Origin of the sequence: Lactobacillus gasseri ATCC 33323 = JCM 1131 (assembly GCF_000014425.1) — a bacterium.
In the GTDB taxonomy this organism is placed as follows: domain Bacteria; phylum Bacillota; class Bacilli; order Lactobacillales; family Lactobacillaceae; genus Lactobacillus; species Lactobacillus gasseri.
Map to the genome: position 1 here is coordinate 631,589 of NC_008530.1, position 112,136 is coordinate 743,724.

General features: G+C 35.3%; 140 protein-coding genes, 2 tRNA genes and 2 other annotated features (2 of these 144 running past the window's edge). Of the genes, 124 read left to right on the forward strand and 18 right to left on the reverse strand.

What is annotated here, in order from left to right:
* The 13 genes in view from LGAS_RS03060 to LGAS_RS03120 are tightly spaced (at most 39 nt apart) and all read left to right on the forward strand, a layout consistent with a single transcriptional unit that may run on beyond the window.
* Positions 1–155 carry the end of a hypothetical protein gene (locus LGAS_RS03060; RefSeq protein ID WP_003654297.1) on the forward strand. Its footprint begins 526 nt before the window's first position, so the window shows 155 of its 681 coding nt (coding positions 527–681); its start codon lies off the left edge, out of view; the stop codon is at positions 153–155.
* Complete coding sequence (locus LGAS_RS03065; protein WP_011678845.1) at positions 152–1,198, forward strand: XkdQ/YqbQ family protein; 1,047 nt, start codon at positions 152–154, stop codon at positions 1,196–1,198. Before LGAS_RS03060 ends, LGAS_RS03065 begins: the two co-directional genes overlap by 4 nt.
* Positions 1,177–1,539, forward strand: coding sequence for a DUF2577 domain-containing protein (locus tag LGAS_RS03070; RefSeq protein WP_011678846.1), 363 nt, complete (start codon positions 1,177–1,179; stop codon positions 1,537–1,539). The genes LGAS_RS03065 and LGAS_RS03070 overlap by 22 nt, the downstream gene beginning before the upstream one ends.
* Complete coding sequence (locus LGAS_RS03075; RefSeq protein ID WP_174221023.1) at positions 1,496–1,912, forward strand: DUF2634 domain-containing protein; 417 nt, start codon at positions 1,496–1,498, stop codon at positions 1,910–1,912. The genes LGAS_RS03070 and LGAS_RS03075 overlap by 44 nt, the downstream gene beginning before the upstream one ends.
* Positions 1,909–3,060, forward strand: coding sequence for a baseplate J/gp47 family protein (locus tag LGAS_RS03080; protein ID WP_011678848.1), 1,152 nt, complete (start codon positions 1,909–1,911; stop codon positions 3,058–3,060). Before LGAS_RS03075 ends, LGAS_RS03080 begins: the two co-directional genes overlap by 4 nt.
* Entirely contained in the window at positions 3,050–3,610 is a 561-nt protein-coding gene (locus tag LGAS_RS03085; RefSeq protein ID WP_003654305.1) for a putative phage tail protein, read from the forward strand. Before LGAS_RS03080 ends, LGAS_RS03085 begins: the two co-directional genes overlap by 11 nt.
* A 12-nt stretch (positions 3,611–3,622) precedes the next feature.
* Positions 3,623–5,791, forward strand: a complete 2,169-nt coding sequence (locus LGAS_RS03090) for a pyocin knob domain-containing protein (RefSeq protein WP_011678849.1) — start codon at positions 3,623–3,625, stop codon at positions 5,789–5,791.
* 39 nt (positions 5,792–5,830) lie between these two features.
* Positions 5,831–6,340, forward strand: coding sequence for a hypothetical protein (locus LGAS_RS03095; protein ID WP_003648056.1), 510 nt, complete (start codon positions 5,831–5,833; stop codon positions 6,338–6,340).
* Entirely contained in the window at positions 6,340–6,534 is a 195-nt protein-coding gene (locus tag LGAS_RS03100) for an XkdX family protein (protein ID WP_003648057.1), read from the forward strand. The genes LGAS_RS03095 and LGAS_RS03100 overlap by 1 nt, the downstream gene beginning before the upstream one ends.
* A complete protein-coding gene (locus LGAS_RS03105; RefSeq protein WP_232610101.1) occupies positions 6,491–6,910 on the forward strand; it encodes a hypothetical protein in 420 nt (139 codons plus the stop codon). Before LGAS_RS03100 ends, LGAS_RS03105 begins: the two co-directional genes overlap by 44 nt.
* 10 nt (positions 6,911–6,920) lie before the next feature.
* Positions 6,921–7,199, forward strand: a complete 279-nt coding sequence (locus tag LGAS_RS03110) for a hypothetical protein (RefSeq protein ID WP_003654315.1) — start codon at positions 6,921–6,923, stop codon at positions 7,197–7,199.
* On the forward strand, positions 7,196–7,627 hold the full coding sequence (locus tag LGAS_RS03115; protein WP_011678851.1) for a phage holin: 432 nt from the start codon (positions 7,196–7,198) through the stop codon (positions 7,625–7,627). The genes LGAS_RS03110 and LGAS_RS03115 overlap by 4 nt, the downstream gene beginning before the upstream one ends.
* Before the next feature lie 9 nt (positions 7,628–7,636).
* Entirely contained in the window at positions 7,637–8,569 is a 933-nt protein-coding gene (locus LGAS_RS03120) for a GH25 family lysozyme (RefSeq protein ID WP_011678852.1), read from the forward strand.
* Positions 8,570–8,817: 248 nt separating this feature from the next.
* Here the strand turns inward: LGAS_RS03120 and LGAS_RS09750 are convergent, their stop codons facing one another.
* The 6 genes from LGAS_RS09750 to LGAS_RS03140 all read right to left on the reverse strand — a co-directional run bounded on the left by LGAS_RS09750 (position 8,818) and on the right by LGAS_RS03140 (position 12,076).
* On the reverse strand, positions 8,818–8,934 hold the full coding sequence (locus LGAS_RS09750) for a type I toxin-antitoxin system Fst family toxin (protein WP_225792990.1): 117 nt from the start codon (positions 8,932–8,934) through the stop codon (positions 8,818–8,820).
* A 326-nt stretch (positions 8,935–9,260) separates the two neighbouring features.
* Positions 9,261–10,379 carry a tyrosine-type recombinase/integrase gene (locus tag LGAS_RS03125; RefSeq protein WP_011678801.1) on the reverse strand — a complete coding sequence of 373 codons (1,119 nt, stop codon included), beginning with the start codon at positions 10,377–10,379 and terminating at the stop codon, positions 9,261–9,263.
* A 2-nt stretch (positions 10,380–10,381) separates the two neighbouring features.
* A complete protein-coding gene (locus LGAS_RS09635; protein ID WP_170246882.1) occupies positions 10,382–10,519 on the reverse strand; it encodes a hypothetical protein in 138 nt (45 codons plus the stop codon).
* A gap of 73 nt (positions 10,520–10,592) precedes the next feature.
* Complete coding sequence (locus LGAS_RS03130; protein ID WP_011678802.1) at positions 10,593–11,216, reverse strand: DUF3862 domain-containing protein; 624 nt, start codon at positions 11,214–11,216, stop codon at positions 10,593–10,595.
* A gap of 64 nt (positions 11,217–11,280) precedes the next feature.
* Positions 11,281–11,763 carry an ImmA/IrrE family metallo-endopeptidase gene (locus LGAS_RS03135; RefSeq protein ID WP_011678803.1) on the reverse strand — a complete coding sequence of 161 codons (483 nt, stop codon included), beginning with the start codon at positions 11,761–11,763 and terminating at the stop codon, positions 11,281–11,283.
* The gene (locus tag LGAS_RS03140; protein ID WP_025012263.1) at positions 11,738–12,076 is read right to left on the reverse strand and encodes a helix-turn-helix domain-containing protein; all 339 of its coding nucleotides are present in this window, start codon (positions 12,074–12,076) and stop codon (positions 11,738–11,740) included. The genes LGAS_RS03135 and LGAS_RS03140 overlap by 26 nt, the downstream gene beginning before the upstream one ends.
* Positions 12,077–12,229: 153 nt before the next feature.
* On the opposite strand from LGAS_RS03140, the gene LGAS_RS03145 reads away from it, so the two are divergent.
* From LGAS_RS03145 to LGAS_RS03425, 57 genes are all read left to right on the forward strand, one after another.
* On the forward strand, positions 12,230–12,454 hold the full coding sequence (locus LGAS_RS03145; RefSeq protein WP_011678805.1) for a helix-turn-helix transcriptional regulator: 225 nt from the start codon (positions 12,230–12,232) through the stop codon (positions 12,452–12,454).
* Positions 12,455–12,486: 32 nt separating this feature from the next.
* On the forward strand, positions 12,487–12,822 hold the full coding sequence (locus LGAS_RS03150; protein WP_011678806.1) for a DUF771 domain-containing protein: 336 nt from the start codon (positions 12,487–12,489) through the stop codon (positions 12,820–12,822).
* Positions 12,823–12,826: 4 nt separating this feature from the next.
* Positions 12,827–13,105, forward strand: a complete 279-nt coding sequence (locus tag LGAS_RS03155) for a hypothetical protein (RefSeq protein WP_025012262.1) — start codon at positions 12,827–12,829, stop codon at positions 13,103–13,105.
* Between the two features lie 117 nt (positions 13,106–13,222).
* Positions 13,223–13,369 carry a hypothetical protein gene (locus LGAS_RS09640; protein ID WP_011678808.1) on the forward strand — a complete coding sequence of 49 codons (147 nt, stop codon included), beginning with the start codon at positions 13,223–13,225 and terminating at the stop codon, positions 13,367–13,369.
* A 51-nt stretch (positions 13,370–13,420) separates the two neighbouring features.
* Positions 13,421–13,753, forward strand: coding sequence for a hypothetical protein (locus LGAS_RS03165; RefSeq protein ID WP_011678809.1), 333 nt, complete (start codon positions 13,421–13,423; stop codon positions 13,751–13,753).
* Complete coding sequence (locus LGAS_RS03170; protein ID WP_011678810.1) at positions 13,753–14,613, forward strand: DUF1351 domain-containing protein; 861 nt, start codon at positions 13,753–13,755, stop codon at positions 14,611–14,613. The genes LGAS_RS03165 and LGAS_RS03170 overlap by 1 nt, the downstream gene beginning before the upstream one ends.
* A 5-nt stretch (positions 14,614–14,618) precedes the next feature.
* Positions 14,619–15,431: an ERF family protein gene (locus LGAS_RS03175; protein WP_011678811.1), complete on the forward strand. Its 813-nt coding sequence runs from the start codon at positions 14,619–14,621 to the stop codon at positions 15,429–15,431.
* 9 nt (positions 15,432–15,440) lie between these two features.
* Complete coding sequence (locus tag LGAS_RS03180) at positions 15,441–16,364, forward strand: conserved phage C-terminal domain-containing protein (protein WP_011678812.1); 924 nt, start codon at positions 15,441–15,443, stop codon at positions 16,362–16,364.
* Positions 16,365–16,369: 5 nt separating this feature from the next.
* Entirely contained in the window at positions 16,370–16,675 is a 306-nt protein-coding gene (locus LGAS_RS03185) for a helix-turn-helix domain-containing protein (RefSeq protein WP_011678813.1), read from the forward strand.
* Positions 16,668–17,453 carry an antA/AntB antirepressor family protein gene (locus LGAS_RS03190; RefSeq protein WP_025012261.1) on the forward strand — a complete coding sequence of 262 codons (786 nt, stop codon included), beginning with the start codon at positions 16,668–16,670 and terminating at the stop codon, positions 17,451–17,453. Before LGAS_RS03185 ends, LGAS_RS03190 begins: the two co-directional genes overlap by 8 nt.
* 14 nt (positions 17,454–17,467) lie before the next feature.
* On the forward strand, positions 17,468–17,653 hold the full coding sequence (locus tag LGAS_RS03195; RefSeq protein WP_003648027.1) for a hypothetical protein: 186 nt from the start codon (positions 17,468–17,470) through the stop codon (positions 17,651–17,653).
* A gap of 9 nt (positions 17,654–17,662) precedes the next feature.
* A complete protein-coding gene (locus tag LGAS_RS03200) occupies positions 17,663–17,875 on the forward strand; it encodes a hypothetical protein (protein WP_011678815.1) in 213 nt (70 codons plus the stop codon).
* Between the two features lie 192 nt (positions 17,876–18,067).
* A complete protein-coding gene (locus LGAS_RS03210) occupies positions 18,068–18,331 on the forward strand; it encodes a hypothetical protein (protein ID WP_011678816.1) in 264 nt (87 codons plus the stop codon).
* Positions 18,328–18,528, forward strand: a complete 201-nt coding sequence (locus tag LGAS_RS03215) for a hypothetical protein (RefSeq protein WP_025012259.1) — start codon at positions 18,328–18,330, stop codon at positions 18,526–18,528. Before LGAS_RS03210 ends, LGAS_RS03215 begins: the two co-directional genes overlap by 4 nt.
* Positions 18,525–18,881, forward strand: coding sequence for a hypothetical protein (locus LGAS_RS03220; protein ID WP_025012258.1), 357 nt, complete (start codon positions 18,525–18,527; stop codon positions 18,879–18,881). Before LGAS_RS03215 ends, LGAS_RS03220 begins: the two co-directional genes overlap by 4 nt.
* Before the next feature lie 69 nt (positions 18,882–18,950).
* Positions 18,951–19,205: a hypothetical protein gene (locus LGAS_RS03225; protein WP_238374678.1), complete on the forward strand. Its 255-nt coding sequence runs from the start codon at positions 18,951–18,953 to the stop codon at positions 19,203–19,205.
* A gap of 12 nt (positions 19,206–19,217) precedes the next feature.
* A complete protein-coding gene (locus LGAS_RS03230; RefSeq protein ID WP_011678819.1) occupies positions 19,218–19,679 on the forward strand; it encodes a RusA family crossover junction endodeoxyribonuclease in 462 nt (153 codons plus the stop codon).
* On the forward strand, positions 19,680–19,901 hold the full coding sequence (locus LGAS_RS03235; RefSeq protein ID WP_011678820.1) for a hypothetical protein: 222 nt from the start codon (positions 19,680–19,682) through the stop codon (positions 19,899–19,901). It abuts the gene before it with no gap.
* Between the two features lie 69 nt (positions 19,902–19,970).
* Positions 19,971–20,102 carry a hypothetical protein gene (locus tag LGAS_RS09755; RefSeq protein ID WP_255308706.1) on the forward strand — a complete coding sequence of 44 codons (132 nt, stop codon included), beginning with the start codon at positions 19,971–19,973 and terminating at the stop codon, positions 20,100–20,102.
* Complete coding sequence (locus LGAS_RS03240; protein ID WP_011678822.1) at positions 20,092–20,382, forward strand: hypothetical protein; 291 nt, start codon at positions 20,092–20,094, stop codon at positions 20,380–20,382. Before LGAS_RS09755 ends, LGAS_RS03240 begins: the two co-directional genes overlap by 11 nt.
* Positions 20,383–20,384: 2 nt before the next feature.
* On the forward strand, positions 20,385–20,603 hold the full coding sequence (locus LGAS_RS03245; protein WP_011678823.1) for a hypothetical protein: 219 nt from the start codon (positions 20,385–20,387) through the stop codon (positions 20,601–20,603).
* Positions 20,587–20,757, forward strand: coding sequence for a hypothetical protein (locus LGAS_RS09560; protein ID WP_011678824.1), 171 nt, complete (start codon positions 20,587–20,589; stop codon positions 20,755–20,757). The genes LGAS_RS03245 and LGAS_RS09560 overlap by 17 nt, the downstream gene beginning before the upstream one ends.
* Positions 20,758–20,786: 29 nt before the next feature.
* The gene (locus tag LGAS_RS03250; protein ID WP_011678825.1) at positions 20,787–21,317 is read left to right on the forward strand and encodes a hypothetical protein; all 531 of its coding nucleotides are present in this window, start codon (positions 20,787–20,789) and stop codon (positions 21,315–21,317) included.
* A gap of 729 nt (positions 21,318–22,046) precedes the next feature.
* Positions 22,047–22,119, forward strand: a tRNA-Gln gene (locus LGAS_RS03255).
* Positions 22,120–22,174: 55 nt separating this feature from the next.
* Complete coding sequence (locus LGAS_RS03260; RefSeq protein WP_011678826.1) at positions 22,175–22,459, forward strand: ParB N-terminal domain-containing protein; 285 nt, start codon at positions 22,175–22,177, stop codon at positions 22,457–22,459.
* Positions 22,460–22,899: 440 nt separating this feature from the next.
* On the forward strand, positions 22,900–23,517 hold the full coding sequence (locus tag LGAS_RS03265) for a DUF4145 domain-containing protein (protein WP_003648039.1): 618 nt from the start codon (positions 22,900–22,902) through the stop codon (positions 23,515–23,517).
* A 182-nt stretch (positions 23,518–23,699) separates the two neighbouring features.
* The gene (locus LGAS_RS03275; RefSeq protein ID WP_003648517.1) at positions 23,700–24,356 is read left to right on the forward strand and encodes a hypothetical protein; all 657 of its coding nucleotides are present in this window, start codon (positions 23,700–23,702) and stop codon (positions 24,354–24,356) included.
* A gap of 60 nt (positions 24,357–24,416) precedes the next feature.
* Positions 24,417–24,938 (forward strand): terminase small subunit, encoded by a 522-nt coding sequence (locus LGAS_RS03280; protein WP_011678827.1) that lies wholly within the window; start codon positions 24,417–24,419, stop codon positions 24,936–24,938.
* A gap of 88 nt (positions 24,939–25,026) precedes the next feature.
* The gene (locus tag LGAS_RS03285; protein ID WP_011678828.1) at positions 25,027–25,758 is read left to right on the forward strand and encodes an NUMOD4 domain-containing protein; all 732 of its coding nucleotides are present in this window, start codon (positions 25,027–25,029) and stop codon (positions 25,756–25,758) included.
* Positions 25,759–25,760: 2 nt separating this feature from the next.
* Positions 25,761–26,984: a PBSX family phage terminase large subunit gene (locus tag LGAS_RS03290; RefSeq protein WP_025012257.1), complete on the forward strand. Its 1,224-nt coding sequence runs from the start codon at positions 25,761–25,763 to the stop codon at positions 26,982–26,984.
* Positions 26,975–28,387, forward strand: a complete 1,413-nt coding sequence (locus LGAS_RS03295; protein ID WP_011678830.1) for a phage portal protein — start codon at positions 26,975–26,977, stop codon at positions 28,385–28,387. Before LGAS_RS03290 ends, LGAS_RS03295 begins: the two co-directional genes overlap by 10 nt.
* Positions 28,377–29,909 (forward strand): minor capsid protein, encoded by a 1,533-nt coding sequence (locus LGAS_RS03300; protein ID WP_011678831.1) that lies wholly within the window; start codon positions 28,377–28,379, stop codon positions 29,907–29,909. Before LGAS_RS03295 ends, LGAS_RS03300 begins: the two co-directional genes overlap by 11 nt.
* Complete coding sequence (locus tag LGAS_RS03305) at positions 29,893–30,090, forward strand: hypothetical protein (RefSeq protein ID WP_025012256.1); 198 nt, start codon at positions 29,893–29,895, stop codon at positions 30,088–30,090. Before LGAS_RS03300 ends, LGAS_RS03305 begins: the two co-directional genes overlap by 17 nt.
* A 117-nt stretch (positions 30,091–30,207) precedes the next feature.
* Positions 30,208–30,768, forward strand: a complete 561-nt coding sequence (locus tag LGAS_RS03310; RefSeq protein ID WP_011678833.1) for a phage scaffolding protein — start codon at positions 30,208–30,210, stop codon at positions 30,766–30,768.
* Entirely contained in the window at positions 30,768–31,850 is a 1,083-nt protein-coding gene (locus tag LGAS_RS03315; RefSeq protein ID WP_011678834.1) for a hypothetical protein, read from the forward strand. Before LGAS_RS03310 ends, LGAS_RS03315 begins: the two co-directional genes overlap by 1 nt.
* A gap of 8 nt (positions 31,851–31,858) precedes the next feature.
* The gene (locus LGAS_RS03320; protein WP_011678835.1) at positions 31,859–32,248 is read left to right on the forward strand and encodes a head-tail connector protein; all 390 of its coding nucleotides are present in this window, start codon (positions 31,859–31,861) and stop codon (positions 32,246–32,248) included.
* Positions 32,245–32,607, forward strand: coding sequence for a hypothetical protein (locus tag LGAS_RS03325; protein WP_011678836.1), 363 nt, complete (start codon positions 32,245–32,247; stop codon positions 32,605–32,607). Before LGAS_RS03320 ends, LGAS_RS03325 begins: the two co-directional genes overlap by 4 nt.
* A complete protein-coding gene (locus tag LGAS_RS03330; protein WP_011678837.1) occupies positions 32,604–33,038 on the forward strand; it encodes an HK97 gp10 family phage protein in 435 nt (144 codons plus the stop codon). The genes LGAS_RS03325 and LGAS_RS03330 overlap by 4 nt, the downstream gene beginning before the upstream one ends.
* Positions 33,035–33,442, forward strand: a complete 408-nt coding sequence (locus LGAS_RS03335; protein WP_011678838.1) for a phage tail terminator family protein — start codon at positions 33,035–33,037, stop codon at positions 33,440–33,442. The genes LGAS_RS03330 and LGAS_RS03335 overlap by 4 nt, the downstream gene beginning before the upstream one ends.
* Entirely contained in the window at positions 33,426–33,644 is a 219-nt protein-coding gene (locus LGAS_RS03340) for a hypothetical protein (RefSeq protein ID WP_025012255.1), read from the forward strand. Before LGAS_RS03335 ends, LGAS_RS03340 begins: the two co-directional genes overlap by 17 nt.
* A complete protein-coding gene (locus LGAS_RS03345; RefSeq protein WP_011678840.1) occupies positions 33,644–34,999 on the forward strand; it encodes a phage tail sheath family protein in 1,356 nt (451 codons plus the stop codon). The genes LGAS_RS03340 and LGAS_RS03345 overlap by 1 nt, the downstream gene beginning before the upstream one ends.
* 11 nt (positions 35,000–35,010) lie before the next feature.
* The gene (locus LGAS_RS03350; protein WP_011678841.1) at positions 35,011–35,481 is read left to right on the forward strand and encodes a phage tail tube protein; all 471 of its coding nucleotides are present in this window, start codon (positions 35,011–35,013) and stop codon (positions 35,479–35,481) included.
* 11 nt (positions 35,482–35,492) lie between these two features.
* A complete protein-coding gene (locus LGAS_RS03355) occupies positions 35,493–35,912 on the forward strand; it encodes a phage tail assembly chaperone (RefSeq protein WP_011678842.1) in 420 nt (139 codons plus the stop codon).
* Positions 35,913–36,148: 236 nt separating this feature from the next.
* The gene (locus LGAS_RS03360; RefSeq protein WP_011678843.1) at positions 36,149–39,559 is read left to right on the forward strand and encodes a tape measure protein; all 3,411 of its coding nucleotides are present in this window, start codon (positions 36,149–36,151) and stop codon (positions 39,557–39,559) included.
* Between the two features lies 1 nt (position 39,560).
* Positions 39,561–40,241, forward strand: a complete 681-nt coding sequence (locus tag LGAS_RS03365) for a hypothetical protein (protein WP_003654297.1) — start codon at positions 39,561–39,563, stop codon at positions 40,239–40,241.
* Entirely contained in the window at positions 40,238–41,284 is a 1,047-nt protein-coding gene (locus tag LGAS_RS03370) for an XkdQ/YqbQ family protein (protein WP_011678845.1), read from the forward strand. The genes LGAS_RS03365 and LGAS_RS03370 overlap by 4 nt, the downstream gene beginning before the upstream one ends.
* A complete protein-coding gene (locus LGAS_RS03375) occupies positions 41,263–41,625 on the forward strand; it encodes a DUF2577 domain-containing protein (RefSeq protein ID WP_011678846.1) in 363 nt (120 codons plus the stop codon). The genes LGAS_RS03370 and LGAS_RS03375 overlap by 22 nt, the downstream gene beginning before the upstream one ends.
* Positions 41,582–41,998, forward strand: coding sequence for a DUF2634 domain-containing protein (locus LGAS_RS03380; protein WP_174221023.1), 417 nt, complete (start codon positions 41,582–41,584; stop codon positions 41,996–41,998). Before LGAS_RS03375 ends, LGAS_RS03380 begins: the two co-directional genes overlap by 44 nt.
* On the forward strand, positions 41,995–43,146 hold the full coding sequence (locus tag LGAS_RS03385; protein WP_011678848.1) for a baseplate J/gp47 family protein: 1,152 nt from the start codon (positions 41,995–41,997) through the stop codon (positions 43,144–43,146). The genes LGAS_RS03380 and LGAS_RS03385 overlap by 4 nt, the downstream gene beginning before the upstream one ends.
* Positions 43,136–43,696, forward strand: coding sequence for a putative phage tail protein (locus LGAS_RS03390; RefSeq protein ID WP_003654305.1), 561 nt, complete (start codon positions 43,136–43,138; stop codon positions 43,694–43,696). The genes LGAS_RS03385 and LGAS_RS03390 overlap by 11 nt, the downstream gene beginning before the upstream one ends.
* A 12-nt stretch (positions 43,697–43,708) precedes the next feature.
* Entirely contained in the window at positions 43,709–45,877 is a 2,169-nt protein-coding gene (locus LGAS_RS03395; RefSeq protein WP_011678849.1) for a pyocin knob domain-containing protein, read from the forward strand.
* Positions 45,878–45,916: 39 nt separating this feature from the next.
* The gene (locus tag LGAS_RS03400; protein ID WP_003648056.1) at positions 45,917–46,426 is read left to right on the forward strand and encodes a hypothetical protein; all 510 of its coding nucleotides are present in this window, start codon (positions 45,917–45,919) and stop codon (positions 46,424–46,426) included.
* Positions 46,426–46,620: an XkdX family protein gene (locus LGAS_RS03405; protein ID WP_003648057.1), complete on the forward strand. Its 195-nt coding sequence runs from the start codon at positions 46,426–46,428 to the stop codon at positions 46,618–46,620. Before LGAS_RS03400 ends, LGAS_RS03405 begins: the two co-directional genes overlap by 1 nt.
* Positions 46,577–46,996, forward strand: coding sequence for a hypothetical protein (locus LGAS_RS03410; RefSeq protein WP_232610101.1), 420 nt, complete (start codon positions 46,577–46,579; stop codon positions 46,994–46,996). The genes LGAS_RS03405 and LGAS_RS03410 overlap by 44 nt, the downstream gene beginning before the upstream one ends.
* Before the next feature lie 10 nt (positions 46,997–47,006).
* Complete coding sequence (locus tag LGAS_RS03415) at positions 47,007–47,285, forward strand: hypothetical protein (protein WP_003654315.1); 279 nt, start codon at positions 47,007–47,009, stop codon at positions 47,283–47,285.
* Positions 47,282–47,713, forward strand: a complete 432-nt coding sequence (locus LGAS_RS03420) for a phage holin (protein ID WP_011678851.1) — start codon at positions 47,282–47,284, stop codon at positions 47,711–47,713. Before LGAS_RS03415 ends, LGAS_RS03420 begins: the two co-directional genes overlap by 4 nt.
* 9 nt (positions 47,714–47,722) lie before the next feature.
* Positions 47,723–48,655 carry a GH25 family lysozyme gene (locus LGAS_RS03425; protein ID WP_011678852.1) on the forward strand — a complete coding sequence of 311 codons (933 nt, stop codon included), beginning with the start codon at positions 47,723–47,725 and terminating at the stop codon, positions 48,653–48,655.
* Positions 48,656–48,903: 248 nt separating this feature from the next.
* On the opposite strand, the gene LGAS_RS09760 is transcribed toward LGAS_RS03425, so the two are convergent.
* Positions 48,904–49,020 (reverse strand): type I toxin-antitoxin system Fst family toxin, encoded by a 117-nt coding sequence (locus LGAS_RS09760; protein WP_225792990.1) that lies wholly within the window; start codon positions 49,018–49,020, stop codon positions 48,904–48,906.
* 602 nt (positions 49,021–49,622) lie between these two features.
* Between LGAS_RS09760 and wecB the strand changes: the two genes are divergently transcribed.
* On the forward strand, positions 49,623–50,765 hold the full coding sequence (gene wecB / locus LGAS_RS03435) for a non-hydrolyzing UDP-N-acetylglucosamine 2-epimerase (protein ID WP_003647585.1): 1,143 nt from the start codon (positions 49,623–49,625) through the stop codon (positions 50,763–50,765).
* A 33-nt stretch (positions 50,766–50,798) separates the two neighbouring features.
* Here wecB and LGAS_RS03440 read toward each other — a convergent pair whose 3' ends face one another.
* Both LGAS_RS03440 and LGAS_RS03445 read right to left on the reverse strand, forming a co-directional pair.
* The gene (locus LGAS_RS03440; protein ID WP_025012227.1) at positions 50,799–51,311 is read right to left on the reverse strand and encodes a GtrA family protein; all 513 of its coding nucleotides are present in this window, start codon (positions 51,309–51,311) and stop codon (positions 50,799–50,801) included.
* Positions 51,304–51,750, reverse strand: coding sequence for a flavodoxin (locus LGAS_RS03445; RefSeq protein WP_003647583.1), 447 nt, complete (start codon positions 51,748–51,750; stop codon positions 51,304–51,306). The genes LGAS_RS03440 and LGAS_RS03445 overlap by 8 nt, the downstream gene beginning before the upstream one ends.
* A 184-nt stretch (positions 51,751–51,934) precedes the next feature.
* On the opposite strand from LGAS_RS03445, the gene map reads away from it, so the two are divergent.
* The 11 genes from map (at position 51,935) to LGAS_RS03500 (ending at position 62,141) form a co-directional block, all read left to right on the forward strand.
* Positions 51,935–52,759 (forward strand): type I methionyl aminopeptidase, encoded by an 825-nt coding sequence (gene map, locus LGAS_RS03450; RefSeq protein ID WP_003651099.1) that lies wholly within the window; start codon positions 51,935–51,937, stop codon positions 52,757–52,759.
* 15 nt (positions 52,760–52,774) lie between these two features.
* Positions 52,775–53,698: a YihY/virulence factor BrkB family protein gene (locus LGAS_RS03455; protein WP_003647582.1), complete on the forward strand. Its 924-nt coding sequence runs from the start codon at positions 52,775–52,777 to the stop codon at positions 53,696–53,698.
* 58 nt (positions 53,699–53,756) lie between these two features.
* Positions 53,757–54,665: a UTP--glucose-1-phosphate uridylyltransferase GalU gene (galU, locus tag LGAS_RS03460; RefSeq protein WP_003649175.1), complete on the forward strand. Its 909-nt coding sequence runs from the start codon at positions 53,757–53,759 to the stop codon at positions 54,663–54,665.
* Between the two features lie 119 nt (positions 54,666–54,784).
* Complete coding sequence (locus LGAS_RS09405) at positions 54,785–55,618, forward strand: Rpn family recombination-promoting nuclease/putative transposase (RefSeq protein WP_011678856.1); 834 nt, start codon at positions 54,785–54,787, stop codon at positions 55,616–55,618.
* Positions 55,619–55,741: 123 nt separating this feature from the next.
* The gene (locus LGAS_RS03470; protein ID WP_003647579.1) at positions 55,742–56,704 is read left to right on the forward strand and encodes an ABC transporter ATP-binding protein; all 963 of its coding nucleotides are present in this window, start codon (positions 55,742–55,744) and stop codon (positions 56,702–56,704) included.
* Positions 56,697–58,247, forward strand: coding sequence for an ABC transporter permease/substrate-binding protein (locus tag LGAS_RS03475; protein ID WP_003647578.1), 1,551 nt, complete (start codon positions 56,697–56,699; stop codon positions 58,245–58,247). The genes LGAS_RS03470 and LGAS_RS03475 overlap by 8 nt, the downstream gene beginning before the upstream one ends.
* Before the next feature lie 13 nt (positions 58,248–58,260).
* The gene (locus tag LGAS_RS03480; protein ID WP_003647577.1) at positions 58,261–58,671 is read left to right on the forward strand and encodes an OsmC family protein; all 411 of its coding nucleotides are present in this window, start codon (positions 58,261–58,263) and stop codon (positions 58,669–58,671) included.
* Between the two features lie 100 nt (positions 58,672–58,771).
* Positions 58,772–58,945 carry a low temperature requirement protein A gene (locus LGAS_RS09410; protein ID WP_003647576.1) on the forward strand — a complete coding sequence of 58 codons (174 nt, stop codon included), beginning with the start codon at positions 58,772–58,774 and terminating at the stop codon, positions 58,943–58,945.
* 630 nt (positions 58,946–59,575) lie between these two features.
* On the forward strand, positions 59,576–60,187 hold the full coding sequence (locus LGAS_RS03490; RefSeq protein WP_003656472.1) for a GTP pyrophosphokinase: 612 nt from the start codon (positions 59,576–59,578) through the stop codon (positions 60,185–60,187).
* A 4-nt stretch (positions 60,188–60,191) separates the two neighbouring features.
* A complete protein-coding gene (locus LGAS_RS03495; protein WP_003647574.1) occupies positions 60,192–60,857 on the forward strand; it encodes a response regulator transcription factor in 666 nt (221 codons plus the stop codon).
* Between the two features lie 9 nt (positions 60,858–60,866).
* Positions 60,867–62,141 carry a sensor histidine kinase gene (locus LGAS_RS03500; RefSeq protein WP_003647573.1) on the forward strand — a complete coding sequence of 425 codons (1,275 nt, stop codon included), beginning with the start codon at positions 60,867–60,869 and terminating at the stop codon, positions 62,139–62,141.
* Positions 62,142–62,199: 58 nt separating this feature from the next.
* On the opposite strand, the gene LGAS_RS03505 is transcribed toward LGAS_RS03500, so the two are convergent.
* From LGAS_RS03505 to LGAS_RS03515, 3 genes are all read right to left on the reverse strand, one after another.
* Entirely contained in the window at positions 62,200–64,584 is a 2,385-nt protein-coding gene (locus tag LGAS_RS03505; protein WP_003647572.1) for a Xaa-Pro dipeptidyl-peptidase, read from the reverse strand.
* A gap of 124 nt (positions 64,585–64,708) precedes the next feature.
* The gene (locus LGAS_RS03510; RefSeq protein WP_225792989.1) at positions 64,709–65,041 is read right to left on the reverse strand and encodes a hypothetical protein; all 333 of its coding nucleotides are present in this window, start codon (positions 65,039–65,041) and stop codon (positions 64,709–64,711) included.
* Between the two features lie 96 nt (positions 65,042–65,137).
* Positions 65,138–65,620, reverse strand: coding sequence for a hypothetical protein (locus LGAS_RS03515; RefSeq protein ID WP_003653511.1), 483 nt, complete (start codon positions 65,618–65,620; stop codon positions 65,138–65,140).
* A 194-nt stretch (positions 65,621–65,814) separates the two neighbouring features.
* Here LGAS_RS03515 and LGAS_RS03520 point away from each other — a divergent pair, with 194 nt between their 5' ends.
* From LGAS_RS03520 to LGAS_RS03550, 7 genes are all read left to right on the forward strand, one after another.
* Complete coding sequence (locus tag LGAS_RS03520) at positions 65,815–68,349, forward strand: M1 family metallopeptidase (RefSeq protein WP_003647569.1); 2,535 nt, start codon at positions 65,815–65,817, stop codon at positions 68,347–68,349.
* Positions 68,350–68,437: 88 nt separating this feature from the next.
* Positions 68,438–69,208: a Cof-type HAD-IIB family hydrolase gene (locus tag LGAS_RS03525; protein ID WP_011678858.1), complete on the forward strand. Its 771-nt coding sequence runs from the start codon at positions 68,438–68,440 to the stop codon at positions 69,206–69,208.
* 45 nt (positions 69,209–69,253) lie between these two features.
* Positions 69,254–69,949 carry a CPBP family intramembrane glutamic endopeptidase gene (locus tag LGAS_RS03530; protein ID WP_021314810.1) on the forward strand — a complete coding sequence of 232 codons (696 nt, stop codon included), beginning with the start codon at positions 69,254–69,256 and terminating at the stop codon, positions 69,947–69,949.
* 88 nt (positions 69,950–70,037) lie between these two features.
* Positions 70,038–70,111: transfer RNA gene (locus tag LGAS_RS03535), tRNA-Arg, on the forward strand.
* Between the two features lie 246 nt (positions 70,112–70,357).
* Positions 70,358–72,169, forward strand: a complete 1,812-nt coding sequence (gene glmS, locus LGAS_RS03540) for a glutamine--fructose-6-phosphate transaminase (isomerizing) (protein WP_003647566.1) — start codon at positions 70,358–70,360, stop codon at positions 72,167–72,169.
* A 138-nt stretch (positions 72,170–72,307) separates the two neighbouring features.
* Positions 72,308–72,727 (forward strand): helix-turn-helix domain-containing protein, encoded by a 420-nt coding sequence (locus LGAS_RS03545; protein WP_021314811.1) that lies wholly within the window; start codon positions 72,308–72,310, stop codon positions 72,725–72,727.
* Positions 72,720–73,310 carry a Fic/DOC family protein gene (locus tag LGAS_RS03550; RefSeq protein WP_003647563.1) on the forward strand — a complete coding sequence of 197 codons (591 nt, stop codon included), beginning with the start codon at positions 72,720–72,722 and terminating at the stop codon, positions 73,308–73,310. Before LGAS_RS03545 ends, LGAS_RS03550 begins: the two co-directional genes overlap by 8 nt.
* Positions 73,311–73,353: 43 nt before the next feature.
* Here LGAS_RS03550 and LGAS_RS03555 read toward each other — a convergent pair whose 3' ends face one another.
* Entirely contained in the window at positions 73,354–74,484 is a 1,131-nt protein-coding gene (locus LGAS_RS03555; protein ID WP_003647562.1) for an acyltransferase family protein, read from the reverse strand.
* Between the two features lie 289 nt (positions 74,485–74,773).
* Between LGAS_RS03555 and LGAS_RS03560 the strand changes: the two genes are divergently transcribed.
* Entirely contained in the window at positions 74,774–75,439 is a 666-nt protein-coding gene (locus tag LGAS_RS03560) for a nitroreductase (RefSeq protein ID WP_003647561.1), read from the forward strand.
* 41 nt (positions 75,440–75,480) lie between these two features.
* Here LGAS_RS03560 and LGAS_RS03565 read toward each other — a convergent pair whose 3' ends face one another.
* Both LGAS_RS03565 and LGAS_RS03570 read right to left on the reverse strand, forming a co-directional pair.
* Positions 75,481–76,041 carry a DUF4811 domain-containing protein gene (locus LGAS_RS03565; protein ID WP_003647560.1) on the reverse strand — a complete coding sequence of 187 codons (561 nt, stop codon included), beginning with the start codon at positions 76,039–76,041 and terminating at the stop codon, positions 75,481–75,483.
* Complete coding sequence (locus tag LGAS_RS03570; RefSeq protein WP_003647559.1) at positions 76,041–77,513, reverse strand: MDR family MFS transporter; 1,473 nt, start codon at positions 77,511–77,513, stop codon at positions 76,041–76,043. The genes LGAS_RS03565 and LGAS_RS03570 overlap by 1 nt, the downstream gene beginning before the upstream one ends.
* A gap of 173 nt (positions 77,514–77,686) precedes the next feature.
* Between LGAS_RS03570 and LGAS_RS03575 the strand changes: the two genes are divergently transcribed.
* The gene (locus LGAS_RS03575) at positions 77,687–78,124 is read left to right on the forward strand and encodes a MerR family transcriptional regulator (RefSeq protein WP_003647558.1); all 438 of its coding nucleotides are present in this window, start codon (positions 77,687–77,689) and stop codon (positions 78,122–78,124) included.
* Between the two features lie 83 nt (positions 78,125–78,207).
* Here LGAS_RS03575 and LGAS_RS03580 read toward each other — a convergent pair whose 3' ends face one another.
* Complete coding sequence (locus LGAS_RS03580) at positions 78,208–79,962, reverse strand: oligopeptide ABC transporter substrate-binding protein (RefSeq protein ID WP_080504039.1); 1,755 nt, start codon at positions 79,960–79,962, stop codon at positions 78,208–78,210.
* An 80-nt stretch (positions 79,963–80,042) separates the two neighbouring features.
* Positions 80,043–80,271: a binding site (T-box leader), on the reverse strand.
* Positions 80,272–80,647: 376 nt separating this feature from the next.
* Between LGAS_RS03580 and LGAS_RS03585 the strand changes: the two genes are divergently transcribed.
* The 14 genes from LGAS_RS03585 to LGAS_RS03650 all read left to right on the forward strand — a co-directional run bounded on the left by LGAS_RS03585 (position 80,648) and on the right by LGAS_RS03650 (position 93,632).
* Complete coding sequence (locus tag LGAS_RS03585) at positions 80,648–81,013, forward strand: pyridoxamine 5'-phosphate oxidase family protein (RefSeq protein ID WP_003647556.1); 366 nt, start codon at positions 80,648–80,650, stop codon at positions 81,011–81,013.
* A gap of 171 nt (positions 81,014–81,184) precedes the next feature.
* On the forward strand, positions 81,185–82,501 hold the full coding sequence (locus LGAS_RS03590) for a C1 family peptidase (protein WP_021314814.1): 1,317 nt from the start codon (positions 81,185–81,187) through the stop codon (positions 82,499–82,501).
* 134 nt (positions 82,502–82,635) lie between these two features.
* Positions 82,636–83,544 (forward strand): ROK family protein, encoded by a 909-nt coding sequence (locus LGAS_RS03595; RefSeq protein ID WP_003647555.1) that lies wholly within the window; start codon positions 82,636–82,638, stop codon positions 83,542–83,544.
* Complete coding sequence (locus tag LGAS_RS03600; RefSeq protein ID WP_003647554.1) at positions 83,544–84,422, forward strand: AraC family transcriptional regulator; 879 nt, start codon at positions 83,544–83,546, stop codon at positions 84,420–84,422. Before LGAS_RS03595 ends, LGAS_RS03600 begins: the two co-directional genes overlap by 1 nt.
* Before the next feature lie 94 nt (positions 84,423–84,516).
* Positions 84,517–85,416 carry an alpha/beta hydrolase gene (locus LGAS_RS03605; protein ID WP_025012228.1) on the forward strand — a complete coding sequence of 300 codons (900 nt, stop codon included), beginning with the start codon at positions 84,517–84,519 and terminating at the stop codon, positions 85,414–85,416.
* Between the two features lie 5 nt (positions 85,417–85,421).
* Positions 85,422–86,627 (forward strand): MFS transporter, encoded by a 1,206-nt coding sequence (locus LGAS_RS03610; RefSeq protein WP_003647552.1) that lies wholly within the window; start codon positions 85,422–85,424, stop codon positions 86,625–86,627.
* Between the two features lie 103 nt (positions 86,628–86,730).
* A complete protein-coding gene (locus tag LGAS_RS03615) occupies positions 86,731–88,527 on the forward strand; it encodes a DUF2207 domain-containing protein (protein ID WP_003647551.1) in 1,797 nt (598 codons plus the stop codon).
* 20 nt (positions 88,528–88,547) lie between these two features.
* The gene (locus tag LGAS_RS03620; RefSeq protein ID WP_003647550.1) at positions 88,548–88,970 is read left to right on the forward strand and encodes a GNAT family N-acetyltransferase; all 423 of its coding nucleotides are present in this window, start codon (positions 88,548–88,550) and stop codon (positions 88,968–88,970) included.
* A gap of 41 nt (positions 88,971–89,011) precedes the next feature.
* Complete coding sequence (locus LGAS_RS03625) at positions 89,012–89,494, forward strand: DUF7679 family protein (protein WP_003647549.1); 483 nt, start codon at positions 89,012–89,014, stop codon at positions 89,492–89,494.
* The gene (locus LGAS_RS03630; protein WP_003647548.1) at positions 89,472–90,299 is read left to right on the forward strand and encodes a PfkB family carbohydrate kinase; all 828 of its coding nucleotides are present in this window, start codon (positions 89,472–89,474) and stop codon (positions 90,297–90,299) included. Before LGAS_RS03625 ends, LGAS_RS03630 begins: the two co-directional genes overlap by 23 nt.
* Before the next feature lie 3 nt (positions 90,300–90,302).
* A complete protein-coding gene (locus LGAS_RS03635) occupies positions 90,303–90,860 on the forward strand; it encodes an ECF transporter S component (RefSeq protein WP_003647547.1) in 558 nt (185 codons plus the stop codon).
* A gap of 47 nt (positions 90,861–90,907) precedes the next feature.
* Complete coding sequence (locus LGAS_RS03640; protein ID WP_003647546.1) at positions 90,908–91,087, forward strand: 2-hydroxymuconate tautomerase; 180 nt, start codon at positions 90,908–90,910, stop codon at positions 91,085–91,087.
* Positions 91,088–91,392: 305 nt separating this feature from the next.
* Positions 91,393–92,715: a DUF2325 domain-containing protein gene (locus tag LGAS_RS03645; protein WP_021314815.1), complete on the forward strand. Its 1,323-nt coding sequence runs from the start codon at positions 91,393–91,395 to the stop codon at positions 92,713–92,715.
* 77 nt (positions 92,716–92,792) lie between these two features.
* Positions 92,793–93,632 (forward strand): YitT family protein, encoded by an 840-nt coding sequence (locus LGAS_RS03650; RefSeq protein ID WP_003647545.1) that lies wholly within the window; start codon positions 92,793–92,795, stop codon positions 93,630–93,632.
* Here LGAS_RS03650 and LGAS_RS03655 read toward each other — a convergent pair.
* A complete protein-coding gene (locus LGAS_RS03655) occupies positions 93,627–93,983 on the reverse strand; it encodes an arsenate reductase family protein (RefSeq protein ID WP_003647544.1) in 357 nt (118 codons plus the stop codon). The genes LGAS_RS03650 and LGAS_RS03655 overlap by 6 nt on opposite strands.
* A gap of 121 nt (positions 93,984–94,104) precedes the next feature.
* Positions 94,105–94,185 (forward strand) — a sequence feature (ribosomal protein L21 leader region).
* A gap of 14 nt (positions 94,186–94,199) precedes the next feature.
* Between LGAS_RS03655 and rplU the strand changes: the two genes are divergently transcribed.
* The 12 genes from rplU (at position 94,200) to recN (ending at position 103,373) form a co-directional block, all read left to right on the forward strand.
* On the forward strand, positions 94,200–94,511 hold the full coding sequence (gene rplU, locus LGAS_RS03660; RefSeq protein WP_003647543.1) for a 50S ribosomal protein L21: 312 nt from the start codon (positions 94,200–94,202) through the stop codon (positions 94,509–94,511).
* 19 nt (positions 94,512–94,530) lie between these two features.
* Entirely contained in the window at positions 94,531–94,830 is a 300-nt protein-coding gene (gene rpmA, locus LGAS_RS03665; RefSeq protein WP_003647542.1) for a 50S ribosomal protein L27, read from the forward strand.
* 72 nt (positions 94,831–94,902) lie between these two features.
* Positions 94,903–96,000, forward strand: a complete 1,098-nt coding sequence (locus tag LGAS_RS03670; protein WP_003647541.1) for an aminopeptidase P family protein — start codon at positions 94,903–94,905, stop codon at positions 95,998–96,000.
* Positions 96,001–96,084: 84 nt separating this feature from the next.
* Positions 96,085–96,654, forward strand: a complete 570-nt coding sequence (gene efp / locus LGAS_RS03675) for an elongation factor P (RefSeq protein WP_003647540.1) — start codon at positions 96,085–96,087, stop codon at positions 96,652–96,654.
* A 16-nt stretch (positions 96,655–96,670) separates the two neighbouring features.
* Entirely contained in the window at positions 96,671–97,117 is a 447-nt protein-coding gene (locus tag LGAS_RS03680) for an Asp23/Gls24 family envelope stress response protein (RefSeq protein ID WP_003647539.1), read from the forward strand.
* Positions 97,118–97,519 carry a transcription antitermination factor NusB gene (nusB, locus tag LGAS_RS03685; RefSeq protein WP_003647538.1) on the forward strand — a complete coding sequence of 134 codons (402 nt, stop codon included), beginning with the start codon at positions 97,118–97,120 and terminating at the stop codon, positions 97,517–97,519. It begins immediately after the preceding gene.
* A 47-nt stretch (positions 97,520–97,566) separates the two neighbouring features.
* The gene (locus tag LGAS_RS03690) at positions 97,567–98,415 is read left to right on the forward strand and encodes a bifunctional methylenetetrahydrofolate dehydrogenase/methenyltetrahydrofolate cyclohydrolase (protein WP_003647537.1); all 849 of its coding nucleotides are present in this window, start codon (positions 97,567–97,569) and stop codon (positions 98,413–98,415) included.
* On the forward strand, positions 98,405–99,775 hold the full coding sequence (gene xseA / locus LGAS_RS03695; RefSeq protein WP_003647536.1) for an exodeoxyribonuclease VII large subunit: 1,371 nt from the start codon (positions 98,405–98,407) through the stop codon (positions 99,773–99,775). The genes LGAS_RS03690 and xseA overlap by 11 nt, the downstream gene beginning before the upstream one ends.
* A complete protein-coding gene (locus tag LGAS_RS03700) occupies positions 99,756–100,001 on the forward strand; it encodes an exodeoxyribonuclease VII small subunit (RefSeq protein WP_003647535.1) in 246 nt (81 codons plus the stop codon). The genes xseA and LGAS_RS03700 overlap by 20 nt, the downstream gene beginning before the upstream one ends.
* Positions 100,002–100,868 (forward strand): polyprenyl synthetase family protein, encoded by an 867-nt coding sequence (locus LGAS_RS03705; protein WP_003653411.1) that lies wholly within the window; start codon positions 100,002–100,004, stop codon positions 100,866–100,868. It begins immediately after the preceding gene.
* 3 nt (positions 100,869–100,871) lie between these two features.
* Positions 100,872–101,684 carry a TlyA family RNA methyltransferase gene (locus LGAS_RS03710; RefSeq protein WP_003647533.1) on the forward strand — a complete coding sequence of 271 codons (813 nt, stop codon included), beginning with the start codon at positions 100,872–100,874 and terminating at the stop codon, positions 101,682–101,684.
* 9 nt (positions 101,685–101,693) lie between these two features.
* Complete coding sequence (gene recN, locus LGAS_RS03715) at positions 101,694–103,373, forward strand: DNA repair protein RecN (RefSeq protein ID WP_025012231.1); 1,680 nt, start codon at positions 101,694–101,696, stop codon at positions 103,371–103,373.
* Between the two features lie 59 nt (positions 103,374–103,432).
* Here recN and LGAS_RS03720 read toward each other — a convergent pair whose 3' ends face one another.
* Complete coding sequence (locus LGAS_RS03720) at positions 103,433–103,726, reverse strand: hypothetical protein (RefSeq protein WP_003647532.1); 294 nt, start codon at positions 103,724–103,726, stop codon at positions 103,433–103,435.
* Between the two features lie 159 nt (positions 103,727–103,885).
* On the opposite strand from LGAS_RS03720, the gene gmk reads away from it, so the two are divergent.
* The 7 genes in view from gmk to pknB are tightly spaced (at most 54 nt apart) and all read left to right on the forward strand, a layout consistent with a single transcriptional unit that may run on beyond the window.
* Positions 103,886–104,500: a guanylate kinase gene (gmk, locus tag LGAS_RS03725; protein ID WP_003647531.1), complete on the forward strand. Its 615-nt coding sequence runs from the start codon at positions 103,886–103,888 to the stop codon at positions 104,498–104,500.
* Positions 104,501–104,503: 3 nt separating this feature from the next.
* On the forward strand, positions 104,504–104,722 hold the full coding sequence (rpoZ, locus tag LGAS_RS03730; protein WP_003647530.1) for a DNA-directed RNA polymerase subunit omega: 219 nt from the start codon (positions 104,504–104,506) through the stop codon (positions 104,720–104,722).
* Between the two features lie 54 nt (positions 104,723–104,776).
* Positions 104,777–107,173 carry a primosomal protein N' gene (priA, locus tag LGAS_RS03735; protein ID WP_003647529.1) on the forward strand — a complete coding sequence of 799 codons (2,397 nt, stop codon included), beginning with the start codon at positions 104,777–104,779 and terminating at the stop codon, positions 107,171–107,173.
* Between the two features lie 20 nt (positions 107,174–107,193).
* Positions 107,194–108,138, forward strand: coding sequence for a methionyl-tRNA formyltransferase (gene fmt / locus LGAS_RS03740; RefSeq protein ID WP_003653401.1), 945 nt, complete (start codon positions 107,194–107,196; stop codon positions 108,136–108,138).
* Positions 108,131–109,447 carry a 16S rRNA (cytosine(967)-C(5))-methyltransferase RsmB gene (rsmB, locus tag LGAS_RS03745; protein ID WP_003647528.1) on the forward strand — a complete coding sequence of 439 codons (1,317 nt, stop codon included), beginning with the start codon at positions 108,131–108,133 and terminating at the stop codon, positions 109,445–109,447. The genes fmt and rsmB overlap by 8 nt, the downstream gene beginning before the upstream one ends.
* A gap of 6 nt (positions 109,448–109,453) precedes the next feature.
* Positions 109,454–110,206, forward strand: coding sequence for a Stp1/IreP family PP2C-type Ser/Thr phosphatase (locus LGAS_RS03750; RefSeq protein WP_003647527.1), 753 nt, complete (start codon positions 109,454–109,456; stop codon positions 110,204–110,206).
* 2 nt (positions 110,207–110,208) lie between these two features.
* A protein-coding gene (gene pknB, locus LGAS_RS03755) for a Stk1 family PASTA domain-containing Ser/Thr kinase (protein ID WP_003647526.1) crosses the window boundary here: on the forward strand, positions 110,209–112,136 show its 5' portion. 61 nt of this gene lie beyond the right edge of the window; 1,928 of the gene's 1,989 nt are visible here — the first part of the coding sequence; its start codon is at positions 110,209–110,211; its stop codon lies off the right edge, out of view.

The window sequence follows — 112,136 nt, forward strand, 5'->3', positions numbered from 1 at the left end:
TAGACAGTTATGGAAGTGCGCCGGGTGTATATGAAAATAATGTAAGAAGACGAATTACTTATTTAGCGCCTGGGCATCCTTTTCCAATTCATGTTGCTTTAGTGAATGGAGGACCTAGAGGTTGGGTTAGACAGAGTGAAGTGAGATTAGCATGATTACCAAACTTCAAATTCTAAAACACGATAATGGTGGCGCTAGAATTGGTGTCGAAATCAAGGACATGGTTAAAAATCTTAAGTGGGTAACTGACTTAAATTACTCTGCTGGAGAGCTAACATTTGATATTGTGAATGGCAAAGATCCAATAATTCCAGCGATGGGGGCAATTGTAGACTTTGCTTGGGATAATAAAGATATTTTCTGGGGTTTCGTTTTCAGTGCTGAATGCACGTCAGACACTACAGTGAGCGTTAAAGCTTACGACTTTGAAAGATATCTAAAGAGTGAAGGTTCAGTCGTCTTTCAATCAGGGACGCTTGGAGATAGATACAGTAATGTTTGCCGCCGTTTCGGTGTACCATTTCATATCAAGGAACAGCCAACTTACAGAGTGCCTGCGGAAGTTTGTGATGGTAAGACAGGATTTGACATGATTAAGAGCGCAATAGATAAGACATACTCTGCTACTGGCGAAATGTACTGCATTGTTGCTAATCATATGTATATCGAACTTAGAAGAGCGCCTATTCCTACAAGAACCCTCTTAGTTATTGATACTCAAAACACGATGAGTGATTACACTTACTCTGAGAGTATTGATAATGCTGCTAACGTGGTTCAAGTTGTTCAAAAGAACACCGATAATTCACAGACAAAAACAGCCACTGCTACTTCCGAAACTGGAGATGATCCAGCTACTACAAGTTTTACGATTGCCTCTGCTAGGGGTAATACGATTAGAACTTGGGGACAGATTGTTAAAGTGGTCAATGCCAAGAACAAAGCAAACTGGGCACAGATGGTTCAACAAGCTAATGACGAGTTGAAAAAGCGCAACGTTTCAGAAAGGAAATTAACGCTTGATTGTATGGGCGATACTTCTCTAATTGCAGGTGCTGGTGCTAACGTCAAAATTAAAGATTTTGGCAAGACTTGGACTAATTGCCCTATTTTGAAAGCAACTCATAACTTCGGGACAGATTACACTTGCAGCTTAGAAATGAAAGTAGGTACAAAATGGCAGGAGAACAGCTTATAAAAATGTTGACGGAACGGGGCGGTAGTGACTCTGAGTATTCCGATGTTATCTATGGACGTGTTATCAGTATTTCTCCGTTAAAGGTACAAATTTCTAATTCAATGATTATTGACGATAATTTCATTGTATTGGGAAAGCACATTGGAAGCTTTTCAATGAGTGGTAGTTTGACGACTACAGAGGAAAAGAAAGGCAAGGACGGAGAAAAGCCTAAGACAGAAAAGACCACCAAGCCTGCTACTTTTACTTTTGATAACTCTTTAAAAGTTGGCGATAGGGTAACTATGATCCGTGCTGATGGTGGTCAACAATTCTACTTATTTGAGAGAGAGGGTGGTTAATTTGGATAATGAAGAAAATCAAAATCCGACACTAACCTTTCAGATTGCTAATGGCAGAATACGTAATAAGTTCGATGGCTTAGGTGCTATGGTTCAAGCTGTAGATAAGATCTTAAAAACAGAACGTTTTGTTTTTCCAATTTATACCGATCAATATGGCAATGATTTAAATGACTTGCTTGGTAAAGACTTAGGCTATTCCAAAGTTGAAGCTGAGCGAATGGTCAAAGAAGCATTACTAGCTGATGAGCGTGTAATCAAAGTCGATATTACTAGTATTAATGAAACAAGCCCCAATACTTTAACTCTTACTGGAGAATGTCAGACTAGTTACGGAAATATACCAATAGAAAGTGAGGTAAGCATTAAGTGAGTCCAAATGAACTAATTACTGAATTTCAGAATAAAGATTATGACTACTTTTTAAGAAAAATGCTTGATGCTGTGCCTGATAATATTGACAAGCGTGAGGGTTCAATAATCTATGACGCTTTAGCTCCTGCTGCGTTAGTTATGGGGCAGCAATCCTTAGATATGGCTAATGTAATCAAAGAAACTTATATCAAAACAGCCTCTGGAGAGTTCCTAGACTATCGAGCAATTGAACATGGGACAAGTCGATATCCTGCTACTCAAACAGAAGCTAAGGCTAAAGTTTTAAATGACAAGAAAGAACCGTTAGATAATGTTCAAATAGGCGATAAGTTTGCCAGCATTGGCGACTCACCCATTTTTTATGCTGTGACAAAAGTCAATGATGACTTGACTGTTGAATTAACAGCAGAAGTTAAAGGTTCAAGCGCTAATAGTTATATCGGGCAGATTTTACCTGTTACTCCCAACGACTTGCTTTCATGGGCTGAAATTACAGAAATTACAGCTCCTGCAAGGGATGTAGAAAGTGACGACCACTTAAGAGCAAGATTGCTGAGTTCTCAAAGTTGGATTGCTTACGGTGGTAATGTGGCTGATTACTTAGATATGACTAGCAAGATTGATGAAGTTGGAGCTGCGCAGATTTATCCAACATGGAACGGCGGGGGAACTGTCAAGGTAGTTATCTTGAATAACGACCTAATGCCTGCTAGTGCTAGTTTAGTACAGAAAGTTAAAAATATACTTGACCCAGAAGATAAACAAGCAGAGGGTTATGGATTAGCTCCAATTGACCATGCTGTAACTGTGACTGCTCCTGAAGAATTAATTGTAAATGTTGATATTTCAGTAAAACTTGATGATACAAAAGTAACACGGTATGTGAAAGACAGCATTACTAAAGCAGTTGAGGGCTACTTCCAATCATTGAGAAAGGACTGGGCAGATATCAATCAAAAACTTGGTAGGGGTTATGAAGAAACCATATATCGTTCTAAGATCCTGTCTCAAGTTATGCTGACGGAAGGTGTGGTCAATGCTAAACTTCCATCTTTGAACGGGCGGGACGCAGACATTGACTTAGTTTTTAATAATTCCAAGTCGCAATTGCCAGTAGTCGGGACGGTGACAATTAATGAGCAATAAATATGAACTTCTAAATTACATGCCTGATTATTATGAGGGCGTGTATGAAATGAAGGAACTTCTTAAGTCTGAAAGCGTAACGCTAAAAGACTTGGAAAGTAGCCATTTGCGGACGTTACTAAATGAATTTGTTTCAACAGCTGATGCTAAAGGTATTTCGCTTTTTGAAAGCCAGCTAGGCATAGTTCCAGATGAAAACGATACTTTGGAAATGCGTAGAAATAAGGTCTTGATGTATGTATTACCACCAAGACCGATAACAATTAGATTTTTCAGAGATATGCTGAACAACGTTAACCTGCCAGTGAAAATTGATGTTAATTACGGTGCAAGAGCTGTTGTAGTAACTGCTAAATCAGCTGAAATGACAAGTAATCAAATTAACTATTTGAAGTATCTGTTGAATGTTTATTTGCCAGCTAATCTCTTGTATCAAGTAAAGATTTTGCTAAACGCTGCAAAGGTTTTTGATGATTTGAACTTGGGCATTGGTAACGTGGTAAAAGCAGCGAGCATGGCAAAAGCGAGTCCCAACCAAGTATTTAACTAGTGAGGTGATGAGATGTCAGAATATAATAAGACAATTATAACTAATGAGGGTATTGATTTGGCCCGTAGAGCTAACAAGGGTACGGCAACTTTTTCTTTGACGAGAGGTGTTTCATCAACTGATAACTTATCGGAAAAAACAGTTGAAGAGCTTCAAAACTTAACCCAGTTACCAAGTATCCAGCAATCAGTGAAGTTGAGTGATGTAGGAGATACGTCTGATAATTCAGATACTGTTTTAGGTGTTAGAATGACCTTTGATAACCAGAATTTGAAGACTGGTTATAATGTGCATACTGTTGGTATTTATGCAAAAGAACCAGATAAAAATGAAATTCTTTACGGTATAGCTACAGCTAAGACACCTGAATATATCCCAGATTTTAGTGAGCAAACTTTATTTAAGTTTGATTTTTTGATGTATCTAGTAATTGGTAGAACTGATAAGGTAACTGTTGAAGTTAGTCCGGATGATGTTTATCGTAAAAAGGAAGTGTATAGCAAGTCCGAGGTTGATACAGCTGTAGCAAAACTTGATAAAAAAAACGCTGAAATCGTTAAGAGCTTAAGCGATTATAAATTGGAGAACTCTACTTATCACACAAACTTTGAGAAAAGCGTAACTGATAGGCTGGGTACTAAAGCTGATAAAACTACTGTAGAACAGCAACTTGGAACAAAGGCTGATAAATCAAATACTTACACCAAAGATGAAGTGAATAGTAAAGTAGCTCCTAAGGCAGACAAAGGCTATGTAGACAGCGAATTAAACAAGAAAGCCGATAAAGCTACTACTTACACCAAGACAGAAGTTGATAATAAAATCGCTGGTCAGGTTAAGTCGGTAAATGGGCACACTGCTAATGCCAGTGGTGCAGTAACCTTACCAACTTTAACAGCTAATGTGCTTACTGGCTATGATGTAAAGAATAAGGCTGCTACTTTTGATAACAACGCTCATTTTGACGCAAATGGGCTTTTTTCAAGATGGACTGTAGATCAAGGCGTTATCGGACAACTTGCTGATGCAATTAATGCAAAGTTACCCATTGAAGCAGGAGATCCTAATGGAGACTTGTTAGATTATGCTGGTAATAAAATTGTTTACTGGAATGGTAATGGTGACGGGGTTAAGAACTTGCCACCAATGAACAATAAGAAATGGTTCTTTGCAGTCAAACTATTCTATCTGGGTTGGGGTTCAGTTACTGTTGTAGATCAAGACGGTAGTTATTGGTTGAATACTAAGAATGACGATATTTGGACTGGTTGGCGTTCAGTAATCACAAATGAACATCTTAAAAAGTTAAAATTTGTAAAGCAATCATTAGATCAAAACGGTAATATTTTCCAAGATACTAAGTTTGTAACTCAAGAGGCAGACGGAACATATAAGATTAACATTTTTGATAGCGACTGGACTGCTAATAAGGTTTCATGGCTGTTAAATAATACCAAGTCTTACAGCATTCAAAATAATACTGATTTGAATAACGTTAAGAATACGGGGTTCTATAATGCGGCAGGTCCTTCCGGATTAAAAAATTCTCCTGTGTCAGCTTGGTTTAGTATGTCCGTAAATGCCAATCAATGGAACGGCCAACAAACTCTGTATGATACAAATAGTGGTCAATTATATGTGAGAACGTGGAATTCAACTAGATTTACAGATTGGCAAAGAATAGCTAATGCTGGCGACTTAACTAATCAGAGTATTACATCAATTACTGATTATGATGTAGCTTCCGAAGGCTGGCATAACACCCAAGTTGGAAAATTTGATCCATCAGGACACTTTGCTAATTTATTAGTTGATGCTGGAGCTTTGAAGCCGATAGCAGAGGCAATCAATAACCTGAATACCAATTTAACAACTATGCGAACTGAGTTAATGAACTTGAAGAAGAGAACTGATTACAATACTCCTCAAGGAGAGTTCAATAATACCACTGTAAATCTTAATAACTTAAGAAGCACAGGAATGTATCGTCTTTCAAATTGTCATGTTCAAAGTGGACCATATCCAACCGATAATGCGCACTGGGTTTACGTTAAAGTGACAGTATTTGATGCTAATACTGTGTATCAAACGCTTTACGAAGGCGACAATATGTATGGACGAAAGTCTTCTAGCCCGACAAATTGGGATCAATGGCATCAATATTTGAATAAAACTGTTTAATCCTTAGTTAAACTAAGGATTTTTTTATGGAGGAAAATTATGGAAGCAGAAAACTTTTTAGATTTATTAAAACAAGTCGTTGCTGATGGGAAAATCAGCTTTTATTACTTCTCTGATCCAACTAGTCCAATTACAGCTCTTCATCACTTGGAAATTCCTTATCCAGGAGAGCTTAGTCCTGTAGACTTGCCTTACCGCTGGCATGCAGAAAAGCCTAGTGAGGATTTAATTGATGCAGTTTGGGACGATGACTCTCATAGTTGGATTGAAAACAGTGATAAATCTCAGCCAGCTTTAATTGCTAAGTTGCAAGCAAGTAATGCAGCTATGCAAAAGAAAATGGAAAACTACGAAGCAGCTAAGATTAAAGATGCTCAAAATAATGATAAAATCGTTCAAGCTTTAAGTGGCGTACAAAAGGGACAAGCACAAACTACAGCAGTTCTTGCTCAACTTGTGCCAATGGTTCAACAACTTTCCAAGTCAGTAAACACACCAGACAAACCAAATGCAGCTGATGAAACTAAGAAAAAAGAAGGTGCTGAATAATGTTTGATTTTGATTTCAGTTCTATCTATTCAAACCTTGAAAGTTTATGTAAATCATCTCTAGACAATGGGTATTTCACAGACAACACAATTGCGGGATTTGTTCAGCAAGGAACATTTGATGCAGATGGATATAAGAGAATTACGGGTGATGATTATGTTGCAGGAGATCAAAATACTGTGGCAAACGGCTAAACTTAATTTACTTCATTTGATTTTGGGAAGTTTGCTTACAGCTTTTGGAATTGTTCTTTTAGTGAACGATTCCTTTTTTTATTGGCCACCAGAATGGCAATGGCTCTTCAATAATGACTTAGTCGATGCCTTTGCAATCATAGTTGGTATTGGCTTAATTGCATTTGTTTTTGCTGGTGGAAGAAGTCAACTTGCTAATGCCGTGTTACTAGCTTGTTCAGCATTCTTTTTGATGATGTTAACAGTATTGCAACTGGGGCATGTTTTGGTCATGCACGACTATAGCAGATTGCTTTCAATTATTGCACTAATCGGGTGGCTACTAGTAATTCAGTATTTAGCAGTATTTTCTAAGACTGTAAGACGACGAAAGTAGGTAATAAGAAGTGCAAGACTGGGCTAATTTAATCCGTGAAATAGCACTTCTTTTTTCTGGTTTTGTTGCAGGGCTTACTGCTTGGAACGCTTTACGCAAAACAAGCCATGAAGTTTCAAAAGATGATAAAGAAGAACTGAGGGCTGACCGTGACTTATATAGAAATCGGTGGCTTGAAAGTGAGAAAGCTTTTGATGAAATTGATGCAGAAAATGACAAGTTGCGCAAGAAGGTTAAACGGTTAGAAAACAAGATAGATGATTTTAAAGAAAACGAGGACAGAAAATGAGCTTTGAACAAATTGGCGATATGTTAGTTGTTGCTGTATCAGTAGTTATAGCAATCATCTTTTATGTTTATTCAAAAAATAAGATTGCTATTGATAAAAAAGCTATGCAAGGCGATGCACTAGCTAAAGCTGAAAAAATGATTGCTAATTCAGCAAATGCAATCGTATATCAAACTGAAAAAGAGGGCGGTTCAGGTAAGGATAAGCTGTTAGCAGCTTTTAATTACTTAATCGCTATTTTAGATTTGGCGCACTTACCGCATCCCTCAACAGCTTATATCAAAGGCGAGATTGAGAAGTCGGTTACTACGATGAAGCAAACGAAAAACTTTGTTGATAGTATGCAAACACTGACTAAGGAAGACGATGCAGCCAAACAATTGAAAAGTAAGACCATTGTTGGCGAATTGAAAGAAGTAAAGAAGTAGGAGGTAACTATGGTTGAAGTAGCTAAAAGAAGTTACGGTGTAGATGTATCAAGTCATAACAACGGCAATTATTCCGGATCGAAATTTGCCGTTGTTAAAGTGTCAGAGGGCTTAGATTATCGTAATCCTAAAGCACAATCTCAAGTATCTACTGCAAGAGCTAATAGTATGTTGCCAATGGCTTATCACTATGCGAGGTTTAGTGGCAATAGTAACGTAGCAATTCAAGAAGGTAACTATGCAGTTACTTCTGCAAAAGCTGTTGGTCTTGAGGCAGGTACTTACTTAGCTTGTGACTATGAACAAGGAAGTGGAAACGAAACTAGAGGAGATCGTGAAACTAATACGACTGCTATCTTATCTTTCTTAGATACTATTGTGGGTGCTGGTTATAAGCCTTTACTATACTCAGGCGCTTATCTTATGAGAGACAAAATTAATACTTCTAGAATTTTAGCCAAGTATCCTAATTGTTTGTGGGTAGCAGCATATCCATCAGGTAATGGTACTGCGGTAAGTGAACCAAACTTTGGCTACTTTCCATCAATGAACGGAGTAGCAATTTGGCAATTTACCGATAACTGGCGTGGGTTAAATGTTGACGGAAACATCAGCTTGATTGATCTAAAAAATGATAGCAAACCAGTAGCTCAGCCATCTGTTGCACAATCAGCATCAGAAAAAACATGGACTGATGTACAAGGTATGACTTGGCATGAAGAACATGGTACTTTCATCACTGGTGGAGCGATTAATCTTCGCTGGGGCGCTAATACGCAAAGCACACTGATTACCACCTTACCAGCAGGTTCAGAAGTTAAATACAATGCTTGGGCTAGAGATAGTGCTGGGCGTGTATGGTTACAGCAACCGAGAGAAAATGGTAAGAATGGCTATTTAGTTGGTCGTGTCGGCAGTGAGCCGTGGGGAACTTTCAAATAATTTAATATAATTCAAAAGCCGCTCTGGAGATGTTTCTCTGGAGCGGCTTTTTGCATACAACAAATTTTCTATTATTTTAACTATGTTTTCTTGTTACAATTTTACTTACAATATGTTATACTTAACTTGCAACAAGTTAGGAATTCTAAAATTCAATGAACTCAAAAAGCATTACCTGATCGCTACAAAAGGTAATGCTTTTTTTATCGCTTGACGCAACCTATCAAACGTTGAGGGTGGAAATGCGACTATTTATGTTTTTTGTTGTTACGCCGATCATCCAGCCAGTGATCGAATAGTGATTTCACCATTCCCACAAGAATTGGAGCTACAACTAAAGTTAGAAAATCCTTCAACGAACTCACCTCCTTTCAAGGGGAGGCAATAGTCGCTGAAATAATTATAACAAAATTAGATGTATAGTATATGTAGAAAATGAAACTATAAGTAATTATCAACTGACCCCCGCTGTGACCCCCAAACTTAAAATAGAATAAATTCAAATAAAAGAAAAAGTACCATATCTCAGGCACTTAAAAGCATAGAAAATCATATAAAATCAAACGATTTGGTCTCCTAAACTGTAGAGGTGAGTTCGAATCTCACCGGGGTCATATTGATGTAGAGCTATTTGTGGGACTTTATAAATAAACAAAAATTAAATTTGACCCCCAAATGACCCCTAAGCAAGTTAATCTTCAATTTTTTTGGATAATACATCGTTGATTTTTTTATTAACTAATTCTCTGTGCTTTTCAAATTCATAGGCGTATGTTTCTTCTGTAGTTTTAGTTGTAGCATGTCCTAGGCGTTGTGCAATGTCATAAGTAGAAATATCAGCTTGAAGCAAAAGAGCAACTTGAGAATGTCGTAAAGAATGAGGGTGGAAATCATCGGCTGAAATACCTAAATTTTTTAGTGCAGTTCTAAGACATTCTGTTAAGCCCTTAGATCCGGGTAGGCATCTATGCGTCTTTGACCAGAAAACTTTGGTTTTATGATTATTTTTTAATTCTTGAATACAATCCATCATTTTAGACGGGACACTCACAATTCGTTGAGATGACCCGTTTTTTGTTGGTCCATAATCTTTTTGAGTATATACCCAACTTTTTTCTACAGTAATGAGATTGCTTTTTAAGTTAATATTATCCCATGTTAATCCTGCAACTTCGCTTTCTCTTAAGCCCGTTAGGAGCATTAACATTAGCATATATGAGGAAGAATACTGAGGTTTCCTATGGTCGTAAAGATATTTATATAGTCTAGGAATATCTTTGTCTTGTAAATAAGTAACCTTATAGGCTTTATCTTGGTTATAAGCTAGTGAAATATCGTCAGTAAAGTTTCTTGTTATTATGCCGTCATTAATCGCAGAACGGATACAAGCTTTGATAATATTATGAAGTTTACGCATGGTCGTCTTAGCATGGTCTTTTCCAAAATCATTTATAAACTGCTGATAGGTGGTTCTTTTTATTGATTTGATTTTGGTAGCTCCAAAGTAGTTTCTAATCCGTTTACCTTGCAATATATATTCAGTTAATGTATTAGGTGCTACAGAATTACTTTGACCGTTTGGAGTACCTTTGTATGTCTTTACCCAATTATCGTAATAATCGGCGAAAATCGGGTTTTCTGTCACGTTAACACCATCGCTTACTTGGACTGCTAATTTATTATCTTTTTTTTCAGCTTCACGTTTATTTTTAAATCCTCGGCGGGTAATATAGTGACGTTTGCCATTTACATCGTACCAAGAACGCTTGATATACCATGTTTTTGATTTATTATCCTTATAAACAGACATTTTTAATCCTTTTTTTCATTAGAAATTTTAAAAAGCTTCAACAATGTTTGATAATCTTCATCACAAATATCTTTCTTTTCTCCATAAGGATCGCATGCGAAAATTCCTAATCTTCTAAGTTTCTCTCGATTGGTTAACATTTTTGTCACCTCCTTTCAGAACACTAGTTCTATCTGATCGTAAAAATAAAACCAGCGTTAACTGGTTTTAAAACTATTTCAAATCGGTTTGAGTCTTAGAGGTTAATGCACCATTCTCAAATGTAAGAGAAGCAAATGCACCGTCAGCTTTTCCTTTAATACCGGTGTACCATAATCCCGTAACCGTCTTAGTACCAAGAAGAAGAGACTCGTTCAAGCTGTCAGGTTCCCCATATTTTTTAACGATATCATCATATGTGGCGCCGTCTTGAATACTATTAAAAGCCGCAAGATCTAATTTTTCATCACGTTTTCCCCACTTAAAGCCAGTGATGTCCTTAGTAACAGCCTTATCTGGCTCAAATTGAACGGTAACAGTAACAGCGCCTTTATTCCAGATATAAGATTTTGTCTTATAACTATCTACGGTAGTGGTATCAGTTGTATTAGCTTTTCCCAGTAACTTTTCTACATCTTGAATAGTGGAACCGCCTTCACCATGATTGCTTAATTCACCAACTTTAATTTGATCGAACTTTTCTCTCAACTCTTTATTTTGAGAGATAGTTTCATTCTTTTTCTTTTTTTGGGAAGTTTTAGCAGAATCGCTTTTACTACCGCTATTAGATGAACAAGCTGACATAGACAAGCCAAGTAGGGCAAGTCCGGTAGCAGCAACTAAATATTTCTTTTTCATAAAATCCTCCTATGAGCTAACCTTAACATCAGCTTTTTAAGTCATCAGTCTTGGACTATAAAGGTTAAAATAGTAAGTCATTATTGCTTTCAAATTTTTGGGCAACCACTTTTTTCAATCTCTCAGGAATTCCAAACTGTAGCATAAATTCTCCAGGGTCTTCACAGGTATATCCTTGGGAAGAAGCATAATTCCAGATGAGATCTAATCCATATAGATCAGCTTGATCTTCCTTAAAAGCATCATCATTGCGATTAAAAGCACGATGTTCTTGCCATTTATAAGTATGGTCATAGTACATAACACCTTTATCGCCATTTATATAATGCCCTAATTCGTGAGCAGCCATGAATGGAATTTCTGGTGGATTCCACCAGTTTGTATTAATAATGATAGTTTTTTGTTTAGGAAGATACCTAGAACGGAAATGTCTGTCTTCTAAGCGGGATAGTATGTAAGAAAGATGATGATCTTCAATTAAATTACAAATATAGATTAGCAAATCATTATTGTACATGGCATTACTCGTAGTGAACGTCTCCATCATTCTTATGTCTTTCAAGAATTGCTTTGATAACGTCCATATCTTCTTCTGAAACAGGGCGTCCACCGTAACTAAGAACGACAGGATCTTTTTCTAGGTCAACGGATTTAGGCTCACTAGTTTTATCTGAACCTAATAAATAATCAGCTGACACATCAAAGTATTCAGCTAGTTTAGCTAAAGCACCGCTTGAAGGCTCAGCTTTCCCATTTTCCCATTTAGTAATAGTTTGTTGAGATACATGTAATAATTTGCTTAGTTCTGTTTGTGAGAGTCTATGAGATGTCCTCAACTCACGTATTCTATCGCCAATCATGCTCTTCAACCTCCGTTTATCAACTATTGTACTTAAATTATAATACTTTATACATATTTTTAACTTAAAAAGTAAAAAAAGTAGTAAAAAGTGTTTACATTATAAACTATGATGTATATAATATATATGTAAGTTGATAAAGGAGTTGATAAAATGAAGCGGGAACTTAAAAGCTTACGAGTTGGAGCTGGGCTTACGCAAACTGAATTAGCAAAGCGATTAGGCGTTACTAATGTTACAGTTTCAAGGTGGGAGAGAGGAGAAGCAATTCCAAAGCCCAAGTATATTAAAGCCATGGCAAAATTATTTAATATCAAGGGGCAGGATATTTTTTTAAATTTAATTACTACTAAAGCTTATAAAGTTGCTACAAAATAGAAACAAATAGTGATAATAAAGTAGGTGATTAAATGCCTGAGCTAATTAATAAAGATGCTCTCATAGTTATCTTTAAGCCGATTATCAAAGCTTTATTTGATAAGGAAAAGGAAGAAGCAGAGGGCGCAACAATTAACATTGATGAGTTCCGAAAAAAGTATTGCGGAGGTAAAGGTCAAGAGTGGGTAAGGTTGTATGTTTTCGATAAGTTTAAAAAGGAAATTGATTTCGAAAATGGTGGTTTTGTAGTTAACCCACACAACGGCAAGAAAACAATCATTTTTAGAAAAGACGCTAAAAAGTGGATTGAAGAAAACTATCACCGCATTGATTGGAATGCAAGTATTAAGAAAGATTTTGGGAGGTAGAAAAATGATAAAGGTTACAACGGGCGATGTAATTAGACAATTGGTATCAAGAGGCGTATTCGAGTGGAAGAAAGATGCTGAATATCAGATTGGCATCAAAGATGAACAGATTGTTGTTAACAAAGATGGATCGGCTGAAATTGCCTATCTAGGTAACACCTTAGAAAGTGTTATTCAGTTAGCCGATATGTTTAAAAAGGTAGGTACTAAGGAACAGCAAGAGCAAATTAACGCAGCACTTACAGATTTAGTAACGATTGGAGATCGCTGGAATGAAGCGTAAGAAGACAGATTGGCTGGTTGCAATTGTGTGTTCAGAAGTAATTGCAGCAGGGGTTATATGTATCACTATGTTGGGCTATTACTTCTGGAGAATATTCCTTTAAAGGAGGTGGGATAGATGACATTAGAAGCAAGATTAATCAGCAATAGCAACGCATTTTTTGCTAGACAAGATAAGTCACCACTAGATGTTGATGAGTACCAGAAACAATTCGAAATTGCTTTAATGCAACAAAAAAAGCCGTTACCGACTGCAAATCAGTAACGACTAATCAAAGGTTTTATAAATTAAATTACTAAGGAGTATTTTACCACAATGGTCGAAATTATGACACCCGTACAAGCTGCCACTTATAGAGAGCAGCGATTGAAAAAAGAACAAAGAAATTTAGCAAAACAAGGTATTAGTTCAGCAATGGAAGGCAAAAGCCTTGTAACCATTGGTGATGCAAATCAGGATTATTTAAGTTTTAAACATTTCGTTACAGCTCAAATTTTTAGATTGGGTATCGATACTTATATGGGTCTTACAGGTTGGGACGACAAAAGAGAATTAATTGAAGAGCTTGCCAGTGTAGAAGATCCCAATGATGATCTTTGGAAAGAGGATGTACTAGATTATTTTGACGGATTTGAGGGGAACTACTGATGAAAGAAATTTCAACAAAATTAGATGAAACTAGTCCTGATTATAAAGTTAAATTTACTCCAGCCTCAATTGAGTTTGACGATTATGGAAAGCTTAAAGAAGAGACAGATGAAATATATAAGAGATATAACGGCTATGTTGTTGTTCCTGAAAATCTAAAAGGGGATAGAGCAATTGCTGCTGATTTAAATAAAAAAGCTAAGGCTTTAAAGGCTGCTAAAAGTACTGTTAGAAAGCAAGCATTAAAACCCTTAGATGAGTTCAATGAGCAGATGGACGCCTTAATTGATGAGATTACAGATGTTTCTGGTCAAATTCATCAAGGATTGAAGGACTATAGAGAGCAAGGTATTAAGTTAAGACACGAAGCTAATATTAAGCACATCGACAAAATGGCTGAAAAGTTTGGTCTTACTCATGAAGATATAGCCTATGACGCTAAATGGGATAACAAGTCTAATAACTGGAAGAAGATTGAAGAAAACATCAATCAACTTTTAGAAAAGGCAGCACAAGAACGTGATTTCAAAAATGAAAAAATCACTTTAATTACAGAAGCTGCTGAAAAAGAGCAAATTTTACCAGATAGTTATATCAATTTGATTGATGATCTAACTATTTCTGAAATATTAGCTCGAATTAAGAATGATGGAAAACGTCAAAGAGAACTAAGTTTAAAAAAAGATGAGCCTATCAAGCAACAAGTTAAAGGCAATTCAGTAATTGATACGACTACTGGAGAAGTAGTTGGCGAAACAAAAGTTGCTTATCTAAAAATTACTGGATCAGATGAACAGATGAAAAAGTTAGTCGAATTTATAAAAAGTCAAGGATTAAAAGTAGAACCAATTGAGAGGTAATAAAGATGGAGTTTGTCGGAGAAGTAAAAGATCGTGCAAGTTGGGCATTACACTTCGCACAAGTTAAAGCTAATATCAAACAACCACAAAGAAGTCATAAGGTTCAAGTATCAGGAAAAACTAAAACTGGTAAGCCTTATACGTATGAATACAAGTATGCAGACTTAGCAGACGTTGATAAATCAGTTATGGAAGCCACTAAAAAAGTTGTTGATGATAAAGGCAATGTACAGTTTACTTACTTTTTTGATGTTAACAACACGGATCAAGGTGTAGATGTACAAACCATTCTAGTAGATGTATCTGGCTTTTATGCTGTCACAAATAAAGTTTGGTTTAAAAACTTTAATGTGGGAGACGCACAGAAAACAGCTAGCTTAATCAGTTATGCTAAGCGTTATTCCTTAAGTGCAGCTTTTGGAATTGCTAGTGAAGATGACGATGATGCGCAGGACGTAAAAAATATTGAAGAGCCTAAAGTCTTATCTAAACAAGAGTTAGATAATTACACGGTTTACTATAACGGAATTAAAGCTAATCTAGCTGAATTATATCAAGAAGCTGTAGATGGAATTGCTGATGCTCAAGATTGGATTAGAGGATCACATACTCCGCAGGACGCCCAAGCCATTTATCAGTTAAATCAAAGTTACAAACGGCGTGAAAAAGATAAGCAAGAGGCTTTAAAGAAAGCCGAAGAGGAAGCTAAAAAAGAAGAAAAATTAAGAGAAGCACAGCGAAGTGAAGAGAAGCCAAAACAAGAAGATGTATCCAATTTATTCGGAACATTACCTGCTGACGGGGAATACATCAAATAGGAGGTCAAAATGGGTAGAAGAATGTACAGCGATAAGATTGTTGAAACTGATAAATTCTTAGATATGCCCGTATCTAGTCAAAATCTATATTGGCACTTATGTATGCACGCAGATGATGATGGATTTTTAGGAAATCCTAAAACTATAGTTAGATCAATTGGTGCACAACAAGACGATTTAAAAATTCTAGTTGAAAAGGGATACGTAATTGTATTTGAAGATGGAGTAATTGCTATAACAGACTGGTTCGTTCATAACTACATTCCTAAAGATCGCTATCATGAAACAGTTTATAAAGAAGATAAAAAACAACTTGAGCTGTCCGAAACCAAGCAATACCGCCTTGTTACAAGAAAGCCGATTGTTCAGGATACAAAAAGTAAACAAGTTGTAGACAACATGGATACATCTTGTATACAAGATGATAACAAAGTGTATACCGAAGATAAGTTAAGTAAAGATAAGTTAAGTAAAGATAATAATATATATAAATTGTCGAGTTCAGAGAACATCGACACCGATCCAGAACAAAAATCTCAAAAAATACCTTACGAAAAAATTATCGATTACTTAAACAGAAAGACTAATTCACATTATCGTCCAACTTCTAAAGCTACTAGGCGACTAATTAAAGCTAGATACAACGAGGGCTTTACTGATATTGACTTTAAGTCTGTTATAGACAAGAAGTGTGCTGAATGGCTACAAGATGGCAACATGGTTCAGTACTTAAGACCAGAAACTCTTTTTGGAACTAAGTTTGAAGCATATCTAAATCAGCCAGATACAGGACCTATTCCACGAAACAATTTTAGAAATAAGCCAGTTCGAAGGGCTACAAACTGGGATAAGGTTCAGCAACAACAATCGCAAACAACACTACAAATGACGCGAGAAGAACGTAACGCAATTTTCAGAGAGTACGGGAGGTAACCACCATGCAAAATAGGCTAAAGAAATTGAGATTGGAAAAGAGATTAACTCTTGCCGATATACAAGCTAAAACCAACATTGATTTTAGAATTTTAGAAAATTTCGAAAAAGGATTGGAAAATGGAATACATAACTCTTTAGCAATTTGGCAAAAGTTGGCTAACTTTTTAGAAGTTCCAATTGAGTACCTAATGGGATTAAACGACGATAGCAAGACATTAACTGTTAACGACTTGAACCCAGCCAAAGAAGATGCTTACGAGCGTATTACGGATATGCTATGCGAAGATGAGGACGATGAAGATGAATAACGAATTAATCAAAGTAACGGTCAAGAATGACCAGCAACTAGTTAGTGCTAGAGATTTATATAAGGGATTAGGTATCAAGCGAAGATTTTCCGCTTGGTGGGAACAGAACAGCAATGACTTTAAAGAAAATAGTGATTTCCAACGTGTACTTATAAGTACACCTAGAGAAAACCGCGGTAGCATTGAGCTTCAGGACTATGCACTCACAATTGATATGGCTAAGCAGCTGTGTCTTTTGAGCCGTACCTCAAAGGGCAAGGAATATCGAGAATACTTAATCGAAGTTGAAAAGAAGTGGAATAATCCGGACATGATTATGCAACGCGCCTTAACTATCGCTAACAATCGGGTGAAGTTGCTGGAAACTGAAAAGAGAGAACTAAAAGAAACAAATGCTAGACAAGCAGCTAAGATTGCTAAAGATGCTGACGATGTGGTTTTTGCCAAGGCTATTAGATATAGCCATCATGCAATCCCTGTTGGCGAATTAGCTGAAATTTTAACTCAAAACGGTTTTGTGATTGGAAGAAATCAACTATTCCAATTACTTAGAGAAGAAAAATATCTTTCAAGTTTTAATCATAGCTGGAACGTGCCAATGACACAGATGGTTAAAAGAGGTCTGTTTAGAATTACACATAATTTGACCAGAGATGGCAGAGGATATTCTCAAACATGGGTAACACCTAAAGGTCAGAAATACATTATTAACAAAGCGCTAAGAGGAAAATTTGATGATATTTATCAAAAAGTTATGGTATCAACCTTGAACGTTTAGAAAGGACTAGCACGATGAACGAAATTGAAAATATTAAAGCCGGTTTGACTTATCTTTTAGATATTAACGATTTGAAGAACAATGTAACGGTAACCAAAGATGGCAAGTCGCATTCTATGAATGTGAAAGATTTGAAAGAAGCAAATTATGATGTTCTTTTACAAATTGCTGAATTATTAGGTATGGATGTTAATAACTAGGAGAACAGAATGCTTGAAGAAAATCACGATTTAGAGAAAATCATCGAAGATGCTAAACAATATCGCTGGTACTCAGTTCCTGATATGTACGTGGTTGAGATCTTAGACACAACAGGTCGCTCAGCTGGATATGCCAAGTCGATATTTATCGACAAGAAAGAGGCAGCAAAAGTTGCTAAGAAGCTCCATGGAGTAGTAAGGCAGGTAAGTCAAAATGAGTAAAACCCAGCTAAAACCAAAGTGGTATGCAATGTATAGAGGTGACACATTCATTGATCTTGGTACAGCAGATTATTTAGCTGAAAAGTATCACAAAAAGAAACAATCTCTGTTGTACTTGTCGAAACCTGCATATCACAGAAACGCATCGAAAAATAGTCAAAGATTAACACTGTACAAAATGGAGGATTAACAATGGAAATTATTGATAATCGCACAAAGAAAGAAGAGTGGCGCTTGGGTGATGTACTTGTATCTGGGAGCGCTCAATTAACAGGCTTAATTGTAAAAGATAACAATGGAAAATATTGCTTAATAGATATTACTCCTGACGAATCTGGAAACTACAGCACCATGGAAGGTTGTTACTATGGCGATAGTTGTGAAAATTTAGCAGAACTTTATTGCAAAATGGGTCCCAATTGGCACAAAGTAAACGCAAAGCTGGTGATCGAATGACAGTAGCAACTAGAGAAAAATGTCCATATTGTCAGGGCGTAAAAAGAATTAGAGATGATCTAGTTCATTATACTTTCAGACATATTTTGCAAATTCAAAATGGTGATGAATTATGGTCAATAGTAATTACCAATAAGAACGAATATAGAACCATGGCTTATATTGAATACTGTCCTAAATGCGGGAGGAAACTATGAAAAAAATTAAAGTAGAAAAAGATAGTGTAGAAGAGAGTTATCGTTGGGCTTATGGCTGGCGAGTGGTAGATGGGAAGTGTTCTCCACCTGCAAGGAACTTCCCTTTACCAGATTTTGTTCAAGCAAGAATTGATTGGCTATCTGATGAAGTGAAACGTGGCGGCTTAACTTTTCAAGGTGCTTTCAGAATTTTGTTGGATATTGATGATGAAAAGGCCCTGAAAGAGGACTGGGAACTTGGAGCTGCAAGTGACTATATGCCAGTTAGCGATAAGTATCGAGAATGGTTGCAAGATCCAATTCTTCACGATATTAGACAAGTTGCAGTTATGGTGGGGTTCATTTATGCCTGATTGGGTTTTTGCAGCAGCATTCTTAATTCTGCTAGCTATAGTAATTTTGGTAGTAGGAGCGATGTAAATATGATTTTTAAATTGGAAGAAGATTTACCTTTTGATATACAGGGAAATTTAAATGAATACTGGTTAAATATCTTGGAAAGGAATAATTTCAAAGTAATTGAAATTAATAAAAAAACACGTGAACTTGAGTACCGAATAGAACTTATGAGTCTTGATGATCTACGGAAATTACAGAAAAAAATCGGATTAAACTTGACAATTTCGTTTGAAGACGATGAAGGCACAAACGAAGTTGATGGGATTATTACAATTTAGGAAATTAAGTATATGAGAGTTAACTTTACGATTGAAGGACCGCCGATTGGTAAGGCAAGACCGAGAGTTACTAGGACGGTAACTTACACGCCAGCTAAGACTGCACGATATGAGGATTTAGTCAGGTATACAGCGATTAATAGTTTCAAAGGAATATTTGATAAAGATGAACCTTTAGACGTTAAGATCATGGCATATTTTGAAGTACCGAAGAGTTTAAGCAAGAAACGTAAGGCTTTATGTTTAGCTAACCAAGAACTGCCAACTAAGAAGCCTGATGCTGATAACGTGGGCAAAATCATCATGGACGGCATGAACCCAAAGATGAGGCGTGATAAACGACTTCACAAAATGGTTGAAGTTATGAGAGGTGTTTATCATGACGACAAGCAAGTAACAACCTTGTTAGTCAAAAAGAGGTATGCCGAGCGTGCAAGAGTTGACGTGAGGATTAAGAGAGATATGGGTGATTAGATGCAAAAAATTGATTTGAGTCTGGTAAGTAAATTTGTAGATGCAAGCATCGCTAACGATAAGAGATTGGCTTTGAAGTTAGCAAAAAAGATTGCTGAACAGCATAACTGTTCTTTGAGTTTTGAACTTGACACTTTAGACTGGAGCGCAAATTGGTTGAAAAGTGATGAAAGAGTGACTACTCAATCTATGGTTCGGGAGCTGAGAAAGTATGAAGCATAGTGCAGAATTAATCAGTATAGCAGGGATGCTAATTTGCTTAGGTGCTGTCGGATTTGTGGTGTTTTGTCTATGAGCAATAATTTGAAGTATCAAAAAGGCAAGTGGTATCACGTACAAGAAGACGGTTCACTTAAGCCAGTAGATTATGACAAAGAAGTTGAAGAGTATTACAAGAAATGGAGAGATAACTATGGCAATTGAGTTAAAGATTGGGGCTAGAGGAACGAGAGAAGATTTTGAAGACACATATACTAGAAGTTTCTTAGAAGATAACGGTCTGTTTAAATTTGATCCAAGAAAGTTTACAGTTAACTGTGTGTGGGGAGTTCATACTAAATACGGCTATATGTGTTCTTTCAGTTATGATGACATTTTGACATACATGGGCGATGGTGTCTGGGACTTAAGAGTAGCTGAAGAAACAAAAATAACTGATGAAGAGTTGAAGAGAGCATTATCAGAACCTGACAAGGAGTTCTAGCAATGCAACTATACGGGCATGAAGTAAATCCTTATACGTATAAGGATTTTAAGACAGAACAACTTAAGAATTTTAGATCAATGCTTAAATCAAACATCAAGAATTTTGAAAATATTATAGAGCCAACAATCGAAGAAATGATTGACGAAGATAAAGCTGAGGAGCTGCTGCCTTTGATTGAGCATGAAATTAAAGTGAGGTCGAATGATGGACGAAACTAGGAACGATTTAGAAGTAGGCAATGAAACAGCAGTCATGATGTACTTGAACATCTTAAAGTATGCTAAGCATCATTGTCCCGAAGATGAAGATCCTTATGAGATCACGGATCGAATATTTACTGATATGTTCGCAGCGAATAAAGCAAGTAATTAAACAACTAGAAGACGAGAGGGAGTGTAAGTGTGTATCAGATTGACTTAGGATTACAGCCAAATTTAAGGGCTACAGCTAAAAGGGTGGATAAGTTCCTGACTATTAATTTTCAGAGCTATCTTAATTTAGCTGGCTTACATCGTAATCAGCTTACAAGCCCTCAATTATCTTTTGCACCTGGATCGACAAACAAAAATGGCGTTGAAAAGAACTTTATTGACGAAGCACAAGACGATATTGATATTGCTGATCCTGCTAGGAAGGTCTGTGCAGCGATTTATCGGACGATGGATAATTGCACTGATACATCATTAAAGCCTTACAGACGTATCTTAATTGGAACTTACATTGACCAGTTACGTATCGTTGATGTAGCAGCTACAGTTAATTTGTCGACTAGGTCAATTGATACTAAGAAGATTAATGCTCAGTGTGAGTTCGCTGATAGATGGCTTTACTGGAAAAAATACTTTGGTGTTAATGATTTACCCGACTTAAGAGTTTTCAGTCAAAAGGTCAAAACAGTATGGCCGGATAAAATTAAGATCCGGAAAAATTAGTCGTGCGTAAAGCTTGCGTAAACCTTGCGCGCTGCTTGCGTTCATTTCATGATAAATTGTTATTGTCGAAAGATTAGACGTGGTGGTTACGATCTTTCGACTTCACCTTGATACGTGCGGTACGTTTGAAAGAATATCTCCTTTCGAAATTAATACAAGATCTTAATTTGTTCGGTAAGTAACAGATTAAAAGTAACCGTTCTTGGTAGACGTTAGCAGTCGTTCAATTCGACTGGCGGTTATAGCCTGACTAAACTCAGGCGATAAACATTCCTCTAAATGACTTTTATTTTTAGTTTTTAGCTTACAATTCTTTTATTTTTTACTTTTTCTTATTTATTTGACTCAGGCACTCAGGTTCGAATCCTGATTGCTTGATAGCCTAGGCGGTAGTCCATTATTGGCTATTGTATATAATAGTTGCCTAGGTAAATGACGCCTATGCCATGACCCTCAACGGTTTCGAGGAGAGCGTGGGAAGAGCTGGGGCGTTGTTGGCTGGCCCGCAGCAGCAACTGCCGTGGGTAGAGTGGCACAATTTGGAATTTAGAAAGAAAAGAGGAATTTTCTTTCACAACTATGTAGCGGGGTTCAATTCCTCGCCTGCCCATTGCCTGTCGGAAAGCAGGCGTAAAAATAATATTATTTAGATCACGAATATATTTTGTTTGTCTGATTTTAATTTACAGAATTGCATCTGGTTTAGCTCTGTACCTAACAGAGCATTCTAGGACTATAGCCAAATTGGTAAGGCATCAGGTTTTGATCCTGTGTATTGTTGGTTCGAGCCCAGCTAGTCCTATAGATTAGCTCGTTTTTTGTTTTATAGTGTTTATTTCAAGGAATAGGAGTTAAGTATGAAAGTTGAGACAGTTTCAATTAATAAGATTAAACCTTATGAGAACAACCCTAGAAATAATGATGATGCAGTTGACGCTGTAGCTAATTCTATTAAGGAATTTGGCTGGCAACAGCCCATAGTTGTCGATAATGGGGGGGTAATCATAGCTGGTCATACACGGTACAAGGCTGCTAAGAAATTGGGCTATAAAGAAGTTCCAATTGTGGTTGCAGATAGCTTCGATTACTGGCAAAGGTTTAATAACTGTGAACCTATTGTTGATCTTCATAAATATAAGTAAGGGTACTTTGAAGGTATAATTATGGTACTTCAATAGTCTTTAGGTATGGTTAAATATATATTGTGAGTTAATGAAAATTAATTCACCGCATTAATAGAATTCCTCTCTATATTTATGTATTTAACATTTAGGCTATTGCTCTGTGTTAGCTGCGCATACATGCATTCTTTAAGAATGTCCTTTAAGAGCATAATTATGATTAGCTTTAGTTTTGAAATGCTTAGTTTTAAGCCACTAAGGCTAATCTTTATAGCAACTTAGTTCAATGGGAGAACAAAGCGTGTACAGTTAAACAATGTGCTTGAGAAGGTGGTTCGATTCCATCAGTTGCTGTAGTCCTTTTTAGGACTAAATAATTCCATTCGTTTCAAAAAGTCAAGTCTTTTAATTAGGCTTGACTTTTTTATAATTATTTTTGAAACGAATGGAGGCTAAATAAAATGAATGTTTTTACAAATAATATTATTGATGGTTATATAAGATGGAATAAAAACAATATGATTAGCAAAAATTTTACATGCGGTTACTGTGGAGCGTATGTTTCTAGTGATAAAGGAATGCCTCTTGTAGATCAAGGTAGAGTAAATCCGACAGAAAGTATTGGTGTGTATATATGTACTAATTGTTATATGCCTACTTTTATTTATGATGATATTCAAGTACCAGGAAATAGATATGGGGTAGCAGTTAGTGGAGTTCCTAAAGATGTAAACGATGTTTATGAAGAAGCTAGAAGTTGTTACGGTGCAAATGCTTTTACTGGAGTAGTTCTATTGTGCAGAAAGTTATTAATGCATGTTGCTGTAGATTTAGGGGCTAAAGATAATCTTAAATTTGTTGAATATGTAAATTATTTAAATGAGAATCATTTTGTAAGTGTTAAAAGTCATGATTGGGTTGATCAAATTCGAAAATACGGCAACGAAGCAACTCATGAAATACAAGTTAATACTAAAGAAGATGCACAAAAGATTATAAAGTTTTGCGAAATGATATTAAAAATGAATTATGAATATCCTTCGGAGATAAATGATTCGAATGATGGGAAAAATAATTAATTTTATAATGACTAGTCGAAAGGCCAGCTCTTTTTTTATGAAGGCTTTTATGAAATTTTTAGCAGTAGTTCTAAAATATTTACCATTGTTGGACTTAGTTAGCTTAAATTTATATTCATCTCAAAGAATAAATCCTATTATTTCGAAATTGATTTTTTTATAATTGTTATTGAGGTGATTTTATGACTGCTTTAAATGCTGAAATTAGTCCTAATAGTATTATTTTATCTATGGATACTTTAGCATCGAGAAAAAACAACAACGGAAAAACTATTCCATCTTACTTTACTCAAAAATTTGAATATTATCCTTTTACTCAAAGCATATTGTGTGGAACTGGAGATTTTTCAATTATTAGACTAGCTTTTGATAGATCTAGATCAATTTTATCGAAAGAAGTTAAAACATTTAGTCTAATAATTCGAGATGTTTTAAAAAATAATATTGAAAAAGTAAATACAGACACAACAATTTATATCTTCGGCTTTGATGAAGATATGAATACACATGCTTATGCTCTTAGGAGCACTAATAAATTTGGTATTCAGGAGATCGCAAGTTATTCAAATCCTAATTGGATATTAAAGCCTCAGTGTGAAGAAGCGATAGATTATTTGCTTAATAGCGATTCAAATAATAAAATTCATATATTCAAAGAACTAATGAAAATCGAAAAAAATATTGACGACAAAAAAACTAAAGAAAGGGTTGGGATTGGTGGTCAAAATATTTTAATTAATTTAGTAGCTAAAGATGGAGAGATATTATCTAGCATTAATATAATTGATGAATTTGAAGATTACGATAAACAATATAAGTTTTGTCTGGAAAATTTATGATTTTTAAGTCAGCATAAGCTGACTTTTATTTTGTCTAAATTAAGGTGGTGGTGAGATGTTTTGGAACGGAAGTTAACAACTAAACAAAAAATATTTTGTGATGAGTATATAAAGTCTGGGAATGCTAAAGAGGCAGCCATTAAAGCGGGATATTCTCCAAAAACTGCTAAATCAATTGGTCAGGAAAACCTGACTAAACCTGACCTGAAAGCTTATATTGACGCTAAAATGGCTGAAATTGAGTCACATAAGATCGCTGATGCTAAAGAAGTGTTGGAATTTTATACTAAAGTACTCCGAGATGAAGTTGTTGAAGAAGTTCCAATGTCTACTGCTGATGATGTGGTTGTAATCAAAAAGAAGCCTTCTTTCAAGGACAAAATTACAGCTTCAAAAGAAATTATGAAGCGCTATCCATTAGTCGATCCTATTGAGAAACAAAAACTTCAAAAACTTATTGCAGATACTCGTATATCGGAAGCAAAGGCTACAGTTGCTGAACGATTAGGCAATGAAAGTGATGACAAGCTTGATGAACTTATGGATAAGTTGATAAAAGCAAGTGAAAAGTCCCAAGAATGAAGATGGTATAATTATTATGAAAATAAAAAAAGCCCTAGCGGTGCTGGTGACACCCTAGAGCTAGGTAATCATAGAAAGGTATGATCACATGAATAATAATATAGAAATTTGGAAAGACGTTCAAGGCTATGAGGGGCTTTATCAGGTGTCAAATCTTGGAAGAGTAAAAAGTTTGTATAAAAATACTAAGATTCTTATGCCTAGATTAAATAACCGTGGGTATCAGTATGTAATGTTTTTTAAAGACAAAAAATATAAGCATTTTTTAGTTCATAGATTAGTAGCACAAGCTTTTATCCCTAATCCTAATAAGTTACCTCAAGTAAATCATATTGATGAAAATAAAGAAAACAATTGTATTAGCAATTTAGAATGGTGTACAAACATTTATAACAATCTATATCGTGGCAAAGTTAAAAGAGCTGGAATAAAGAACGGTATATGTGTTGCTCAATATAATTTAAAAGGCAAATTAGTTAAAGTGTGGAATTCTGCGCATGAAGCTTCTAAAGAAGGCTACAATGCTAGCCACATAAGAGAGTGTTGCTTAGGACAAGCACAAACTCATAATAATTATATGTGGCGATCAGTCAGTAACAATCATGTAATTAAAAAGATTGAGCCATATCAAAAAACAAGTTTTACTAATCGTTCAGATTTAAGTGAAAACATTGGTCAATATGATATTGATGGCAATTTGATAAAGGTTTGGCCATCAATAAGAGAAGCTTCAAGAAAAGGATTCGATCGTAGCAGTATTTCATATCATATAAAAAATAAAAAACCATATAAAGGTTATATTTGGAATTTAATGAAATAATAATGTCATTAAACGATTTATTTACAAAAAAACAACAAAAGGTACTTCAATCTTATTTGAATGATGATTGGAAGTATCTTTTTTTAATTGGTGCGGTTCGTTCGGGTAAAACATATATTTCAAATTGGATGTTTTTACTTGAGTTAAAACGAGTTGCAAAGTTAGCAAAGACAAATAATGTTAAAAGACCGATTTATATATTAGCTGGGTATTCTAGCAATTCAATTAATACAAATATTATTGCGTCAATTGAGAACGAGTTTGGTATAAATATACCAGTTGATAGACATGGTCATTATCATTTGTTTGATGTAGAAATTGTTCCGGCTTATACAGGTTCAATACGTGGTATTGGTTCTATTCGTGGAGCTACTGCGTATGGTGCTTTGATTGATGAAGGAACGCTTGCAGATCAGGGCGTTTTTCAAGAAATAATTAATCGTTGTTCTATTGAAGGTGCAAGAATTGTGGTTACTTCAAACCCTGATGCACCAACAAATTTTATTAAGACTGAATATATTGATAATCATGACCCAAAAGCGAGAATCAAAGTGTTTAATTTTACAATCTTTGATAATACTTTTTTATCTAAAGATTACGTGGATGCTTTAGTGGCTGCTACACCTTCTGGAATGTACACAGATCGAACGATCTATGGTAAGTGGGTTAGTGCCGAGGGGCAAATATTTAGTGATTTCAATATTGAAACTATGACTATTACAACTGATCAACTACCAGAAATGGTTAAATACTATGCCTCGATTGACTGGGGTTTTGGTAAAGGTCATAAAGGAGTTATTCAACTTTTTGGTGATGATGAAAATGGAACAAGTTATTTGATCAAAGAATGGGCACATGAGCATAGATTCATTGATTATTGGATAGATGTTGCCAAAGAAATTAAACAAAAATATGGGAATATCGTCTTTTGGGCTGATTCAGCTCGTGTTGATTATGTGAATCAAATGCAAGCTAATGGTATCAATTGTATTAATGCCAATAAAAATGTATTGAGTGGTTTGGAATTTGTAGATAGTTATTTCAAACAAGGAAAGTTAATCATTAATAAAGATGAAGCTGATAATTTATTAAACACTATTTTCAATTATGTTTGGGACGATAAGAAAGAAGCTCCTCTAAAAGAAGATGATGATAGTGAGGACTGCTTAAGATATGGAATTTATTCAGAACATTATGAAGGAGGGGGGTTCGTGCCTTGGAATTAGATGCTTTAAAAAAGTTAATTCAAAATACTTCAACAAGTAGAAATGATCTAATTAATAATTACAAACAAGCAGTGAATTATTATGAAAATAAGACTGATATCACTACCAGAAACAACGGTAAAGCTAAGCTTAATAAGGAAGGTAAAAAAGATCCTTTAAGAAGTGCTGATAATCGCATTCCATCAAACTTTTATCAGTTGTTAGTAGACCAAGAAGCAGGTTACGTTGCTTCTGTTTTTCCTGACATTGACGTTGGAAAAGATGCCGATAATAAGAAAATTATTGATGTCTTAGGCGATGATCGTGCGTTGACGCTTAACGGCTTATTAGTAGACAGTTCGAATGCTGGTCGAGCTTGGTTGCACTACTGGATTGATGAAGATAACAATTTCAGATATGGCATTATTCAACCTGACCAGATCACACCAATTTATGCGACAACGCTAGATAATAAGCTGCTGGGTATTCTGAGAAGCTATAAACAGTTAGATCCTGATAGTGGTAAGTACTTTACAGTTCACGAATACTGGACGGATAAAGAAGCACAATTCTTCAGGACAAGCGCAACCGATAGCACAGTGATTGAGCCTTACAATATCATTACTTCTTACGATCTAAGCGCTGGCTATGAAACAGGACAGTCAAACACCTTAAAACACAACTTTGGACGAGTTCCTTTTATTGAATTTCCTAAAAATAAATATCGCTTGCCTGAACTTAACAAGTATAAGGGGTTAATTGATGCTTACGATGACATCTACAATGGATTTATTAATGACTTAGACGATGTCCAAACTGTAATTCTCGTCTTAACCAACTATGGTGGTGCTAGCTTAGAGCAGTTCATGAACGATCTAAGAGAATATAAGTCTATTAAGATCAATAACGCAGGTAATGGCGATAAGAGTGGCGTTGATAAGCTCCAAATTGATATCCCTGTTGAAGCCCGTGACGATGCACTTAAGATAACCCGTGATAACATTTTCTTGTTTGGTCAAGGAATTGATCCAGCTAACTTTGAGAGTTCAAATGCTTCTGGTGTAGCAATCAAAATGCTATATTCTCACTTAGAATTAAAGGCTGCTAAAACACAAACTTACTTTGAACATGCTATTAATGAGTTGGTTCGTGCAATTATGCGTTACCTTAACTTTTCAGATGCGGACAAGCGCCATATATCGCAACATTGGACGAGAACTAAGGTAGAAGATAGCTTAACTAAGGCTCAAATTGTTTCTACAGTAGCCAATTACAGTTCAAAAGAAGCAGTTGCTAAAGCTAATCCTATTGTTGATGATTGGCAGCAAGAACTGAAAGACTTAGCCAAGGATAGAGAAGAAAATGATCCATATTCTAAACAAGCTGACGAGTTAAACGGTAAAGGCGTAGACGATGAAGAGTAGTGACTACTGGCGTCAACGTGCTATTGCTGAAAAGAAAAAGCAACTTGAAGCGTCAGCAGATTATGAAGCGGCTATGCAAGTTAGACTAAGACGGTTAGAGCATGAATTCGAAAAAGAAGCATTAGTTTACTTACAGCGATATGCTAATGAGAATAATGTCGGCTTAAAACAAGCTGCTAGCGTCTTAGGAAGTATTAACACAACTAAATGGTCGATGACCTTAGAAGAGTTTGAACGTAAAGCTAAGGCTGGTGGTTATGATAAAGAGCTAAACGCCGAATATTACAAGAGCCGTATTTACAGACTTCAACAGTTGCATGACCAGATGGTTGAGTTTTCTAAAAAGTATGGCATGGCTGAACAACTAAAAATGCAAAAAGGTTTAGCCAAACAGTATCAGAATAGCTATTACTTACATGCTTATGATAAGTACCGAGCTACTGGTCAACTGGATATCAAGCTAAATCATTTCAACGAACAGCAATTAGAAAATATTGTTTACAGCCCTTGGAAAGGTAGCGATTTTAGCAAGCGAATTTGGAAAGAATACACTGAAATTCTTCCTGATGAGTTAACTGACACAATGCTAAGAGCAACTTTATTTGGATATTCTCCAAGCAAGGTTGTTTCAATGATGAGAGATCGTTTTAAGAAGGTTTCTGATCGAGATTTGCATAGGCTGGTTACTACTGAAATGGGACACGCTGCCGAAGAAGCAACAGCACAGTTCTATAAAGATAGCGATATTGAGCAATACCAATACTTAGCCACATTAGAAAGCCACACTTGTGACCAATGCACCCACTTAGATGAGCGCATTTTTAATGTCAAAGATAAAAAAGAGGGTATTAACTATCCTTTAATTCACCCATATTGCAGATGCACGACTGTTCCTTACGATAAAGACTTGCCAGACGTTGAAACTCGTTGGAGTAGAGATCCGAAAACAGGTAAAGGACGCTATGTATATCGAAATGCTTTAGATTATAGTGAGTGGAAAAAGCTTTCCAATGTTAAGATACTCAACTTATCACTACCTACACCAAAATTGACATGGGACGAAGAAGCTGCAATTCATAAATATAATTCTTTTGAGTCTTACGGTTTAAATGCGGACTTAAGAGCAGGCAATACATTGTCACCAGCCGAAGAAAAGTTAAAACATGATTTAGATACTGCTCTGGATAAAATTCCATACTATTCAGAAGACGAACCACTTAGTCGCTCTTTATATTTTGAAAGCAGGGATGATATAATGGTCGATTATGTTAATAAAGCTTTGACTCAAGGATACATTCAAGAGCCAAGTTATACGTCTTCAAGTGCTGGTATGGTATATAATCCAGAAGATGATTTACGAGTTGTAATTTTAAAAAGTCATAGTGGACATGATATTAGAAAATTTAATGATGTTGAAGGTGAAGTATTATTTAAGCGAAATACAAGATTTGATGTATTGAGATTAAATATCATAGATGGTAAACCATATATTGAGGTGGTTGAACATGAAGAAAATGACTAAATATAATCTCAGCAATGAAGAATTTTTAAATTACATCAAATCAATTCCTAAATCCCAATTTAACAATAAATCTCATATTGAGTATTTTAAAAAAGTTTATGAAGCAAAAAAGAAATCAGGCAGTGATTACTCTAAAGAAGAAAAATATTTAAAGGAAAATGGAGTAAAGTTAGATGATTAAACAAGTCGTTGATATAATCAACGGCTTTTATTTTGACCTGAGTAAGTCGTTAAACTGCTCTTTTTGTATGCCCTTATGAGAGGCGAACTCGTATAAAACGTGTGAAAGGATAGAACAATGAAAAGAAAACAATTAGAAGAGCTTGGATTACAAGAAGAGCAGATTAAAAAGATCATGGATTTAAACGGCGAGGATATTCAAAACGCTAAGGATAAAGCAAGTGCTAGCAATGCTGAAATTTTAGAAGAGAATAAAGCCCTTAAGTCCCAGATGAGTGAAAGAGATAAGGATTTAAAGAAGTTGCGTGCTCAAGTTAAGGATAATGAAGACTTAACTAAGCAATTTAATGATCTAAAGAGCAAGTATGACAAGGATACAGCTGACCTTACTCAAAAACTTGCTACCAATCGTTTGAACAGCGCAATTGACCAATCATTAAGCAAAGCTAATGTTCGCAATAACAAGGCTATTAGAGGTCTTTTGAACATGGACGAAATTAAGCTTGATGATGATGGCAATTTGACAGGTTTAGACGATCAAATTAAATCTTTACAGAAATCTGATGGTTATTTATTTGATGAAGGTAGTAAGCAAGATTACCAACCAAATAATGGAAAACCTGCTAACGCTGATCCGGTCCAGGCAATGGTTGATATATTTAAAGGAGAACATAAATAATGGCAATTAATTACGCTGATAAATATCAAAAAGCAGTTATTGATGGTTTTTATCCAGACGTTTTATATTCAAGCGCTTTATGGCAATCACCATCTAACAATACAATTAACTTCTTAGATGCAAAACATATTAAAGTTCCACGGTTATCAATTTTATCTGGACGTCAAGACCGTGAAAGACGTACTATTACGCAACCAGCAGCCAATTACTCATTGGATTATGATGTTTATGAATTAACTAATGAACGTTACTGGAGTACATTAGTCGACCCATCAGATATTGATGAAAGTAATCAATTATTATCAATTGCTAATATCACTAGACAATACAACTTAGATAGTAAAATGCCTGAAAAGGATAGAGAAATGTTTTCTAAGTTGTTTAGTCAACGTCAGGCAGTTAATACTTCCGAAGGATTAGATCAAAATGCTGGTATCCACTCAGAAAGCTTAGACGCAAAAAACGTTTTAAAAGCTTACGATCAAATGATGCGTAACTTTGACCGTGCAAGAATTCCAGCCCAAGGACGTATCTTATACGTTGACACTGGTACTTATTACATGCTTAAGGACGCAGAAGCAATTAATAGAACAATTATCGTAAGTGATGCACAAAATATTAATCGTTCTGTACGTTCACTTGATGAAGTTACTATTGTTCCTGTGCCAGAAGATTTGTTCCAAACTAAGTTTGATTTCACTAACGGCTCTAAGACCGTTGATGATGCTAAGCAAATTAAGATGATGCTTATCTTCAATGGTGTTCAAATTTCTCCTGAAAAGTATGATTTCGTTGGATTAGATGCTCCAGCTGCTGCAAATTCCGGAAACTGGCTATACTACGAACAAAGTTATGATGATGTTCTTTTACTTAAGCCTAAATTTAAGGGGATTGAGTTCTTCGTGGCTGAAAAGGACGCAGATGGTGACTCTAATCCTGCTGGACGTAAGAAAACAACTGAAGAAGATGCTAAACCTAACGAAAACAACACTGTAGATGAAATCAAGGCCTACTTAGATAAGAATCACATTGATTACACTGGTAAGACCAAGAAAGACGAATTATTAACTTTAGTGAAGTAGGTGGTTAGATGGATAAATACCCACGATTTGAAGAGGTCAAAAAACATTTAGCTGATTTTCTGCCTAATACTGATAATGCACCTAACTATGACAGCGTATTGGAATTTACACTAGAAAAAGTTATTTCTGATGTTTCAATTTACACAAATATTCCAATTTTAGAGCTACCAGAAGAGCTTGAACCAACTATCTTAGGTTTAGCAGTACAAACTATTGACACTCATCAATGGCTAGTACCCAAAGATCAGCAAGTTGGTAATGTTCAGTCATTATCAGAGGGTGATACATCAGTTTCTTTTAGATCTCCAAGCGATATTTATTCAGCATTGCAAGCTACTAACACAATCACTGATAACTATGTGATGCTTTTAAATAATTTTAGAAGGTTAGCCCAATGAGTTACTTTAATGGCTTAAAAAATGCACTTCCTAAGCTATGGAATGATCGAGTTAAGATTGTGGGTACTCTTCCAACTAAACATGGCTACATTACTAATAATGAAGATGTGACTATTGTTGAAGATGAGCCAGCTAAGGTGGTTTTAAAAGGACAATCAGCTAGTGAACAGTCTTTCTTTGGTACTGACGAATATGATGCGAAATTGATTATTCGAAATGGCATTAAAATCCCTGCTGGTGCAGATATTTATGTGACTGATGTAAATGGTCAAGTGACTAAATATAAGCGTGCCAGCAAGGGCTATAGTGGCTATTTCAGCCATCAGGAAGTAGCAATGGTTAGGAGTGAGAAAGCATGAGTTTAGGACATGTTGACGATGCTCAATTTCAGCAATTCGCTAGTAGAGTAAGGCAGAAGATTGATAGTGGCTATGTAAAACAGGAGCTTGGAAAGAGTTCTAGACGTATAGGCACTCAATCACTACGAATTTTGGAAACAAACACTCCTGTAAAGCAAGGCAACCTTCGCAGATCATGGACGGCAGAAGGACCGACCTATGGTTGCGGTGGTTGGACGATCAAATTAATTAACAATGCTGAATATGCTTCTTACGTTGAAAGTGGTCACAGGCAGACACCTGGAAGATATGTACCATTACTGAAAAAGCGCCTGGTTAGAGATTGGGTGCCTGGTCAGTTTTACATGAAGAAATCTATTCCACAAATTCAAAGACAGTTGCCACAGTTGGTAACAGAGGGTCTGTGGGGGTTAAAGGACTTGTTTGAATGACAATAGTTGAAAGAATAGCTAAGCGAATATCAGAGATATTTCCTGATGTGACAATTTATTCAGAAAAACAGAAAAGCGGTTTTCAAGTGCCGTCATTTTATATCAGTAAGATAATGACAGTCACTAAGAGTCGCTTTTTTGATATTCAAGATAGAAGCTTGTCTTACTCAATAACATATTTTGCTAATCCAGATCGTCCTAATGCTGATATGGAAGAAGTAGAGCAAAAATTACTGAATAATTTTACAAGATTAGATGATTATGCAACTGTTAGAAACCGAGAAGCGACTATCAACCAAGATGATGAAACTTTAGTAATGAGTTTTGATTTGAGGTTAGAGATGTATCCGGTTCAAGACGGTGGAAAGCTAGAAAGGATTGAGTTTAATGGAGGAATCCAATAAAACGGAAACCGAGACTCCGATGGGCGAAATTAAAGCGCCTATTCAAGTTGAAGACGTTAAATTCACAAAACAAGCTTTGATTTCAAGTCCTAAGTTCTCAGTTATTGAACGGGATATTTTGAAATTAGCTTTAGATGATGACAAAGAATACACAATTGCCGAAGTTAAAAAGGCGATTGACAAATTTAAGGAGGGATTTTAATGGCAGGAGGAACTTGGAAAGCTCAAGATAAGCGCAGACCAGGCGCTTATATCAATGTCGTAGGTAATGGTCAAAGAGAAGCAGCTTCTTCTCTAGGTAGAGTGTTGTTAATTCGTGATAAAGGCTTAGGCTGGGGCAAGAATGGTGTCATTGAAGTAGAAGCTAACAGTGATTTCACTAAGAAATTAGGTACTACTTTAGATGATCCATCTCTTACAGCTTTAAAGGAAACACTAAAAGGTGCTTCTAAAGTGCTTGTTCTTAACCCCAATGAGGGTACAGCAGCGACTTTGACTAAAGAAGGACTGCCTTGGACTGTTACTGCAAATTATCCAGGTGAAAAGGGTAATCAAATTACAGTGAGTGTTGAAGTTAGTCCAGCTGATCAGAATGCGGCTACTGTATCAACTATCTTTGGTACTAAGTTGGTTGATGAACAATCAATCAAGTTCAATGAATTAGATAAGTTCAAGGGCAATGATTACATCACTGCAAAAGTAGTCGAAGAGGGTAGTTCAAAGCCTGTAGCATTTACTAATGTTTCAGGCGCTTTGACTGGCGGTACTACTACTGAGTCTAATAAAGTTGAAAGCTTATTGAATGACGCTTTAGAAAATGAAGAGTACGCAGTTGTTACTACTGCTGGCTTTGAACCATCAAGCAACATGAACAAGTTGGTTGTGGAAGCAGTTAAGCGTCTCCGTGAAAATGAAGGTCGCAAGGTTAGAGGTGTAATTCCTACTGATGCAGATACTACTTATAACTATGAGGGTATTTCAACCGTTGTGAATGGTTACACTTTAAGCGATGGTACTAATGTAGATGTTAAAGATGCAACTGGTTACTTCGCTGGTATTTCCGCTTCTGCTGATGTAGCAACTTCTTTAACTTATTTTGAAGTTGAAGATGCTGTTTCAGCATATCCAAAACTTGATAATGAAAAGACAATTAAGGCTCTTGATGCTGGGCAAATTGTGTTCACTACACGTCCTGGCCAAAGAGTAGTAATTGAACAAGATATCAATTCATTACACAAGTTTACAGCTGAAAAGCCACAATCATTCTCTAAAAATAGAGTAATGAGAACTTTAGACGAGATTGCTACTGACACTGAAAATACTTTTGAAAGAACTTATTTAGGCAAAGCCGGTAACAATGCAGCTGGTCGTGATCTCTTTAAGGCAGACAGAATCGCTTACTTAATGGGTTTACAAAATAGAAATATCATTCAAAGCTTCAAGAACACTGATGTCACAATAGAAGCAGGGAATGATACTGACTCTATCGTTGTTAACTTGGCAGTTACTCCAGTTGATGCAATGGAAAAACTTTACATGACAATGGTAGTTAGATAGGAGGAACGTAAATGGCAGCAATTGATGAGTTTTTAAATGGTCGAGATACTATTTCAACCAAAGATGCTACTTTATCAATCAAAATTAATGGCAACATTATTAAGATGATTGAATGTGATAAGTTCACAGCTAAGCTTGAAAAGAACAAGGAAGACGTCCAAACCTTAGGTTCTCACTGGAAGAGAAAGAAAACTACTTCTGTTGAAGGTACGGGAACTTTAGGTGGTTACTTGGTTAACTCAAACTGGATTAAGTACGGCATTCCTTATACTCAAGATGGTGGGGATTTGTATTTTGATGCAACTTTGACTATCCATGATCCAACTTCAAGAGCTGGTAAGCAAGTGGTGCAATTAACAGATGTCAACTTGGACGATATTCCAATTGCCGATTTTGAAGCTGATGACGGCGTAATGGAATGGGAAAGTGATTTTACTTTTGAAGGCGTCAACTTAGTCCAAGCATTTAATGGAATTAATTAAGGAGAAAATAAATGGCTGAAAGTGTTGAAGATTTTTTGTTTGAAAATGTTGGTAGTCCAGTAGAAGAAAAAGAAGTTAAGCTTGAAAGATTTAAGTCTCCTTTTAAGATTAAGTCTTTAACTGCTGATGAAGTGTCACATATTCGAAAGCAAGCAACTAAGAGAGTTCTCAACCGTAAGACACATAGATACGAACAAGAAACTGATGAAAATCAGTTCCAAGGTTTAGTTGTAGCAGAAGCTGTTGTTTCTCCTAACTTAAACAATGAAAAGTTGCAAACTTCATGGGGCTGTATTGCTAAGCCGGAAGAAGTTTTAAAGAAAATGCTTAAAGTTGGTGAATACACTGAGCTATCACAGGCAATTATGGACTTATCAGGTCTTAACGATGATGACAGTTCAGAAGACTTGGTTGAAGAAGCAAAAAACTAATAAATGAGTCTGTTGGCGACTTTAACATTTATCACTATGTTCTTAATGAATATCACTGGACGCCTAAACAATGGGCGGAGATGTCAAGGCGTGAGCAGGCTTTAGTCGTCGCTTCGATTGAAGTACGACAAAAATACGAAAAAGAAGAAGAGAGAAAAGCAAAAAGAAAGGCTAGGTCTAAGCATATTTAAGGCTTAGCCTCTTTTTTTGCATTCAGCAAAGAAAGGAGGTAGTAAATGAGTACAATTAGCACCACTGTTAAGATTAATGACGCTTTTAGTAACCCATTAGATCGCCTGTCTAGTGGTTTGCAAAAAGCGCAAAGTGGTATGAGCAAATTGAAAGAAGCTATTTCTGGCGGTTCTAGTGGCGGTAGTATGTTCAAGTCAATGGTTGGCGGTACTGTTGTTGGCGGAGCAATCAACAAAGGTATGGAACTTGCTAGTACTGGAATTCGTTCCATGTATGGCGAATTAGATGAAGCAAGTAAAGCATGGCAGACTTTCGATGGGAACATGCACCAATTGGGCAAAAGTCCGGCTGAAATTGCTACTGCTAAAAAGTCAATGCAACAGTTCGCCCAGCAAACTATTTACGGTGCTTCTGATATGGCAAGTACTTACTCACAATTGGCTGCTGTTGGCACGAAAAACGTGGATCAATTAGTTAGAGGTTTTGGTGGTTTAGCTGCTGCTTCTTCTAATCCGCAACAAGCTATGAAGACTTTGTCAGAGCAGGCAACTCAAATGGCTGCCAAGCCAATGGTGCAATGGCAAGACTTTAAACTTATGCTAGAACAAACGCCAGCAGGTATTTCTGCCGTTGCTAAGACAATGGGTGTAAGTACCCAACAATTAATTAAGAACGTTCAAGATGGAAAGGTTAAAACTGAGGACTTCTTGAACGCAATAGCTAAAACAGGAACAAACGCCAACTTTACCAAGATGGCTACTCAATTTAAAACAGTTGGGCAAGCTATTGACGGTTTAAAAGAAACAATGGCTAACAAATTGCAAGGTGCATTTGATAGAGTGGGTAAAGTTGGCATTAAATTTGTTTCTGATTTAACGGATCAGCTATCAAATGTTAATTTTGATGGTTTCGTTGACGGATTATTTAAAGCTGTTGCTGATATGGAACCAATTTTTGACGATTTAAAGACTGGTTTTGATGATTTTAAAAAAGGCTTTGCTGATTCTGGCGCTTTTAATTCTCTAAAAGATACATTTGATAGTATTACTGACTCTGTCGGTAAGTTAGTCAATACGATGGACCAAACTAACGGAGGAGACAGCTTATTTAAGCAACTAGGAAAGCTAGCTGGTGGAGCATTGGGTGGTGCTGCTAAATCTATTTCTGGAATTGCAGAAGCGCTTGGTGAACTAGATCCAGGCACACTTCAGATGTTAGCCCAAGCTTTTATCATCTTAAAAGGTGGGCTAAAAGGCTTAGTGTTTGAAGCTGTTATTTGGGGGCTAAAAGAACTGAATAAACTAGATCCTGGCACAATTAATAATATTGCGCAAGCTCTTACCGCATTAGCAATAGCTTTTACAATGTTGAAGGCTATGGGAAAAATTGCTGGCTATATGAAAGAAGTTTCTAAGTTCTTTAAAGGCTTCAAGAATGCTAAGAAGATCAAAGCTCCTGAAATTGATTCGCCAAAAATGACTAAGCCGGGTAAGATTTTAAGTAATGCTGGAGCATATATGAAACTAGGTGCAGCATTTGCCCTAGTTGGTGCTGGGGCTTTAGCGCTCGGTGCAGGATTTAAATTGTTAGCTGATGCAGCTACTCAGATATCTAGTGCAGGTGGCGGTGCTATAGCAACATTCTTTGGGATGATTGCCGCTATCGCTGCCTTAGTGGTCTTAGTAAGATTTTTAGGACCAGATTTGATTGGTGGAGCGGTTGGCTTTGCTATCTTTGCTGCCGCACTGCTATTAATCGGCGCTGCCGTTTTAGTAGCAAGTGCGGGTATCGCACTTTTAGCTACTCAACTACCTACTATTTCAGAATATGGAACTAGCGCAGCAGTTGGCTTGCTTGCTTTAGCTGGAGCAATTGCTGTATTTGGTTTAGCTGCAATAGTTGGAGCTGTTGGAGTACTTCTTTTAGGCGTTGCTTTAGCAGTTCTTGCTGTAGGTTTAGTTGCAGCAGGTGTTGGAGCATTAATTTTTGCTGTAGGTTTAGCCTTAGTTGGAATTACTGCTCTAATTGCAGCTGTTGGTGTCTTACTTTTAGGAGTAGCAATTGCTCTAGTTGCTGTAATGGTAATTATTGCAGCTGTTGGAATGCTTCTACTCGGTGTGACACTTGTCTTAGTTGCTGCAATGGGAATTGTTGCGGCGGTTGGCTTACTATTAATGGGCGTTGCTTTAATGCTGATTGTGGTTAGTGCAATGGTTGCTGCTGTTGGTTTAATTCTCTTATCAGTTGCGTTACTACTAATTGGTCCAATGTCCTTAATAGCGGCTGTCGGACTACTTCTTTTAGGTGTTGCATTAACTCTAGTCATGGCTATGGGATTAGTAGCTGCTGTAGGTATCTTGCTCCTCGGAGTTGGACTAGTCTTAGTAGCTGCAATGGCTATGGTTGCTGCTGTTGGATTAATGATGATGTCTGTAGCTTTAATGATGATTATGGTTACAGCTATGGTATCAGCAGTAGGTTTGATGTTACTGGCAGTTGCTTTAATGATGGTTGGTCCTATGGCAATGATTGCTGCAGTAGGTCTGATGCTCTTGGCAGCCGCTGCAATTATGCTTGGCGCTGGCTTAATGGTAGTAGCTGCCGCCGCAATGGCTGTAGCCGCTGCTCTAGTTGCAGTTGGTGCTTCTGTCATGGTTATGGCGTCACTATTTGTTGCCGCTGGATCAATGATGGTTTCAGCAATTACTAGCGCAATGAGTGGAGTAGTAAGTGCTGTTAGAAGTGGTATTTCCAGCGCTGTAAATGCTGCTAGAAGTTTTGGAAGTGCCTTAGTTTCTGTGGGTAGACAGTTAATTCAAGGTTTAGTCAATGGTATTAAGTCAATGATTGGCGCTGCCGTTAGTGCAGTGCAAGGAGTAGCAAGTAAAGTTGTAAGTGCCGCTAAGAGCGTGCTTCATATTGGGTCTCCTTCAAGATTGTTTAGACAGTATGGTCGCTGGGTCGATCAAGGTTTAATCATAGGATTAAACAGAGATGCTGGTGCAGCTGCTGATGCTTCTGCAAGTATGGCGCAAGGTGTTGTAGATGCTGCTAGTGGTATGTCGCCAACCTTAGACCCTATTGGATTAAGTGGCATAAATCCAGGAGATTTACTTGCAGCTGGATTTGATAGAGCACTGGACGCAATCAGCAATGTTGCTGGTGCAATTACTGGGCTTGATGGTTCAAGAGCTAATATTGGCATTTTCGGACAAGGTGCTGTTTCTTCAGCAGTGGGTAGCGATACAGTAACATCTGGTTCAATCGCTCCAAATTCAGTATTGACTAATAACAACAGTAGTAGCCAAACAGACAATAGTACTCAAGTTCAAATTGATAAAGGTGCTATTGTCATCAATGCTTCTGGCAATCCAGATGCAGACGTAGACAAGATTTTAGATAAGATCGATCAAAAGATTATTGATAGACGTAATAAAGCTCTAGGAGGTGGTTAATATGCCGGTCAACGGCTTTGGTGTTTATATCACTGATTATTCAACTAATAGAACGGTTGAATTGCCTGTGAACCCGTCAGAATTAACTTTGAAATATGAAACTGATGATAAATCAGAAACTATTGTGAACTTGGGAGAGATTAATCGAGTAGGTAACATGAAATTGGTATCTCTTACGATTGATAGTGTCTTTCCAAAGAAACATAGTTCTTGGATTAGTTCAGATAAGCTGTTAAAACCTGATGAATACATTAATTGGCTTAAAAACATTCAAGCTAATAAACATCATGTTCAATTAGTTGTCAGCTCTACTCAAATTAGTGTAACTATGACGATTTCTAGTTTTGAATATGGCTTTAAGAGCGGCTTTGCAGATGAATATGCTTATACTTTGGGCTTAAAGCAGTATAGAGAAGTTAAGTACCATAAAGTTAACGTCCCAGCCCCTCCAAAACCTAAACCAAGACCAGCTCCTCCTAAGAAGTTAGGCATTGGTTCAATTGTAATTGTAAATGGCCGGCTGCGCTTAGACAGTTATGGAAGTGCGCCGGGTGTATATGAAAATAATGTAAGAAGACGAATTACTTATTTAGCGCCTGGGCATCCTTTTCCAATTCATGTTGCTTTAGTGAATGGAGGACCTAGAGGTTGGGTTAGACAGAGTGAAGTGAGATTAGCATGATTACCAAACTTCAAATTCTAAAACACGATAATGGTGGCGCTAGAATTGGTGTCGAAATCAAGGACATGGTTAAAAATCTTAAGTGGGTAACTGACTTAAATTACTCTGCTGGAGAGCTAACATTTGATATTGTGAATGGCAAAGATCCAATAATTCCAGCGATGGGGGCAATTGTAGACTTTGCTTGGGATAATAAAGATATTTTCTGGGGTTTCGTTTTCAGTGCTGAATGCACGTCAGACACTACAGTGAGCGTTAAAGCTTACGACTTTGAAAGATATCTAAAGAGTGAAGGTTCAGTCGTCTTTCAATCAGGGACGCTTGGAGATAGATACAGTAATGTTTGCCGCCGTTTCGGTGTACCATTTCATATCAAGGAACAGCCAACTTACAGAGTGCCTGCGGAAGTTTGTGATGGTAAGACAGGATTTGACATGATTAAGAGCGCAATAGATAAGACATACTCTGCTACTGGCGAAATGTACTGCATTGTTGCTAATCATATGTATATCGAACTTAGAAGAGCGCCTATTCCTACAAGAACCCTCTTAGTTATTGATACTCAAAACACGATGAGTGATTACACTTACTCTGAGAGTATTGATAATGCTGCTAACGTGGTTCAAGTTGTTCAAAAGAACACCGATAATTCACAGACAAAAACAGCCACTGCTACTTCCGAAACTGGAGATGATCCAGCTACTACAAGTTTTACGATTGCCTCTGCTAGGGGTAATACGATTAGAACTTGGGGACAGATTGTTAAAGTGGTCAATGCCAAGAACAAAGCAAACTGGGCACAGATGGTTCAACAAGCTAATGACGAGTTGAAAAAGCGCAACGTTTCAGAAAGGAAATTAACGCTTGATTGTATGGGCGATACTTCTCTAATTGCAGGTGCTGGTGCTAACGTCAAAATTAAAGATTTTGGCAAGACTTGGACTAATTGCCCTATTTTGAAAGCAACTCATAACTTCGGGACAGATTACACTTGCAGCTTAGAAATGAAAGTAGGTACAAAATGGCAGGAGAACAGCTTATAAAAATGTTGACGGAACGGGGCGGTAGTGACTCTGAGTATTCCGATGTTATCTATGGACGTGTTATCAGTATTTCTCCGTTAAAGGTACAAATTTCTAATTCAATGATTATTGACGATAATTTCATTGTATTGGGAAAGCACATTGGAAGCTTTTCAATGAGTGGTAGTTTGACGACTACAGAGGAAAAGAAAGGCAAGGACGGAGAAAAGCCTAAGACAGAAAAGACCACCAAGCCTGCTACTTTTACTTTTGATAACTCTTTAAAAGTTGGCGATAGGGTAACTATGATCCGTGCTGATGGTGGTCAACAATTCTACTTATTTGAGAGAGAGGGTGGTTAATTTGGATAATGAAGAAAATCAAAATCCGACACTAACCTTTCAGATTGCTAATGGCAGAATACGTAATAAGTTCGATGGCTTAGGTGCTATGGTTCAAGCTGTAGATAAGATCTTAAAAACAGAACGTTTTGTTTTTCCAATTTATACCGATCAATATGGCAATGATTTAAATGACTTGCTTGGTAAAGACTTAGGCTATTCCAAAGTTGAAGCTGAGCGAATGGTCAAAGAAGCATTACTAGCTGATGAGCGTGTAATCAAAGTCGATATTACTAGTATTAATGAAACAAGCCCCAATACTTTAACTCTTACTGGAGAATGTCAGACTAGTTACGGAAATATACCAATAGAAAGTGAGGTAAGCATTAAGTGAGTCCAAATGAACTAATTACTGAATTTCAGAATAAAGATTATGACTACTTTTTAAGAAAAATGCTTGATGCTGTGCCTGATAATATTGACAAGCGTGAGGGTTCAATAATCTATGACGCTTTAGCTCCTGCTGCGTTAGTTATGGGGCAGCAATCCTTAGATATGGCTAATGTAATCAAAGAAACTTATATCAAAACAGCCTCTGGAGAGTTCCTAGACTATCGAGCAATTGAACATGGGACAAGTCGATATCCTGCTACTCAAACAGAAGCTAAGGCTAAAGTTTTAAATGACAAGAAAGAACCGTTAGATAATGTTCAAATAGGCGATAAGTTTGCCAGCATTGGCGACTCACCCATTTTTTATGCTGTGACAAAAGTCAATGATGACTTGACTGTTGAATTAACAGCAGAAGTTAAAGGTTCAAGCGCTAATAGTTATATCGGGCAGATTTTACCTGTTACTCCCAACGACTTGCTTTCATGGGCTGAAATTACAGAAATTACAGCTCCTGCAAGGGATGTAGAAAGTGACGACCACTTAAGAGCAAGATTGCTGAGTTCTCAAAGTTGGATTGCTTACGGTGGTAATGTGGCTGATTACTTAGATATGACTAGCAAGATTGATGAAGTTGGAGCTGCGCAGATTTATCCAACATGGAACGGCGGGGGAACTGTCAAGGTAGTTATCTTGAATAACGACCTAATGCCTGCTAGTGCTAGTTTAGTACAGAAAGTTAAAAATATACTTGACCCAGAAGATAAACAAGCAGAGGGTTATGGATTAGCTCCAATTGACCATGCTGTAACTGTGACTGCTCCTGAAGAATTAATTGTAAATGTTGATATTTCAGTAAAACTTGATGATACAAAAGTAACACGGTATGTGAAAGACAGCATTACTAAAGCAGTTGAGGGCTACTTCCAATCATTGAGAAAGGACTGGGCAGATATCAATCAAAAACTTGGTAGGGGTTATGAAGAAACCATATATCGTTCTAAGATCCTGTCTCAAGTTATGCTGACGGAAGGTGTGGTCAATGCTAAACTTCCATCTTTGAACGGGCGGGACGCAGACATTGACTTAGTTTTTAATAATTCCAAGTCGCAATTGCCAGTAGTCGGGACGGTGACAATTAATGAGCAATAAATATGAACTTCTAAATTACATGCCTGATTATTATGAGGGCGTGTATGAAATGAAGGAACTTCTTAAGTCTGAAAGCGTAACGCTAAAAGACTTGGAAAGTAGCCATTTGCGGACGTTACTAAATGAATTTGTTTCAACAGCTGATGCTAAAGGTATTTCGCTTTTTGAAAGCCAGCTAGGCATAGTTCCAGATGAAAACGATACTTTGGAAATGCGTAGAAATAAGGTCTTGATGTATGTATTACCACCAAGACCGATAACAATTAGATTTTTCAGAGATATGCTGAACAACGTTAACCTGCCAGTGAAAATTGATGTTAATTACGGTGCAAGAGCTGTTGTAGTAACTGCTAAATCAGCTGAAATGACAAGTAATCAAATTAACTATTTGAAGTATCTGTTGAATGTTTATTTGCCAGCTAATCTCTTGTATCAAGTAAAGATTTTGCTAAACGCTGCAAAGGTTTTTGATGATTTGAACTTGGGCATTGGTAACGTGGTAAAAGCAGCGAGCATGGCAAAAGCGAGTCCCAACCAAGTATTTAACTAGTGAGGTGATGAGATGTCAGAATATAATAAGACAATTATAACTAATGAGGGTATTGATTTGGCCCGTAGAGCTAACAAGGGTACGGCAACTTTTTCTTTGACGAGAGGTGTTTCATCAACTGATAACTTATCGGAAAAAACAGTTGAAGAGCTTCAAAACTTAACCCAGTTACCAAGTATCCAGCAATCAGTGAAGTTGAGTGATGTAGGAGATACGTCTGATAATTCAGATACTGTTTTAGGTGTTAGAATGACCTTTGATAACCAGAATTTGAAGACTGGTTATAATGTGCATACTGTTGGTATTTATGCAAAAGAACCAGATAAAAATGAAATTCTTTACGGTATAGCTACAGCTAAGACACCTGAATATATCCCAGATTTTAGTGAGCAAACTTTATTTAAGTTTGATTTTTTGATGTATCTAGTAATTGGTAGAACTGATAAGGTAACTGTTGAAGTTAGTCCGGATGATGTTTATCGTAAAAAGGAAGTGTATAGCAAGTCCGAGGTTGATACAGCTGTAGCAAAACTTGATAAAAAAAACGCTGAAATCGTTAAGAGCTTAAGCGATTATAAATTGGAGAACTCTACTTATCACACAAACTTTGAGAAAAGCGTAACTGATAGGCTGGGTACTAAAGCTGATAAAACTACTGTAGAACAGCAACTTGGAACAAAGGCTGATAAATCAAATACTTACACCAAAGATGAAGTGAATAGTAAAGTAGCTCCTAAGGCAGACAAAGGCTATGTAGACAGCGAATTAAACAAGAAAGCCGATAAAGCTACTACTTACACCAAGACAGAAGTTGATAATAAAATCGCTGGTCAGGTTAAGTCGGTAAATGGGCACACTGCTAATGCCAGTGGTGCAGTAACCTTACCAACTTTAACAGCTAATGTGCTTACTGGCTATGATGTAAAGAATAAGGCTGCTACTTTTGATAACAACGCTCATTTTGACGCAAATGGGCTTTTTTCAAGATGGACTGTAGATCAAGGCGTTATCGGACAACTTGCTGATGCAATTAATGCAAAGTTACCCATTGAAGCAGGAGATCCTAATGGAGACTTGTTAGATTATGCTGGTAATAAAATTGTTTACTGGAATGGTAATGGTGACGGGGTTAAGAACTTGCCACCAATGAACAATAAGAAATGGTTCTTTGCAGTCAAACTATTCTATCTGGGTTGGGGTTCAGTTACTGTTGTAGATCAAGACGGTAGTTATTGGTTGAATACTAAGAATGACGATATTTGGACTGGTTGGCGTTCAGTAATCACAAATGAACATCTTAAAAAGTTAAAATTTGTAAAGCAATCATTAGATCAAAACGGTAATATTTTCCAAGATACTAAGTTTGTAACTCAAGAGGCAGACGGAACATATAAGATTAACATTTTTGATAGCGACTGGACTGCTAATAAGGTTTCATGGCTGTTAAATAATACCAAGTCTTACAGCATTCAAAATAATACTGATTTGAATAACGTTAAGAATACGGGGTTCTATAATGCGGCAGGTCCTTCCGGATTAAAAAATTCTCCTGTGTCAGCTTGGTTTAGTATGTCCGTAAATGCCAATCAATGGAACGGCCAACAAACTCTGTATGATACAAATAGTGGTCAATTATATGTGAGAACGTGGAATTCAACTAGATTTACAGATTGGCAAAGAATAGCTAATGCTGGCGACTTAACTAATCAGAGTATTACATCAATTACTGATTATGATGTAGCTTCCGAAGGCTGGCATAACACCCAAGTTGGAAAATTTGATCCATCAGGACACTTTGCTAATTTATTAGTTGATGCTGGAGCTTTGAAGCCGATAGCAGAGGCAATCAATAACCTGAATACCAATTTAACAACTATGCGAACTGAGTTAATGAACTTGAAGAAGAGAACTGATTACAATACTCCTCAAGGAGAGTTCAATAATACCACTGTAAATCTTAATAACTTAAGAAGCACAGGAATGTATCGTCTTTCAAATTGTCATGTTCAAAGTGGACCATATCCAACCGATAATGCGCACTGGGTTTACGTTAAAGTGACAGTATTTGATGCTAATACTGTGTATCAAACGCTTTACGAAGGCGACAATATGTATGGACGAAAGTCTTCTAGCCCGACAAATTGGGATCAATGGCATCAATATTTGAATAAAACTGTTTAATCCTTAGTTAAACTAAGGATTTTTTTATGGAGGAAAATTATGGAAGCAGAAAACTTTTTAGATTTATTAAAACAAGTCGTTGCTGATGGGAAAATCAGCTTTTATTACTTCTCTGATCCAACTAGTCCAATTACAGCTCTTCATCACTTGGAAATTCCTTATCCAGGAGAGCTTAGTCCTGTAGACTTGCCTTACCGCTGGCATGCAGAAAAGCCTAGTGAGGATTTAATTGATGCAGTTTGGGACGATGACTCTCATAGTTGGATTGAAAACAGTGATAAATCTCAGCCAGCTTTAATTGCTAAGTTGCAAGCAAGTAATGCAGCTATGCAAAAGAAAATGGAAAACTACGAAGCAGCTAAGATTAAAGATGCTCAAAATAATGATAAAATCGTTCAAGCTTTAAGTGGCGTACAAAAGGGACAAGCACAAACTACAGCAGTTCTTGCTCAACTTGTGCCAATGGTTCAACAACTTTCCAAGTCAGTAAACACACCAGACAAACCAAATGCAGCTGATGAAACTAAGAAAAAAGAAGGTGCTGAATAATGTTTGATTTTGATTTCAGTTCTATCTATTCAAACCTTGAAAGTTTATGTAAATCATCTCTAGACAATGGGTATTTCACAGACAACACAATTGCGGGATTTGTTCAGCAAGGAACATTTGATGCAGATGGATATAAGAGAATTACGGGTGATGATTATGTTGCAGGAGATCAAAATACTGTGGCAAACGGCTAAACTTAATTTACTTCATTTGATTTTGGGAAGTTTGCTTACAGCTTTTGGAATTGTTCTTTTAGTGAACGATTCCTTTTTTTATTGGCCACCAGAATGGCAATGGCTCTTCAATAATGACTTAGTCGATGCCTTTGCAATCATAGTTGGTATTGGCTTAATTGCATTTGTTTTTGCTGGTGGAAGAAGTCAACTTGCTAATGCCGTGTTACTAGCTTGTTCAGCATTCTTTTTGATGATGTTAACAGTATTGCAACTGGGGCATGTTTTGGTCATGCACGACTATAGCAGATTGCTTTCAATTATTGCACTAATCGGGTGGCTACTAGTAATTCAGTATTTAGCAGTATTTTCTAAGACTGTAAGACGACGAAAGTAGGTAATAAGAAGTGCAAGACTGGGCTAATTTAATCCGTGAAATAGCACTTCTTTTTTCTGGTTTTGTTGCAGGGCTTACTGCTTGGAACGCTTTACGCAAAACAAGCCATGAAGTTTCAAAAGATGATAAAGAAGAACTGAGGGCTGACCGTGACTTATATAGAAATCGGTGGCTTGAAAGTGAGAAAGCTTTTGATGAAATTGATGCAGAAAATGACAAGTTGCGCAAGAAGGTTAAACGGTTAGAAAACAAGATAGATGATTTTAAAGAAAACGAGGACAGAAAATGAGCTTTGAACAAATTGGCGATATGTTAGTTGTTGCTGTATCAGTAGTTATAGCAATCATCTTTTATGTTTATTCAAAAAATAAGATTGCTATTGATAAAAAAGCTATGCAAGGCGATGCACTAGCTAAAGCTGAAAAAATGATTGCTAATTCAGCAAATGCAATCGTATATCAAACTGAAAAAGAGGGCGGTTCAGGTAAGGATAAGCTGTTAGCAGCTTTTAATTACTTAATCGCTATTTTAGATTTGGCGCACTTACCGCATCCCTCAACAGCTTATATCAAAGGCGAGATTGAGAAGTCGGTTACTACGATGAAGCAAACGAAAAACTTTGTTGATAGTATGCAAACACTGACTAAGGAAGACGATGCAGCCAAACAATTGAAAAGTAAGACCATTGTTGGCGAATTGAAAGAAGTAAAGAAGTAGGAGGTAACTATGGTTGAAGTAGCTAAAAGAAGTTACGGTGTAGATGTATCAAGTCATAACAACGGCAATTATTCCGGATCGAAATTTGCCGTTGTTAAAGTGTCAGAGGGCTTAGATTATCGTAATCCTAAAGCACAATCTCAAGTATCTACTGCAAGAGCTAATAGTATGTTGCCAATGGCTTATCACTATGCGAGGTTTAGTGGCAATAGTAACGTAGCAATTCAAGAAGGTAACTATGCAGTTACTTCTGCAAAAGCTGTTGGTCTTGAGGCAGGTACTTACTTAGCTTGTGACTATGAACAAGGAAGTGGAAACGAAACTAGAGGAGATCGTGAAACTAATACGACTGCTATCTTATCTTTCTTAGATACTATTGTGGGTGCTGGTTATAAGCCTTTACTATACTCAGGCGCTTATCTTATGAGAGACAAAATTAATACTTCTAGAATTTTAGCCAAGTATCCTAATTGTTTGTGGGTAGCAGCATATCCATCAGGTAATGGTACTGCGGTAAGTGAACCAAACTTTGGCTACTTTCCATCAATGAACGGAGTAGCAATTTGGCAATTTACCGATAACTGGCGTGGGTTAAATGTTGACGGAAACATCAGCTTGATTGATCTAAAAAATGATAGCAAACCAGTAGCTCAGCCATCTGTTGCACAATCAGCATCAGAAAAAACATGGACTGATGTACAAGGTATGACTTGGCATGAAGAACATGGTACTTTCATCACTGGTGGAGCGATTAATCTTCGCTGGGGCGCTAATACGCAAAGCACACTGATTACCACCTTACCAGCAGGTTCAGAAGTTAAATACAATGCTTGGGCTAGAGATAGTGCTGGGCGTGTATGGTTACAGCAACCGAGAGAAAATGGTAAGAATGGCTATTTAGTTGGTCGTGTCGGCAGTGAGCCGTGGGGAACTTTCAAATAATTTAATATAATTCAAAAGCCGCTCTGGAGATGTTTCTCTGGAGCGGCTTTTTGCATACAACAAATTTTCTATTATTTTAACTATGTTTTCTTGTTACAATTTTACTTACAATATGTTATACTTAACTTGCAACAAGTTAGGAATTCTAAAATTCAATGAACTCAAAAAGCATTACCTGATCGCTACAAAAGGTAATGCTTTTTTTATCGCTTGACGCAACCTATCAAACGTTGAGGGTGGAAATGCGACTATTTATGTTTTTTGTTGTTACGCCGATCATCCAGCCAGTGATCGAATAGTGATTTCACCATTCCCACAAGAATTGGAGCTACAACTAAAGTTAGAAAATCCTTCAACGAACTCACCTCCTTTCAAGGGGAGGCAATAGTCGCTGAAATAATTATAACAAAATTAGATGTATAGTATATGTAGAAAATGAAACTATAAGTAATTATCAACTGACCCCCGCTGTGACCCCCAAACTTAAAATAGAATAAATTCAAATAAAAGAAAAAGTACCATATCTCAGGCACTTAAAAGCATAGAAAATCATATAAAATCAAACGATTTGGTCTCCTAAACCGTAGAGGTGAGTTCGAATCTCACCGGGGTCATAACAAAAAAGGTATGTGCTTCAATTACAAGAAGTACATGCCCTTTTTAATATCAGACATATTTTAATGGATTGATAAAAATTTTTAAAACAATCCAGAGAAAAATAATTAATAAGACTGCAATAATTCCGATTAAAAAATACCTTGTTTTTCGCGGATAGGAATTTCCTAAAAGAAAAACCAGACAAAAAACTATAATGGTAATTAAAATTGCAGCTAAAGATAAAAAACTAAACATAATGTATTTCACTTTCCTTATAATATATAAGTATAAATTAGTTTGGCTGATAGTACCAAAGAAAATTGAATTAGGCTATAGTATAAGAGACAAGCTAAAAGGTAAGGAAATATTTATGAAGAAAATAAAAGTAATGACCGTGTTTGGAACTAGGCCAGAGGCTATTAAGATGGCTCCCTTGGTGTTAAAGTTAAAACAAGATGAGCGTTTTGAAGAGATAACAGTAGTAAGTGCGCAACACCGTGAAATGCTTGATCAGGTGTTAGATATTTTTAAGATCAAACCGGATTATGATTTTAATATCATGCATAAAAACCAAACTTTGGAAGATATTACTTCAAAAGTATTGATGGATATGGCAAAAGTAATTAAAACTGAACATCCAGATATTGTTTTGGTTCATGGTGATACAACCACTAGCTTTGCGGCTGGTCTTGCAACTTTTTATGAACAAACTACTTTAGGTCATGTTGAAGCAGGTCTGAGAACCTGGAATAAATACTCACCATTTCCTGAAGAAATGAATCGGCAAATGACAGATGATTTAGCAGATTTGTATTTTGCACCAACTGAATTAAGTAAAAAGAATTTAATTAAAGAAAATCATCCAAGCGATAATATTTATGTTACTGGAAATACGGCAATTGATGCATTAGAGCAAACAGTTAAAAAAGATTATCACCATGACGTTCTTGATGAGATTAAACCTGGCAATAGAGCTATTTTAGTTACTATGCACCGCAGGGAAAATCAAGGCGAGCCAATGCGGCGCGTCTTTAAGGTGATGAAGCAGGTAGTTGATAGTTATGATGATGTAGAAATCATTTACCCAGTTCATCTTTCACCAAGGGTACAAGCAGTCGCAAAAGAAGTATTAGGCGGCGACCCTAGAATTCATTTGATTAAGCCACTTGATGTAGTTGATTTTCATAATTTAGCTAAAAGAAGTTACTTTATTATGACTGATTCAGGTGGTGTGCAAGAAGAAGCCCCTTCTCTTGGCAAACCGGTATTAGTTTTACGTGATACGACTGAACGCCCAGAGGGTGTTGAAGCAGGAACCCTGAAGCTTGTAGGTACTGAGGTAGATAAGGTTCATGATGAAATGATTCGTTTACTTGAAGATAAGAAAGCCTATGATGAAATGGCCAATGCTAAAAATCCTTACGGAGATGGTAAGGCTTCAGATCGAATTATGAATGCAATTGCTTATTATTTTGATAAAGAACATAATCAAAAGCCAGCAGATTTTAGATAAAAAAAAGCTCCAGAAGTTAATCTGGAGCTTTTTTCAGTATTTCTTATTAAAATGATCTTTAAACCTTTTAGCAAACTTACTACTAGTATTAAGAAAAATTGATTTAGTAGTTAAGTAGTTAAAAATACCTACTAAAATTTGATCGACAATTTTTACAAAAAGAGCATTCCAGTGAAGCCAGGAAATACCAACTAACATAATCAAGTTATCAGGAATCAAACTGATAATTCGGTAAATAAAGAATAAACATAGTTGGTAGACAACGCCGTGCTGCTTATCAACATTTTGGATAAATACGCTATGTTTATTAAAAGAAAAAGAGGCTAAATTAGAAATAATGAAGGCGATCGTGTTAGCATAAATTACTGGAATTTTCCAAACATTATGAAATAAAAGAAAGCAGACAATATTAATGACTGCTGCAAGAAAACAAAAGATAACATAAACATAAAAGTTTCGGTGTCTGGCAACAAGTCTACCTCCAAGCTCTCTTAATTGCTCTTGGGTAATTTTTTGCCCCTTTCTTTTATGATGCCTTTTAGTCATTAAATGCCTCAACTATTTCTTCAGTAGCTTGATCGATTAAGTCGATATCCTCATCGTCAACAGCATTTTCAATTTTAACTGGTTTAGCTACTTCAACTGCACCGCATTTAATAAATGCTTTTTCGAAATCATCTACATTTTCGCAATAGTGATCTTTATATGTTTTGTCTCCTGAACCCATAACAGCAAATTTTTTGCCAGAAAGGTCAAGCGTAATTAGTTGATCATAAAAGTCTTTTAATTCATCAGTCATAACGCCTTCGCCGTATGTATAAGTAACCATTACGCAAAGGTCAGCATCAAGATAAGAAGTAGCATCTGCAAAGCTGACGTCGATATTTTTAACGTCAAAACCTGCATCTTGTAAATTCTCTTCTAAAATCTCCGCCATATCTTCATCATTACCAGTCATACTGGCAAAGACAATCTGTGCTTTCATGCAAAAAACTTCTTTCTATAACGTTTTCTTTTATTATACTAAAGAAGTATAGAAGTTTGTAAATCTTAAGAGAAATTATTTAAGAAAAGCTTTATAATGAATATCTGGAATTTTCTCAATAACTACTAAATTATACTTATTTAAGGTATGCTAGGAGTATATAAATTAAAAAGGAGATTTTTTAATGATAACAATTAAGTCAAAACGCGAATTGCAAGGAATGCAAAAATCTGGTCGCGTTTTAGCAGCAATGTTTGAAGGTTTACGTGACGTGATTAAACCTGGAATTTCTACTTGGGAAATTGAAGAATTTGCACAGGATTTTATGAAAAAACATGGTGGTCGTCTTTCAGAACAAGGCTTTGAAGGATATAAGTATGGTACTTGTATTAGTGTCAATGACGAAATTGCGCATGCAATTCCTCGAAAAGATAAGATCTTAAAAGAAGGCGACTTAGTTAGTGTTGACGTAACTTGTAACGTCGATGGCTATGAAACTGACTCATGCACTACTTATGGTGTTGGCGAAATTTCTGCTGAAGATCAAAAATTAATGGATGTTACTAAAAAAGCAATGTACATGGGAATTGACCAAGCTGTTGTGGGTAATCGTATTGGTGACATTGGTAGCGTTATTCAAAATTACGTTGAGAATGAAAATGGTTATGGTGATGTACGAGAACTTGTAGGCCACGGAATTCAACCATCTATTCACGAAGATCCAGAAGTTCCTCACTGGGGTAAGGCAGGTCACGGTTTACGTTTGCGTGAAGGAATGACTATTACAGTTGAACCAATGGTTGAAGCAGGTGGGGACTGGAGAATTGAACAAAAGACTGTTTCAGATCCAAACGATGACTGGGTATACTACGCAACTCCAGATGGATCAAAAGCAGCACAATTTGAGCATACTTTTGCTATCACTCCAGATGGTCCAAAGATCTTAACTTTACAAAAGCCATATGATGGTTATGAAAAGTATCTTCCTCACTTTTTAGATGAAGATTAATAAGTAGTAAAGTTTATGAAATCTTTTCTCAATCAGACTAAAAACCGTATAACAGAATTTTTTCAATTATTATCTAAATATATTAGCCAAGGCGAGATAAATCAGACTTCGATTATTATCGCTTATTATGTACTGCTTAGTATTTTCCCAATTATCATTATTATTGGAAATGTCTTGCCCTTATTTAGTATTGATACAAAACCGATTGCTCGCTACCTTGAATTAATTTTTCCATCACAAGTTTCAAGTTTGATTATGCCCATTATTAATGCTTTATTGAAAAAGCATTCAAGTGGCTTTATTTCTTTGGGTATTGTGATTGCAATTTGGTCTTTAAGTTGTTTAGTGAACTCAGTTCGTTTAGCTGCAAATAAAATTTATGGCGTTGATAAAAAAGAAAAAGGAAAGTCATGGTGGAACTATTTACTTGCTAGGACCTTCACCTTTGCACTTTCTGTAATTTTAGTGGCTGGCTTTTCCATCATAATCTTTGTATTTACCTTTGGTAGACAGATTATGGAATTTCTAGCTCCAATTTTTAATCTATCGTTATGGTGGGTATATAAATTGGAAAATTATCGCTGGCCAATTATCATTTTAATGACAGTTATTATCAACTTGTATATTAACTATGTTATTCCAAATATCAGCGTTCAAAAGCGGGTAGTATGGCCCGGGGTTTGTTTCACTGTAGCTAGCTGGGGTGCCTTGTCTTATTTCTTTGGTTTGTATTTAAGACAGTTTGGAACGCGCTGGCAAAATTATGGAATTGTCGGTTCATTTATAATTTTTATGTTATGGCTTAATATAGGTTCATTCTTACTTTTGTTAGGTATTTGTATTAATGCTACAGGGGATGAACTAAAAGATAGAAAAATTGAATACAGTCGTAGCCCGATTTTGAGAATTTTTAGAAAAAATAAGAAATTACCTAAATAAGTTATCTTAAGTTTGGTAAAATACATTATGGAAAGCTTATTTTTGTGAGGAGAATAAAATGAAAGTAAGAAAAGCAGTTATTCCAGCAGCTGGATTAGGTACTAGATTTTTACCTGCAACTAAGGCTATGCCTAAGGAAATGGTACCAATTGTTGATAAACCAACAATTCAATTTATCGTAGAAGAAGCTAAAAAATCAGGAATTGAAGATATCTTGATTGTTACTGGTAAGAACAAGCGCTCAATTGAAGATCACTTTGACGCTAACCCAGAACTAGAACAAGATTTGGAAGAAAAGGGTAAGACTGAACTTTTACACTTGACCCAATCAATTACTAATTTAGGTGTTAACCTTTACTACACTCGTCAACCACATCCAGCTGGTTTAGGAGATGCGATTTTAAGAGCTCGCAGCTTCGTTGGGGATGAACCATTTGCTGTTATGCTTGGTGACGACTTAATGGACGACAAGGTTCCACTAACTAAGCAATTAATTGATCGCTACGATAAGACACATGCATCAACTATTGCTGTTATGCCTGTACCACATGAAGAAGTTTCTAAGTACGGTGTTATCGATCCAGATAACGAAATTGAACCAGGCTTGATTAACGTTAAAGCCTTTGTTGAAAAGCCAGATGTTGATAAAGCTCCTAGTGATTACGCAATCATTGGTCGTTACTTATTAACTCCAGAAATTTTTGATATTTTAGCACATCAAAAACCTGGTCGTGGTGGCGAAATTCAATTAACTGACGCTATTGATACTATGAACAAGACTCAACGAGTATTTGCTCATGTATTTAACGGTGAACGTCACGATGTTGGTAACAAGGAAGGTTACCTTGAAACCTCAATTGAATATGGTTTATCTCACCCACAAATTAAAGATGATTTACGTAAGTACATCATTGCAATGGGGCAAAAATTACAAAATGAAGATAAAAAGACTAATAAGAAAAAATAATAATTTTTATTAGCATTTTAGAAAGAAACTATCGATCGATAGTTTCTTTTTTTGATAAAAAATATTTTTCGTTTTTGCGTAATAGTAATTAGAAACTTTTCATAAAAAGGGAAACGCTTATGCGCAAAAATGAAAACGAGTTAGTAGCTAAAATCATTGATGATCCTGTATTCAGCTGGGTGATGGAACAAGATGATAATTGTTGCAAATTATTGCAAGCAATTTTACCAGAGCTGAATATTACTCGAGTCGAATTTGAAACGCAAAAGAGATTAAAGTTTCATCCAGAAAAACGGGGAACGATTCTAGATATTTTAGCTTATGATCAAAAAGGACGAGTCTATGATATTGAACTACAGGTATTACAGAATAAGTTTCTTGCTCAACGAATTCGATATTATTTTTCAATGATTGATCAGAATTTGTTGATGAGTGGTGGTAAGTATCGAGATTTACCAGAGACTTATGTGATTTTTATTTTGCCAAATGATCCATATGATCAAGATGAAAAATACTATGAATTTGCTTTTCAGCAGTTGAAACGAAAAAATCCATTGGTGCTTGATACTAAGCAACACGCAATTATCTTAAATGCGAGTGGGAGTATCGGTGAGGTTACACCGCGTCTACAAGGCTTTTTTGACTTGATTCATGATAAAATAAGTACAAAAGATGAGTTTATTGAAAAATTGAATCGAGAAGTTAAAAAGTTCGGTACTGATCCGGGAAGGAGAAAAGAACTTATGGATTATCAGATGAGATTAGATGATGAAAGAGAATTTGGTAAGGAACTAGGTCGAGAACAAGAAGAGATTAATGCAATTCAGAAGTTAATAAAAATTACCCGACAATTAAAAGCAAGCGATGACTTTATCTTGAAGCAATTAATTGCTAATTATGGCGATGATTTTTCGAAAGAAGAGTTGCAAGAATTTATTAAAAAGAATAAATAAAATTGAAATAAGGATTATGTAAAAAAACATAATTCTTATTTTTTTAGTCAAAAAGTGTAATCTTTTTGCCAACTTCTTGTAAGTAGTGAGAAAATATAAGTGACACTTTTTTATAAGGATTAAATGATGATTGAATACAAAAATATTTCGAAGAAATATCAGGATCAAACGATTCTAAAGGATGTTTCTTTTACAGTGAAAAAAGGAGATATCTTCGTTTTAGTTGGACCTAGTGGCAGTGGCAAGACTACGCTGTTAAAAATGTTCAATAGACTGATTGAACCGACCAAAGGCGAGATATTGTTAGATGATAAATCAATAAAGGAATATGATCTACGTAAATTAAGAGAAAAAACTGGTTACGTTTTGCAGACTGCCAGTTTGTTTCCAAATTTGACTGTTGGTGAAAATATCACAATTGTTCTAGAGCAAGAAGGCGTTAGTCGAACAGAACGTCGTAAGAGGCAGAAAGAATTATTAAAGTCAGTTGACCTAGATCCCAAATTATATTGTGATCGGATGCCAAATGAACTTTCAGGTGGCGAGCAACAAAGAGTAGGAATTATTCGTGCCCTAGCTGCAAATCCTGAGGTAGTTCTAATGGATGAGCCTTTTTCCGCTCTTGATCCAGTAGTGAGAAAACAATTACAAGACTTACTACTTAATCTTCATGATGAGCTTAATAAAACGGTGATATTTGTAACGCACGACATGCAAGAAGCAATTCGATTAGGAAACACAATTGGTGTCTTGCATGAAGGTATTTTAGAGCAAGTTGGTAAACCCAGAGAAATTTTACGTCATCCTGCAACTAAGTTTGTTCGAGAATTTTTTGCCGGAAATCGAATTAATCAAAAATTGGACCTGGAAACACTGCTCAAAAGTGAGTTAGGAGTAGATCCTAGATTTTATCCAAAGGTAGATACTTTAGTTCGCTATCATGTTTACAGCGTGCAAGATTTAATCAAGGATTGTTCTAATTATCCTGATAGTCTATTTATTGCAGAAACAGAGTTTGGTGAATTTCTAATTGAACCAAAACGAGTTTGGAATTTCTTCTTAAAGTGGGTGGCTGGAAATGATTAAATCTTTATGGCAAATGCTTTTAACAGAACACGATCAAATTTGGGCTACGACGCTTGTTCATATTAAAATTTCACTAATTGCTCTCCTTATCGCAATGGTAATTGCAATTCCGCTAGCTTTTATTTTAAAGGGACATAAAAAAGTAGCTGAATTCACACTGCAAATTGCTGGTATTATTCAAACTATTCCAAGCTTAGCAATTCTAGGTTTGTTATTACCTTTTGTCGGAATTGGGACTACACCTGCGATTATTGCCTTAGTTTTATATGCAATAATGCCTATTTTTCAGAATACTTATTCAGGTTTAACAGATATTCCTGATAATTTAGAAGAAGCAGCAACTGCCTTTGGTCTGACAAAATGGAAGAAATTACAGCGATTAGAAATCCCAATGGCCATGCCGATGATTTTTGCTGGAGTTCGAATTGCTTTAGTAATGATTATTGGTACAGCAACACTTGCAGCCTTAATTGGTGGTGGTGGACTAGGTACTTACATTTATGTCGGCATTAATTCAAATAACAATACTGAAGTTTTAATGGGTGCGATTTTATCCGCACTGCTTGCCTTAGTATTTAGTGGCGTTTTAAAATTTATTGCTAAAAATAATAAGCGACTCAAGTGGGGAAGTATTATTATCGCTGTAATTTTGCTCATTTGGGGCGGAAGCAGTTTATATACTCACTTCACTAGCACTTCAAAGAATAATATTGCTGAACCAAAACAAACAATTACAATTGCCGGGAAAATGGGCTCTGAGCCAGCTATTTTAATTAATATGTATAAAGACCTGATTGAAAAGAATGATCCAAATACCAAGGTAGTCTTAAAGCCTAATTTTGGTGGAACAACATTTTTATTTAAGGCTCTTCAGACAGATAAAGTTGATATTTATCCTGAATTCACTGGAACAGTCTTGCAAACCTTAGTTAAAACAGGTAAAAAGACTGGCAATGATCCAAATCAAGTTTATGTTGAAGCTAGAAGCGATTTAAAGAAACAATTTGATATGGAATACTTAAAGCCAATGGCTTATCAAAACGGTTATGCTTTGGCAACAACGCAGAAATTTGCAAAAGACAACCATTTGACTAAAATGAGTGATTTAAACCGCGTTAATAAAAAAGTTCACGCAGCTTTTGATCCAGACTTTACTTCTTTAAAAGATGGGTATCCTGGATTAAAGAAAATTTATAAGTTGGATTTTGCATCAATTAAAAGTACTGAATCAAGTATTCGTTATCATGCTATTGCGAATAATCAAGCTAATATTGTTGATGGCTACACTACTGATGCCGAGATTAAAAAGTATAACTTAGTAATGCTTGATGATGATAAAAAATTCTTCCCACCTTATCAAGGTGCTCCGTTGATGAAGGCAAAATTTGCAGAGAGAAATCCTCAAATTGTAAAAGCATTAAACAAACTAGCTGGTAAAATTACAACTCAAGAAATGCAGGAAATGAATTATCAGGTTAATGTTAAGCACGAAAAGCCAGCTAAAGTGGCTCATGATTATTTGGTAAAACATGGATTAATTTAGAAAAGAGATAGAAATGACAAAGTATACAGTAAAAAGCAAGCTAACTGATACTCCTTGGCAAATTGAAAATAGAACCAAGAAGCATAAATTTATGGCTGATGAATCAGCAAGCGGCAAAAATGTTGCTCCTAATCCAGTAGAGTATTTAGCTGGTGCAGTAAATTCTTGTATTTCGATTTCTGCAGGAATGATTGCTAACGTTCATCATTTAGATGTAAAAAACTTCAAAGTTACAACACAAGCAATTACTACTAAGTTAGGACATGGGAAGTCAGTTGTCAGTGAAATGTTAATTACAGTTTCTTTTGACAGCTCCATGTCTCAAGAAGAAAAGCAGGACTTTTTAGCACATACCCTGCATGTTTCAACTGTTTATCAAACAGTATCTCAAAGTGTTAAAACTTATGTAGAATTGGAAGATTAATTTATAAAATACTCTTAGTTACTCGGACTAAGAGTATTTTTGCTTTTTTTAGGAAAGATAGGGCAAGATATAGATTAATTAAGTTTTAGGGGGATTTAAGTTGAAAAAAATAATTGCTAAACTAGTTGGAATGTTTGAATTATTCTATGATCTAGTTTTTGTCTATGCAATTTCTAGCATTACAGCAATGATTCATCATCCTGTCAATGGTAGCATTCCTTTAATTACATTTTTGCAGTTCTTATTAGTTGTCATTGTAGTAATGCAAATTTAGCTTTACCAAGTTATTTATTTTAATCGCTATAGTAAAAATAGTTTCTGGGATCTTAGCGGCCTAGTTTTAAATATGTTTGTTGCAGTGTATTTAGCTAATAATATCAATACTGAATGGCGAATTACATTTCATTATTTTAATATCGCAATGGCAGTGATGATCGTAACGCTATTTTGTCAGATAAGTTAATTAATCATCATCAAATTAGTAAGGGCTTTGTATTAATGTACAGTCATATTGCCATTGTAGTTTCTATTTTGTTAATGACAGTATCTTTCCTTTATTTACAAATAAAAAATGTAAATAGATCATTCTTATTTTTCTTAATCATTGGCTCACTAGGTTTGTACTACTTTTCTTTAAGTATTAATCAAATATATAACAAAAATAAGTGCAAATTTGCTATTCGTGATTTTCTGGTATTAATAATTACCTTTTCGTTGGGAATAGTTTATTTATGGTTTGTAATAAGATCTGAATTAGGTATTGCAATCTGCTTGTTAATTTGGAACTTGGCATTTTTCTTAATTTTTCTAATGAAAAGCAAGAATTCTTTAAATTAGTGTAAGTATGATTATTAAAAAATTGTTGACTGCTATAATATTAGTAAATCAATAAAGAAGGTTTAATATGGACATTTATGGTGGCTATACCCCAGTTCTAAATAAATTACTTAATCAGATGCTGGAATATTTTAGAAAAGAAAATAAAATTCACCAAGAACAAACCGGTGACAGTCTTTATGAACATTTAATTGGTCGAGTTAAGAGACCAGAAAGCATGATTGAAAAATGTCAGCGAAAAGAATTACCAGTAACTCCAGAATCAGCAATGAAAAAAATTCGAGACAGCGTTGGAATTCGGGTTGTCTGTAATTTCATTGATGATATTTATACTTGTATTAATTTGATTCAAAATTGGGATGATGTAGCAATTGTTAAACAAAAAGACTACATTACTAATGCTAAGCCTAATGGTTACCGTTCTTATCATATGATTTTAGATGTTGAAAGACCTGAAAAAGATATTGAAGGTAATATTCCTGGTCACTACTATGTTGAAGTGCAACTTAGAACGATTGCAATGGACACTTGGGCAAGTTTAGAGCATGAAATGAAGTATAAGCATAAAATAAAGAATCCTGAAATGATTGGTAAAGAGCTAAAGCGAGTGGCAGATGAATTAGCTTCTTGCGATGTAAGCATGCAGACTTTGCGTCATTTGATTAGAGAGGAAGACTAACTTAATGAAAATTTTACTGGCAGAAGATGAAGAGCAACTGTCCCGTGTTTTGGTAGCGGCGATGCAAAGCGTTAATTACGATGTCGACGCTGTTTTTAATGGCCGGGATGCTGTAGAACTTGCTAAAAAGAATTCATATGATGTTATTATCCTAGATATCATGATGCCGATTATGGATGGAATCACCGCCTTGAAACAAATTCGAAAAAGCGGCGATAAGACTTATGTATTAATGCTTACTGCAAAAGCAGAAATTGATGATCGTGTAACTGGTTTAGATAGTGGAGCAGATGATTACTTAACTAAGCCTTTTTCATTAAAAGAGTTACTCGCTCGTTTACGGTCAAAGGAAAGACGGGATGATCAATATACTCCTAATGAAGTTGAAGTTGGTGATCTGGCCTTGAATGTATCTGAGCAAGAGCTAGTAAGTCATAATTCAATTCGCTTAGGAAGTAAAGAAACGCAACTTTTAAACTATCTGATGCTCAATGAAGGTAAAGAGTTTTCAACTTCAGACTTATTAGCGCATGTTTGGAAAGATGAAGACGATGCTAATGAAGAGGTAGTTTGGATTTATATTTCCTATTTAAGACAAAAACTCCAATCTATTCAAAGCTCAGTCCAGATTGTAGGTGAAAAGGGCGGTAGTTTTTCATTAATTAGGTAGGTGAGATTAATGATTCAAAAATTTCGCTGGAAGTTTATTGGAATGTCGATTACGGCTTTGTTTATTGTTTTAGTGATTACATTAGGTACATTACTTGGGATTAGCTATACTCAGAGCCATAATGAAGTGGACCGAGTATTGACAACCTTAGTCAATAATCAAGGTCAATTAACGCCACGTAACGCTAAACCAGTTTTTGGTAATCAAAAAGATCCAATTAATAAAAATTTTTTAGCTGGTGAATATAATCCAGAAGCTATTTTTCAATATCGCTATTTTACGGTTGCAAGTACCAAGAATAATACACCAAAAATAATAAATGATGATAATGTGTATGATGTAGCGCGAAAGCAAATTATTGGTACAAGCAAACAGGTTTTTAAGGATAAAGTAACTAGTGGCTCAGTCAATATCGGCAGTAATCAGTATGCTTATCGAGTAGGTAAGGATTCAAAAGGTAATCAATTTATTGTCTATTTGAACGAATCCCTAATCTATCATCGATTTTCCCTTTTATTTAGAGTTTCAATTTTACTGGGATTAATTGCTTTAATTGTTTTTGCCCTAATCTTAATCTTGGTATCAAAAAAGGCAATTGGTCCGATAATTACTACTTATCATAAACAACGTGAATTTATTACTAATGCGGGGCATGAATTAAAGACACCTTTAGCAATTATTTCAGCCAATACTGAAATGGAAGAAATGCTAGGGAATAATTCAGAATGGAATAAGAGTACAAAAGAGCAAGTTGATCGCTTAACTAGGTTGATTAACAGATTAATTGCTTTGGCAAGAACCGGTGAAACTGGAGAAGTCGTTTTAAATAAAGTTAACTTTTCTGAAATTGTTAAAAAGAATGTTACTAGTTTTAAGTCTGTAATGCAGAAGAATGACTTGAAATATAATGCGATGATTATGCCAGATTTATATGTAAAAGCCGAAAGGAATATTTTGAGTGAATTGACTAATATTTTATTAGATAATGCACGTAAATATTGTGATCGAGATGGTGAAGTTAGGGTAAGTTTGACTAAGGGAAAGCTTGGCACTAATGCAATTTTACGAGTAGCTAACACTTATAAAGAAGGCAAAGGGAAGGACTATTCTCACTTCTTTGAAAGATTTTATCGTGAAGATGAGTCTCATAATTCAAAGAAGTCTGGCTTTGGTATTGGTTTAGCCATGGCTCAAGAGATTGTACAAACCTTCCATGGTAAAATTCATGTTAGTCATAAAGATGACATGATCGTGTTCACGGTAATTTTAAAATTAGCAAAATAAAAGCAGTTAGTTTTCAATTTTGAAGACTAGCTGCTTTCTGCATATACTGTTTTTTTATTTACATTTCATGAAAAGTCAATTGAGTCTTATCTAAGTCAATTGTATAAGTCTCATCTTCAAGTGGACGTTTAGTCATCCCTTGATCGGTTGAATAGATAATCAAGCCTAATCTTGCACCAGCTGGTAAGCGATAGAAGGTAGGTTGCAATTCGAATTCTAAGTCATAGAATTTACCTGCTTCAATCTTTTCTGCGTGTTTCATATCAGCATAGTTTTGGACATTCATATGAGCCTTAGTGATCAACTTAGCCTTTGTTTCTTTATCAGGAACAAATTCTTTCATTACTTCTGTACCAAAGCGATAGCCTAATTCTTGGATTTGATCATTGAATGATTTAGGAACAGGGGTCAGACGTTTTCTTGATCCTAAATCAACTAAGGCTACTGAAATCTGTCCCTTCGGAAGAGAGCTAGCAACACTAATTTTAATCTTAGGACGGCCAACTAAAGTTACAGTATGAATGAACTCATCAGTTACAAAGCGTAATTGTTGGTCAAGCCACTTTTCTTCACCAGAGATAAAGTCATATTGCCATTTGCTTTCGGAAATTTTAGCTTCTTTGAAGACTTTACCACCTTGATCTGTGAACGAAAGTTTATCATTATCTTCGCCACCATCTTTTAAGAGATTACCTTTTTTATCAGGGAAGTAAATTTCTTTTCTACCTAATTCATTGTTCCAAGTTGGTTCTTCATGCCATACATCTGGTTGTAAGTTATCTTGGATCATAACATCTTCCCATTGCTTGTAGGCATTATTCTTGATGCCTAATAATTCATGACAGAACCATAAGTTCATTAAGTCTGAGAAGTCAATTGAAAGTAAGTTATTCATGTTGTAGTGCGGACCCTGGTGCAAGAATAATTTATGAGCAATTGGTAATTTAGATACCTTTTGCCAAACTTTATAAACATTCTTTGGCTTAACGTTCCAGTCATTTAAACCGTGAACTGAGATCCAAGAGCATTTAATATTGTCGGTGTGGTGGCGGTAATTTCTAGCTTCCCAGAAATCAGAATATTGACCAGTTTCACGATCTGATTTTTCTAAAAGACGTTTTTGCATAGCATCAAACTTCGGCTTAATCTTGAGATAGTCGCCTGCATCCCAAAGGTTAGACTGACAAGTTTCAGCAAGCATATCTAAATCTTCGCCTTGGCAAGCTTCTGGAGCAATAACTAATCCATGTTCACGATAGTAATCATACCAAGAAGAAATGGCGGCTTCTGAAACGACAGTTTTAAGACCGGCTACACCAGTAGTGGCGATAGCAATTTGAAGTGTACCTAAGTATGAACGACCAGTCATTCCAATATTGCCATTGCACCAAGAAGCTTTTGTTTCGTGCTTTCTCGTACGGTCAGTATAAGCAATTCTGTCGCCATGAAGCCATTCGATAATTTCTTTAGCAGATTCAGTTTCTTCAGGTGCTCCCGTAATTCTTAAACCATCTGAACCACGAGTCCCGATTGCGCCTGCGTAAACATTTGCAAATCCACGTGCAAGCAAGTATTCATTTAAAGAGTAGGCAGCTTTATGAACTGCTTCTTCAGTTGCTGCTTGATCTTCGCTAGCTGGCTTTTTAGCCTTAGCGGTCGGCATTGCTTCATATTTAGGGTAAGTACTCTTAGTAGCATCTTCTAAGTTAACATCTACATTGTGGTTACGTTTTTCATTAGCAATGATCCCACCAAAGTAAGGATCAGCAGTGTAGAGTGCAGGAAACTTAAAGTTATTTGATTGGTATGGGCGAAAGACTGTTACTTGCAATAAATCAGGTTTACCGTCTTCATCAGTATCAAGATCACTTTCAACGTAAACAACTTCACGAATAACCTTACTCATGTCAAAAACAGGTAATGATTTACCATTAAAGTACATAAATTTATTGTTACCGTAGAATTGTGTGAAATAGCCCTTGCCCGCCATATTATCAATGAAAGTTTGACCATTTTTGGTACGAGTATTAAGAAGACGATAGAAGACCTTAATTAATTCATCACGGTCAATCTTTTCTTGGTCAGTATAAGGAAGAGCATTTGCCTTCATGCGAACTAGGGGATCTTTTAAATCATAGTCATATCCTACATGATAGCCAAGCAGTTGTAAGGCAATATTATAGAAACTATTGCGTGAAATTGAGGCTGGATTTTTAGCTAAAAAATCTTTTAGATTTTCATTTGCGCTAACTGCAAACTCTGCAAGTTTAGCTTCTTTTGCACCATAAGTTTTTGCTTCCGCAATTGAATTTTCGACTAAAGTAGCTAAAAGATCAGAAAAGCTGTTTTCTTTCCAATTACCAGGTAAGAAATTGATGGATTCTAATTCTTTAACCATTTGGTCAAAATCAGTTTGAAGATAACCATATTGATTGTATTTCATTAAATATACGCTCCCTTTTATATAATCTCTTACTCATAATTTTACTAGTTTTACTTCAATAAAAGAAGAAATAAAAATGCCGCAAATTTTGCGACATTTTTTGATAGATTTAAGTGTCCTTCAATTAATTAATTTTGTTTTCAGTATAATCATTTCCAGATTGATAATCATTGAAATCTTCACCATTAAGATGGAAATGTTCGCCATAAACTAAGTTAATGATTTTTGGATTTCGATTATCTTCTAGACCAAAGAGGACATAATCCGTCCATTTATTTCTGCTAAAACTTGTGTCAAAATCTTGATTAAATTGGATTTCTTTATCTTTGCCTAATACAGTTAATTTAGCAAGGAGTAAGCTTTTATCAAGATGAGTTACTTCTTCAAAAATCATAGAATCGATAACTGTTTCGTCAACTGTTCCAGAGTTTCTCTTAAGTTCAATTTCTTTGACCATGGCTTTGTAGTAGTTTCGATCAAGATACTGCTTTAGACTTTTAACTCGGTACTTAGAGTTAACATACTTTTCCCTTAACAACTGGCTATATAGGAACTATGCGTGAATATAGACTTCTTTATAAGCCGTGAAGTCATCTTTAGGATTAGGTTTAATGAATTTGATATTGAGACGATGTAATAGTTTTTGGTATTTATCGAGTCTTTGGTTAGGATAGAAAAGTTTATAATTATTATCGCCAGAATTTTTAATGAGATAATTAGAATGATATTCAAAACGTAGCCGTATTTTAAATATGAAATCATAAAGAGCAGCAATAATATAAGAACCGAAAAAGATAAATACTAAGATAGCGCAGCCACCTAATATCCCTCCAATAGAAGAATTGCTACCATCACTACTATCAGATGAAGTGTAACTAGTTCCTCCGCCACCTGAAGAACCACCAGTACTGTGACCGCCACCGGTTGATCCCATTGAAGCAAAAGCTGGTTGAGAAAAATGAGGATTAGTTGTAGTAACGCTTATACCTAAGAATAGAAGACAAACTAAAATAATTATTTTAACTTTCTTTTTCATAAAATCGCCCAATAAATAAAATGCGTTATTTATATTTTAACTAAATAAGAAGAAAAAAAGCAAATTAAGATTTAAAGATATTTTTTAGATTTTGATGAATATAACTAAATTATTTTTAATTCAAAAGCTGGTAAGTAAGATTTTTATTTCTTATAATAAATACTTGAGAAGCTATAAATATTGGAGGTCAAAATATGGCAGAAGTTAAACGTTTTTATGAAACTTTTCACCCAGATCATTATGATATCTATTTAGATATTAGCCGTGAAAAAAAGAGCTTCCACGGTAAAACTATTGTGGTTGGGGATGCTCAAGAAGAATTAGTTAAATTAAATCAAAAGTACTTAAAGATTACCTCAGTTAGAGTCGATCAAAAGAAGGCTGATTTTGATTATAACGATAAAGAAGAAGTCGTTAATATTAAGGCTGGTAAAGTTGGTGAGATGAAAATTGAGGTTGACTTTGAAGGTAAGTTAACTGATTCAATGATGGGTATTTATCCTTCTTACTATGAAGTTGATGGCGAAAAGAAGCAACTAGTTGGTACTCAATTTGAAACTACTTTTGCTCGTCAAGCCTTCCCATGTGTTGATGAACCAGAAGCTAAAGCTACTTTTGCACTTGCAATTAAGTTTGATGAGAAGCCTGGCGAAACGATTATTTCCAATCAACCAGAAGAGAAGTTTAAAGATGGTGTTCACTACTTTAAGCCAACTTTACGTATGTCTAGCTACTTGGTTGCTTTTGTCTTTGGCGATATGCAAAAGAAATTGACTAAGACCAAGTCTGGCGTTGAAATTGGCGTTTTTGCAACAAAAGCACATAAAGCAAAAGAATTGGACTTCGCTTTAGATATTGCTAAACGCTCAATTGAATTTTATGAAGATTTCTATGAAACACCATATCCATTGGAGCATTCATATCAAGTTGCACTTCCTGACTTTTCAGCAGGTGCAATGGAAAACTGGGGTTGTGTAACTTACCGAGAAGCTTACTTATTACTTGATCCTGACAATACTTCATTAGACATGAAGCAATTAGTTGCAACTGTTATTGCTCATGAATTAGCTCACCAATGGTTCGGTGATTTAGTAACCATGAAGTGGTGGGACAACTTATGGCTTAACGAAAGTTTTGCTAATATGATGGAATATGTAGCAGTTGATGCCTTAGAGCCAAATTGGAAGATTTGGGAGATGTTCCAAACTTCAGAAGTTCCAGCTGCCCTTCAAAGAGATGCAACTGATGGTGTGCAATCAGTTCACGTAATGGTTAATGATCCAGCAGAAATTGATGCCTTGTTTGATTCTGCAATTGTTTATGCAAAAGGTTCAAGAATGCTAGTAATGGTACGTGCATTACTTGGCGATAAGGCTCTTCGTGAGGGATTAAAGAATTACTTTGCAGCTCATCAATATAGTAATGCCACAGGTGACGACTTATGGAAGGCACTTGGTGAAGCAAGTGGCCTTGATATTGGTGCAATTATGCATTCTTGGTTAGAGCAACCAGGTTATCCAGTAGTTAATGCTAAAGTTGAAGATGGTAAATTAGTCTTAACTCAAAAACAATTCTTCATTGGTGAAGGTAAAGATGTTGGTCGTAAGTGGCAAATTCCATTGAATGCTAATTATGCAGCTGTACCTAAGATCATGAAGGATGAAAAACTAGTTGTTGGTGACTACAAAGATTTACTTGCTAATAACGGCACACCTTTCCGCTTAAATGTTGGTAATAATTCTGACTTTATTGTTAAGTATGATCAAACTTTACTTGATGATATTTTAAGTCATGTTGATGAATTAGATGCAGTTGATAAATTACAATTGCTTCAAGACTTTAGATTACTAGCAGAAGGCGGTCAAATGTCTTACGCAGATATTGTGCCACTTCTTCCTAAATTTGCAGATTCAACTTCACCAATTGTTAATAATGCATTGTACAGAATTATGGCTACTTTGCGTAATTTTGTAACACCTGGTTCAGATGAAGAAAAGCAATTGAAGAGACTTTATGATTTGCTTTCTGAAAGACAAGTTAAACGTTTAGGCTTAATTCCTAAGGCTGGCGAATCTAACGATGATAATTTAACTAGACCGTATGTAGTTTCAGCTTCTCTATATGCTGAAAATGATGATACGATTAATGGTCTTCACGCTATCTATTCAGAAAATTCTGATAACTTAGAAGGTATTTCAGCTGATATCAGAAGTGCTGTTTTAGCTAACGAAGTTAAGAACTTTGGTAATATGACCTTGTTTGACAAGTTAATTAAAAAGTACCAAGAAACTTCTGATGCAAGCTTGAAGCAAGACTTATGTGCCGGTATTACTTCGACTAAGATGCCTGAAATTATTGACGCAATTGTTGATGATTTTGAAAATGCACAAGTTGTTAAACCTCAAGATTTGCGTGCATGGTACCGCAACGTATTAGCTAATCCATTTGGTCAAGAACAGGCTTGGAATTGGATTAGATTAGAATGGCCATGGCTTGAAGCAACTGTTGGTGGTGATATGGAATTTGCTACTTTCATTACGGTAACAGCGAATATTTTCCATACTGAGGAAAGATTGAACCAATTCAAAGACTTCTTCGAACCAAAGATTAATACTCCAGGATTAACCCGTGAAATTAAGATGGATACTAAAGTAATCGAAACTAAGGTAAACTTAGTTAAGAAGGAGCAAGCTGCTGTAAATGCAGCAATTGCCAAAGCAGTTGACTAAAAATAAAGATTAAGTAAGTTAAAAAAGATGCGCTTTCAGTTTTGAAAGCGCATTTTTGATATAATTTATAAAATAGGGGTGACTTAATTTGATAAAAACAATCTTTTTTGATGTTGACGGAACATTAGTTTCACATAAAACAGATAGTGTGCCTAAAAGTACTAGAGAGGCACTTGAACTTTTACGTAAAAATGGCATCAAACTAGTGTTAGCTACTGGGCGTGATATGAGCCAACTAAAGAAATTACCGGTTAAAGATATAAAATTTGATGGTTATTTGACGATGAATGGACAACTTTGTCTAGATGAAAATGATAATGAACTTTTTGGTAATCCTATTAATGAACAAGATACTAAAAAATTGGTTAAACTAATTAAAGAGAAGACTGTCCCGATTACTACTATCGGTAAAGAAGGACCGTACATTAATTTTGTAACAGATCAAGTAGTTGCTGCTCAAAAGGCTGTTTCTAGTAAAGTTGCGCCAGTTGGTAAATATCATGGTGAAAATGTCTATCAATTTATTACATATGGAAACCGTGATGACTTGAGAAAATTGGTTGATGATCTTCCAAACTGTAAATTAAGTTGGTGGAATGAGTATGCAGTAGATATTATTTCAAAAGATGGTGGTAAACTAGCGGGTGTTGAGAAGTATCTTAAATTGCAGGGTCAAACTTTAGCAGATGCCATGGCTTTTGGCGATGGTGAAAATGATTTAGAGATGCTTAAAGCTGTTCAAACGGGTGTTGCTATGGGTAACGGGGAAGAACAAGTGAAGCAGATTGCTGATTATGTGACCAGTGATATTAATGAGGATGGAATCTATAATGCCTGCAAGCACTATAAGTTGATTTAAAACAGCACTATAATAAAAGCAAAGATTAAGTTTGGGAGAAATTTGATGAAAATAATTAAGTGTGTATTCAAATGGATAGGGATCGCCATTTGCCTATTTCTTATTTTTGCTTTTATGCAAGTACCAATTTTGGAAAGTACACCTGTATATTCAATCGATAGTCAGCAACAATTTATTGAAGCTTTTAAGCATGTGAATATGTTTCATAATATATTTATGATAATTATCTTTACAATTATCACATTTATTATGGAATGGTATGTTTGTAAATGGCTAAATAATAAATTGGATTTTTCAAAAAAATTAAGTCGAAAAAATCTGATTTTATCATTAGGAGCAGGTGTATTTTGTTTTATTCTTCAGTTATTAACAATGTTTTCTGTCTTTGTTAATGCCAAACCGGATGTATTTACAGAAACATTGAAAACAGGATTAGCTGTACCTTTAATCTTATCCCTAGCTGTAATCGGCCCCACTTTAGAAGAATTATTATTTCAAGCTGGAATTCAAAAAGGTATTTTCAAAAGGTTAAATCCATGGATAGCGATTATTTTGACGGCAATTATTTTTGCTGGTGCTCATAATGTAACTCTGAATTGGTCATTTTTGAATAGATTTTTATCCGGAGTAGCTTTTGGATATGTTTACCAGAAGACGGATGATATAAAAATGGCAATTTTGAGTCATAGTATATCTAATCTTTTACCACTGATAATCTGCTGCATGCAGGCTTGGAGTTGAAAAATATATATTTAAATAAATTTCTTCAAAAAATAATTGACATCCAACTTCCTTTTCCCTATACTAGAATATGTTCTGTTAAGGAACTGGTTTGGTAGCTCAGCTGGATAGAGCAACGGTCTTCTAAACCGTGGGTCGTGAGTTCGAATCTCACCCAAATCACTGATATGACGCTCCGCATGGGGCGTCTTTTTTTGCAATTTTTTATTTGACCCCCCAAATGACCCCCCAAGCATATTTTTACGATTGTTAAAAACAAATTTAACTTTAAAATCATTTTTTGATATAGACCAATTACAAATAAAACTTCTTGACCAATTTTTAATATAGGGTTATTATTGCTCATATGACAGCAAATAAAAGATAGTCCATTTATTTTAAATGAACTATACCAAAGGAGAAAAATGTATGTGTGGAATTGTTGGTGTTGTTGGAAAACCTGCAAGAGATATTATTTTAAATGGTCTAACTAACTTGGAATATCGTGGCTATGATTCAGCAGGTATGTACTTAAATGATCTTAATGGTAATGAATATTTGACTAAGGCAGTTGGCAGAATTTCTAACTTAAAAGAAAAGCTAACTCCAGATGAACAAGGCTTAGTTGGAATTGGTCATACTCGCTGGGCGACTCACGGTAAACCAACAGTTGATAATGCTCACCCTCATTTTGATGAAACTAAGCGTTTTTACTTAGTTCATAATGGTGTAATTGAAAATTATGTAGAATTAAAGGAAAAATACTTACAAGGTGTTAAATTCCATTCAAATACTGATACTGAAGTGGTTGTTCAATTAATTGGTAAAATTGCTCGTGAAAAGAATTTAGACGGCTTTTCTGCATTTAAAGAAGCTTTGAAGTTAGTTAAAGGCTCATACGCTTTTCTCTTGGTTGATAATACTGAACCAGACCATGTTTTTATTGCAAAGAATAAGTCACCAATGATGCTCGGTCTTGGAGATGGATTTAATATTATTGCTTCTGATGCAATTTCTGTTTTAGACCAAACTAAGACTTTTGTTGATTTACAAGATGGTGATGTAGGTGACATTACCAAGGATTCTTACACAATTGAAACTGTTGACGGTAAAAAAGTCGAACGTAAACCTCACGTATTAGATATTGATCCAAACGCAGCTTCCAAAGGTACTTATGAATTCTATATGTTAAAAGAAATCGATGAGCAACCAAGCGTGATGCGTAAAATTTCTCAAACTTATTTTGATGAAAATGGTGACGTTAAGGTTGAGCCTCAAATCATTGATGCTCTTTCTAAAGCAGATCGAATTTATATTTATGCAGCAGGTACGAGTTACCATGCTGGCTTAGTCGGAAAGACACTTTTAGAACACTACACAGGTATTCCAACAGAAGTTGGTTTAGCTTCAGAAGCTGGCTATCACTTCCCAATGATGAGTAAAAAGCCATTTTTTATTTTTCTAACTCAATCTGGAGAAACCGCTGATTCACGCGTTGTTTTAAAAGAAGTTAATAAGCGTAATATACCAAGTTTAACCATTACTAACGTAGAAGGATCAACTTTATCAAGAGAAGCAGACTACACGATGCTACTAGAAGCCGGTCCTGAAATTGCTGTCGCATCTACTAAAGCTTATACTGCTCAAATCGCCGTTCAAGCAGTACTTGCTAAAGCTTTGGGTGAAGCACTTAATAATCAAGATGCAAAAGATTGGAACTTAAAACATGACCTAGCTATTGCGGCTGAAGGGATGCAACAACTTGTTGATAGTAAGGAAAGCTTAAAAGAAATCGCCGACAAGTACTTAATTAAGTCACGCAATGCCTTCTATATTGGACGCGGAATTGACTATGCCGTTGCCTTAGAAGGAGCATTGAAGCTTAAAGAAGTTTCATACATTCAAACTGAAGGTTTTGCGGCAGCTGAATTAAAACATGGAACTATTTCTCTTATTGAAAAAGGTACTCCAGTTATTGCTTTAATTAATGATCCAGCTACTGCCGACTTAACTCGTGGTAACATTCAAGAAGTTGTTTCTCGCGGAGCTAATATTATTACAATTGTTGGTAAGGATTTTGCTAAAGAGGGCGACGATATCGTATTACCAGAAATTAACTACTATATGTCTGCACTTCTAACTGTTGTACCAGCTCAACTCCTTGCTTATTATGCTTCTAAAGATAAGGGCTTAGATGTTGATAAGCCACGTAACTTGGCTAAGAGTGTGACAGTTGAATAAAAATTAAACCAAACTAGTAAAATAGCGAATTAGTGATTTTAAAAGTGACTAATTCGCTATTTTTAATTAAATGTTTTTGATCGAAAATATGAGTATTTGATTTAAAATAAGGATAGTTAATAATTAATGAGGATAATTATGCTATCAAAAATATCAATTTTACTTACAAATCACCAACTTACATTAAAAGATATTTCTCAAAATCAGCACTTGGCAGAACAAGATTTAAAAAAAGAACTTAATGAAAATCCTGATAATTGGTCAAGCTCAGTTTTATCAGCTTTGTCGTCATCTTTGAACATGCGGCCTGGAGACTTATTAGAATTACTTGATCCAGTTTATTCTTTGAAGATTAATGATCATCATCAAATGATTCAAGGAATCTATATTGAAGATCCTGAAGTTTATGAACAAATTCGCTTTGTGGTAGAAAGTGAGCATTTAGAAGGTTGGCAACCTGACGAAGAGGATATTTTAAGATTGCTTGATGAAGCAATTAATCCATCTCCTAAGTTCCAAACTGAAATAAGTCGGATTTGGGGTGAGAAAGATGAGTGAGGAGCCAAAAGATACAGAATGGTATCGCAGAAAGTTTCTTTATCCTAATGGAACGCTTAAAAATAAACTCAATATTAAGGATGCGGCAGAATTAGCGCAAAAAGAATACTTAGGTTCAGCTGTGCGCGCATTAGCTTTTTTGAGGAAGAATAAAAAGATTACTAGCGTTGAAGATTTGAAGAAAATTCATAAGATTATGTTTGGCTGGCTTTATGATTGGGCAGGACAAATTCGAGATTATGAGTTGATTAAGGGAGATACTGAGTTTCTAGAATATACTCGGATTAAGTTTGGGATCGAAGAAATAGATGAGAAAATGAGACAATTAGCGAGTCGAAAAGAAATTGCTAATACTGATTATGCTTTTTTGCTTGATCGTTTGAATTATCTTCATCCCTTTAGAGAAGGAAATGGTAGGAGTAGCAAGTTGTTTTTACAAGCTTTTGCTGCGAATCACGGACAAGTTATTGATTATCCGCGATCAAATAAAGAATTAATTATTGCTCAAAATAATGCAGATATTAACCAAATTGCTAAGTTAATTAAGATTAAGCCAAAAGCTAAGAAAATGAATGCTAGATAAAAAAAGTATCCCAATGATAATTTTTCGTCATTAGGATGCTTTTTTAATTGAACAGAAAACTAATTTTGACCAATTTATTTTCTTTAAACCAAGTCCAGCAAAGATGTAATAAATAAGCAGAAGCAAAAGATAAACACCAAGTAAAAATCCATGTCCCAAAGAAAGTTAAAAAGGGATGATAGTGAGCGTGAAATGACATATTTAGGCCGCGCCAAACTAATTGGTTCCAGAATACATTAGAAAGATATGCACGATAGGCATAAATAGCCAAAAAATGAAAAATTTTTAGACTAGTTTGAGAATTTTTCTTTACTTGATGCAAGCAAAATGCAGCAATTAGAGCAATAACTGCTAAAGAGTATAGTGTCATGGAAGGTTTATAATACGGAGCATTATTAAAATTAATGGGGTGGCCAAAACTTTGTAGTTCAAGATTGGTCCAAATGAAACAAATGATAAAAATAATACTAAGCAGCCACCAAAATTTAGTAAAAAATGCGTTAACATAATCGCGTAATTGCCAGGCCAAAACACCATAGACGCCATAGATAAAGAAAGAGATAAAAGCTCTATCCAGTAAATACCAATCGTTTTGATGGATGCCATGAAAGACATAGGTGTCGTAAAACCAAAGCCAGGTGAAATAAAGGATAAACGTAACGATTGCAATTATGATTCCACGTTTAATATTAGTTCCCACATAGCGACTAATCGCCCAAAAGAGTGGCATTAGGATGATAAATTGTAGCATCATCGTGTTATACCAAAGATGAGGAGCAGCATTTCCGTTAATGAATTGCCAGCAAAAAGTTGGAAAATTATAGTATTTGTTTACTTGCTGTTCCCAGGGCATTCCTAGTAAATAAATTAAAGTCCACCAGATAGTCGGTACGAATAAGTTAGACCAATTATTACGAAGGTATTTATTATATAAAAAGTGATTTTCTAAATCATAGGTTCTAGTAGTTGTATATAAGATTCCAAAAATAAAAGCAGGGGCAGTATATTTTACTAGATTATATAGGAGACCAAAAATATCTTGAGTATGAGCTGGTTGCCTGATGTCCATAACTAAGGACATAATTGGTTGCGACATGACGGCAGTACATGCAAAGACTTTAAGGTAGTCGCCAATATCAGCTGTTTTAAATGATAAAAATTGATATTTTTTCATAAATTAGTTCCTTCATTAGTAGAGAAAAGGTCTACAAACTCACTCTTAATATATTCATCTTTTTGAAAAAAGACAAGTTGTCTGTAATTAGGCGCTTAACAATTATTAAAATTTGAACTAGGATATAAATGACTGATCGAAACTTCTCCTCCTAAGAAGTGTAACAATTTATTTTTCTTCATTAGATCATGTTAAGCTGCAGTCAGAAATGGTTGCAGCTTTTTATTTATAGTCATAAAAGGATTAAAATTAAGATATTAATACAATAAAGAATTTAAAGAAGGTATATATGATGAACGTAGAAGAAGCAATTTTAACCCGGCATGCAGTTCGTTTATTTAATCCAGACGATAAGATTTCAAAAGGGAGTCTAGAAAAAATTGTTGAACTAGCTCAACACGCTCCTTCATGGGTAGATTCACAACCTTGGAAGGTATATATTGCAACGGGTAACACACTAGCAGCAATTAAAAAACGTCATGCTGAAAATGTTAAGAACGGTGTTAAAGCAAATCCTGACTGGCCAACCACTCACAGAGAAGATTGGGCTAAGTTTCCAAGAGAAAATATGCTAAAGCATAATGAAGCAACCGCTCATTTTTGGGAAAATCCAGAGTTGTCTGACATGACACGTCAGGATCTACAGACACGTCTTTATGATGCACCAGCAATTTGCTACTTAACTATTCCTAAAGATTCAAATCAATGGTCAGATTACGATTTAGGTGCTTTTGGTCAAACTTTGATGTTGGCAGCTAGAGGAATGGGAATTGATTCAATGCCAGCTTATGAAATTGTGAAATTTCCAGAATCTGTTAAACAAATTATGAATATTCCTGACTCTGAATGGCTTGCAATGGGAATAGCTTTAGGATATGCAGATATGGCAACTAGAGTTAACGAATATCGCGCTCCGCGTGTGCCATTAGATGAAATGCTAAAAATAAAGGATTAAAAAAGACGCCGCTGAGGACGTCTTTTCTGAAGAAAATATAATTAATGAAGAGATGCAGCCTTTTGGGCATGCATTTTTTCTTGCATTTGTTTTTGTAATTTTTGCATATCTTTAGTTGAGATAATTTTCCAGTTTGAGGGAAGAGTAAAAGTATACTCTCTATGTTTTAATTCATTATTATGATTAAAGATATTAAACATCATACGACTAAAATTATCTTTGTAAACATACCGAGTGGTTCTTATTTTGAGACTTGGCTGTTTGCCGTGATTAATTTTAGTTGAAACCTTATCTAATTTAATTGCTCTAGGCTTCTTCTGATTGTTATTAGTCTTATATAAATATACTTTTTCTGTCCCATTACCTAGAGGTTGATAAAGTAGAAGTGGAAGGTTAGGACTAGCACTTGAAACTAAATGTTGTGTCTTAGTCTGTGTTTCAGTCTTCATCCCCCAGTGATTGTAGTCATGTGCGACGATACCCAGCACGCAAAGTAAAGTAATGATTAAAGAAATCCATGAAACTAGAGTATGGCCTTTACCAGGGATGACATTAAAATATATAAATAAAATTGCTGCCAAAATTAGAATTACAATTATCATTATCCATTCACCTCTTCTTGGTTTTCACGTGCGCGGTTGCCCTTTTTTAAGAAGAAAGCAAGAACTAAAGCAACTAAGGCAAAAAGAATACTCATTGCAAATGAAGCACGGAATCCGTCTAGAGTGGCATTAATTGCCTGATTTTTATATTGAAGTGGCAAAGTATGGAGTAAATCTTTGTTTGGCATATTATTGTTAGTTGTAGTGGTTAAAATTGAAACTAAGATAGCTGTACCAATAGAACTTAAGACCTGTCTGAACGTATTATTTACTGCTGTTCCGTGAGCGATTTTATTTAAAGGCAATGAGTTCATTCCTGAAGTGGTAACATTCATCATAACTAAAGCGACACCAACCATTCTAATTGCGTATAAAACAATAATCATAGTATATGAGCTTTCTGCAGTTAAGAATACAAATGGAATAGTACCAAGCGTTAAAAGAGTCATTCCAGTAATTGCCATTTTTCGTGCACCATATTTATCGAATAAACGCCCCGTAATTGGTGACATGATTCCGATCATTAAGGCACCAGGTAATAGTATCAATCCTGAGTGAAATGCCGACACACCACGTAGGTTTTGAATATATAATGGTAATACCATTTCAATACCCACCATTGCTAAATTGGTAATACCACTTAAAGCAGCTGCTAAAGAAAATTCGAAATGTTTGAAGACAGTGATATCCAAAAATGGATCTGCCATTTTTAATTGGCGAATACCAAAAAGAATAACAAATACAATTCCTACGCCAATAAATCCTAAAATTTCGGGGTTAGTCCATCCTTTATTACCAGCTTCTGAAAAACCATAAAGTAAACTACCAAAACCCACAGTTGAAGTTGTCACTGACCAAACATCAATTTTTTCTTTCTTAGTTGGAAGAACGTCTTTAATTAAGAAAAAAGCTAAAATAATAACTATTCCAGCAATTGGAGCAATAATACTGAATAAGTAGCGCCAAGAAAGATTATCAACAATCCAGCCAGATAAGGTTGGACCAATAGCTGGTGCGAGGCCAATAACAATCCCAACTGTTCCCATCGCAGCGCCGCGCTTATTAGCGGGAAAGATTGAAAGCATGATGGTTTGAAGCAATGGCATAGTAACACCAACACCCAACCCTTGAATAATTCTTCCAGTTAATAAAGTGCCGAAATTTGGCGCAAGTGCAGCTGTCACTGTCCCGATAAAGAAAACAGACATTGCTGTCAAATACATTTTCCTTGAGCCAAAACGATTAATTAACCAAGCTGAGACTGGAATCATAACCCCATTAACTAACAAAAATGCAGTTGAAAGCCATTCAGCAGTGGCAGTACTGATATGAAAGGAACGCATAATTGAAGGAAGAGCTGTTGCAAGCAAGGTCCCGTTTAAAACAGTACAGAAAGATCCAATAATTAAAACTAAAACAAGCAAGTTTCGATTATAGGCTTTTCCGTGAATATCGGTTGGTTGTTGATCCATTTGAATTATCCTTTCTATTGTTAAAAAATCTTACAAACTATAAGAACTATATGCTTAAATCAAAGCATTGTCAAATTTTCTTACACAAGAGTAATAGAATCTAACATATATGTTGTAAAAACTTACATAAGCTATTAAACTATAAATAAGATTACGAGGTAAGGAATTAAACAATGGAATCAAAAAAGATCCTTCATAATGTTTTTCAAAATATTGAAGTAGGAATTGGGGAAGTCAGCAAAGTAGTTGGCGTGTCACAAAGACAATTACGCTATTGGGAGAAAAAGGGCTATATTGAGCCCATTTCTGATGATAATAGCGGTGTTAGAAGATACAATTTATCAACTTTATATTTAATTGTTTTTATTAAAGAGCAACTTGATAATGGTTTTACTTTAGCTGCTGCTTTTGAACGATCAAAAGATATCAAGCTAAAGAGTAAAATTGTTCGAACCTTTTTTGAGCATACTTTCAGCGATGTTGAAATTACTGATGCAGAGAAGGGATATGGTGAAATAGATTTAGGTGATTTCCGTACCGAAGATGGTGAGAAGTATCACTTCAAAGGTGTCCTTGATGCGCATGGTAGGTATGTAAAAATTGATAAATAAAGAAGGAAGCATCTGGAATGTGATGCTTCCTTCTTAGGACAAGTCGATATTGTTTTTTCTATAATTTATGTTGATTAAACTTATTATTTAGTAAAGCCCGCTTCATACCAAACATTAGCAGAAGGTTTTAATGACCAACCAGAGACTTTACTATTTACAGCTGTTACTGAATAGGCACCACTAGTTGGGACTACATACGCTTTGTTGTACATCCATTTTTGCCATTCATGAAATTTTTGCACCCGATATTTTTTATCAAAAGATTTGGCAGAATCGATTTCATTCAATAATTTAGTGTTTGTCGGAGAAACAAAACGGGCAAAATTATAAGGCATTTTTTCACCATAAAAGACGCTTGGAGAAGGATCACCTGCTGCGCCCCAAGCTCCTTCAAGAACATCAATCTTAGGATCACTGGCTTTAACAGCTGCTACCCAGCGATTAAATTCCATTGGCCGCCCGCCTAGGAACTTAACGTTTAAGCCGGCTTTTTTCCATTGTTGAATGTAGTTACGCCAGATAGCTTCGCTATTTTCACCAGAACCACGTACTGCTAGATTGATAACTAATGGTTTACCATTTGGCTGACTTCGATAGAGTGCACCAGGAGCTTTTTTATAGCCCGCTTTATCTAGTAGTTTATTGGCTTTATCTAGATTATAAGAATAGACAGGAATATTTTTATCATAATATGGAGTAAATTGTGAAGGAATCAAAGAATTAATCCTGAATTCTAAACCATGGTAGAAACGTTTATTAATGACATCAACATTCATTGCATAAGCCATTGCTTTTCGTAAAGCAGGATTATTCATCTTAGCATGAGGATTTTCAACGTTTTTACCAAGTTTTGCATCCCATTTTCCGACCTTAAAGGCTAAGTAGTCGTAACTAAGTGTTTTTTTGCCGACAAAATTGACGCCTTTAGTATTTTTTACCTGTTCCCATTGCGAGCTAAGAACATTTGCAACGTCGAATTTTTTGCTCTTAATTGCTTGTGAAACATTAGAATTAGTAATATTTGACATGTAAATATGTTCAAAATTAGGTTTACCGCGCCAGTAATATGGATTTCTTGACCAACTAGTAGATTGGCCTTGTACAGTTTTGTCCATTTTATATGGACCAAAGTAGAGTGGGTGCTTTCTTATTTGCGGACTAGAAACAAGTTTTTCAAAGGGAACGCTTTTCAAATAATGGTAAGGAGCAGCATGTTCCCAGAAAAAACCATTAGCTGAGTTCATCATTGCTGGTTTTAATTCCTTAAAGTGAAGAATTAATGTTTTTCCATTTGGTCCGTCTGGCATTTCAAGACCTGAAATATTGTTGGCTTTTCCCCGATGGTATTCAGCCATTCCCTTAATATTTTCAAGCGAAGAAGTATATTGAGTAGTTTGAACTTTAGGATTAGCTAAAATTTCGTATGCATACTCTAAATCCTTGGCTGTTACTGGTTTTCCATCAGACCAACGAACCTTCTTTTTTACTTTGATTTCAGCAGTATTGTTACTATGATTTAACTTTAAACTAGCAGCACCCTTATTGGTAAATTGATAATGATCATTAATATCAAAAAGCGCTTCATCTCCTGGAGCAGCTGCTTCAGAATCGGGACTAGTATCAGCAATTTCAGCTGAAAAAATTCCAGTAAATGGTGATTCATTTTCTAAAGCATAGGTTAAGGTTCCTCCCTTTTTAATGGGTTTATGGGGAACAGCCTGAGAAAACTTGATGGGTTGATTACTCGAATCAGTTTTCTTAGCACCACAAGCAGTTGATAAAATCGCTAGTGAGCTCGCTAGTGTTACATACAGCAGTTTGGACTTTGACATCTTCATATAAAATTCTCCTTTCGTCAAAAATCCAATAACAGCATGATTAAGAAAACAAAAAGACGCCCTATCAGATCACAATGATCTAATAGGGCGTCTTGTCGCTGTACCACCTATTTTTACTAGAAAAACTAGTCTTTAATAACGTACGGTTCAATACAAGAGATCGCTATAAAGGGCTGTCCCTTAAACTACTTTAAATCGTAGTTTACGCTCAAAGGTGATTTTCATTAAGACTCTATCTATTTCTTCACACCAACCAGAAATTCTCTGAGAGACGAGCACTTAATTACTTTTCCTTATCAAAGCTGTTTGATAATAATGTTTGTGCTCATAATAATACACTGATTTGAAAATATGTCAACATGAAATTATAGCTTTCTTATTTTTATTATAAATTTATTTTTATAATTATATGATGTGTTTCAGTATGAATTTAATACAAAAAATTGCAAACAATATTTAATACATAGGTAAATTTAAAGTTACAGATTTAAAGCAAATGTTATTGATTAAAAATATGAATGAGAGGGTAAAGCTAATACTTGACATATTTATTGACTGAAATAAAGCTGTCGATTTGTTATTTAATATAATAAAAATATTATAAAAACTTGAGCAAAAAAGAAGATTTTTTCTCTTAAGAGGCCTATACTTGTAATTGATAAGTGATAGAAAGGAATTGTATACTATGAAGAAATTAGATACAAACAAATTAACTGACAAACAAGCAGATCTTTTTAAGAATAACTTGGTTTACATTGCTACTGTTGACGAAAATGGTAACCCACAAGTTGGTCCTAAAGGTTCAATGACTGTATTAGATCCAAGTCATATGCAATATCTTGAAAAGACTAAGGGTGCAGCTTATGAAAACATTAAGCGTGGCTCTAAAGTTGCATTAGTTGCAGCAGACGTTCCTTCTCATACTGCTGTTCAAGTTTTAGCAACTGCACATGTTCATGAAGATGATGAATATGCAAAGAAAGTTGTATCTGGTACTGATACTCCTAATGCATTTGTTGTAGTACTTGATATTGATGAAATTTTTGAATAATTTATATAGATCCAAAGATTTTATTCTGCCTGCATTTTAATATAGTTTAAGAAAGACTAAGTATTGCAAAAATACTTGGTCTTTTTTGCTAGATAACTTGCTTATTTTTTATATTAATGTAAGATTAAAACTAATTAAACAAATCTAATAAAGTTAAAAGGAGAAATGAAAATGGGTGCTTTATCAGAACAAGAACTAGCAGCTTTTTCTGCAGATTTTAATAAAAATGATAAAAATAAAGTAGCATCTCGTGCTGCTCGTCGAAATGGATTATTTGAAGCATCATTTAATGATGAAGTTTCAAAACGTTTAAATCATACTTTTTCTACCGAACTTGATATTGGTGGAGTAACTGACCAAAAGCATTCTGGTCGTTGCTGGGAATTTGCAACTTTGAATGTTTTGCGTCATCATTTTGGCAAAAAATATCATGTTAAGGACTTTACTTTTTCACAAGCTTATAATTTCTTCTGGGATAAGATTGAAAGAGCTAACGCTTTTTATGATAGTATGATTCGTTTAGCTGATAAGCCAGTTGATGATCGTGAAGTTGAAACTTGGTTGTATTTTGCAGGTCAAGATGGTGGCTTATGGCAAATGGCAATTAATTTGGTAAAAAAATATGGAGTAGTTCCATCATACGCAATGCCAGAAAATGCTACGTCAAACAACACTACAGCTTTAATTGATTCTTTAGCTCGTAAGGAAAGAAAAGATGCCCTAGTATTACGTAAATTAGTTCAAGAAGGCAAGCTTGAAGAAGCTGAAAAGGCTAAAAAGGAATTCTTAAATGAAGTTTACCGTATGGCTGCAGTAGCTTTGGGTGAACCACCAAAGAAGTTTGATTTAGAGTATCGTGATGATGATAAAAAGTATCATTTAGAAAAAGATTTAACCCCACGTCAATTTGCAGAAAAGTATTTGAAAGATTTTAATTGGGACGATTATGTTGTCTTATTAAACTCACCTAATTATGATTACAACAAACGCTACCACCAAGGTTTATATGACAATGTTGCTGGTGGCCAACCAATTACTGGCTTAAATGTGCCGATTGAAGTTTTGGCACGAGCAGCTGCAGCTCAATTGAAAGATGGAAAAGCAGTTATTTTTGGAAATGATGTCTTAAAACAAATGGAACGTAAAACTGGCTTCCTTGATACTGATCTATACAAGACTGATGACTTGTTTAGTGTTGATACTCAAATGAGTAAAGCTGATCGATTAGCTACTGGTGAAGGTTCTGCAACCCATGATATGACTTTAGTCGGCGTTGATGAAGACAATGGTGAAATTCGTAAATGGAAAGTAGAAAATTCTTGGGGCGATAAATATGGTCACAAGGGTTTCTACGAAATGAGCCAGAAGTGGTTTGAAGAATATGTTTATGATGTAGTTGTTGATAAGAAATATTTACCTGAAGATTTGGTTAAGCTTTGGGAAGAACCAGCTGTTGATTTGAAACCCTGGGAACATATCGGCTTATAAAGATAAAAGAGATCGAAAGATCTCTTTTTTTAATATCAATTTTTAAACTAAAGAATGTCAATATGTAACTTGTTTTGAAAGCCAATCCACCATAAAATATCTTTTGTAAGCGCTAAACATTAGAAGAGGAGATAATGATGAAAAAGAATTATTTAAGCATTGATATTGGGGGAACAAACGTAAAATATGCTGAACTTAATAATGCGGGGAATATTATTGAACAAGGCAAAATTAAAACATCGCATGATAAAGAACAATTTTTAAAAAATATTGATCGAATTGTAGCGAAATATGTAAAAAAAGGGATTAAAGGGATCGCTTTTTGTGCACCAGGAAAAATTGCGCATACTAAAATTCACTTTGGCGGAGCACTACCTTTTCTTGATGGCATCGATTTTGCAGTAAGATATAAAAAATATGATATTCCAGTTACTGTGATTAATGATGGTAAAGCTAGCGTTTTAGCTGAAAACTGGCTTGGTAGTCTAAAAGATATGCGAAATTGTGCTGCGATTACTTTAGGTACTGGTGTTGGCGGAGGAATAATTGTTAATGGAAAGCTGTTAAATGGGGCACATTTTCAAGCCGGTGAATTAAGTTTCTTGCAGCTTAATATGAAAGAACCTGGATTTGATGGTTTTGCCGGTGGTTATGCTTCTGCTGTTCAAATGATCAAGAATGTTAACGAAGCCATCGAAAATGATGATGAGACTGACGGCTTAGCTGCTTTTGAAGCAATTAATAATGGAAATGAAAAGGCAAAGAAAATTTTTGATGAGTATTGTAAGCGAATTGCCGCTATTATTATCGATATTCAAGCCGTAGTGGACTTAGATGCAATTGCAATTGGTGGTGGCATTTCTGCGCAGCCAATTGTGATTCAAGGAATTAATCAAGCTTATGATCAAGTTTTAGCTGATAATGAATTGATTAGAAAGACTTTCACTCGTCCAAAGATAGTTGAGGCTAAATTTAAGAATGGTGCGAACCTCTACGGGGCTTTGTACAATCTCTTTATTCATGTAAATGGTGAAAAACTATAATGACATATGGCAAAAAAATCAAGCAGCATGAAATAGTGATTCCTACTGATCCGCTACCTGTTTGGTATTTTGTTTTTCATGATCATAATTCTGAAAAATATATTGCTCCGCACTGGCATCGAGGAATTGAATTGAGCTATGTTGAAAATGGGAGAATAGATGATTTTTTGATCAATAAAAAGCACTATTCTTCTCAATCAGGAACAATTTTGGTAGTAAATACGCAAGAAATTCATAGTATTCATGATTTTAGGAATACTGATTCGCTTGCATTATCAATAATTTTTCCATATGACTATATTGCTAATTTATACCCTGATATTGCTCATCAAGTCATTAAAATTAATGACCCTACTATGTTTTCCAATAAGCAGAAACTTGCCTATCTTCACTTGCAGGGGTTACTTAGTCAGTTTATTAAAGTGTATTTTCTTAAAATTCCAACTAAACACTTAGAACAGCAACGCTTAATTGATGAAATTTTATGTCTGTTATTAGCTAATTTTACTGAAGATAAGAAGGATCAGGAACAGGTTAGTGAGCGTAAAGTATATATTATTAATCGTTTACAATACATTACACAATATGTAAATAACCATTATCAAGAAGAGTTGAATTTAGCCTTTCTTGCCGAAAAGTGTAATATTTCAAAAGAATATTTAGCACGCTTCTTTAAGAAAGAAATGGAACTTACGGTTGAAACATATATTAATAATGTCCGAGCTGAACATGCTTATGGCGAATTAAAGAAATCCAAAAAGAATTTAACTCAAATTGCCATTAGCTGTGGCTTTTCTAGTATTAGAACGATGAATCGAGCTTTTAAAAAACTATATGGCAAAAGTGCATCTGAAATGAAGAAGAAATTAACAAAATAGGTCAATTTGCGCCAATAATTGGTTAAGATTGGCCTATTTTTTAGATCCATTTTTAGTTATTATGAAAGCGAATTCAATGAGAGAGGGAAATATTATGAAAGAGCAAAAGATTCTAAATGCAGTTAAAGAAATGCGGATTAGCTGGAAAGAAAATGATGATAAGAGAGACAGTGGGTTGCCACACGATATCCCAGAAGTAACACGTGTAGATGATCTTCAATATGGTGAGGATCCTAAATGGAATTTATTAGACTTATATTTGCCTAAGAATGTTAAAGGCAAGATTCCAGTTATTATTAATATTCATGGTGGTGGCTGGGTTTATGGAACAAAAGAAACTTATCAATTTTATGGTTTAGGGATGGCGAAGAGAGGATTTGCATTTGTTAATCCAAACTATAAATTAGGTCCAGAAGTTAAATTTCCTAAGGAACTTGATCAAGTAAATGAATATATCCATTGGGTAGCCGACCATGCTGATGAATACAATCTTGATAAAAATAATGTCTTCTTAATTGGAGATTCAGCTGGTGGTCAGATGGCTGAACAATATACAGCTATTTTGACTAATCCAAAATACCGTGAGAAATTTGGTTATACACTAACAGATTTAAAATTTAGAGCGGTTGCTTTAAACTCACCGGCAACTTTTATTAAAGATCCAGGCATGATTGGAAATGGTACTTTAGCATATTTTGACCCAGAAGTGATGAAGAGTGCGAAGAATCAAGATCTAATTGATGTTGAAAAATATATTACTGAAGATTTTCTGCCAACCTTTATTTCGACTGCTAATGAAGATTTTATTCATGACTGCGCTGTTAGATTAGATGGTTTTTTAAGAGCTAAAGGAATTGAAGTTATTCAAAAGTCTTGGGGCGATGAAAAGCATCCTGAACCACATGTTTTCTTGATTAATCAAAAAGATGAGTTAGCAAAAGAAGCTAATGACGAAGAAGCTGAATTCTTTAGAAAGCATCTTGTCAAAGATTAACAGAAATGAAGTGGGAGGAAAATAAAATGAACGAAAAGAATCCACAAGATCATGTGATCTTTAAAATATCATTATTATCGATTTCAATCTTTTTAATGATGGCACCAGCTATTGCACCTGCTTTACCGCTAATGTATCATGCCTTTCCAGGCATAGATAAGGCCGGGGTTGAAATGCTATCAACGATTCCTAATATCGGAATTGTAATTGGTTTATTAATTAGTCCATTTTTAATTAAGTTAATGGGAGAAAAGCCAACTACTATTACTGGTTTGGTAATAACTTTGTTAGCTGGTACTTTTCCAATGTATGCAACTGCTTATACACCTATTTTAATTTCTAGATTTTTGATCGGTGCAGGAATTGGTTTATTCAACTCACTTGCTGTTAGTTTAATTCCGCAATTCTATAGTAGTAATGAAGAAAAATTAGCCACAATGGTGGGCTATCAAAATGTAATGGGTAGTTTGGGAGCAGCGCTTGCATCATTTCTGATTAGTTGGCTTTTAACTATTTCATGGCATGCAGCATTTGCAATTTATTTCTTAGTAATTCCAGTTTTGATCTTGTTTATTTTATTTGTTCCACTTCCTTCTTCAAGACAAAAGAAGGCTGACAAAGCAAAAAAGGCAAAAGAAAAACAGACTATTAATGGTAAAGTAATTTTAATCTCGGTTTTAATGTTCTTTATTTTTCTATTTTATATGCCAATGAGTTTTAAGATTCCTGCTTTAGTTGTTCAAGAAAAGTTAGGAACAGTTAGTGAGGTTTCAGCTTTAACTGGAGTTTTGAACTTAGTTGGTATTCCAGTAGGAGCATCATTTGGGTTCTTCTTTAAGAAATTACACGATAAGATCTTTCCACTAGGATTTGCTTTAGTAGCAATCGGTTTCTTTATAATTGCGTTAGCAGGTAATTTCATTATGTTGAGTATTGGTTGCTTAATTTTAGGAATTGGTTTTGGCTTAGGTGTGCCATATATGTACAATTGGCTGGACTGGTCAGCTCCAGCAAATTCAGTTAATTTAGCAACAACCATTGTTTTGGTACTAGTTAATGTAGGATGCGCAATTTCACCAATGATTATCAATGCAGTTACGCCAAGTGCTAAAATGGGATTATTGATTTCGGCTATTTTCTTTGCTTGCTTTTTAGTATATGCGATTATTCACTATCTAAGAGTTCACAAAAAGCAAAGCGCTACTGCTTAAAACTAAATATATTCACTAATTAAGCGTTAGAATATTATCTAGCGCTTTTTTTGCGTATTAAGTTATAATTAAGCCAAAACTCACTTTTTCTCACGGGGGACCTATGAAAAAATTTTTTCACCTAATAATTGGAATGATAATGCTTGTAACTTTAACCATTATCTTTACAAAACCTGCATCAGCTGATGTAGATTATGATATTACTAATGTTGATGTTACTGCTCATGTAAATATAAATGGATCATTGTTGATGGAGAGAAGAATCACTTATAAATTTGACGATGATGCTCATGGTGTTTTTTATCAACAAAATCTTACTAATAATCAAGAACTAAAAAATCAGCAGGTTAGAATAATATCTGGCAAGAATTCACAGCCTGTCGTGCAAAGTGATAGTCACGCTAATAATACTTATGAATTGAGTCATAGCGACCATGGCTATCGCTTTAAGGTATGGCATAACGTAACTGATGGTGATAAATTTACGGTAATTTATACTTATGAAATTACGAATGCCATCATTAACTGGAAAGATACAGCCGAACTAAATTTTAAAATTATTGGTGATGGCTGGGATACAGATCTTGATAATGTTCGAGTAGGAATCTTTTTCCCGGGTCCAGTTAAGGATCTGAAAGCTTGGGCTCATGGTGACTTGTCGGGACAAATTACAGTTAATCCTGAAAAAGGCAATATTATTATGACAGCTGCAAATGTAAGTGGAAATGAAGGAATCGAGGTTCACAGTCTTTTTCCTACAGCGGTAACAAGTCAAAATAAAAATATTAGAGATCAAAATCATAAAAAATATGTCTTGAATCAAGAAGCAAAATTTGCTCGGGAAGCTAATGAACGTCGTCAAAGGAGTAGAATATTTGGCTTAGGTGCTTTGGCACTATCAGGCTTATTTTCTCTATTCATAATAATTAAAAGTTTTACTTTGAAGAAATCTGGAGTAAAGCCTAAAAAAGAAAAGCAATTACCCAGAAATTATGATCTTCCTAGAGTCTCACCAGTAATGGCTGAAATTTTGGATATAGATAATAAGCCAAGTTCTAGATCATTAACTGCTTATTTAATGGAATTAGCTGTACAAAAGAGGATAGAAATTGATCCAGTTAAGGTAAGAAGAAAAACATACTATAAAATTTCTTTAACCGACAAGGACTTGAAAGATGAAGTTCCTTTAATAAGATACCTATTTAATAAGGTTGGCGATGGAAAAAGTTTTACAACCTATGAACTAAAAAAACATCGATCTTCTAAGTTAAGTAAAATCTTCGCAAGTTGGCAGAAACAGAAAAAGCAAGAAGCAGTTAGTGCTGGATTTTTGGATAAACAGATTGAGAGTAAGAAAGATACTAATTTAGTTTTAATGATCATCTTGTTAGTATTAAGTGGCGCTGGAATAATTGCTGCTTTCTTTTCTAGTGAGGGAGCAGCAGGCTTATTTATAGCGGCTGTAATTCTGATAGGAGTCGCAATTCTAGCAACTATTTATAGTAATAAAAAGCTATCGCCATATACTGATAAGGGAGCAGAGGCGACTAATCAAGTACGTGGTTTTAAGAAAATGCTAGATGAGATTGGTAATTTTAAGATGCGTGAAGTCGGAGAATTGCCTTTGTGGGAAAAAATTATGCCATATGCAGTTGCTTTAGGTGTATCTAAAAAGGTATTGAAGCAACTTAAAATAGAATTTGCAGATGAAATTGATGATGCAAACATTTTGTTCTGGGGTCCATTTTATAGCTCAGGACAGGATGGATTTGCAAGTAATTTTAATTCAAGCTTTAATTCAGGGGCAAACTTAAACTCATCAGCTTCTGGTGGATCGGGTGGTTTTTCCGGTGGTTCATCAGGCGGCTTTGGTGGTGGCAGCGGAGGAGGCGCCTTTTAAACATTATGAATAAAATCTAAATTAGAAAATTTCAAGAAACTGACTTTGATGATTTATGTGTAATACACGATCAAGCAAGGAAGCAAGAATTAAAAGCAGCCTTCAAACCGTTGAAGATTGCAGCAATTGAAGAAGACTTATTTTCATATAATATTTATGTAGCAGCAATAGATGAAAAGATTGTTGCTTTTGTTGCCTTTAGCGATGATGAACTCGCCTGGCTTTATGTGGATCCTAGTTTTCAAAAGCAAGGAATTGGCAGTAAATTGATTGAATTTTCATTAACTAAGATGAAACGTCCAACTTATTTAGAAGTGTTAACTGGTAATCCTGCAAAAAGTTTGTATTTACATAAAGGCTTTAAATTTCTGCAGCATGAATCAGGAAAAATGCCTGGAAATGAGACATTTCACGTTGAAGTTGACTTATTGATTTATAAGTAGCAAAAATCGATAGTTTTAGTTAATAAAAAGTTGGGGAAAATTTGCGAAAAAGACAAGAATATATTTGGTGTTTAATTGCGCTACCAGACGGTAATAAAGAGTGGTATTGCTTAAGTAAGGTACTAAGACGGGCGCTTTTTATTGAAAAGAAAAACAATCAATTTTGGAAACAAACCATGATTGGCAATTATATTACTGTTGCAAGAAGCAAGTACATTAAAGGGCGAGCAAGACTAACAGTTGGTCGAATTGAGAAAATTAGAATTCGTAAAAATGGTGCTGCTGATTGGCACTGGAGCCGTAATCAATTCATTACAGCAGAGCATCTGCTCAACCTTAAGGATTCATATAATTATTTGAGGCATGACTATTGTTGGTATAATCGTTTAGCGATCAAAATGGCCTTAATTTATTGGCATAACAAATTGCTACAAATTAAACTGAATTCTATAAGATATGCAGTTAAAAAGAAACGATTAAAATTAGAAAGAACATTAAAAAATGGAAGAAAAGATTTTAGTTAGTCAAGATCTCTCCTGCCTGGGTCAGGTTTCACTTAGTGTTGCCTTACCAATTTTAGGAGCATGTGGCTATCAGCCAGATGTATTGCCGACAGCGATTTTGTCTACTCATACTGGTGGATTTGGCGATAATACTTTCTTAAATTTAAATAGCGAAATGAGTAAAATTATTGCTCATTGGCGGGACCAAAAGATTGATTTTAAAAATTTATACTTAGGCTATTTAGGTAAAGAAGCTATTGATTTTTGGCTGAGTCATATTTCTGATTTTAAAGACAGTAACGTACTGCTTGATCCAGCTATGGCAGATTCAGGTAAACTATATCACGGATTAGACACAGACTATGTGACAAAAATGCGTATACTTGCTAAGTCTGCAACAATCTTAACCCCTAATTTAACTGAAGCTTGCCTATTACTTGGGAAAAATTATCGTGATTTTTCAATTAATGAAATTAAAAAGCTTGCTTTAGAATTAAAAGAAAGATTCAAATTAAAAGAGGTAGTAATTACTGGTATTCTAATGAAAGAAAAAATTAAGATGGTAGGAGTATCAGCTAATGATCAAGTATTTGTAATCGAAAATGAAAAAGTAGGACGTTCATTTTTTGGTACAGGAGATATGTTTGCAAGTAGCTTATTAGTAGCAATTTTAGCAGGTTATTCCTTAAAAGAAGGCGTAGAAATAGCTGCTACTTTTATTAAAATGGCAATTGAAGTAACAGATTTAACTCAGGATAAGCGTTTAGGACCTAATTATGCAGGTGCTTTGCCTTGGTTAATGAATAAAAGTAGAGAAAGAGGATAGAAAATGCGGACAAAAGAAAATTCACTGGTTTCAATAATTATGACTGGCTTATTTGCTGCGATAATTTATTTAGGTGTCTGGGTCTTACGAATCCCAGTTCCAGCTTTAGTTGGTCGACCATTCATTCATTTTGGTAATACCTTAACTGCTGTTGCAATTTTGTATCTAGGATATCGAAATGGAATGTTAGCGGGAATTATTGGCTTAGGCGGTTTTGACTTACTTAATGGTTATGCAGCCACCTCTTGGTTAACAATGCTTGAAGTGGTGATAGTTGCCAGTGTCTTAACGGCAGTATACAAAGGGATGCACTATCAAGATAGTAAAAGAAATATTATTATTTTAGGAATTATCGCGGGGATAACTAAAATTTTTACAACTTACTGTGTTTCAATTGTAGAAGCATTGATGGTTGGAACTAGTTTAAATGTAGCTTTAGTTAGCTCTTTTGTGAGTTTACCGGCAACGGTTATTAATTCAATTTCAACTGCAATTTGCACGCCAATTTTGTATTTTGCAGTGCGCGATGGTGCAAAAAGAGTTTTAAGAAAGAGTGTATAGCTTAAATAAGTCTGCTATAATTTTGGTTAAAAAAGGAGGAATTTTAAATGCCATTTGTACATGTAGAATTAATTAAGGGTAGAAGTGATGAGCAATTAACTCAAATGATGAAGGATATTACTGAAGCTGTGCATAAGAATACTGGTGCGCCAAAAGAACACATTCACGTAATTATTAATGAACTTGATAAGCATACCTATGGTCAAGGCGGCGAATGGAGAGCTTAAAACAAAAACTCGTGATTAGTAAAATAAACTAATCACGAGTTTTATTTTGTAAAAATAGCTAAAGATTAATCTTCTTTTTTAGCTTCGTCTAAAGCCTTCATAATTGAAGGGTTCTTTGAGTGACAATCTTTTAACATTTGGTAATCTTCTTCAGATAATTTAACAGTGTACTTAGTCATAATTTTCCCTCACTTTTTATGTTTACCTTTAATATATCACTTTCTTGAGAGATTGATATAGAAATTTTGAATTGAACTAGATTAAATCGATATAATAGATAAAAAGTAAGTAAAAGAGTGATTAAAATGTTTGATTATCGAAATAACTTAAAAAGAATTTTAAATAATACTGCAGGCGATGAAAAAAGTCTTCAAAATAGTTTAAACGCAATTAAAGTGGTATTAGGTATGACAGGTGAAGGAGAGTCTACACCGTCAAGTAATAAAATGGATGCAAAAGTTGTTGCCCAAATAAATACTTTTCTTCAGGGAATAACTAAATTAATTGAACGCCCAGGTGATAAAAATGCAAAAAGTACTGCCTTAGGAGCGCTTCATAAGTTAACTTTTGATCATGATATTGCTGCAAACTTTGGAAAGCAATTGGGATTATTAGATCAAGCAATTCAAAATTCAGAAGAAACGAGTACTACAGTTAATCGAAAAATCTTTGAAGCTGCATTAAAGCCTAAAAAAGCGAAAGCACGTGATTATCGAAAGGGTAGACGATATACTGTTATCCGTGCATTGAAGGGTGCAGATTTGATCAATGATAATGGGGAAGTTGTCTTTGAAGTAAATGAAGGACAAATCCATGATTTAAATTTAAAAAGCGGCGATATTGTTGAAGCATTACCTTTAGCAAATAGCTTAAATGAAGCTGAAGTTTTACGAGTAGTTGGATATCGAAAATTACGGAGCCGTGATTATGACAAGATAGATGATTTTAAGTATGGAGTAGTACAAGGAAGTCCAGGCAATCTAAGTGTTTCACGGAATATCCATGGAGAAAAACTGATTATCAACCGTAAGCCAGTAATCGTTGCGCTTGATTCTAGTTACTATCAGAATAGAAATATTCATTTAGAAGACGGTGCAATTGTTGACTTAGCTTGGTATACAGGCGATGTTAGACTAAAAAAAGATCCAGCGAGTGCAGTTCAGGTTCGCTGGATCTATGAAACTGAGCAACCTAGGCGAGTTTCTAAGACTAAGAAAGAAAAGACAAAGGCAGCGGTAAGTACCCAAGAATTAGCTAAGTTAGATATGAATTTACATTATCAACGAGTAGGTATTGCTGTTGGCGATAATCAAAATGAAGCGATTTTAGAAGGGATTGTTAACCGCTATAATGGTATTCCAATTCCGATTGATGCATTTGAAGGTAAGAAAAAAGTAATTGAAAATCAAATTAAAGATTTAGACATTGTAATTTTGGTTACTGCATTTGCCGCTCATGATAGTACTTGGAATATTAGCGAGTTCGCAAGTAAGTATAATGTTAAATTTGCTGTTAGTTCTAGCAAGGGATATCAAGCATTTGAGCGTGCATTATATCGAGCAGAAAATGGAATGCCAGCTTATGAAGGAAGCCAACAACTAGAATATAAAATGTTAAAAAACAATTAGGAGTAAGCAGTGTAGCTGACAAGATGCATGAAAATTAGATAAAATATTAATAACTTATTTTTAGGAAGGATGATGAAATGACAAAAAACATCAAAAAGAAATCTTGGATGAGTTGGCTAGTTTTTTTAGCTGGCTTAGAAATTATCGCCATTTCTATTAATTTCTTCTATGGTCCAATTAATATTGCAGCTGGTGGCTCAACGGGTATCTCGATCTTAGTTGATGCAGTATGGGGTATTAATCGATCAATTACTGTTTTAATTGTTAATATTTTAATGCTCATTTTGGCAGCAATCTTTTTAGGAAAAAAGACAACGAAAAACGTTGTCTTAGGTAGTTTATTGCTTCCAATATTAATGGAAATTACGCCTAGTTTTAAAATTACTAATAATCAGTTACTAGCGGTAATTTATGGTGGGGCCTTAATGGGATTAGGCGTTTCTCTACTTTACCGCGTTAATGCATCAAGTGGTGGTACAACAATTCCACCAATGATTTTAAAGAAATATTTTTATATTAATCCAGCAATTGGACTACTTGCGATTGATATGATCATTATTTTTCTTAATATCTTTGTTGACGGCTGGAGTGCATTCTTATTAGCTGCTTTGTCGCAAGTAGTGACAGCCATGACTATGAATTATGCGGAAGCTGGTTTTGATCGTAAATATCAGGTGCGTGTGATGAGTAACGAGCATTTTGAAGAACTAAAGACAATGCTGCTTGATAACTACAACGGTTTAACAATTTATGATGTTGTTGGAGGTTATAGTGATGATGACAAAAAGCAGCTGTTATTAGTAGTTGATACTCGTGAATATGGTCCTTTAATCAATAAAATTCACGAGATTGATTCTGATGCTTTTATTATCACTGACACAGTTGCGCGTGTTCATGGCGGCCAATGGGGATTATAACCAAGTCTTTTCGTATATGTCTTCTTTAAAGCCGCAAGCTAATTTTTTACCATCGGTAACTAAAGGTCTTTTGATTAATTTACCGTTTTGTGAAAGTAATTTGGCTGCTTCTTCAAGCGTCATCTTGTTTATTTGGTCTTTTAAGTGCATTTGGCGGTAAACTTGACCAGACGTATTAAAAAAATATCTTAATCCGCGATCTTGAAAATCAGTTAACCACTTAAGCAGTTCCTCTTGCTTAGGTGGTTTTTCTACTAAGTCTTGATACTGATAAGCAATTTGGTGATCATCAAGCCAATTTTGAGCTTTCTTAGAAGTTGAACAACGTTTATAGCCATAAAATTTAAGCATATTTTTTCTCCTTGTTATAAATAATTGTAAATTTATTTTAGTATTTTTTTAGAAATTTTGATATTGAATTGCTTTAAAAGAGGGATGAGAGTATACTGTAAGAGTTGTATTTGTGGAAACCTCACATCTGCAACCGCACGTTTATGGGGTAAGAAGAGAATTAACGTTAATTCCACCTCATACGGCGAGTCTAAGTATTTTTTCGGAGGTGTACAAATGTACGCAGTTATTAAAACCGGTGGTAAGCAATACAAGGTTGCTAAGGGCGACAGCGTTTTTGTTGAAAAACTTGAAGTTAAGCCTGGCGACGAAGTAACTTTTGATGAAGTTATTCTTGTAAATGATGGTAAGTCAACTAAAATTGGTACTCCAGTAGTTGAAGGTGCTAAAGTTGTTGCTAAAGTTGAAAAGCAAGGCAAAGAAAAGAAAGTTGTTACTTTCAAATACAAGCCTAAGAAGCACTCACACACTAAGTACGGTCACCGTCAACCTTACACTAAGGTAACTATCGAAAGCATTGAAGCTTAATTAAGGGGTGAAACAAATTATGATGATTAACAATCTTGAAGCACTTAAATTATTTGCCCACCACAAGGGTGGTGGTTCAACTGCTAACGGTCGTAACTCAGCTGGTCGTCGTTTAGGCGCAAAGCGTGCTGATGGTCAAAAGATCAACGCAGGTTCAATCATTTTCCGTCAACGCGGTACTAAGATCCACCCAGGTAAGAACGTTGGTATCGGTGGCGACGACACTTTGTTTGCTTTAACTAGTGGCGTTGTTAAATTCGAACGTTTGGGCAGAGATCGTAAACAAGTTTCTGTTTACCCAGTTGAAGAAGCAAAATAATTATTTCTTTTGCAGACTGGACGTCCCTAAGGAACGTTCGGTCTTTTTTTATCTACTCAGGAGGTAGGTTACATGTCTTCAGATCAAGAGTTGCTAACTTTAATTAATAATCGAATTGATAAAACTACTAAATTGATTAAAGAAGAACAAGCAGATGCCTTAATTATTTTTAATCAAGCAAATTATCGTTTCTTAACTAATTTTTCTGGTGAAGAAGCTGAGCTTATTCTAACTGCTAATGGAGATCGAGTGTTATTGTCTGATTCCCGCTTTAAAGATCAAATTCGCCATCAAGCTCCTGGTGAAATGAAGGTCGTAATGCAGACAATGGATGTGGTTAAAGAGATTGCTAAGCAATTAAAACAATTAGATGTAAAGAATGTTTTAGTTGAAGGAGAGTTTATTTCTGCAACTCAATTTGAAGCTTTAAAAGAGGCCTGTCCTGATCTTAATTTTGTCTTAAGTGCTGAATTAGTTGAGAAAGTTCGCAATGTAAAAGACGACTTAGAGTTGGCTACTTTACAAAAAGCGATTGATATTTCTGCTCAAAGTTTTAAAGAGATCTTGCCTTTAATTAAACCAGGAGTTAGTGAAAGAACTATCGGGGCTAAATTAGACTATTTATTTAAAATGAATGGCGGCGATGGCCCTTCTTTTGAAACAATTGTTGCTTCTGGATATCGTGGTAGTTGGGCACATGGCGTTGCTAGCGATAAGAAAATTCAACAAGGCGAATTGATTGTAATTGACTTTGGTAGTTTTTATCATGGATATACTGCGGATATCACTAGAACAGTAGCTTTAGGACAAGTAGAACCAGAATTAGAAAAAATATACTATATTGTATTAGAAGCTCAAAAGCGCGGAATTGCTGGAAATACTGGAAAAGATATCGATCAAGCTGCTAGAAACTATATTAAAGAACAAGGATATGGGGAATACTTTGGTCATGGGATTGGCCATGGAATCGGACTAGAAGTACATGAACTTTGTACGCCAGCAATGCCATATGGAAAAGAAGTTATGAAGAATAATATGGCAATTACAGTTGAGCCTGGTATTTATTTGCCGGATCGCGGCGGTGTTAGAATTGAAGATGACGTGTTAATTAAGGACGATCATCCTTATGTAATGTCACAATTGCCAAAAGATGAGCTTTTAATTCTATAATTTTATCTAATTATGCGGTTAATGTTGCGAAACAATGGATAAGATTGGTAAGATAAGTAAGTGTAGAAATGAGGTAATTTTACTATGACAATGATCTCAGTTAATGAATTTAAAAATGGATTAACTATTGAATATAACAACGATTTATGGCGTATTGTTGAATTCCAACACGTTAAGCCAGGTAAAGGTAGTGCCTTTGTTCGTTCAAAGCTTAAGAGTTTAAGAACTGGTGCAGTACAAGAATATACTTTCCGTTCAACTGCTAAGGTTAATACTGCTGATATTCAAACCAAAGCTATGCAATACTTATACAACGATGGTACAAGTTTTGTATTTATGGATACTACTACTTATGAACAACTTGAAATTCCAGAAGCTCAAGTTGAAAGAGAATCTAAGTTCTTAAAAGAAAACATGGTAGTTAATGTCATTATGCACGATGGTGAAACTTTAGGTGTTGACTTACCTAACACGGTTGACCTTGAAGTTGCTGAAACTGAACCTAACATTAAAGGTGATACTTCCTCTGGTGGTGGTAAGCCTGCAACTATGGAAACAGGTTTAGTAGTTAATGTACCATTCTTTATTAATCAAGGTGATGTATTAACTATTAATACTGCTGATGGTACTTACGTTTCTCGTGCAAATAAATAATTTTTGAGGTAAAAATATGGCTGATAATTCAACGATTCTTTTATCAAGCAATGACAAAGGCGATGAAACCCGAGTTGATCTTGGTGTTTTAGAAGTTATTCTAGGAATTGCTGCCAGAAAAGTCGATGGCGTCAGCGAAATGCGTGGGACGCTGAAGACTGGCATTAATACTCTTTTTGGTCGTTCTAACCAAGGTAAAGGCGTTTCCTTAAGTGTTGAAGATGATAAGTTAACTGCTGATGTTTATGCTTATCTTGACTATGGTGTAAATGTGCCAAAAGTATGCGTCGAACTGCAAAAAAACTTGACTTTGCAATTGAAGCAAATGACAGATTTAGATTTAACTCAAATTAATGTTCATGTGGTTGGTCTAGTTTCAGAAACAGAAGAAACTGAATCTGAAGTAAAGGCTGACACAGAAGCACTTTTCCCAGACGATAAAGAGGACGAGGCTAAAGACTAAATGACACAGCATGAGATGAGAAGAATTGCAATGCAAGCAATTTATTTGGCTAACCAAGGAAACTTGACTAATGCGGAAGAAGTTTGTCAAAAAGCACTAAAAGCTTTAGAGCTCAAGAGCTTTCCAGATTATTCTACAGAAATAGTAAATGGTGTCTTGGCTAACAAAAAAGCGCTTGATGAGCAATTAAGTAAATACTTAAAAAAGGGTTGGCGTCTAAATAGAATTAACGAAATTGACTTGGCAATCCTTGAAGTGGCTCTTTACGAAATGCAAAATAGTAAAGTGATTGAACCAGTAGCTGCTTTAAATGAAGCGTTAAATTTATGTGATGAATTTAGCTCTAAAGAATCCAAAAAGTTTGTTAATGGTCTCTTGGCCAATTTCATTAAGAAAGACTAACTAATGAGTCGGCTCGTTGAGCCGACTTTTTTTGATGAGGTGATTAGGTGAAAAAATTACTAGAAGGAAAAACTCCTGCAAATGAGATTACAGAAAATTTGAAAAAAGAAATAAAAAATTTGAAAAATGACGGAATAAATCCAACTTTATGCGTAATAGAAGTTGGAGACGATCCTGCAAGTAAAATTTATTTGCGAGTTAAAAGAAATTTAGCTAAAAAAGTAGGTATCAATGAAGTTGGATTGCATTTTCCAGCTGATACTTCTCAAGCTGAACTTCTAGGAAAGATTAAGGAACTTAATCAAGATCCAAATATTAATGGTATTATGGTTCAATTACCAGTTCCACCTCAAATTGATCCGAGAGCTATTTTTGAAACTATTGCTCCTGAAAAAGATGCTGATGGATTTTCTCCACTTAATTTAGGCCGTCTTTGGGAAGGACAAAGTGATATTATTCCAGCAACAGTTCGTAGTATTCTAACATTGATTGATTATTATGGAATTAAGATGGCCGGAAAGAATACAGTGATTATTGGTCGGAGCGTAATTGTTGGTAAGCCACTAGCTGCTGTTTTACTTGAACGAGATGCAACTGTAACTATTGCTCATTCAAAGACTAAGAATCTGGCAGATTTGACAAGAAATGCTGATGTAATCATTTCTGACGTGGGTAAAGCTCATTTAGTAACTGAAGATATGGTAAAAGATGGAGCAGTTTTGATTGATGTTGGAATGAACCGTGAAAACGGTAAATTAATGGGTGATGTAGATTTTGATACAGTAGCTCCCAAGGCTAATGCAATTACACCAGTTCCAGGAGGAGTTGGCCCATTGACAGTTGCTAGTTTAATGAAACAAGCAGTGATTTTAACGAGGAAACAGCATGGCAGATAATCCAGTTTACCTTTCTGTTAGTGATTTAAATTTTTATATTTCACAAAAATTTAAAAACGATCCTTATCTACATAAGGTTTTTTTACAGGGAGAGTTATCTAATTTTAGATTCAGAATGCATTCCCATCAATATTTTTCATTAAAGGACGATAAATCTAAAATTAATGTAGTTATGTTCCGCTCTTTTTTTGAAAAGTTAAAGTTCAAGCCTGAAGAGGGAATGAAAGTTTATGTAAGTGGTTATGTAGATGTTTATGGACCACAAGGCTCATACCAGTTTTATGCGCAAACAATGGAGCCAGCTGGATTGGGAGCTCTTTATGAACAATTAAGACAGCTACAAGAAAAACTTGCAAAAGAGGGTTTGTTTAACGAAGATCATAAAAAGCGGTTGCCACTGTTTCCAGATCGTATTGCAGTTGTAACTAGTGCTTCTGGTGCGGTTATTCACGATATTATGGTTACAGCTAACCGACGATTTCCGCATGCTGAAATTGATCTCTATCCAGCTAAAGTTCAAGGAGATGAAGCAGCCGATACTATTGTTGCTTCTCTAAAGCAGATTCAAGCGCAAGGTGATAAGTATGATGTAGTTATTATTGGGCGTGGTGGAGGATCATTAGAAGATTTGTGGCCTTTTAATGAAGAAAAGGTTGTGCGTCAAATTTATGCAATGCAAATGCCAGTTATTAGTTCTGTGGGTCATGAAACTGATACTACTTTAGCTGACTTAGTTGCCGATGCTCGTGCGGCAACACCAACAGCTGCTGCAGAATATGCAACTCCTAATTTAGCTGATGTATTAACTAAGATTGTTCAATTACGTGCTCGTCTTTATGCGGCAATGCAGGCTAATATTCGAGCTAAACGGCAGATATTAGACCGTTTGAGGAAAGCCCCAGTTCTACAAGAGCCAACTAGAATTTACGATCAACAAATTCAACAGGTTGATATGCTTAGTCATCGACTTAATCAAGCAATATCTAACCAACTTCAGCATGATCGTTCAAGTGTACGCTTGCTTCAAGAACGGTTAAAGGCGCTTAATCCTGGTCGAAGACTAGAACAACTAGAACGTGAGCGAACTTTTATAGTTGCTAATTTATTTTCAACAATGACAGCTTATCTAAAGGATCAGAGAAATAAACTAAATCGAACGATGCAGCAGCTAGATGACATTAGCCCTTTGAAGACAATTGGTCGGGGCTACGTTTATACAACGGATCAGGAAGGAAATACAGTTACTTCTGTTGATAAGTTAGAAATTGATGAAAAATTAAAGTTGCATTTCAAAGATGGTCAAGTACAAGTAAATGTAGAAAATATTCGGAGAGAAAAAGATGGCAACCAAGAAAAATAATTTTGAAGAACAATTAAATGAATTACAAGAAATTGTTAATAAGCTTGAAAGTGGTAATGTTCCTCTTGAAGATGCTTTAAACGAATTTCAAGCTGGAGTTAAGTTGAGTCGTGAACTGGAAAAGAAACTTAATGATGCCGAACAAACAGTTGCTAAATTGGTTGATAAAGATGGAAATGAAAAGACGCTCGATCCCCAAAATGCGTCAGCTCCTGAGGAAGAATAAATGAATTTAAAAGATTTTCAAAAGAAATATACACCTCAAATTGATAAATTTTTAGAGGATCACTTAGCAAGTGAAGTTGATAATCCAATTTTTAGTAAAATTATGTCATATTCAGTTATGGCTGGTGGTAAGAGATTACGACCGCTCCTTTTCTTAGCAACACTTGAGACATTGAACTATAAAATTAGTGAATCAGAATTAAGAATCGCATGCGGAATTGAATTAATCCATACTTATTCACTGATTCATGATGATTTGCCAGCAATGGACAATGATGATTACCGTCGCGGAAAGCTTACCTCTCATAAGAAATGGGGAGAAGCTGAAGCTATTTTAGCTGGGGATGCCTTGCTTCCATTAGGAATTCAATGGATTACAGAAGGTAGTAATTCAGCAGCTTTAGCTATTATAATCTCACAAGCAGTTGGTCCAAACGGAATGGTAGGTGGTCAATATCTTGATATTGATTCGACTAATAATGATTTAGTTAAAGAAAATGCTAAAGTTATTGATCAGATGGAGTGGTTAAAGACAGGCTGCTTAATTGAAGCAAGTGTTAAAATGGCAGCTGTTTATGCTGGTGCTAGCACTGATGAAGTTGATCGTCTAGATAATTTTAGTAAGCAATTTGGCAGATCTTATCAAATTTATGATGATTTAGTTGATGTAGTTGAAACAGAACAAGAAGCAGGTAAGGCTACACATAAAGATGCTGATGAAGGTAAAAACAATACCTTAACTTTACTTGGAATTGAAGCTAGCCGTAAGCAGCTTTTAAAGATGATTGAAGCGGGAAGAGCAGCTGTTAAAATCTTTAAGCAGCCTTTATTAGGGGAATTTTTTAATTTATATCAGAAGGTATTATAGTAAATGGTTAAAAAACGTGCAGATGTTTTATTATTTGAACAAGGCCTTTTTAATTCTCGCAGTCAAGCACAGAGAGCTATTATGGCGGGTTTAGTTAATGACCATAATCATCAAAGAATCGACAAGAGCGGTGAAAAGTTTCCTGAAGATGAGACTTTTCATATTAAAGATGATGGGAAAAAATATGTTTCTCGTGGTGGATTTAAATTAGAAAAGGCTTTGCAAGTATTTAATATTAACTTGAAAGATAAAATTTGCCTTGATATTGGTGCCTCAACAGGTGGATTTACCGATGTTGCCTTGCAAAATGGTGCTAAGTTAGTTTATGCCCTTGATGTTGGTTATAACCAGCTTGCATGGAAATTACGTGATAACCCGCAAGTTGTAGTTATGGAAAAACAAAATTTCCGCTATAGTAAGCCTGCTGACTTTACCGACGGACTTCCTGATTTTGCAATGACAGATGTGTCATTCATATCGTTAGATTTAATCATGCCGCCAATGTATGAGATTCTAAAAGATCATTGTGATGCTGTTTGCTTAATTAAGCCTCAATTTGAAGCTGGTCCTGAAAATGTAGGCAAGCACGGAATTGTTCATGATCACGAAGTTCACGCTAATGTTATTAAACATACAATGCAAATGGCTCAAAAGATTGGATTTAATGTTCTCGGAGTAGATTATTCACCGATTAAAGGTGGTAAAGGAAATATTGAATTTTTGATTCATTTAGGTAAAGATCTAGCAAATCCAGGACAAGATTTGTGGCAGGGAAATCCGGCTGATGTGGTTCAACGTGCAGTTAGTGGCCTTTAGGTGAGAAAAATGTTAGTTGAATTAGATATTAAAAATTTTGCAATTATTAAGACTCTTAAAGTTCGTTTTCAAGAAAAAATGACTGTCTTGATTGGAGAAACAGGTGCAGGAAAGTCGATTATTATTGATGCAGTGTCTCTCCTATTAGGAAGTCGAGCACAAAGTGAGATGATTCGCTCTGGTGAAGAAAAAGCGGTAATCACGGGCTTATTTGTGCTGAGTGAACAAAAAGAGTTAATTGAAAAATTATATGAAAAGTATGGTCTTCCATTTGAAGATGATCAATTGATAATTAGTCGAGAACTAACGCATAAGGGAAGAAATGTAGTTAGAATTAATGGTCAGCTAACAACAATTAATGTACTACGTGAAATCGGTAAAAATTTAGTTGATATTCATGGTCAAAATGATCAACAAATCTTAATGGATCCAGAACGGCAAATTGACTTGATTGATAATTATGCTAAACCTGAGTTTAAAGACGAGTTGCAAGATTATGCAGCTGATTTTGAAACATGGCGTCATCTTACTTCGCAATTGCGTAAATTAAGAGAAGATGCGCAAGAAATTGCTCAGAAACAAGATATTTTAGAATTTCAAAATAATGAGCTTGAGAGTGCCGATTTAACTGATCCAGATGAGGATGAAAAGTTAGAAGAAGAATTTAATGAATTAAATAATTATCAAAAAATTGCTGATACAGCTAATTATTTTATACAATTATATGACGATGATGAGCATGGATTAGCTACTTTACTTGGGGATGCACAAAATGCAGCAGAAGATCTAAGTAATTATGGTAAAAAATTTGAAAATTTTGCTACTAGTTTTAATGATGGCGTTTATTCATTAAACGACGCTCGTAGTGAATTATCTTCTCTAATGGATCAGATGGATTTTGACGAAGAGCGATATCAGTATGTTTCTAACCGTTTAGATACTCTGAATACTCTTAAAAAGAAATATGGACCAACTTTAGAAGATGTTTTTAAATTTGCCCAAAAAGTTAAGAGCGAACTTGGTGAATTTGAAACTGGAGATTTGGACGAAGAAAAAATTCAAAAAGAATTAGCTGATGTTGAGAAGAGACTCAGCAAGAAGGCTAAAAGACTACATAAGCAAAGAGAACAAATTGCTCGCGAGCTAGAAGAAAAGATAAAAAAAGAATTAGCTGATCTTTACATGGAAAAAGCTCGTTTTTCTATTCGAATTAATGAAACCAATTCTTTTACAAAATTAGGAACAGATCAAGTAATTTTTATGATTGCGCCAAACCCTGGTGAGTCTTTAATGCCTTTAGTCAAGATTGTGTCTGGTGGGGAGCAGTCTCGTTTAATTTTAGCTTTGAAAGCGATCTTTAGTCGTGTAGAGCCGGTTGGAACAATGATTTTTGATGAAATTGATACTGGTGTTTCTGGACGTGTTTCAGCAGCTATTGGTAAAAAAATGCATGCAATTGGTCAAGAAAAACAAGTTATTACGATAACTCATTCACCCCAAGTTGCTGCTGCTGGTGATCAACGCTACTCAGTTGTAAAACAAGTTAAAGATGGAGCAACTTATACTCAAGTTGGTCCGCTTACTCAAGAAGAAGCAATTACGGCAATTGCTCAAATGATGGCTGGTTCTGATGTAACCGATGCGGCTAAAAGAAATGCTGCTGATTTGATGGAAAGTTTTAAGAAATAAAATAAAGGACTTCTCGTATGATGTTTAAAAATTACATCACTTTAAGAAGTCCTTTATTTTTATGCTGTTTCAACATTAAAGATGTCATTTAAGTCGATAATTCTAATTATATTATTATCATAGCTATCCAGTACAAAACGTCCAGCCGATGTTCGTTTAATTAGTTGACCGATTTCTGTTTTTCCATTTTGATAAGTGAGTAAGATGTATTCTTTATGAAAGAGAGCATGCTCTAAAATTCTGATAATTTTACCTGGATCTTGTGCAAAAGTAGTAAGCTTATTAATATTATAGGTAAAGAAATAATTGTAGATTTGTTTGCTATAATTATTAAGTGATTTTAATAAATTCATATCTCATTCCTCGTATATCCCGAACTTGCGTTTGCACTATGTATTATACGAACAAATGTTTTTAATTGCAAGCAGAATTTATATCTCTTTGCGAAACTCTTGAAATTACTCGCTTTTTAGTGCAATATATTCTTGTTACTATAATTTTTAGGAGCAAAAATGGCACATCAAGGTTTATTATTAGTTCTATCTGGTCCTTCAGGTGTTGGTAAGGGGACCGTTAAAAGTGCAATGGTTAAGCAAAAAGCTTTTTCATTTGAATATTCTGTTTCAATGACGACTCGTAAGCCTCGTCCAGGTGAAGTTGATGGCAAGGATTACTATTTTGTTTCGGAAGATCGTTTTCAAGAGGCAATTAAAGATAACGAACTTTTGGAATATAATGAATATGTAGGTAATCACTACGGCACTCCTCTTGCACCTGTTCAAAAGATGCTTAAAGAGGGCAAAGATGTTTTACTTGAAATTGATGTTAATGGAGCAAAACAAGTGCGTAAGTTGATGCCAGATGGTGTTTTTATCTTTTTAACACCACCAGATTTGCACGAATTAAAGCATCGAATTGTTAACCGCGGAACCGATTCCGACAAGGTAATTGCGATGAGAATGAAGCAGGCACGTAAAGAGATCTTAATGATGGAAGATTATGATTATGCTGTAGTTAATGATACTGTTGCTAATGTGGTTGATCATATTAAATCTATTGTTGAAGCAGAACACGTGCGTGTACCGCGAGTAATTAATGATTATAGAAATATGGTTAAGGAGGATTAACAGATGAAAATTACATATCCATCTATTGATAAATTGCTGTCACGAGTGAATTCTCGTTATTCTCTTTCAGTTTTAGCTGCTAAAAGAGCTCATGAAATTCAAGCAGGCGCACCATTAGCTTTAAAGCATTATAAGTCTGACAAAGCAGTTGGCAAAGCACTTGAAGAAATTGCTGCTGGTAAAGTTACAATTGATCCTGAGCATCGTGAAGATATTGGCTAGAATCTTTTCCTTCATTGTTAAGCAATGAAGGTTTTTTAGTAGGTGATAAGTTAGATGATCGCACAAGTTAGTGTAGATGTGGCTGCTAAGCAAACTGACCGCGTGTTTGAATATCATATTCCTCAAGAACTAACTGATGTAGCAGTTGGCTCAAGAGTAGTCGTTCCCTTTGGGCGGCGAAAAGTACAGGGCTTCGTTGTTGGTATTAGTAAAACAACCTCTTATACAGGAAAATTAAAAGATTTACTTGTTGTAGTTGATGAATTGCCACCTCTTACTCCAGAATTAATTACTCTGTCTAAAACTTTAGCCGATAAAATTTTTGCGTACCGAATTACAATCCTGCAATCGATGCTGCCAAGGGTAATGAGGGCAAACTATCGAAAAATTTTAGTTCCAATTACTGAAGAAGCAAAAAAACTTAAAATTTTTAAAGGTGAACCACTTGATTTAAATGAAGTTTCAAATCTTAATACTATTATAGAAATTAAAAAGCTAATTAAAAATAATCAGGCTAAGATTGAATACCTAGTTGAAAATAAAGCAAAGAAAAAGCAAATTGCAATTTATCTTTTGACTAAAACGAAAGCAGAATATCAACAGATTTTAAAAGGACTAAGGAAAACTGCTAAAAAACAGCAGGTTTTATTGGATAATATCGTAAAAAATTATCATGAGTATCCAAAATTAGGCTCAAAAATAGTGTCTGAATTAGATGTGTCAAGTTCTGTTCTAAGAGCTGCTGTAAAAAAGGGATGGCTTGTAAAAAAAGAGCAGGAAATGTATCGTGATCCTTTAAAAGACTTTGAACCTAGAAAAAAGAAAATTCAAATTAAGTTAAATTCAGAACAAACTCATGCTTTGAATTCGATTGGAAAAAGTATTCAAAAAAGAGAAGCAAAAACTTTTCTTCTTGAGGGAATTACTGGTAGTGGTAAGACAGAAGTGTACCTTCATGCAATTAGTATTGCACTTGAACAAAAGCGGAATGCTTTAATGCTAGTTCCAGAAATTTCTCTAACTCCGCAAATGGTTAAGCAAGTAAAAGAACGTTTTGGAGATAACGTTGCAGTTTTGCATAGTGGCTTATCTGAAGGAGAAAAATATGATGAGTGGCGCAGAATTCGTCGTGGAGAAGCTCAAGTTGTAGTCGGAGCAAGAAGTGCGATCTTTGCACCTTTAAAAAATATTGGCTTAATAGTAATTGATGAAGAACATGAATCTTCCTATAAACAAAATGATACTCCTCGTTACCATGCTCGAGACGTTGCATTATTAAGAAGTAAATTTCATAAATGTCCTGTTGTTTTAGGAAGTGCTACGCCTTCTTTAGCAAGTCGTGCTCGAGCTCAAAAAGGAAGATATGAATTATTACTTTTAACTAAACGTGCCAATCAAAAAGCTTTGCCAAAAGTAGATTTGATAGATTTAAAAACAGTTGAATTTGCTGGAGCTCAGTTTGATTTGTCGATTCCTTTAGTGGATGCAATTAAAGAAAAAATAGCTAAAAAAGAGCAGGTCATTCTACTTTTAAATCGCCGAGGTTTCGCTAGTTTTATGCTTTGTCGTAATTGTGGCTTTGTCTTAAAATGTCCAAATTGTGATATTTCATTAACGCTCCATAAAGATACACAGCAGATGCAGTGCCATTATTGCGGTCATAAAGAACCGATTCCAAGAAGATGTCCAAATTGTCAAAGTGAAAAAATAAGGTTTTTAGGTACTGGAACGCAGAAAGTACAAGAAGAACTTGAGAATTTATTACCCGAAGCAAAAATTTTAAGAATGGATGTTGATACAACTAGACGTAAGGGAAGTTATAAAAAGATCCTAGATAGTTTTGGAGATCATCAAGCTGATATTTTATTAGGGACACAGATGATCGCCAAAGGACTAGATTTTCCCAATGTAACATTAGTTGGCGTAATTAATGCCGACACTGCTCTCTCGCTGCCAGATTTTAATTCTTCAGAAAAAACTTTTGATTTGCTAACGCAAGTATCAGGAAGAGCAGGAAGAGCAGAAAAAACAGGTAGGGTAATGATTCAAACTTATAATCCAGATAATTATGCGATAAAATTAGCTCAAAGTCAGGATTACGAAAGTTTTTATCAAAAAGAAATGCGGGTTAGATTTCAAGGCAATTATCCACCTTTCTTCTATACCACACTAATTACAATTACATCAAAAAATGAACAATCAGCTGCTAAAGAAGCATTTGTGATAAAAAGAAAGTTGATGCGGCATCTACATGCCCCAACAATTATTTTGGGGCCGACGCCAAGCAGCGTAGCAAAAATAAAAAATCAATATTATTACCAAATCTTGGTAAAATATAAGCATGAGCCTAAATTGCATGATTTGCTTCATCAGATTCAAGATGATGCACAATTAGCGCAAAAACGGGGTTTAAATATATATATAGATAATGAACCAGAAAGAATAATGTAATTAAGAAAGAAGTTGAATCTATGTCATCAGTTATTTTTTTAGGAACACCAAATTTTGGTAGTGTTGTTTTACAGGGCTTAATTGATCAAGGATATGATGTTAAAGCGGTAGTTACTCAACCCGATAAACGAGTAGGGCGTAAGCAAGTAGTTCATCAATCTGCTGTTAAACAAACTGCACTAAAACATAATCTTCCAGTGTACCAGCCAGCTAAGTTATCTGGATCAGATGAGCTCGCAGAATTAATGAAGATTGAACCAGATTTTATTGTAACTGCAGCTTATGGACAATTTTTGCCAACTAAATTTTTGAAGTCTGCTAAGATTGCACCAGTTAATGTTCATGGTTCACTCTTGCCTAAATATCGTGGTGGTGCACCAATTCAATACTCAGTTTTAAATGGAGATAAAGAAACTGGGGTTACAATAATGGAAATGGTTAAGAAAATGGATGCAGGAGATATATTCTCTCAAAAAGCTTTACCAATTGAAGATGATGATACCAGTGGTACTTTATTTGATAAGTTAAGTATTTTAGGTAGAGATTTACTGCTAGAAACCTTGCCTAAGTTTATTGATGGAACAGTAACACGTACTCCTCAAAATGAAGATAAAGTAGTCTTTTCTCCAAATATTTCTAAAGAACAAGAGCAAATTAAGTTAACAATGACGGCTGAACAAGCTAATAATTTGATTCGCGCCCTTAATCCGGATCCAGGTGCATATGTAATGCTTGATGGCAAGAGATTTAAGATTTGGAAGGCGAAACCTTTAGCTGAGAAGACAAGTTTTCCTGCTGGAACTTTAGTTACTAATAAAAAGAAATTTGTAATTAGCATGGCTGGTGGAAGCGAATTAGAACTACTTGAAGTTCAACCAACTGGTAAGAAAAAAATGAATATTAAGGACTACTTAAACGGCCAAGGCAGTCATTTTACAAGTGGAGAAAAGATAATCGATGAGTAATGCAAGAACAGTTGCTTTAGAAACTTTGATTAAGGTTTTTAATCAAAAGAGCTATTCTAATATTGCTTTAAATAATGAACTAGTAAAACATGAATTAAAACCAGCTGATAAAGCTTTAGCTACAAGAATTGTTTATGGAACTATTCAATATAAAATATTTTTAGAATATCAATTAAAACCACTAATTAAAACCAAATTGCGCGATAAGTTTTTAATGCCATTACTTTTAATGTCTGCATACCAATATTTTTTTCTAGAAAAAGTACCAGCAAATGCAATTTTTGATGAAGCAAATAAATTAGCTAAAAAATTTGCTAAGAAAAATAGTGGTAGCTATAAACTAGTTAACGGAATTCTACGTGCTTTAGAGCGCCAAGGAAAAGTTTTGCCAGCGCCTGATAATTTAGTTGATTATTTGAGTATCAAAGAGAGCTTTCCTAAATGGCTGGTAGAATATTTATTAGATAACTTTGGTGAAGATCAGACTAAAGAAATATTGGTGCGAAGTAATCAGCCAGCGGCTAACTCAATCAGGATGGCTGTAGAGGAAGACAAGTTTGAAGAAATCAAAGAAGCATTGAAAAAAGATGGTTTTGATTTTAAAGAATCTTGTTTAACAGCGCATAATTTGAACCTAAATAAGGGCGGAGTAGCTCAAACTAACTTGTTTAAGGATGGTAAAATTACTATTCAAGATGCGGCTGCCTCGCTTGCAGTAGATGCTTTTAAGTTTACTGGCGATGAACAGGTTTTAGATGCATGTAGTGCTCCAGGGGGAAAGACTGTTCAAATTGCAGAGAAATTAACAACTGGTAACGTAATTGCTTTAGATATTCATGAAAATAAACTAAGACTCGTCAAAAATGCTGCTAAAAGACTTCATGTTAGTGATAAAGTAAAGACAAAGGCTCTGGATGCTAGAAAAGCTCAAGAGTATTTTACAGCAGGGCAATTTGATAAAATCTTAGTAGATGCTCCTTGTTCTGGTCTCGGTTTAATAAGACGTAAGCCAGAGATTAGATGTGAAAAGTCATTAAATGATATTAAAAATTTAGCTAGAATTCAGCTGTCCATTTTAGAAAACATAAGTGGACTTTTAACTGCAGGCGGAGAGCTGGTTTATTCAACTTGCACAATTAGCCTTGAAGAAGATGAAGGAGTAGTTAATCAATTTTTGAAACTGCATCCTGATTTTGAATTAGTTCCAGTTCAAGTGGGAAAGCTTCCAAAACAAAATATGGTAAGAATTTTTCCTAGTGCAGATGGCAGTGATGGATTTTTTATTGCAAAATTAAAAAAACGAGGGTAAGTAATTTTGATTAAAACAGCGTTTGCTTCAAGCATTGGTAGAGTCCGAGAAACTAATCAGGACTTTGTAAAAGTATTTAAAAATCAAAATAATATTATTATGGGGATCGTTTGTGATGGAATGGGTGGCCATCAGGGCGGCGATGTTGCTTCAACGATGGCTGTTAGCCACTTAGGTCACAATTTTGAAAAGACAGATTTTACTGATCCTGATTTAGCTCAAAAATGGCTAACTGTACAATTGCGGTTAGAAAACGAAACTATTTTAAGCACAGCAGATCGTTTTGCTGATTTAAATGGGATGGGCACTACGATTGTTTTGGCAATTGCTTTTACCGAAAAAATCTTAATCGCTCATTTAGGAGATTCACGTTGCTATTTGTATGGCGGAAATGAATTTAAGCAAATCACTGAGGATCATTCGTTAGTTCACGAATTAGTTAAGATGGGACAAATAACTGAGCAACAAGCTAGAAATCATCCTCAAAAAAACATCATTACTGAAACATTAGGTGTTTCAAGTACTGTGAATCCTGAATTTGATATACTTGAAGTACATGCAGGTGATATTTTCCTCCTTTGTACAGATGGGTTAACAAACTCTTTAACAGATCCGCAGATTCAACAGATTCTTGCCACTAAGAATTTAAATTTAAAAGAGCGTTGCAATAAACTGATCAATGAAGCAAATCGTTTAGGCGGCGGAGATAATATCACTGTTTGTTTACTTGCCTATGTAGAAAAGGATGGTGACAAATAGCGATGGAAAAGGGCCATTTACTTGGTGGTCGCTATAAAATCATTTCTGTTCTAGGCGAAGGTGGAATGGCTAATGTTTATTTAGCTGAGGACATAATTTTGCAAAGAAAAGTTGCTGTGAAAGTATTACGGCTTAATTTGCAAAAAGATCCTCAAACTATTCAACGCTTTCAAAGAGAAGCACTTTCAACTAGTGAATTAAGTCATCCTCATATTGTTTCTATTCTTGATGTAGGAACGGAAGGAGATTGCCATTATTTGGTAATGGATTATGTTGATGGACCTGATTTAGAGGAATACATTCAACGCAATAATCCAATTCCTTTGCCTAAAGTGATTAATATCATGGATCAAATCTTGAGTGCTGTAGCTTTAGCACATAAACACAATGTGATCCATCGCGATCTAAAACCACAAAATATTTTAATGGATAAAAAGGGTAATATTAAGATTGTTGATTTTGGTATTGCAATTGCACTAAATCAAAGTACCATGACGCAAACTAATACTGCTATGGGATCAGTACATTATATGTCTCCTGAACAAGCACGCGGCAGTATGGCTACAAAACAATCTGATATCTATTCTTTGGGAATCATTTTATATAAGTTATTGACTGGAACAGTCCCTTTTACGGGAGAAAATGCGGTTGCAGTTGCCTTGAAACATTTTCAAGAAAAAACACCGTCTTTAAGAGCTAAAAATCCTTCAATTCCTCAGGCACTAGAAAACGTTGTTTTTAAAGCTACCGCTAAAGATCCGAGAGATCGATATAAAACTGTTTTAGATATGAAAGAAGATCTAGATACTTGTTTGGATCCCAAGCGTAAGAATGAGCCGGTCTATAAGCCTCAACACGACCCCGCAGCTGATGAAACTATCGTTATTCCTCCGTTAGAAGGAAGCGTCCATAATAAGGATCATGAAGTACAGGAAAAGTCAGAGCCAAAAGAAGAAAAAAAGAATTTCTTAGATAACCTAAAAGGCCATAAGTGGTGGTGGATAGGTGCTTTAATTGCATTTTGCGTGATTATGGTAATTCTCTTTTTTGCTCTTGGTAGAAAAGATATGGTAGATATTCCTAATCTTAATAAGATGACCCAAACAGAAGCTAAAAACACTTTGAATTCTTCAGGTTTAGAACTTGGAAAAATTAGCTATGAATATTCTGATACTGTGCCTAAAGGAAAAGTGATTAGAACTAAGCCTCCAATTGGTTCGCAAATAAAAGATGGGCAAAAAGTAAATCTAATTATTTCTAAGGGCCCTCATCTTGTCGAGATGCCTAATGTAATTGGTGAATCATATACAGTTGCTAAAAAACAATTAGTTAAATTAGGTTTTTCGGTTGCTAAAACTGAAGAATATTCTAGCAGCCCTAAGAATCAAGTTAATGCTCAAGATGTTGAGCCTGGCCAGCAAATTAATCCTGATAAAGCAACTGTAACTTTGTTAGTTTCTAAAGGACCTTCTTCGGCGAGTAGTACCCGATCTAGAAGACATACAGTAAAGTTAAGAGATATTGTAGGCTATTCTTTAAAGGGTGCCCAAGATTACGCTCGTGAGAATCATTTAACACTTAAAGTTGAAGAAGAAGATTCAGATGATAAGAATGATGGAACTGTCTTACGTCAATCGCCAGAATCGGGTACTGACGTAAGTTCAGGCTCTACCTTGACTGTCGTAGTAGCTAAGTCTAAAAAGGCGGATGCAAGCAGTAGCTCAAGTAGCTCTACTACAACTACGACGGTTACTAAGTCATACACCATAAATTATCCAGCAGATTCTAGTCAAGCTAACTCGCAAAAGACGCCTGATCATATTCAAGTTTATGTTTCTGATGATGACCATTCGATTAATAATATTTATCGTGATATGAATATTACTTCTGAGCAAAGTTTTACAGTTCCTTTTAAATTAACCAAGAAAAA

Bases quoted from the DNA above. Each gene is read 5' to 3' on its own strand.
- LGAS_RS03065 (WP_011678845.1), top strand. From the start codon at position 152: ATGATTACCAAACTTCAAATTCTAAAACACGATAATGGTGGCGCTAGA.
- LGAS_RS03070 (WP_011678846.1), top strand. From the start codon at position 1,177: ATGGCAGGAGAACAGCTTATAAAAATGTTGACGGAACGGGGCGGTAGT.
- LGAS_RS03075 (WP_174221023.1), top strand. From the start codon at position 1,496: ATGGTGGTCAACAATTCTACTTATTTGAGAGAGAGGGTGGTTAATTTG.
- LGAS_RS03085 (WP_003654305.1), top strand. From the start codon at position 3,050: ATGAGCAATAAATATGAACTTCTAAATTACATGCCTGATTATTATGAG.
- LGAS_RS03090 (WP_011678849.1), top strand. From the start codon at position 3,623: ATGTCAGAATATAATAAGACAATTATAACTAATGAGGGTATTGATTTG.
- LGAS_RS03095 (WP_003648056.1), top strand. From the start codon at position 5,831: ATGGAAGCAGAAAACTTTTTAGATTTATTAAAACAAGTCGTTGCTGAT.
- LGAS_RS03100 (WP_003648057.1), top strand. From the start codon at position 6,340: ATGTTTGATTTTGATTTCAGTTCTATCTATTCAAACCTTGAAAGTTTA.
- LGAS_RS03105 (WP_232610101.1), top strand. From the start codon at position 6,491: ATGATTATGTTGCAGGAGATCAAAATACTGTGGCAAACGGCTAAACTT.
- LGAS_RS03115 (WP_011678851.1), top strand. From the start codon at position 7,196: ATGAGCTTTGAACAAATTGGCGATATGTTAGTTGTTGCTGTATCAGTA.
- LGAS_RS03120 (WP_011678852.1), top strand. From the start codon at position 7,637: ATGGTTGAAGTAGCTAAAAGAAGTTACGGTGTAGATGTATCAAGTCAT.
- LGAS_RS03125 (WP_011678801.1), bottom strand. From the start codon at position 10,379: ATGTCTGTTTATAAGGATAATAAATCAAAAACATGGTATATCAAGCGT.
- LGAS_RS09635 (WP_170246882.1), bottom strand. From the start codon at position 10,519: ATGTTAACCAATCGAGAGAAACTTAGAAGATTAGGAATTTTCGCATGC.
- LGAS_RS03130 (WP_011678802.1), bottom strand. From the start codon at position 11,216: ATGAAAAAGAAATATTTAGTTGCTGCTACCGGACTTGCCCTACTTGGC.
- LGAS_RS03135 (WP_011678803.1), bottom strand. From the start codon at position 11,763: ATGATGGAGACGTTCACTACGAGTAATGCCATGTACAATAATGATTTG.
- LGAS_RS03140 (WP_025012263.1), bottom strand. From the start codon at position 12,076: ATGATTGGCGATAGAATACGTGAGTTGAGGACATCTCATAGACTCTCA.
- LGAS_RS03145 (WP_011678805.1), top strand. From the start codon at position 12,230: ATGAAGCGGGAACTTAAAAGCTTACGAGTTGGAGCTGGGCTTACGCAA.
- LGAS_RS03150 (WP_011678806.1), top strand. From the start codon at position 12,487: ATGCCTGAGCTAATTAATAAAGATGCTCTCATAGTTATCTTTAAGCCG.
- LGAS_RS03155 (WP_025012262.1), top strand. From the start codon at position 12,827: ATGATAAAGGTTACAACGGGCGATGTAATTAGACAATTGGTATCAAGA.
- LGAS_RS09640 (WP_011678808.1), top strand. From the start codon at position 13,223: ATGACATTAGAAGCAAGATTAATCAGCAATAGCAACGCATTTTTTGCT.
- LGAS_RS03165 (WP_011678809.1), top strand. From the start codon at position 13,421: ATGGTCGAAATTATGACACCCGTACAAGCTGCCACTTATAGAGAGCAG.
- LGAS_RS03170 (WP_011678810.1), top strand. From the start codon at position 13,753: ATGAAAGAAATTTCAACAAAATTAGATGAAACTAGTCCTGATTATAAA.
- LGAS_RS03175 (WP_011678811.1), top strand. From the start codon at position 14,619: ATGGAGTTTGTCGGAGAAGTAAAAGATCGTGCAAGTTGGGCATTACAC.
- LGAS_RS03180 (WP_011678812.1), top strand. From the start codon at position 15,441: ATGGGTAGAAGAATGTACAGCGATAAGATTGTTGAAACTGATAAATTC.
- LGAS_RS03185 (WP_011678813.1), top strand. From the start codon at position 16,370: ATGCAAAATAGGCTAAAGAAATTGAGATTGGAAAAGAGATTAACTCTT.
- LGAS_RS03190 (WP_025012261.1), top strand. From the start codon at position 16,668: ATGAATAACGAATTAATCAAAGTAACGGTCAAGAATGACCAGCAACTA.
- LGAS_RS03195 (WP_003648027.1), top strand. From the start codon at position 17,468: ATGAACGAAATTGAAAATATTAAAGCCGGTTTGACTTATCTTTTAGAT.
- LGAS_RS03200 (WP_011678815.1), top strand. From the start codon at position 17,663: ATGCTTGAAGAAAATCACGATTTAGAGAAAATCATCGAAGATGCTAAA.
- LGAS_RS03210 (WP_011678816.1), top strand. From the start codon at position 18,068: ATGGAAATTATTGATAATCGCACAAAGAAAGAAGAGTGGCGCTTGGGT.
- LGAS_RS03215 (WP_025012259.1), top strand. From the start codon at position 18,328: ATGACAGTAGCAACTAGAGAAAAATGTCCATATTGTCAGGGCGTAAAA.
- LGAS_RS03220 (WP_025012258.1), top strand. From the start codon at position 18,525: ATGAAAAAAATTAAAGTAGAAAAAGATAGTGTAGAAGAGAGTTATCGT.
- LGAS_RS03225 (WP_238374678.1), top strand. From the start codon at position 18,951: ATGATTTTTAAATTGGAAGAAGATTTACCTTTTGATATACAGGGAAAT.
- LGAS_RS03230 (WP_011678819.1), top strand. From the start codon at position 19,218: ATGAGAGTTAACTTTACGATTGAAGGACCGCCGATTGGTAAGGCAAGA.
- LGAS_RS03235 (WP_011678820.1), top strand. From the start codon at position 19,680: ATGCAAAAAATTGATTTGAGTCTGGTAAGTAAATTTGTAGATGCAAGC.
- LGAS_RS09755 (WP_255308706.1), top strand. From the start codon at position 19,971: ATGAGCAATAATTTGAAGTATCAAAAAGGCAAGTGGTATCACGTACAA.
- LGAS_RS03240 (WP_011678822.1), top strand. From the start codon at position 20,092: ATGGCAATTGAGTTAAAGATTGGGGCTAGAGGAACGAGAGAAGATTTT.
- LGAS_RS03245 (WP_011678823.1), top strand. From the start codon at position 20,385: ATGCAACTATACGGGCATGAAGTAAATCCTTATACGTATAAGGATTTT.
- LGAS_RS09560 (WP_011678824.1), top strand. From the start codon at position 20,587: ATGATGGACGAAACTAGGAACGATTTAGAAGTAGGCAATGAAACAGCA.
- LGAS_RS03260 (WP_011678826.1), top strand. From the start codon at position 22,175: ATGAAAGTTGAGACAGTTTCAATTAATAAGATTAAACCTTATGAGAAC.
- LGAS_RS03265 (WP_003648039.1), top strand. From the start codon at position 22,900: ATGAATGTTTTTACAAATAATATTATTGATGGTTATATAAGATGGAAT.
- LGAS_RS03275 (WP_003648517.1), top strand. From the start codon at position 23,700: ATGACTGCTTTAAATGCTGAAATTAGTCCTAATAGTATTATTTTATCT.
- LGAS_RS03285 (WP_011678828.1), top strand. From the start codon at position 25,027: ATGAATAATAATATAGAAATTTGGAAAGACGTTCAAGGCTATGAGGGG.
- LGAS_RS03290 (WP_025012257.1), top strand. From the start codon at position 25,761: ATGTCATTAAACGATTTATTTACAAAAAAACAACAAAAGGTACTTCAA.
- LGAS_RS03300 (WP_011678831.1), top strand. From the start codon at position 28,377: ATGAAGAGTAGTGACTACTGGCGTCAACGTGCTATTGCTGAAAAGAAA.
- LGAS_RS03305 (WP_025012256.1), top strand. From the start codon at position 29,893: ATGAAGAAAATGACTAAATATAATCTCAGCAATGAAGAATTTTTAAAT.
- LGAS_RS03310 (WP_011678833.1), top strand. From the start codon at position 30,208: ATGAAAAGAAAACAATTAGAAGAGCTTGGATTACAAGAAGAGCAGATT.
- LGAS_RS03315 (WP_011678834.1), top strand. From the start codon at position 30,768: ATGGCAATTAATTACGCTGATAAATATCAAAAAGCAGTTATTGATGGT.
- LGAS_RS03320 (WP_011678835.1), top strand. From the start codon at position 31,859: ATGGATAAATACCCACGATTTGAAGAGGTCAAAAAACATTTAGCTGAT.
- LGAS_RS03325 (WP_011678836.1), top strand. From the start codon at position 32,245: ATGAGTTACTTTAATGGCTTAAAAAATGCACTTCCTAAGCTATGGAAT.
- LGAS_RS03330 (WP_011678837.1), top strand. From the start codon at position 32,604: ATGAGTTTAGGACATGTTGACGATGCTCAATTTCAGCAATTCGCTAGT.
- LGAS_RS03335 (WP_011678838.1), top strand. From the start codon at position 33,035: ATGACAATAGTTGAAAGAATAGCTAAGCGAATATCAGAGATATTTCCT.
- LGAS_RS03340 (WP_025012255.1), top strand. From the start codon at position 33,426: ATGGAGGAATCCAATAAAACGGAAACCGAGACTCCGATGGGCGAAATT.
- LGAS_RS03345 (WP_011678840.1), top strand. From the start codon at position 33,644: ATGGCAGGAGGAACTTGGAAAGCTCAAGATAAGCGCAGACCAGGCGCT.
- LGAS_RS03350 (WP_011678841.1), top strand. From the start codon at position 35,011: ATGGCAGCAATTGATGAGTTTTTAAATGGTCGAGATACTATTTCAACC.
- LGAS_RS03355 (WP_011678842.1), top strand. From the start codon at position 35,493: ATGGCTGAAAGTGTTGAAGATTTTTTGTTTGAAAATGTTGGTAGTCCA.
- LGAS_RS03360 (WP_011678843.1), top strand. From the start codon at position 36,149: ATGAGTACAATTAGCACCACTGTTAAGATTAATGACGCTTTTAGTAAC.
- LGAS_RS03365 (WP_003654297.1), top strand. From the start codon at position 39,561: ATGCCGGTCAACGGCTTTGGTGTTTATATCACTGATTATTCAACTAAT.
- LGAS_RS03370 (WP_011678845.1), top strand. From the start codon at position 40,238: ATGATTACCAAACTTCAAATTCTAAAACACGATAATGGTGGCGCTAGA.
- LGAS_RS03375 (WP_011678846.1), top strand. From the start codon at position 41,263: ATGGCAGGAGAACAGCTTATAAAAATGTTGACGGAACGGGGCGGTAGT.
- LGAS_RS03380 (WP_174221023.1), top strand. From the start codon at position 41,582: ATGGTGGTCAACAATTCTACTTATTTGAGAGAGAGGGTGGTTAATTTG.
- LGAS_RS03390 (WP_003654305.1), top strand. From the start codon at position 43,136: ATGAGCAATAAATATGAACTTCTAAATTACATGCCTGATTATTATGAG.
- LGAS_RS03395 (WP_011678849.1), top strand. From the start codon at position 43,709: ATGTCAGAATATAATAAGACAATTATAACTAATGAGGGTATTGATTTG.
- LGAS_RS03400 (WP_003648056.1), top strand. From the start codon at position 45,917: ATGGAAGCAGAAAACTTTTTAGATTTATTAAAACAAGTCGTTGCTGAT.
- LGAS_RS03405 (WP_003648057.1), top strand. From the start codon at position 46,426: ATGTTTGATTTTGATTTCAGTTCTATCTATTCAAACCTTGAAAGTTTA.
- LGAS_RS03410 (WP_232610101.1), top strand. From the start codon at position 46,577: ATGATTATGTTGCAGGAGATCAAAATACTGTGGCAAACGGCTAAACTT.
- LGAS_RS03420 (WP_011678851.1), top strand. From the start codon at position 47,282: ATGAGCTTTGAACAAATTGGCGATATGTTAGTTGTTGCTGTATCAGTA.
- LGAS_RS03425 (WP_011678852.1), top strand. From the start codon at position 47,723: ATGGTTGAAGTAGCTAAAAGAAGTTACGGTGTAGATGTATCAAGTCAT.
- wecB (WP_003647585.1), top strand. From the start codon at position 49,623: ATGAAGAAAATAAAAGTAATGACCGTGTTTGGAACTAGGCCAGAGGCT.
- LGAS_RS03440 (WP_025012227.1), bottom strand. From the start codon at position 51,311: ATGACTAAAAGGCATCATAAAAGAAAGGGGCAAAAAATTACCCAAGAG.
- LGAS_RS03445 (WP_003647583.1), bottom strand. From the start codon at position 51,750: ATGAAAGCACAGATTGTCTTTGCCAGTATGACTGGTAATGATGAAGAT.
- map (WP_003651099.1), top strand. From the start codon at position 51,935: ATGATAACAATTAAGTCAAAACGCGAATTGCAAGGAATGCAAAAATCT.
- LGAS_RS03455 (WP_003647582.1), top strand. From the start codon at position 52,775: ATGAAATCTTTTCTCAATCAGACTAAAAACCGTATAACAGAATTTTTT.
- galU (WP_003649175.1), top strand. From the start codon at position 53,757: ATGAAAGTAAGAAAAGCAGTTATTCCAGCAGCTGGATTAGGTACTAGA.
- LGAS_RS09405 (WP_011678856.1), top strand. From the start codon at position 54,785: ATGCGCAAAAATGAAAACGAGTTAGTAGCTAAAATCATTGATGATCCT.
- LGAS_RS03470 (WP_003647579.1), top strand. From the start codon at position 55,742: ATGATGATTGAATACAAAAATATTTCGAAGAAATATCAGGATCAAACG.
- LGAS_RS03475 (WP_003647578.1), top strand. From the start codon at position 56,697: ATGATTAAATCTTTATGGCAAATGCTTTTAACAGAACACGATCAAATT.
- LGAS_RS03480 (WP_003647577.1), top strand. From the start codon at position 58,261: ATGACAAAGTATACAGTAAAAAGCAAGCTAACTGATACTCCTTGGCAA.
- LGAS_RS03490 (WP_003656472.1), top strand. From the start codon at position 59,576: ATGGACATTTATGGTGGCTATACCCCAGTTCTAAATAAATTACTTAAT.
- LGAS_RS03495 (WP_003647574.1), top strand. From the start codon at position 60,192: ATGAAAATTTTACTGGCAGAAGATGAAGAGCAACTGTCCCGTGTTTTG.
- LGAS_RS03500 (WP_003647573.1), top strand. From the start codon at position 60,867: ATGATTCAAAAATTTCGCTGGAAGTTTATTGGAATGTCGATTACGGCT.
- LGAS_RS03505 (WP_003647572.1), bottom strand. From the start codon at position 64,584: ATGAAATACAATCAATATGGTTATCTTCAAACTGATTTTGACCAAATG.
- LGAS_RS03510 (WP_225792989.1), bottom strand. From the start codon at position 65,041: ATGGTCAAAGAAATTGAACTTAAGAGAAACTCTGGAACAGTTGACGAA.
- LGAS_RS03515 (WP_003653511.1), bottom strand. From the start codon at position 65,620: ATGAAAAAGAAAGTTAAAATAATTATTTTAGTTTGTCTTCTATTCTTA.
- LGAS_RS03520 (WP_003647569.1), top strand. From the start codon at position 65,815: ATGGCAGAAGTTAAACGTTTTTATGAAACTTTTCACCCAGATCATTAT.
- LGAS_RS03530 (WP_021314810.1), top strand. From the start codon at position 69,254: ATGAAAATAATTAAGTGTGTATTCAAATGGATAGGGATCGCCATTTGC.
- glmS (WP_003647566.1), top strand. From the start codon at position 70,358: ATGTGTGGAATTGTTGGTGTTGTTGGAAAACCTGCAAGAGATATTATT.
- LGAS_RS03545 (WP_021314811.1), top strand. From the start codon at position 72,308: ATGCTATCAAAAATATCAATTTTACTTACAAATCACCAACTTACATTA.
- LGAS_RS03550 (WP_003647563.1), top strand. From the start codon at position 72,720: ATGAGTGAGGAGCCAAAAGATACAGAATGGTATCGCAGAAAGTTTCTT.
- LGAS_RS03555 (WP_003647562.1), bottom strand. From the start codon at position 74,484: ATGAAAAAATATCAATTTTTATCATTTAAAACAGCTGATATTGGCGAC.
- LGAS_RS03560 (WP_003647561.1), top strand. From the start codon at position 74,774: ATGATGAACGTAGAAGAAGCAATTTTAACCCGGCATGCAGTTCGTTTA.
- LGAS_RS03565 (WP_003647560.1), bottom strand. From the start codon at position 76,041: ATGATAATTGTAATTCTAATTTTGGCAGCAATTTTATTTATATATTTT.
- LGAS_RS03570 (WP_003647559.1), bottom strand. From the start codon at position 77,513: ATGGATCAACAACCAACCGATATTCACGGAAAAGCCTATAATCGAAAC.
- LGAS_RS03575 (WP_003647558.1), top strand. From the start codon at position 77,687: ATGGAATCAAAAAAGATCCTTCATAATGTTTTTCAAAATATTGAAGTA.
- LGAS_RS03580 (WP_080504039.1), bottom strand. From the start codon at position 79,962: ATGAAGATGTCAAAGTCCAAACTGCTGTATGTAACACTAGCGAGCTCA.
- LGAS_RS03585 (WP_003647556.1), top strand. From the start codon at position 80,648: ATGAAGAAATTAGATACAAACAAATTAACTGACAAACAAGCAGATCTT.
- LGAS_RS03590 (WP_021314814.1), top strand. From the start codon at position 81,185: ATGGGTGCTTTATCAGAACAAGAACTAGCAGCTTTTTCTGCAGATTTT.
- LGAS_RS03595 (WP_003647555.1), top strand. From the start codon at position 82,636: ATGATGAAAAAGAATTATTTAAGCATTGATATTGGGGGAACAAACGTA.
- LGAS_RS03600 (WP_003647554.1), top strand. From the start codon at position 83,544: ATGACATATGGCAAAAAAATCAAGCAGCATGAAATAGTGATTCCTACT.
- LGAS_RS03605 (WP_025012228.1), top strand. From the start codon at position 84,517: ATGAAAGAGCAAAAGATTCTAAATGCAGTTAAAGAAATGCGGATTAGC.
- LGAS_RS03610 (WP_003647552.1), top strand. From the start codon at position 85,422: ATGAAGTGGGAGGAAAATAAAATGAACGAAAAGAATCCACAAGATCAT.
- LGAS_RS03615 (WP_003647551.1), top strand. From the start codon at position 86,731: ATGAAAAAATTTTTTCACCTAATAATTGGAATGATAATGCTTGTAACT.
- LGAS_RS03630 (WP_003647548.1), top strand. From the start codon at position 89,472: ATGGAAGAAAAGATTTTAGTTAGTCAAGATCTCTCCTGCCTGGGTCAG.
- LGAS_RS03635 (WP_003647547.1), top strand. From the start codon at position 90,303: ATGCGGACAAAAGAAAATTCACTGGTTTCAATAATTATGACTGGCTTA.
- LGAS_RS03640 (WP_003647546.1), top strand. From the start codon at position 90,908: ATGCCATTTGTACATGTAGAATTAATTAAGGGTAGAAGTGATGAGCAA.
- LGAS_RS03645 (WP_021314815.1), top strand. From the start codon at position 91,393: ATGTTTGATTATCGAAATAACTTAAAAAGAATTTTAAATAATACTGCA.
- LGAS_RS03650 (WP_003647545.1), top strand. From the start codon at position 92,793: ATGACAAAAAACATCAAAAAGAAATCTTGGATGAGTTGGCTAGTTTTT.
- LGAS_RS03655 (WP_003647544.1), bottom strand. From the start codon at position 93,983: ATGCTTAAATTTTATGGCTATAAACGTTGTTCAACTTCTAAGAAAGCT.
- rplU (WP_003647543.1), top strand. From the start codon at position 94,200: ATGTACGCAGTTATTAAAACCGGTGGTAAGCAATACAAGGTTGCTAAG.
- rpmA (WP_003647542.1), top strand. From the start codon at position 94,531: ATGATGATTAACAATCTTGAAGCACTTAAATTATTTGCCCACCACAAG.
- LGAS_RS03670 (WP_003647541.1), top strand. From the start codon at position 94,903: ATGTCTTCAGATCAAGAGTTGCTAACTTTAATTAATAATCGAATTGAT.
- efp (WP_003647540.1), top strand. From the start codon at position 96,085: ATGACAATGATCTCAGTTAATGAATTTAAAAATGGATTAACTATTGAA.
- LGAS_RS03680 (WP_003647539.1), top strand. From the start codon at position 96,671: ATGGCTGATAATTCAACGATTCTTTTATCAAGCAATGACAAAGGCGAT.
- nusB (WP_003647538.1), top strand. From the start codon at position 97,118: ATGACACAGCATGAGATGAGAAGAATTGCAATGCAAGCAATTTATTTG.
- xseA (WP_003647536.1), top strand. From the start codon at position 98,405: ATGGCAGATAATCCAGTTTACCTTTCTGTTAGTGATTTAAATTTTTAT.
- LGAS_RS03700 (WP_003647535.1), top strand. From the start codon at position 99,756: ATGGCAACCAAGAAAAATAATTTTGAAGAACAATTAAATGAATTACAA.
- LGAS_RS03705 (WP_003653411.1), top strand. From the start codon at position 100,002: ATGAATTTAAAAGATTTTCAAAAGAAATATACACCTCAAATTGATAAA.
- LGAS_RS03710 (WP_003647533.1), top strand. From the start codon at position 100,872: ATGGTTAAAAAACGTGCAGATGTTTTATTATTTGAACAAGGCCTTTTT.
- recN (WP_025012231.1), top strand. From the start codon at position 101,694: ATGTTAGTTGAATTAGATATTAAAAATTTTGCAATTATTAAGACTCTT.
- LGAS_RS03720 (WP_003647532.1), bottom strand. From the start codon at position 103,726: ATGAATTTATTAAAATCACTTAATAATTATAGCAAACAAATCTACAAT.
- gmk (WP_003647531.1), top strand. From the start codon at position 103,886: ATGGCACATCAAGGTTTATTATTAGTTCTATCTGGTCCTTCAGGTGTT.
- rpoZ (WP_003647530.1), top strand. From the start codon at position 104,504: ATGAAAATTACATATCCATCTATTGATAAATTGCTGTCACGAGTGAAT.
- priA (WP_003647529.1), top strand. From the start codon at position 104,777: ATGATCGCACAAGTTAGTGTAGATGTGGCTGCTAAGCAAACTGACCGC.
- fmt (WP_003653401.1), top strand. From the start codon at position 107,194: ATGTCATCAGTTATTTTTTTAGGAACACCAAATTTTGGTAGTGTTGTT.
- rsmB (WP_003647528.1), top strand. From the start codon at position 108,131: ATGAGTAATGCAAGAACAGTTGCTTTAGAAACTTTGATTAAGGTTTTT.